This window comes from Nocardioides antri, from assembly GCF_008373765.1.
GTDB classification, from domain to species: Bacteria; Actinomycetota; Actinomycetes; order Propionibacteriales; family Nocardioidaceae; genus Nocardioides; species Nocardioides antri.
In genome coordinates this window covers 1-113711 of sequence record NZ_VUJW01000003.1, presented here as the reverse complement: position 1 = coordinate 113711, position 113711 = coordinate 1, and the positions used below count along the sequence as shown (strand labels likewise).

The window sequence follows — 113711 nt, the reverse complement described above, 5'->3', positions numbered from 1 at the left end:
TGGTCAGGTCGGCAGGGCGCCAGCCGGGTTCGAGCAGCATCCGTGCCGCGACCACGCTGGTCGGCCCGCACGAGACGCGGTCGGGCTGCTTCAGCGAAGCCGGCCGGACGTCAGCGGGCCAGTCCACGCTGGTCGTTCCGGGCCTGACGCGCCACGATCTCGTCGTACGCCGCGTCGCCCGTGGCCACCGTGCAACCGACCGCGACGGCACGCCGCACGACCTCCCGTTGTCCCCGGGCCAGGGCAAGTCCGCGCCGCACCAGGACCAGCGGCGGCTTGCGGTGCTCGCGCAGGTCGCGGGTGAGGCGGCGCCAGAAGGTGACCGCACGGTGCTGGGTGATGCAGTACGCCGCCTCGAGGACCCCGGCCTCCCGGCACGCCTCCACGACGGCGGGCGCGAAGATGCCCTCCGCGCAGAAGACCTCGGCGCCGTCGAGGTCGAGCCGCTGCGCTGCGGTGCGACGGCTCTCGGCGATCGAGTAGACGGGCACGTCGGCCGCACCGGCACGGCACAGCTCGACCAGCGCGGCGACGGCGTCGTCCTGGTGCCAGGTGCCGGAGTGGTCCCAGTCGACGAGCCCAGCGTTCGCGCCGTCCTCGATGCGCGGCAGCCCTTCCTCGTCGCCGTCGCGGTAGAAGTCGTCGAGCCTCAGCGTCGGCCAGCCGAACCGCTCCCGCAGCCGCTCCGCCAGTCGAGACTTCCCGGCGCCGGACGGGCCGGCGAGCACGATGACACGGGCGGGCATCCGCCCAGCCTAGTCGTTGGGGCCCATGTCACCTGGTTGGAGTCAGACGCCGATCGGGTGCCAGACCGTCTTGGTCTCGAGGAAGTCGGTCATCGTCGTCAGGGCCGGGACGGCGGTCCAGTCCGGCTCGGCAGCGGGTGCGCGGCGTACGCGCTTGAGGTTGTCGGCCGCCGCCACCTCGAGCGCGGTGGCGGTGTCGAGGTCACCGGCGACACCGGTGACGTCGATGGCGTTGACGTCCATGTGCGCCGCCAGCCACGGCCCCAGGGTCGCGGCGTCGCCGGTCAGCAGGTTGACCACGCCGCCGGGGACGTCGGAGGTGGCCAGCACCTCGGCGAAAGTGACAGCCGGCAGCGGCCGGGAGTACGACGACACGACGACCGTCGTGTTGCCGGTGACGACCACCGGTGCGACCACGCTGACCAGGCCGAGCAGGGACGACGACTGTGGCGCGAGCACACCGACGACGCCGGTCGGCTCGGGCGCGGAGTGGTTGAAGAAGGGGCCGGCGACGGGGTTGGCGTTGCCGGCGACCTGGGCGAGCTTGTCGGCCCAGCCGGCGTACCAGACCAGCCGGTCGATGGCCTCGTCGACCTGGCGGCCGGCCTGGGCGGCGCTGCCGCCCTCGGACTGCTGCACAGCCTGGACGAACTGCGGCCGCCGGTCCTCCATCACCTCGGCGATCCGGTAGAGGATCTGGCCGCGGTTGTAGGCCGTGCGCCCCGCCCAGCCCGGGAACGCCTTGCGCGCGGCGACGACCGCGTCCCGCACGTCCTTGCGCGACGCCTTGGCGGCGTTGGCCACGAACTTCCCCTTGCTGTCGTGAACCTCGTAGGAGTGACCCGACTCGGACCGCGGGAACGCCCCGCCGATGTAGAGCTTGTAGGTCTTCCGGACCTCGAGCCTCGACGCAGCCATCACGCACCAGCCTTCAGGTAGCCGGCCAAACCCTGGCGGCCGCCCTCGCGGCCGTAGCCCGACTCCTTGTAGCCGCCGAACGGGCTGGCCGGGTCGAACTTGTTGAACGTGTTGGCCCAGACGACGCCGGCCCTGAGCTTGTCGGCCATGAAGAGGATCCGCGAGCCCTTGTCGGTCCAGACGCCGGCGGACAGCCCGTACGGCGTGTTGTTGGCCTTCTCCACCGCCTCGGCCGGGGTCCGGAACGTCAGCACGGACAGCACCGGTCCGAAGATCTCCTCGCGGGCGATCCGGTGGGCCTGGGAGACGCCGGTGAAGACCGTCGGCGGGAACCAGTAGCCCGACGAGGGGAGCTCGCACGGCGGCGACCAGCGCTCGGCGCCCTCGTCCTCGCCGATCTCTGCGAGCGCGCGGATCCGGGCCAGCTGTGCGGCGGAGTTGATCGCGCCGATGTCGGTGTTCTTGTCGAGCGGGTCGCCGACCCGCAGCGTGCTCATCCGACGCTTGAGCTTGGCCATCGCCTCCTCGGCGATCGACTCCTGCAGCAGCAGCCGCGACCCCGCGCAGCAGACGTGACCCTGGTTGAAGAAGATCCCGCTGACGATGCCCTCGATCGCCTGGTCGATGGGTGCGTCGTCGAACACGATGTTGGCGGCCTTGCCGCCGAGCTCGAGGGTGGCCTTCTTGTCGGTGCCGGCGATGGACCGGGCGATCGCCTTGCCGACGGCCGTCGAGCCCGTGAACGCGACCTTGTCGACGTCGGGGTGGGAGACGAGCGTCTGGCCGGTGTCACCGGCCCCGGTGACGAAGTTGACGACGCCGGGCGGCAGGTCGGCCTGCTGGCAGATCTCCGCGAAGAGGAGAGCGGTCAGCGGGGTGGTCTCGGCGGGTTTGAGCACCACGGTGTTACCGCAGGCGAGCGCGGGAGCGATCTTCCACGCGAGCATCAGCAGCGGGAAGTTCCACGGGATCACCTGGGCAGCGACGCCGAGCGGCTGCGGGTTGGGCCCCAGCCCGGCGTACTCCAGCTTGTCGGCCCAGCCGGCGTGGTAGAAGAAGTGCGCCGCCATGATGGGTACGTCGACGTCGCGGCTCTCCTTGATCGGCTTGCCGTTGTCGATCGACTCGAGCACGGCGAGCTCGCGGCTGCGCTCCTGGATGATGCGGGCGATCCGGTAGAGGTACTTGGCGCGCTCCTTGCCGGGCATCCGCGACCAGCCGCGGAACGCCCGCCGGGCGGCCTTCACCGCGCGGTCGACGTCGGCCTCGTCGGCCTCCGCGACCTCGGCGAGGGTCTCCTCGGTGGCCGGGTTGATCGTCTTGAAGGAGTGGCCGTGGCCGTCGACGAACTCCCCGTCGATGAAGAGGCCGTAGGACGGCTTGATGTCGACGATCGCCCGCGACTCGGGTGCGGGGGCGTAGTCGAAGATGGGTGACCCGGTGGTGGTGCCTGTCGAAACCATGTCGGTCCCCTCAGTCGAGAGTGAAGTAGTCGGGGCCGCTGTAGCGGCCGGTGGCCATCTTGGTGCGCTGCATCAGCAGGTCGTTGAGCAGAGTGGAGGCGCCGAACCGGAACCAGTCCGGAGTGAGCCAGTCGGGGCCGGTGATCTCGTTGACCATCACGAGGTACTTGATGGCGTCCTTCGCCGTGCGGATGCCGCCGGCCGGCTTGACGCCGATCTGCACGCCGGTGGCCTCGCGGAAGTCGCGGACGGCCTCGAGCATCACCAGGGTGACGGGCAGGGTTGCGGCGGGCTGCACCTTGCCGGTCGACGTCTTGATGAAGTCGGAGCCGGCGAGCATCGCGAGCCACGACGCGCGACGCACGTTGTCGTAGGTCTGGAGCTCACCGGTCTCGAAGATCACCTTCAGGTGGGCGTGGCTGCCGTCCGGCCGCCGGCAGGCCTCCTTGACGGCGACGATCTCCTCGAAGACCTGGAGGTAGTGGCCGGCGAGGAACGCCCCGCGGTCGATGACCATGTCGATCTCGTCGGCGCCGGCCTCGACCGCGTCGCGGGTGTCGGCGAGCTTGACGTCGAGAGCGGCACGACCGCTGGGGAACGCGGTGGCGACGGCGGCCACGTTGACACGGTCGCCGACGATCTCCTTCACGTCGCCGACCAGGTCGCCGTAGACGCAGACGGCGGCGGCCGACGGGCACGAGGGATCGCTGGGGTCGGGCCGCAGCGCCTTGTTGGCGAGGGCCCGGACCTTGCCCGGGGTGTCCTGTCCCTCGAGGGTGGTGAGGTCCACCATCGAGATCGCGAGGTCCAGCGCGTAGGCCTTCGCGGTGGTCTTGATCGAGCGGGTCCCGAGCGCGGCTGCGCGCGCCTCGGCACCGACCTGGTCGACGCCGGGAAGGCCGTGCAGGAACCGGCGGAGGGAGGCCTCGCTGGCGGTGACGTCGGCGTAGGCCCCGAGGCCCTCGGACGACTGCGTGGAGGCGGTGGCTGACATCCTCCCAGCATAGGGTTGGGAAGTTGCGCAGACCCAACCCGTCGATAACCAGCGAGGGAGCGAAGTGGCTGACGACGGAACCGAGCGGTTCACGGCCTGGGGCAGCCGGGTCCTCGGCATCATCGGCCTGGCCATCGTGGCTGTCGTCGTGGTGGTCGGAGCGTCCGGCGTCGCCGACCCCTACCACCCTGCGGCGTACGCCGTCTGCGGCGTGGTCGGCCTCCTGCTCTGGGCGATGCTGGTCCGGCCGTCGGTGGGGGTGGAGGACGACCGGCTGGTGCTGTGCAACCCGTTCACCACCGTGCGCCTGCCGCTCGCGGCGATCGAGCAGGTCGCGGTCCGCCAGTGGCTCGTCGTGCAGGTCGGGGCGCGCCGCTACACCAGCTCCGGCATCGGCCGCAGCCGTCGCCAGGCGCTGCGCGACGACCGGCGCGGTGGCGACATCGACGACATCGCCGACCTGTCGTACGGCGGCTTCGTGGAGCACCGCATCCTCAAGCTGGCCGAGGATGCCCGGACCCGGCAGGGCATCGCGCACTACTCCGAGGAGCAGGAGGCGCTCGGTGCCGACGTACGACGCGAGCCGGCGTGGGTCGAGATCGGCCTGCTGGCCGCGTTCGTGGTCGCGCTCGTCGTCACGCTGCTCGTCTAGACGGGCTGGATCCCCGCAGCAGCCGCGAAGTCGGCCTTCATCGCAGCGAGCGTCCCGGCAGCGGCTGCGCGCGCCGCGGCCACGTCGCGGTCGGCGACGGGGACCACGACCTCGAGGTAGCACTTGAGCTTGGGCTCGGTGCCGCTCGGCCGCACGATCACCCGGGCGCCGTCGGCCAGGTAGTAGCGCAGGCCGTCGGTCGGCGGGAGGCCCCCGACGCCGACGGTCAGGTCCTCGGCACGCTCGACGGCGAGCCCGCCGAGCGCGGTCGGCGGGGTCGCGCGCAGCAGGGTCATCGCGGCGGCGATCTGGCCGAGGTCGGTGACCCGGACCGACACCTGGTCGGTGGCGTGGAGCCCGTGCTCGATCGCGATGTCGTCGAGGAGGTCCGGGAGCCCCCGCCCGACCGCCTTGGCCTCCGCGGCGAGCTCGCACAGGAGGAGCAGGGCCGAGACGCCGTCCTTGTCGGCCACGTGCTCGGGGTCGACGCAGTAGCCGAGCGCCTCCTCGTAGCCGAACGCGAGCCCGGGAAGGCGGCCGATCCACTTGAAGCCGGTGAGCGTCTCGACGTAGTCCTGCCCGGCGGCGGCAGCGAGCTTGCCGAGCAGGGAGGACGACACGATCGACGTCGCGTAGGTGCCCTGCCGGCCCCTGGCGAGCAGGTGGGACGCCAGCAGCGCGCCCACCTCGTCACCGCGCAGCATCCGCCAGCCGTCGGCGACCGGCACCGCGGCGGCGCAGCGGTCGGCGTCGGGGTCGTTGGCGACGACGATGTCGGCATCCGTCCGCTCCGCGAGCGCGATCGCGAGGTCCATCGCGCCGGGCTCCTCCGGGTTGGGGAACGCGACGGTCGGGAAGTCGGCGTCGGGGTGCTCCTGCGCCTCGACCACCTGCGGCGCAGTGAAGCCGGCCGTCTCCAGCACCTGGACGACCGACGTCCCGCCCACGCCGTGCAACGGCGTGTAGACGACGTCGAGGTCTCGGGGGCCGTCGCCGGCGAGGCCGGCGACGGTGTCGAGGTAGGAGTCGACGATGTCCTCGCCGAGCACGCGGCCGCCGGTCGTCCCGATCGGCTCGCGCGGCACCGAGGTCAGCGTCCCGATCGCGGCGATCCGGGCGGCGATCTCGGTGTCCGCCGGCGGCACGATCTGGCTGCCGTCGCCCAAGTAGACCTTGTAGCCGTTGTCCTGCGGCGGGTTGTGGCTCGCCGTCACCATGATCCCGGCGACGCACCCGAGCTCCCGGATCGCGTAGGCCAGCAGCGGAGTCGGCAGCGGCCGGGGGAGCAGCAGCGGGGTCAGGCCGGCACCGCTCATCACCTCGGCCGTGTCCTGCGCGAAGACGTCGGAGTTGTGCCGGGCGTCGTAGCCGATCACGACCGTGCTGCCGGCCGTCGCCCCGTTGTCGCGGAGGTACGACGCCAGCCCGGCCGCGGCCCGGATCACGACCACCCGGTTCATCCGGTTGGGACCGGCTCCGAGGGCGCCCCGCAGGCCCGCCGTACCGAACTCGAGCGTGCCGCGGAAGCGATCGGCGAGCTCGGCGACCGCCTCCGGCGCCGCGTCGTCGGCGACCCGCGCCACCAGGTCCTCCAGCTCGGCGCGCGTCTGCTTGTCGGGGTCCTCGGCCAGCCAGGTGCGGGCGCGGGTCAGCAGGACGTCGAGGTCGGGGGTCATGGACGGCACGGTATAGCCGAACTAGGCGGGTCGTCCGATCGGCCACACTTGCGACGAAACCCTGCGAGGCGTCCCGTGCCCACCTACTGTCTCCCGGGAGGTGAGCACATTGTCGAGACATGGGGTACGAACCGCAGCCCTCTGCTGGCTGCCGGTGGTGGCGGTCGTCGCCGCCCTCTTCTTCGTGCCGTCGAGCAGTGGCGCCCCCGCGCCGTCGCTGACGGTGACGCCGGGCGCCAACTCCTACGGCGGTCAGCAGACCACGTGGACGGGCAACATCGGCTCGACCGGCGAGCGGCGGATCTGGCTGCAGCGCCGCGGCAACCAGACGGCGGCGTGGGCCGACGTCCCCGACCCCCAGACCGGCAACAGGTTCACCAGGATGACCAACCGGGACGGCTCCTTCCGGTTCACGTTCCCGGCGCCGGCGATGAACTTCGTCTACTTCCGCGTCGCCAGCGGCGTCGGTGCGACCCCCGCTCACGTCTTCAAGAGCATCCACCAGGACGTCGACATCCAGCTCTTCGAGCACGATGCCGCCGACGTCCCGCTCCCGCAGACCCTCGCCGTCGGCACCGCCGTGGTCGGCGAGCCGTTCTCGCTCCGCGTCGACACGGCGGCGAACCAGACCAAGAAGGTCCTCCCGGGCCGCGCCGTCACGCTGCAGCGCCGCACCGGACCCGGGACCTGGGAGGTGTTCGCCAGGGGCACGGTCGGACAGAACGGCGTGCTCAGCTTCGGCCAGTACGACGGGACGAACCCGGCGCAGGAAGGCACCTTCCGGGTCCGGCTGGAGAACTGGGCCAACAACGGCGACAAGGTCGGCTGGTTCCTCTCCACGCCCTTCGACGTGCGGTTCCTGCCGCGGCCCGAGCCGGTGAGTAGCCTGCAGGCCACCCCCCGGGCCACCTCCTTCGTGCTGGCGTGGACGCTGCCGGTGGACGCCGCGCGGGCCAGGATCGTGATCGCGCGCAGGATCGGTCAGAACTCGCCGGTGCCGACCGCCCCCGAGCACGAGTACCAGACGTTGAACGACCGGACGGCGACGACGTTCACCGACACCGACGTGCAGCCCTCGACGACCTACAAGTACGCGGTCTACACCGTGAGCGCGCAGGGGATCTACACGAGGCTGCCGCAGCGCGTCACGAGAGTCACGCCGGCAGAGTCGGGGGGCGGGAACTGATGGGCGTGCTCACGAAGAGCTTCGCGCTCCGGCTCGCGGTGGTCGCGGCCGCGCTGGTCGTCGGACCCGCCACCCTCGCTCCGGGCACGGCCGAGGCCCCGAGGCCGACCCGGGCCGCGCTCGCCGGCGACGGCGCCACGGCGGCCCAGACCTTCGGCTGGGGCGTCATGCAGTGGGACTTCGCGTGGGAGTTCGGCGAGTCGCTCGACAGCCCGCCGTACCGCGGCGAGGACATCCGGGTGGGCCGCTGGACCGAGTACTCCGACGGCACCGGCCGGGTCGTGAAGTACGGCGGCGGCCTGGAGTTCCACAGCGGCGTCATCCGCAACCGGGACCTGGACGCGCTGCCCGACCACGGCACGACCATGCTCACGCTCCGGGACCAGGCGGCCCAACGTGGCCGCTGGGAGATCCGAGAGCGGGCCGAGCGGCTCCAGAGCCCCGAGGCCGACTACCGCTTCATCATCGAGCTGATCCCCGACGACCTCACCGCCGACGCTTGCAAGCGCAGCATCACCATCGCCGAGGTCTCGCCGGGCAACGGCTCCCTCAAGATCGGCGCCAGCGCCGGCGACGTCCGCTGGAGCAAGACCTACGACTCCGGCTTCCCGCAGAGCGGCGACAACTACGCGTTCGGGCTCCAGATCACCGGGCGGCGGATCACCTGGTTCGTCAACGGCAGGGCGATCGCCTCCCTCGGCGCAGCCGCAGCGAGGCCCTCCGTGCCGATGACGCTCCGGCTGCGGCTGGTCGGTGACGGCGCCAAGGAGATGGACAAGTCCCAGGTGAAGCTCGACTGGGTGCGCCACTACGACCTCACCCGGGGCAAGGTCCCGCCGACCGGCGCGACGCTGACCCAGGGCGCCAACCGCTGCTGAGGTCTGCCGGGCCGCGGTGCATCATGGGCGGGTGCCGGCGTCGTACACCTTCTCCGCGTCGTGGGTGACCGCGGCGCCGATGGCAGAGGTCGCCGCCACGGTCGTCGACCTGGAGCACTACCCGGAGTGGTGGCCGCAGGTGCGTGCGGTCGTCAAGCTGGGCCCGGACACCGCTCGGGTGCTGTGTCGCTCCACGCTGCCCTACACCCTCGACCTCGTCCTCGACGCCGTCTCGCGGGAGGCGCCGGTGCTGGAGGTCGCCGTCCGCGGTGACCTCGACGGCTGGGTGCGCTGGACGCTGTCGCCGGCCGCCGGCGGCACCCGGACCGACTTCGCGCAGGAGGTCGTCGTGACCGGGGCGCTGGCGGTCGCGTCGCGGCTCGCGCGCCCGCTGCTGAGCTGGAACCACCACCGGATGATGCGCGGGTGTGAGCGCGGTCTGCAGGCACGGTTCCAGTAGCTCCCGGGCCTTGTCCGGGAGCCGGACGGCGACGCCGCCCGGCCCGGCAGAGCCGGACCGGACGGCGATCGAGTGGTTCAGCGGGCGCCGCGCATCGCCTTGACGCCCACCCACAGGCCGAGCACGCCCACGACGAGCGACCCGGCGAGACCCGCGGCGATCGTGTCGGCCGGGTAGTCGCCGGCGAAGAGCACGCGCTCGGCGTCGACGATGTAGCGCAGCGGGTTGAGGTCGGCGGCGGTCTGCAGCCAGGCCGGTGCGCCGTCGACGGGGAGCAGGACACCCGCGAGCAGGAGCAGCGGGAAGATCGCCGTCTGCTGCACGGTCCAGAACACCCACGCCTGGTCCTTCGCGACCACCGCCAGCGCGAGGCTGAGGGCGCCGAGTCCGACGCTGAACGGCACCAGCACCGCGATGCCGGAGACGATGCCGACGACGTGCACGTCGAACGCGAACGGCGCCACGGCGAGCACGATCACCAGCGTCTGCAGGACGAGCGGCACCATCTCGCGCAGCGACTTGCCGACCAGCAGTGCCGAGCGGCGTACCGGCGACACGAGGAGCCGCTCGAAGGAGCCGCTGATGATCTCCTCGCTGAGGTTCGCGCCCGTGAACGACGCGCTCATCAGAGCCGTCATCGAGACGATCCCGGGCACGAACCACTGCAGCGCCGAGCCGGTGGTGGTCTCGGGGAGCAGCGGCGCGAAGAGGGCCAGGAACACCAGCGGCTGGACCATCGCGAAGAGGACGGACGCGGGGTTGCGGAGCACCGGCATCAGCTCGCGGACGAAGACGTTGCCGATGTCGGTCACGATGCCGACCGGCGCGGCGTGGACGGAGGTACGACGAACCGCTGCTGCGCCGGCGGCCGACCCGCGGCGCTCGGTGATCTCGATGGTCATGCTGCCTCTCCTTCGTGCTGGTCGGTCTGCTCGGCGGTGTGGTCGGACTCGCGCAGGCTGCGCCCGGTCAGGTTGAGGAAGACGTCGTCGAGCGTCGGCCCGACGACCTCCAGCCCGGTGACCGGCGTGCCGGCCGCGGCGAGGTCGGCGACGAGCGCCGGGGCTGCGCTCCGGCCGAAGGGCGCGCGGACCTCGACGGAGGTGCCGGCCACCGTCACCTGCGCGCCGGGGATCCGGTCGGCGCGGATCGCCGCAGCCTGGGCGTGCTCGGTCGTCGCGAGCTCCATCGAGACCAGGTCGCCGAGCGCCGACTTCAGGGCGCCCGCCGTGTCGTCGGCGATCATCCGCCCGTGGTCGATCACGATCACGCGCCCCGCGAGCGCGTCCGCCTCCTCGAGGTAGTGGGTCGTGATCACGATCGTGGTGCCGAGCTCGGCGTTGAGCCGGCGCACCTGCTCCTGGAGGTTCACCCGGTTCTGCGGGTCGAGCCCGGTCGACGGCTCGTCGAGGAACAGGATCGCCGGCTCCTGGACCAGGCCGATCGCGACGTCGAGCCGCCGCCGCTGACCGCCCGACAGGCGTGAGACCGGGCGGTCGGCGTGCTCGGTGAGGTCGAACGCCTCGAGCAGCTCCTCGGTCCGTGCCCGGGCGTCGCGCCGGGACAGGCCGTGGGCGCGGGCCTGGCTCATCAGCTCGTCACGGCCGCGGTACTGGTGGCCGGCGGCGTTGCCCTGCCCGACGTACCCGATCGAGCGGCGGACCGCCGCCCGGTCGCGGGTGACGTCGTACCCCGCCACCTCGGCGGTGCCCGCCGTCGGCGCGATCAGCGTCGTGAGCATCCGCAGGGTGGTGGACTTACCTGCTCCGTTGGGGCCGAGGAACGCGACCAGCTCGCCGGGCGCGATCTCCAGGTCCAGGCCGCGGACGGCCTCGATCGTCTGCTTGTTGCGGGTGAAGTGGCGGGTGAGCCCGACGGTGCGGATCACCGGCCTCCTCGGGTCCTGATTCGTGTGGTGGTGGGTCATGACGACCACGCTAGGATCCAATGCGGTCAGGTTCTGACCGCATTGGAAATCAGGGTGGCGACATGAGCACGAGCGCGCGGATGCTGCGGCTGTTGTCGCTGCTCCAGACCCACCGGTTCTGGTCCGGCGGCGAGCTGGCCGAGCGCCTCGAGGTGAGCCCGCGGACGCTGCGGCGTGACGTCGACCGCCTCCGCGACCTGGGGTACGACGTCGACGCGGTCCGGGGCGCGGCCGGCGGCTACCAGCTGCGGGCCGGGTCGAACCTGCCGCCACTGCTGCTCGAGGACGAGGAGGCGGTGGCGATCGCGGTGGGGCTGAGGTCCGCGGCCGGTGGTCACGTGGGCGGGATCGAGGAGACGTCGGTCCAGGCGCTGACCAAGGTGATCGCGTTGATGCCGCCGCGACTGCGTCGCCGGATGGACGCGCTCGCGTCGCAGACCGACGGCCTCCCCTGGTCGGGAGGACCCGTGATCGACGCTGCGACGCTGACGACCCTCGCCCAGACCTGTCGCGACGACGAGGTGGTGACCTTCGACTACACCGCCGCCGACGGCACCGCCAGCGGCCGCCGGGTCGAGCCGTACCGGCTGGTCAACCTCGGCCGGCGGTGGTACCTCGTCGCCTACGACCGCGACCGCCAGGACTGGCGGACGTTCCGGATCGACCGCGTCTCGGGCGCCCCGCAGGCGACCGGTCAGCGGTTCCGGCCGCGGGACCTGCCCGGCGGCGACGCGCTCGCGTTCGTCCGATCCGGGCTGCGGTCCCAGCCGCAGCGCTACCAGGTGCGCGTCCGGCTCGCTGCGCCCGCCGCCGAGGTCGGGAGGATGATGGGACGCTGGGGGTCGGTCGAGACTGTCTCCGACGGCGAGTGCCGGATGATCCTCAACACCGACACCCTCGACTGGCCGGTGATGATCCTGGCCGGCCTCGACTGCGCGTTCACCGTGGAGGCGCCCGACGAGCTGTCCGCGCTGCTCGGGCGACTCGGCGAGCGGTTCGTCAGATCCGCGGCACGACCCGGGTGAGCAGGTCGCCCATCCGGGTGGCGGCCGCGCGGCCGGCCTCGAGCACCTCGGCGTGGTCGAGCGGTGCGCCGCTCATCCCGGCGGCGAGGTTGGTGACCAGGCTGATGCCGAGGATCTCCATCCCGGCCTCGCGCGCCGCGATCGCCTCGAGGGTCGTGCTCATGCCGGCCAGGTGGCCACCGATCGCGCGGACCATGCCGATCTCGGCCGGGGTCTCGTAGTGCGGGCCGGGGAACTGGACGTAGACGCCCTCGTCCAGCGTCGGGTCGATCTCCCGGCACACCGCGCGCAGCCGGGCGGAGTAGAGGTCGGTGAGGTCGACGAAGTTCGCGCCGTACAGCGGTGATGCGCCCGTGAGGTTGATGTGGTCGCTGATCAGGACCGGCGTGCCGGGCGTCCACGTCTCCTTGAGGCCACCGCAGCCGTTCGTGAGCACGATGGCGCGGCAGCCGGCCGCGGCCGCCGTACGCACGCCGTGGACGACCGCCGCCACGCCCCTGCCCTCGTAGTAGTGCGTCCGGCTGAGGAAGACCAGCAGGCGCTGGTCGCCGGCCCGGACCGAGCGGACCTTCCCCGAGTGTCCGACGACGGCTGCGGCGCTGAAGCCTGGCAGGTCGGTCACGTCGACCTCGGCCGTCGTCTCGCCGAGCATCTCGGCCGCGGGCAGCCAGCCCGAGCCGAGGACGAGGGCGACGTCGTGGCGGTCGACGCCGGTCAGCTCGGCGAGGCGGGTGGCGGCCTGCTGGGCCAGGTCGTACGGCGAGGGCTCGGTCACGGACGGGACTTTAACCCGTCACCAGTCGGCGATCAGCGACTCCCGGACGTAGCCGTGCCGCACGCGCTGGGGGTGGTTGCCGACCTTCTTGTACGCGAGCTCCTCGCCGGTGCGCGTGTCGAGCACCGCCAGGGCGTCGTCCTCGCTGAGGGAGATCCAGCAGGTGTCGCGGAGACCCTCGGTGGTCCAGTACGGCTTGCCGTAGGGGTGGCCGGTCGTCTCCTCGTCGTAGTACCTCGCCCGCCCGGTGGCGACGTTGACCAGTGCGGCGTAGTCGTCCATGGTGCCGGCGACGCAGAGCTTGGTCCCGAGGCGGTTGATCGACAGCCCGTGGTGGGCGGAGTCGTTCACGTAGAGGTCGCGCGGCATCGTGGGCACGCGGTTCTGCAGGTTCACGATGCCGAGCACCCGGCCGACGGGCGGCTCGGGCACGCCCTCCAGCGTGTAGTCGGTGGTGCCGTTGAGGTCGGGCGCCCGGGTGTCGAACTTGACGTAGCCGTGGAAGAAGGACACCTGGAAGTAGAGGTAGCGACCGCCCGGCGCGATCGCCATCGGGCGCACCGCGCTGCTCATGTTGGGGAAGCCGGCCTCCTCGAGCTCGTGCCCGATGTCCCAGCGCCGGAGGATCTTGAAGTCCTCGCTGCGCACGACCTGGAACCACCGGTCGCCCTTGACCGGGTCGGTGAGCGGGTCGAAGAGCGCGTCCAGGGCAGCGGTGCCGTCACCGGGCGTGTAGACCCGGCCGATCGAGGCGTGGAAGATCCGCTTCCCGTCCCGGGTGTAGTTGCTCTCGTGCGGCGTCTCGCCGGACGGGAAGGTCCGGAGCCGGTCGCCCATCCTGACGGCGGTGCCGTCGGGCAGCTCCTGGTCGACCATCGCGTACTCGATGACCTGGCGCGCGGTCGAGTCCGACACGAGCAGCCGCCTGCCGTCGGGGGAGAGGCCCATGTGGTCAGTGCGGAAGCCGTCCATCTGCTGCTCGCGGACGATTGCGCCCCGCAGGCCGAGCGTCGCACGGCGGATGTTGATCCAGATGACGTCGGCGAAGCTGGGGCGGGAGACGGCGAGGTAGCGGCCGTTGAGCGTCGTGAACATGTCGTCGACGTACTGGTCGTGCCCCTCGCCGGGCCCCATCCGGATCGCGAGGAACAGCGCCAGCGCGACCGGGTCGCTCTGGATGTCCCTCACCTCCTGCGCCTTGTCCGGGATCAGGTTGACGCCCCGCTTCAGCACCCGGAACGTGCGGGCGTCGACGATGCTGGCGGTGCCGTCCCAGTTGTTGCCGACCCACATCACGTCGCGGAGGCCGGTCGTCGTCACGGCGGTGGCCGGGGTGGGGGCAAGCTCCGCCTTCGGTGTCGCGGCGACGGGCGTCGCGAGGGGCGCGCCAGGGGCGGGTACGGCGAACGCGGCGGTGGCCGCGGCGACGGCGATGGCCGCAGCGGTCAGGCGGGACAGCAGAGGCATGACCTTCCCAACGATCCGCGCGTCGCGGGGGTCACGGGGTCCAGGTCGGTTGACCTAGAGGCCGGTCGAGCGGCAGGGCCGGCGGCGCAGGGCGGTGACGTAGTCCACCGGCGCGTCGGCCGCCTCGGCGGCGTCGGCGAGCACGCCGAGGTACGACGCCGACGGCAGCCCGCCCTCGTAGGCGTCGAGGACGTAGGTCCACGCGACGATCGAGCCGGTCAGGGTGGCGACCCGGACCTTCGTCTTCCGGTAGAGGCCGGAGTCCGCCGACTCCCACTGGTCGAGCAGCGGCTCGTCCTGCGGGCTGAGGTCGTAGAGCGCCACGAAGACCTGCTCGAGCGGATCCTGGACGATCGTCGCGAGCGCGCCGTCCCAGCCGTGCTCCTCGCCGCCGAAGGTGAGCCGCCAGCCGGTGAGCCAGCCCGTCGTCTGGAGCGGGGAGTGGGGGCAGCGCTCGCCCATCCGGGCCGGGTCCAGGTTGGTCCCGTAGGCGGCGTAAGTCGGCACGGGGTCAGGTTAGTAGGCTCCCCCCGTGACCCACTTCGATGTCCTCGTTCTCGGCGCCGGCCCTGGTGGCTACGTCGCCGCCATCCGCGCAGCCCAGCTCGGCAAGTCCGTCGCCGTGGTGGAGGAGAAGTACTGGGGTGGCGTCTGCCTCAACGTCGGCTGCATCCCGTCGAAGGCGCTGCTGCGCAACGCGGAGATCGCCCACATCATCACCCACGAGAAGGCCACGTTCGGCATCTCGGGTGACGCGACGATGGACTTCGGTGCGACCCACCAGCGCAGCCGCAAGGTGGCCGACGCCAGCGCCAAGGGCGTCCACTACCTGATGAAGAAGAACAAGATCACCGAGATCGACGGGTGGGGCACGCTGACCGGCGCGAAGTCGATCGACGTCACCAGGAACGGCGAGACGTCGTCCCACACCTTCGACAACCTGATCGTGGCCACCGGCGCGACCGTCCGCCTGGTGCCGGGCGTGACGCTGTCGGAGAACGTCGTCACCTACGAGGAGCAGATCCTCACCGACCAGCTGCCCTCGTCGATCGTCATCGGCGGCTCCGGCGCGATCGGCGTCGAGTTCGCCTACGTGCTGAAGAACTTCGGCGTCGACGTGACCATCGTCGAGTTCCTCGACCGGATGGTGCCGACCGAGGACGCCGACGTCTCCAAGGAGCTCGCTCGGCAGTACAAGAAGCTCGGCGTCAACGTGCTGACCTCGACCGCGGTCAAGGGCGTCGAGGACACCGGCTCGGGCGTGAAGGTCACCGTCGCCCCCGCCGGCGGCGGCGAGGAGCACGTGCTCGAGGCCGACAAGTTCCTCGCGGCCTTCGGCTTCGCCCCCCGCGTCGAGGGCTACGGTCTCGATGCGGCCGGCATCGAGCTGACCGACCGCGGCGCGATCGCGGTCGACGCCCGCGGCCGGACCAACGTCGAGGGCGTCTACGCCATCGGCGACTGCACCGGCAAGCTGATGCTCGCCCACACCGCCGAGGCGATGGGCGTCGTCGCCGCCGAGACGATCGCCGGCGAGGAGACCGTCGAGATCAACTTCGACATGATCCCGCGCGCGACGTTCTGCCAGCCGCAGATCGCGTCGTTCGGCTACTCCGAGGCGCAGGCCAAGGAGAAGGGGTACGACGTCAAGACGGCCTCGTTCCCGTTCTCGGCCAACGGCAAGGCCCGCGGCATGGCCGAGGGCGTGGGCTTCGTGAAGATCGTGGCCGACGCGACCTACAACGAGATCATCGGCGCCCACATGATCGGCCCCGAGGTCACCGAGCTGCTGCCCGCGCTGACGCTCGCCCAGCAGTGGGACCTCACCGCCGACGAGGTGGCGCGCAACATCTTCGCGCACCCCACCCTGTCGGAGGCGATGAAGGAGGCCGTCGAGGGGATCGCCGGCCACATGATCAACCTCTGAGCTCGGAGCGGACCGGCTGCGGCACGCCGGCAGGCGTCCTCGACGCCCGCACCGCCAGGAGAGCGGCTGCCCCGAACAGCAGCACGTAGGACCCGGCCAGCGGTGTGAAGGCGATCAGCGCACCCACGATCAGGACGGTTGCCGGCTTGGTGGCGAGGGCGCTGTCGAACTCGGAGATCGCGGCGCACCTGGTGGTGGCGGAAGCGACGGTCAAGACACACGTGGCGCGGATCCTCGCGAAGCTCGGGCTCCGCGACCGCACCCAAGCGGTCGTGTTCGCCTACGAGAACGGGGTCGTCCGTCCAGGCTGACGGGACGACCTGAGTACCGGTGCTCAGGCGCCGGAGCCGCCCACGCGCGACGCTCGGGGCATGAAGGATCTCCGTCGTGTCGTCGTCACCCTCGTCATCGGCTCGTTCACGCTCGCCGCCCTGATGGGCATCGCCGTCCTCCTCGGCGCTGGTGGGTTCGGCGAGACCCAGTGGCGGGTGCTCGCCACCACCGTCGCCGTCGGGGTCACGTCGGTGGCGCTGCTCTGCCACCTCGGCCTCGCCGGGCGTTCTCACGCCTGGGTCGGTCTCCTCGGCGCGGCCGTTGCTCTGGTCGCCTTCGGCTCGTCCCTCGAGCTCATCTGGGGCACTGCCGACACCTTCACGCTCTGGAGCGCCAGCGGCACGATCGCGGCGACCCTCGCCCAGGTGTCCCTCCTCCTCACCGTCGCCGCGCGCCGGGACCTGGACTGGCTGCTGGTGCCCACCCTCGCCGCGGCCGTCCTGGTGGCGGCGATGATCGTGGGCCCGATCCTCAACGAGAGCGCGCCGGACGGCGACGGCTACTTCCGGCTCCTCGGGGTCCTCGCGATCCTCGACGTGCTCGGCACGCTGGTGCTGATCGCGCTGGCCGTCTTCGGCCGCCGGCCCGCGCGGGTGGCAGCGACCGCTAGCGGTGCCGGCCAGGTGACGCTGGACGTCGACGCCGCCGTACGCGACCGCGTGCTCGCCGTCGCAGCCGCCCGCGGGACGACGCCGAGCGAGGTCGTCGAGGAGGCGCTCGCGTCGTACCCCCGGCGCTGACGGCCCCCGCGCCACGGACGGGGCGGCTGCAACAATGGCCGCCATGGCACGCGTGGTGATCATCGGCGGCGGTCCGGGCGGGTACGAGTCGGCGCTGGTCGCAGCGCAGCTGGGTGCCGAGGTGACCGTCGTCGACGCCGACGGGCTGGGCGGCTCGGCCGTCCTCACCGACTGCGTGCCCAGCAAGACCCTGATCGCGACCGCCGAGCTGATGACCGAGATGGCCGGTGCCGCGGAGCTCGGCATCGAGTCGCGGGACCACCAGGGCGACCTGGCCACCGTCCTGGAGGTCGACCTGGCCAAGGTCAACGCCCGGGTCAAGCGGTTGGCGGCGGACCAGTCGGGCGACATCGCCCGGCGCCTCGAGCGCGAAGGTGTGCGCGTGCTCCGGGGCCGCGGCCGTCTCGACGGGCCGGGCAGGGTGGTGGTCGAGCTCGCCGACGGCGGGGACGAGACCTTCACCGCCGACTCCGTGCTGGTCGCGACCGGCGCAGCCCCCCGCACGCTGGCGAGCGCGATGCCGGACGGCGAGCGGATCCTCACCTGGGAGCAGGTCTACGACCTCACCGAGGTGCCGACCGAGATGATCGTGGTGGGGTCCGGCGTGACCGGCGCGGAGTTCGCCAGCGCCTACCTCGCGCTCGGCATCCCGGTCACCCTCGTCTCCTCCCGCGACCGGGTGCTCCCCGGCGAGGACGCCGACGCCGCGCAGGTGCTCGAGGACGTGCTGAAGCGGCGGGGCATGAACGTGCTCTCCCGGTCGCGGATGGAGTCGGTGACCCGGTCCGGCGACGTGGTCACCGTCACCCTGTCCGACGGGCGCGAGGTCCAGGGGTCGCACTGCATCCTGGCGCTGGGGTCGATCCCCAACACGACCGACATCGGCCTCGACAGTGCCGGGGTCATCACCGACGACGGCGGCTTCATCAAGGTCGACCGGGTCTCGCGCACGTCGGCCCGCGGTGTGTACGCCGCCGGCGACTGCACCGGCGTCCTCATGCTGGCGTCGGTCGCCGCGATGCAGGGTCGGATCGCGATGTGGCACTTCCTCGGCGACGCCGTCGCCCCCCTCGACCTCAAGCAGGTCTCGTCGAACGTCTTCACCGCGCCCGAGATCGCCACCGTCGGCTGGTCGCAGCGCGCGATCGACGAGGGCGAGATCCAGGCGGAGACCGTGATGCTGCCGCTGAGCGGCAACGCACGCGCCAAGATGCAGGGCGTGCAGGACGGCTTCGTCAAGCTCTTCTGCCGTCCGGGCACCGGCATCGTCGTCGGCGGTGTCGTGGTGGGCCCCCGTGCCAGCGAGCTGATCCACCCGGTGTCGCTGGCCGTGGCGGAGTCGATCACGGCAGACCAGCTCGCCCAGGCGTTCACCGTCTACCCGTCGATGAGCGGCTCCGTCGCCGAGGCCGCGCGTCGCCTGCATCACGTCTGAGCCGCCCTGTGCACGGCCCGGTGCGCGCCGGACCCGACCGGTGAGAGGATGGCCGCCATGCGCGTGCATCTCGGTTGCGACCACGCCGGTCTCGAGCTGAAGAGCCACCTGATCGGCTGGCTCACCGACCACGGCTACGAGCCGGTCGACCACGGCCCCTTCGTCTACGACGCGCTCGACGACTACCCGGTGTTCTGCCTCCGCGCGGCCGAGGGCGTCGTGGCCGACCGGGCCTCCGGGCTCGACAGCCTCGGCGTCGTCATCGGCGGCTCCGGCAACGGCGAGCAGATGGCGGCCAACAAGGTGAAGGGCATCCGCGCCGCGCTCGCCTGGTCCGAGGAGACCGCGTCCCTCGCGCGCGAGCACAACGACGCCTGGGTGGTGGCCGTCGGCGGCCGGATGCACACGGTCGACGAGATGACCCGGCTGGTGGAGGTCTTCCTCTCCACGCCGTTCCCCGGCGACGAGCGGCACGTACGCCGGATCGGCCAGATGTCGTCCTACGAGACCACCGGCGAGCTCCCCCCGCTCCCAGCATCCGCCCAGTCGGCCCCTGCCGGGCCGGCCGCCGATGCCTGAGGGGCACACGCTCCACCGGCTCGCCCGGGCGGTCACCGAGGTCTTCGGCGGCCAGGTGGTGCGCGTCGGGAGCCCGCAGGGGCGCTTCGCCGAGTCCGCCGCCCAGGTCGACGGCGCCCCCTTGCGCGGCGCCGAGGCCTGGGGCAAGCACCTCTACATCGACTTCGGCGACGAGCGGTTCGTCCACGTCCACCTCGGCCTCTACGGCACGTTCGACGTCCACGACCTCGTCGACGAGGTCCCGCCTCCGGTGGGCGAGGTGCGGATGCGGCTGGTGCGCGCCGACGGCAAGGCGTACGCCGACCTGAGGGGCGCGACGACCTGCGCCCTGGAGACCTCGGCCGAGCGCGACGCCGTCGTCGCCCGGTCCGGCCCGGACCCGCTCCGGCCCGACGCCGACCCCGGCCGCGCCTGGGCCCGGATCAGCCGCAGCTCCGCGCCGATCGGGACCCTCCTGATGGACCAGTCCGTCGTCGCCGGCGTTGGCAACGTCTACCGCGCCGAGCTGCTGTTCCGGCACAGGATCCACCCGCTGCGCCCCGGGCGCACGCTGCGCGTCGGCCAGTGGCAGGCCATGTGGGACGACCTGGTCGAGCTGATGGCCGACGGGGTGCGCACCGGGACGATCGACACCGTCCGCCCGGAGCACCTCCCCGAGGCGATGGGGCGGCCCCCGCGGGTCGACGACCACGGGGGAGAGGTCTACGTCTACCGCCGTACCGGCCAGCCGTGCCACGTCTGCGTCCGGCCGGTTCGCACGGCCGTCCTCGGGGGGCGCAACCTCTTCTGGTGCAGCCGGTGCCAGCCGGTCTTCCGCTCGCGGGCGGCGCGATGAGCCCGCGCGCCCGGTTCCGCTCGTTCAGCACCGAGATCTGGATCGCCCTCGCGCTCGCCCTGGTCTCCGTGGCCGTCGTCATCGGCGTCGGGATGTACCCGATGGAGGTCCCGTTCACCGCGCTGAGCGTGCCGCTCGTCCTGGGCGCGTTCCTGCTCGGGCCGCGGCTGCTCACCTGGCTGCTGGGCTTCCTCATCGTGCTGCTGTTCGTCGTGATGCTGCTGCAGCCGGTCGACACCCCGCGACTCGTCGCAGCCATGGTCATCCTGGTCCTGCTGTGCGTCATCTCCCTGGTCATCAACATCCGGCGGAGCTCGCTCGGGATCGGCGTGCGGCGGGGCGAGACGATGCTCGTCGACCTCCGCGACCGGATCCTCGCGCAGGGCACGATCCCGAAGCTGCCGGACACCTGGCTGGTGGAGTCCGCGCTCTCGTCGGCCGGCGGCTCGCCGTTCGCCGGCGACTTCGTGGTCGCGACCACCCGCGCCGAGGGGCGTCGGTTCGAGGTCGCCGTCGTGGACGTCTCCGGCAAGGGCGAGGCCGCGGGCACGCGGGCCCTCCAGCTCTCCGGGGCGATGGGGGGTCTGATCGGGACGCTGCCGCCCCACCTCTTCCTGCCGGCCGCCAACGAGTACCTCCTGCAGCGCGACTGGGAGGAGGGGTTCGCCACCGCCGTCCACCTGTCGCTCGACCTGGTGACCGGGGAGTACGAGCTGCGCACCGCCGGACACCCGCCGCCCGTCCACCGCAGCGCCGGCTCCGGGCGCTGGCACGTGGTCCGCACCGAGGGGCCGGTGCTGGGCCTGATCGAAGGCGTCGCCTACGAGCCGGCGCGTGGCCGGCTGAGCTCGGGCGACGCGCTGCTGCTCTACACCGACGGCATGGTGGAGGAGCCCCGCCGCGACATCGAGCTCGGCATCGACGAGATGCTGGGCGTCGCCGAGCAGCTGTTCCGGCGGTCCTTCGATGGGCTCGCGGAACGGCTCGCCGCCAAGGTCGGCTCCCGCGACGACGACCGCGCCCTGCTGCTGGTCCACCGCCGCTGACGCGTGCCGCCGGCCGCGGAGCTGCGCAGTGAGCGTCTCGCGACCCCGCTCGGTTGGGGCGGGAGGACCGCCGTGTGGCACCATGAACCCGCGTTTGCACGTGCGCGGATGTAGCTCAATGGTAGAGCCCCAGTCTTCCAAACTGGCTACGCGGGTTCGATTCCCGTCATCCGCTCCAAGGAGCCTCCGTCGGGCTCGTCGGGCCCGCTTCACCGCGGCGTCCGGCGCCTGTTCGGGTGCCTCTTGGCGGGGCGTAGCGTAGTGGCTAGCGCGCCTGCTTTGGGAGCAGGAGATCGCAGGTTCGAGTCCTGTCGCCCCGACGCACCACCCATATTCCATTGAAGGAGAACAAGCCTGTGAAGAGCGCCGTCGAGACCTTGAGCCCGACCCGGGCCAAGCTGACCGTCGAGGTGCCCTTCGAGGAGCTCAAGCCGAGCCTCGACGCGGCGTACCAGAAGATCGCACAGCAGATCAACATCCCCGGCTTCCGCAAGGGGAAGGTGCCGCCGCAGATCATCGAGCGCCAGTTCCCCGGCGCCGCCCGGGAAGAGGCCCTCAACGACATCCTCGGCACCAAGTACGTCGAGGCGCTGCAGGCCAACGACCTGACGCCGCTGGCGCAGCCCGAGGTCGAGGTCGTCAAGTACGACGACGACGGCCCCCTCGAGTTCACCGCCGAGGTCGACGTCAAGCCCGAGATCGCGCTGCCCGACACCGACGGCCTCGAGGCCTCGGTCGACGACGTCGAGGTCACCGACGAGGACGTCAAGGAGCAGGTCGACGCGCTGCGGGCCCGGTTCGGCACGCTCATCGACGTCGAGCGACCGGCGCAGGACGGCGACTTCGTCGTCCTCGACCTCAAGGCGACCAAGGACGGCGAGCCCGTCGAGGGCGCCGAGATCACCGGCTTCTCCTACCAGGTCGGCCGCGGCGGCATGATCGACGGCCTCGACGAGGCCCTGGTCGGCCTGTCCGCCGGCGAGGAGAAGGTCTTCACCTCGCAGCTCGTCAACGGGGACCTCGTCGGCGAGGACGTCGAGGTGGCCGTGTCGGTCAGCCAGGTCCAGGAGCAGGAGCTCCCCGACCTCGACGACGACTTCGCCCAGATGGCGTCGGAGTTCGACACGTTCGCCGAGCTCGAGGCCGACGTCCGCGAGCGGCTCATCCGCGGCAAGCGGCTCGAGCAGGCTGCCGCTGCCCGCGACGCCGTGCTCGAGGCCCTCCTCGAGAAGGTCGAGATCCCGCTGCCCGAGTCCATCGTGACCGAGGAGCTGAACGCCCGCCGCCAGGGCGTGGAGCAGCAGCTCGTCTACGCCGGCATGACCCTGGAGAAGTACCTCGAGGACGAGGGCCAGACCCAGGAGGAGTTCGAGGCCGACCTCGAGCGCCGGGTGCGCGACTCGGTCGCTGCCCAGTTCCTGCTCGACGAGATCGCCGACAAGGGCGAGATCGGCGTCGACCAGGGCGAGCTGACCCAGCACATGGTGCGCCGCGCGCAGCAGTCCGGCCAGGACCCGCAGGAGTTCGTCAACCACATGCTCGAGCACAACCACGTGCCCGACATGGTCCAGGAGATCCGGCGGGGCAAGGCGCTCGCGCAACTGGTCGAAGGGGCCGTCGTGAAGGACGGCTCCGGCAACGTCGTGGAGCTGAAGAACCTGCGCCCCGACGGCACGATCGGCGAGCCGGAGGCCGACGCCGAGGCCGCCGAGACGGCCGACGCCGAGCCGTCCGAGGACTGAGCGACTCGCCGGGAGCGCCTCAGTGCACGACTGTGCACTGGGGCGCTAGGGTGCGGCTCATGGACACCGCGCCCTCGCCGGCACCCGGCCCCACCGTCGTCGACGCGCTCTCGCTCCTCGCCGCCGTCACCGACGAGCTGGTGGTCGGCTCCGCGCGCGACACCCACGAGGCGATCTCCCGCCGGGTGCACGCCGTGCTCGGGCTCGGCCTCGGGTCGGCCGCGGCGCCGGTCGAGTCGCTCCACCGCGGCGTCGCATCAGCGGTCTACGGCGGGCTCGGGCTCGCGCTGCGCAAGAGCAGTGCCGGGCTGGACAGGCTGGCCGCGACCGGCGTGGGACCCCGGCTCGAGGGCGGTGCCCGCGGCCGCTTCGTGTCGTCGGCCGTCAACGGCCTGATCGGCGACGAGCTCCTCCGCGACCGCCCGCAGCTCGCGATCCCGATGGCGGTGCGGGTCGGCGGCCGCGACGTCCACGCCGCTCCTGCCGACCTCGCTGCGGCGTTCCCCGCCGCCACCGGGAAGGTGGTCGTGTTCCTCCACGGCCTCTGCGAGAACGAGTCCTACTGGCGCTTCCACCGCGACCGCACCGGCACGACGTACGGCGAGGCGCTGGCCACCCGCGGCTGGACTCCCGTCTACCTCCGCACCAACACCGGGCTGCCGATCCGCGAGAACGGCGTCGCGCTGGCGGCGCTGCTGCGCGACGTGGTCGCGTCGTGGCCGGTCGAGGTCGAGCGGATCGCCCTGGTGGGTCACTCCATGGGCGGGCTGATCATGCGGGCCGGCCTCAACGTGCTGGCGCTCGAGGGGCAGGCCGACGGGGGGTGGGCCGACCGCGTCACCGACGTGGTCACGCTCTGCTCCCCCCACCGCGGCGCGCCGATCGCCTGGGGGATCGGCCACGGCAGCCGGCTGCTGGCCCTGCTGCCGGAGACCTCGGCCTTCGGCCGGATCCTCGACAAGCGCTCCGAGGGGGTCCGCGACCTGGTCGACGGGTACGTCGACGAGCTGCCGCCGCTCAAGGAGGCGCGCTACCGGCTGGTCGCGGCCACGATCACGCAGTCAGCGCGCCACCCCGTGGGGTCGGTCGTGGGTGACTACCTGGTGCGGCCGCGCTCGGCCGTGGGCCGCGACCGGCGGGGGAGCGAGATGTTCCCCGACGCCGAGACCCTCCACGTCGGGCGCACGGACCACTTCGGCGTCCTCAACCACCCCGAGGTGCTCGCGGCCCTGCTGCGGTGGCTCGCCTAGGTCCATCCAGGATCGACCGAGCGGGACGCCGTGAGGTCTGCCACCATCGGGGCATGACTGAGGCAGGTGCGGACCGCGAGCTGCGCGCGGAGGCGAAGGTGGCGGCGACGCCGGAGCGGGTCTGGGAGCTCCTGACCGACTTCTCCCGGATGGCGCAGTGGAGCCCGGAGATGGTGCGGATGGTGCCCATGAAGCCCGGTGGGCTGCGGGCGGGCCAGTGGTACCTCGGCATCAACCGGCGCAAGGCCGTCGTCTGGCCGACGCGCTCGGTCGTCGCGGCCGTCGAGCACGGGCGCCGACTGGTGTGGGACACCAGGTCCAGCGGTGCCCAGTGGATCTGGGAGCTCGAGCCGGACGAGGGAGGCACCCGGGTGGTCCACCGGCGACCGGTGCCGAAGATGACGCTCCTCAGCCGGGCGTTCGCGCCCGTGTTCCTGGGCGGGAGCGTCGAGCACGCCGACGAGCTGGAGCAGGGGATGGCCCGCACGGTGGCCGGGCTGAAGGCGGCCGCGGAGGCCTGACGCGCCGGGTCGTCCTGCGCTTCCGCTGTCGGCGAACAGGGGTCGAGATCGCGTGGTTCGGCGTCGTGGGGCGGCTAGTGTCGCCACGTGACTCAGATTCCCAGCGGCCCTGCGATGAACGGTTCGCCCGGGCTCAACCTGCTCGACGACAACATCTACAGCCGGCTGCTCAAGGAGCGGATCGTGTTCCTCGGCTCCGAGGTCCGCGACCAGAACGCCAACGCGATCTGCGCCCAGCTGCTGCTGCTGTCGGCGGAGGACCCCGAGGCGGACATCTTCCTCCACATCAACAGCCCGGGTGGCTCGGTGGACGCGGGCATGGCGATCTACGACACGATGAACTACATCCCCAACGACGTCGCGACGGTCGGGATGGGCCTGGCGGCGTCGATGGGCCAGTTCCTCCTGTGCGCCGGCACCAAGGGCAAGCGCTACGCGCTCCCGCACGCGCGGATCATGATGCACCAGCCGTCGTCCGGCATGGGCGGGTCGGCGTCGGACATCAAGATCCAGGCGCAGCAGTCGCTGCACATCAAGAAGGTGCTGCTCGAGCTCATCTCGCAGCACACCGGCCAGAGCGTCGAGCAGGTGACCACGGACGCCGACCGCGACCGCTGGTTCACGGCCAGCGAGGCGAAGGACTACGGCCTCGTCGACAACGTGATCGCCAGCGCCCGTGAGGCCGCCGACCAGGGCCGCCCGGCCCGACAGAAGGACTGAGCAGATGAACTACTACATCCCGCAGTGGGAAGAGCGGACGTCCTACGGCTTCCGGCGGATCGACCCCTACGCGAAGCTGTTCGAGGACCGGATCATCTACCTCGGCACGCCGATCTCCGACGACGTCGCCAACGCGGTCATCGCCCAGCTGCTGTGCCTCCAGTCGATGAACCCCGACCAGGACGTCAGCATCTACATCAACAGCCCCGGCGGCTCCTTCACGGCGCTCACCGCCATCTACGACACGATCCAGTTCATCAAGCCGGACGTGCAGACGGTGTGCATCGGCCAGGCGGCGTCGGCGGCCGCGATCCTGCTCGCCGCCGGCACCCGCGGCAAGCGGCTCGCGCTGCCCAACAGCCGGATCCTCATCCACCAGCCCTACACCGAGGGCACCTTCGGCCAGACCTCCGACATCGAGATCCAGGCCAACGAGATCCTGCGCATGCGCGAGCTGCTCGAGAAGATGATCAGCGACCACAGCGAGAAGACCGTCGAGGAGGTGAGCCGCGACATCGAGCGCGACAAGATCCTCACCGCGCAGCAGGCGATCGAGTACGGTCTCATCGACTCGGTGCTCGAATCGCTCAAGGGCACGCCCGCGCTCACCTGACCCCCGTGACCAACCCCGTCCCGCCCCACGTGTCCCCTCGCAGCGAGGGGGCGCCACGGGGTACCGTCGGGGAGGTTCGTATGACTGTGAGGAGTACCGCCCGTGGCACGCATCGGTGACGGAGGCGACCTGCTCAAGTGCTCTTTCTGCGGGAAGAGCCAGAAGCAGGTCAAGAAGCTGATCGCGGGACCCGGCGTCTACATCTGCGACGAGTGCATCGACCTCTGCAACGAGATCATCGAGGAAGAGCTCAACGAAGGCACCGAGGTCGGCCTCGACGAGCTGCCGAAGCCGAAGGAGATCTTCGACTTCCTCAACTCCTACGTGATCGGGCAGGAGCAGGCGAAGAAGTCGCTCGCCGTCGCGGTCTACAACCACTACAAGCGGGTGCAGGCCGGCGTCCAGCCCGTCTCGGGCAAGCACAGCAAGGACGAGCTGGTCGAGGTCGCGAAGTCCAACATCCTGGTCATCGGGCCGACCGGCTGCGGCAAGACCTACCTCGCGCAGACGCTGGCCCGGATGCTCAACGTCCCGTTCGCGATCGCCGACGCCACGGCCCTCACCGAGGCGGGCTACGTCGGTGAGGACGTCGAGAACATCCTTCTCAAGCTGATCCAGGCCGCCGACTACGACGTCAAGAAGGCCGAGACCGGGATCATCTACATCGACGAGATCGACAAGGTCGCCCGCAAGGCGGAGAACCCCTCGATCACGCGTGACGTCTCAGGCGAGGGCGTCCAGCAGGCCCTGCTCAAGATCATCGAGGGCACGACCGCCTCGGTGCCGCCGCAGGGCGGCCGCAAGCACCCGCACCAGGAGTTCATCCAGATCGACACCACGAACATCCTGTTCGTCGTGGGCGGGGCGTTCGCCGGGCTCGAGCACATCATCGAGCAGCGGGTCGGCAAGAAGACCCTCGGGTTCACCGCCGACGTGCGCGGCAAGGTGGAGCGGGACGCCGACGACCTGTTGTCCCTCGTGCGGCCCGAGGACCTCACCAAGTTCGGCCTCATCCCCGAGTTCATCGGCCGGCTCCCGCTGATCGCCAGCGTGACCAAGCTCGACCGCGAGGCGCTGGTCCAGATCCTCACCGAGCCCCGCAACGCGCTGGTCAAGCAGTACCGCAAGCTCTTCGAGCTCGACGGCGTCGACCTGGAGTTCACCAGCGACGCGATCGACGGCATCGCCGAGAAGGCGATGGAGCGCGGCACCGGAGCCCGTGGGCTCCGCGCCATCATCGAGGAGGTCCTCCTCCACGTGATGTACGACGTCCCCTCCCGCGGCGACGTCGAGAAGGTCATCGTCACCCGCGAGACCGTCGACAACGACGTCCCGCCGACCCTCGTCCTCCGCGAGAAGACGAAGAAGAAGTCGGCCTGAGCCGCGAGGCCGTGGCACTCGCGGTCTGCCTCCTCTTCGACACCCGTACCGACCGGCTGGTTCGGCAGCTCTGGACCCGCCTCGAGGACATGGGCGTCGGGACGCTCGCGAGCCACACCCACGGGCGGCACCTGCCCCACCTGTCCTACGCCGTGCTGCGCGAGTGGGACCTGGAGCGCGTGCAGGACGCCCTGGCGGCGCTGGCCGACGGCGGCCCGGTGACCGCCTCCTGCCAGGGAGCCGTCCTGTTCCCCCGCGGCCGGGTGGCGCTGGCGCCGGCGGTCGACGCCGCCGTCCTGGCGCGCCAGGAGCGGGTGGTCGCAGCGCTCGAGAGGACCGGTGCGGACCTGCACCGGCACTACCGTCCGGGCCACTGGCTCCCGCACGTCTCGGTCGCGACCAGGGCGACTGCCGAGCAGCTCGCGCTCACCGCGACAGCGATCACCGACGTACTCCCCCTAGAGGTGTACGCCGACCGCGCCGCTCTTGTCGACAGCGCCACCGGCCGTCGGTGGCTGCTGCCGGGCGTCCCCTGAGCCGGCGCCGCGATCAGCTCGCGGGCTGCTCCGCGACCTCGGCCTCGACGGCGAGCTCCGTGAGGTCGTCGTCGATGGTGAAGACCAGCTCGCCGGTCACCTTGCCCGCGGCGCGGAGGTCGGCGGTGGCGGTCTCGGCGTGCTTGACGAGACGCTCCGGTCCGCTGATCTCGACCCGGGTGAGCTCGGTGCGCATGGAGACCTTGGCCTGCGACTTCGCGCCCCGGATGCCGGCGAGGGCCGCGGCGATCGCGTCGACCGCCGTGCCGTCGGCGGCGCCGGCGGAGCCGAGCTCGTTGACCGTCGGCCAGGCGGCCCGGTGGACCGAGCCGTCCTGCCACCAGGACCAGACCTCCTCGGTTACGTAGGGCAGGAACGGCGCGAGCAGCCGCAGCTGGACGTGGAGGGCGAATGCCAGGGTGGCCTTGGCCGACTCCGACGCGTGGCCGTCGTCGGCGTAGGCGCGCTCCTTGACCAGCTCGAGGTAGTCGTCGCAGAACTCCCAGAAGAACTTCTCGGTGACCTCGAGCGCGGTCGTGTAGTCGTAGGCGTCGAAGGCGTCGGTCGCCTTGGTGATGACGGTGGCGAGCCGACCGAGGAGGGCGGCGTCGACCTGCTCGCCGACGAGCGACGGGCTGAACCGGGTCGCGCCGACGCTGCCGAGCACGAACTTCGAGGCGTTGAGGACCTTCATGGCCAGCCGGCGGCCGACCTTCATCTGGGTCTCGTCGAACGGCGAGTCCAGGCCGGGACGGGCGATGGCGGCACGCCAGCGGACCGCGTCGGCGCCGTACTTGTCGAGGATCTCGTTGGGCACCACGACGTTGCCCTTGGACTTCGACATCTTCTTGCGGTCGGGGTCGACGATGAAGCCGGAGATCATCGCGTGCGACCACGGCGCGGTGTCGTTCTCGAAGTGGGCGCGGACGACCCGGCTGAAGAGCCAGGTGCGGATGATGTCGTGGGCGTGCGTGCAGAGGTCCATGGGGAAGACCCGCTGCCACAGGTCCTCGTCGTCCACCCAGCCGCCGGCGATGTGGGGCGTGAGCGAGGACGTCGCCCAGGTGTCCATGACGTCGGGGTCGCCGATGAAGCCGCCGGGCTTGCCGCGTTGGTCCTCGGTGTAGCCGCTCGGGACGTCGGTCGACGGGTCGACCGGCAGGTCGGCCTCGGTGGGCAGCAGCAGCCGGGCGTAGTCGGGCTCGCCCTCGCCGTCGAGGGGGTACCAGACCGGGAACGGGATGCCGAAGAACCGCTGCCGTGAGATCAGCCAGTCGCCGTTGAGGCCGCCCACCCAGTTGTCGTAGCGGTGCCGCATGTGCGGCGGCAGCCACTCGATCTCGGCGCCGCGGGCGAGCATCTGCTCACGGAGCTTGGTGTCGCGGCCCCCGTTTCGGATGTACCACTGGCGGGTGGAGACGATCTCGAGCGGCTTGTCGCCCTTCTCGTAGAAGTTCGCCATCCGCTGCGTCGGGGTCGGGTCACCGACGAGGTCGCCGGTCTCCCGCAGCTTGGCGACCATCGCCTCGCGGGCGGAGAAGACGGTCTTCCCGGCCAGGTCGTCGTACGCCGCCGACGCCTGCTCGTTCCCAGGGCCGGAGAGCCACTCCGGGGTCTCGCGGTGGAACCGCCCGTCGCGACCGATGACCGTGCGGACCGGCAGCTGCAGCTCGCGCCACCACTGGACGTCGGTGAGGTCGCCGAAGGTGCAGCACATCGCGATGCCGGCGCCCTTGTCCATCTCGGCGGCGGGGTGGGCGAGGACGGGGATCTCCACGCCGAAGACCGGTGAGGTGACCGTGGTGCCGATGAGGTCCTGGTAGCGCGCGTCGTCGGGGTGGGCGATCAGCGCGACCGCGCTGGCGATCAGCTCCGGGCGGGTCGTCTCGACATAGATGGCCCGTCGGGACTCAGTCGTCGAGTGGTAGGCGACCCGGTGGTAGTGACCGGCGTAGTCGCGGGCCTCGAGCTCGGCCTGCGCGACGGCGGTCTGGAAGGTGACGTCCCAGAGGGTCGGCGCCTCCTGGAGGTAGGCCTCGCCGCGGGCCAGGTTCCGGAGGAACGCCCGTTGGCTGACCGTCTGCGCGCGGGATCCGATCGTCGTGTAGGTCGTGTCCCAGTCGACGGAGAGGCCCAGGGTGCGCCACAGCGACTCGAAGACCTTCTCGTCCTCCTCGACGAGCCGCTCGCACAGCGCGACGAAGTTCGGCCGGCTGATCGGGATCTGCCGCTTCGGGTCCGGCTTCTCCGGCACGGTGAAGTCGGGGTCGTAGGGCAGCGACGGGTCGCACCGGACGCCGAAGTAGTTCTGCACGCGGCGCTCGGTGGGAAGGCCGTTGTCGTCCCAGCCCATCGGGTAGAAGACCGACTTCCCGGTCATCCGCTGGTAGCGGGCGATCAGGTCGGTGTGGGTGTAGGAGAAGACGTGCCCGACGTGGAGGCTGCCGCTGACGGTCGGCGGCGGCGTGTCGATCGAGTAGACCTCGGCGCGCTCCCGGCTGCGGTCGAAGGCGTACGTCGCGTCCGCCTTCCACCGCTCCGACCACCGCGCCTCGAGGCCCTCGAGGGCAGGCTTGTCCGGTACCGCGACGGCACCGGAGTCGGTGCGCGTCGGGTCGGTGTCCTGCTCTCGGATGTCGCTCATAACCCACAAGCCTAGGGTTCCCAAGGGTTATCGCTGAATTGGGTTGTCCGTTCTGAACAACCTCGTCACCGCCCGGCCGTTAAGGTCGACCGATGACCTCGACCCGGATCCGCGCCCTGGCCGCGCTGCTCTGCGTGGCCGCCGTCACACTCCCCGCCGCGCCGTCGCCCGCGGAGCCGGCGGCGGTCGCCGCCGGGCCCGCCTCGGTGACCCTCGAGGGCCGCGGCTACGGCCACGGTCGCGGGATGTCGCAGTACGGCGCCCAGGGGGCCGCCGCGGAGCACGACCGGACCTACCCCCAGATCCTGCGGTTCTACTACCCCGGCACGGAGCAGGGGTCTGCGGGAGGCAGGATCCGGGTGCTCCTGACGGCAGACACCACCGCGGACGTGGTCGTCGGAGCACGACGGGGCCTGACGGTCCGGAGCGTCGGCTCGGGCAAGGCCGTCCCGCTGGAGCGGGACGGGGCGAAACGGTGGCGGATCACCCCGATCGACGGCGGCGCCAACAGCCGCGTCTCGGTCCTCCTCAGGCGGTGGCAGGTCGTTCGCGATCTTCCGGGCGCTGCCGAGTTCGACGCCGGCGGCAGGCCCCTCCAGCTGTTCACGCCGGACGACAGCGTCCGCTACCGCGGGGTGCTGCGCTCGGCCATCTCCGGCGCGGACCGCGACACCGTCAACATCCTCCCGCTCGACGCCTACCTCCGCGGCGTCGTACCCCGGGAGGTGCCGGCCGAGTGGCACCCCGAGGCGGTCCGGGCCCAAGCCGTCGCCGCGCGCACGTACGCCGCGCACGAGCGACGCTTCACCGACCGTGGGTACTTCGACGTCTGGGACACCACCCAGTCGCAGGTCTACGGCGGGAGGTCCGCCGAGCACCCGGCCTCGAACGCCGCGGTCCGCGCGACCAGCGGTGTGGTGCTCACCTACGACGGCGCTCCGGCCTTCACCCAGTTCTCCTCCAGCAACGGCGGTTGGACCGTGGCCGGCCCGGTGCCCTACCAGGTCGCGAAGCAGGACCCGTGGGACCCGGTGAACCCGTGGCGGGAGACCGTCACCGACAACGAGATCGAGGCCGCCTTCCCGGCCGTCGGTGACTTCCAGCGCCTGGTGGTCCGGCAACGGGACGGCCACGGCGCCTGGAACGGGCGCGTGCTCAGGATCCGGGTCGTCGGCAGCCGCGACGTGCGCACCGTCGACGGCGACGACTTCCGCAGTCTCCTCGGCCTCCGGTCGACCTGGTTCCGGCAGGTCTGAGAGTCTCACCTGCTGGGCGTCCGGAATCGGGGCGGCACCCCCGACGCTGCTCGTCGTTGGACCTGCATGCGTCGTGTTGCTCTCCTTGCCCTTCTCGCCCCTGCCCTGGCCACGGCCCCGGTCGGAACCGCTGCGCCCGCGTGGGCGGGCTCGACCTGCCAGGGTCAGACCGCGACGATCGTCGGCACTGCCGGTGACGACGACCTCCGCGGCACGCTGCTCCGCGACGTGGTCGTCCTCGGCGCCGGGGACGACAGGTTCAGCGGTCGCGGCGGCGATGACGTCGTCTGTGGCGGCGACGGCAGGGACCGGGTGCTCGGTGGAGACGGCGCCGACTCGATCGAGGGCGGCGCGGGCAGGGACAACCTCCGCGGGCAGGCGGGCGACGACACCCTGCGGGGCGGCAACGGCAGCGACATCCTGCGTGGCGGCGCGGACGACGACCTGGTCCGCGGCGGCGGCGGTGCCGACCTCCTCCTCGAGGACACCGGCGACGACCGGCTGACGGGCGGCCCCAGCCGCCACGACGTGGTCAGCTATCGCGAGTCGGCCACCGGGGTCACGGTGCAGTGGAGCACCGGAGTCGTCGACGGCGCCGGGCACGACCTCATCGGGCGCGTCGAGAGGTTCGAGGGGAGCCGGCACGCCGACACCGTCAACGGCAGCGCGGACACCGACAACCTCACCGGCGGCGGTGGGGACGACCGGATCTTCGGCTTCGGCGGCAACGACCTGCTCCGGGTCTCCTCCGGCGTGGCCCGCGGCGGGGTCGGCAACGACACGTTCGTCGTGCGCAGCACCGGCCTGGCTCTCGGCGAGGGAGGCAACGACCGGTTCCTGATGCGCCGGGGAACCTCGCGCGGGGGACCGGGCAAGGACCTCTTCCAGGTGCTGGCCAAGGGCGGCGGCACCGCCGCCGGCGAGAGCGGTTCCGACGTGCTGTCGTTCGAGGGCGTACGCCGCAGCGTGACCGCCAGCCTCTCCAGCGGGAGGGCGTCCTGGGGCAGCCGGTCGGTGACCTTCTCGGGCGTCGAGGTGCTGGTCGGCTCCCGGCGCGGGGACAGGCTCACCGGCTCGGTCCGCGGCGACTACCTCGACGGCGCCGGCGGTGACGACCGGCTCACCGGTCTCGGCGGCAACGACCTCCTGATCGGGCGTCGCGGCTTCGACCGCGGCGAGGGCGGTGCCGGCGGAGACGTCTGCGTCACCGAGGTCCAGGTGGGCTGCGAGGCCTGAGGCCGGGCTCAGCCCAGCACGACGACCAGGTCGCCGCCCTCGACGGGCCGGGTGCCGCTGAAGCCGAGCCGCTGCACCTTGCCGGCGCGGGGCGCGGTGATCGAGGCCTCCATCTTCATCGCCTCGATCGTGGCGAGGGTTGCGCCGGCCTCGACCTCGTCGCCCTCGGCGACGACGATCGTGACCGCGCCCTGGTACGGCGCCGCGACGTGGTCGGGGTTCGCCGGGTCGGCCTTCTCCGCGCCCATCGCATCGGCGGTGATGCTGAGGTCGCGGACCGGGATCGGCCGCAACTGGCCGTTGATCCGGCACATGACCGTGCGGTAGCCGCGCTCGTCGGGCTCGCCGATGGCCTCCAGGCCGAGGAGGATGCGCTTGCCCTCGGCCAGGTCGACGGCGTGCTCCTCGCCGACCCGCAGGCCGTAGAGGTACTCGAGCGTCGGGAGGATGGAGACGTCGCCGTACGTCTTCTGCGAAGCCTCGAACTCCTTGGTCGGGCCGGGGAAGAGCAGCCGGTTGAGGGTGTGCCGGCGGGTGCCTGTCGACTCGTCGAGACCCTGGCGATCCTCCTCGGACAGCTCTGCTGCGGGTGGGGTCCACTCGCGGCCCTCGAGCGCCTTGGTGCGGAAGGGCTCGGGCCAGCCGCCGGGCGGGTCGCCGAGCTCGCCGTGGAGGAAACCGATGACCGAGGCGGGGATGTCGAAGCTGCCGGGGTCGGCGGCGAACTCGGCAGGATCGGCGCCGAGCCCGACGAGGGCGAGCGCGAGGTCGCCGATGACCTTGGAGGACGGTGTGACCTTGGGGATGTTGCCGAGGATGTCGTTGGCGGCGGCGTACATGTCCTCCACCTGCTCGAACCGCTCCCCGAGGCCGAGCGCGATCGCCTGCTGACGCAGGTTGGAGAGCTGGCCGCCGGGGATCTCGTGGCGGTAGACGCGGCCGGTGGGGGAGGCGAGGCCGGACTCGAACGGCGCGTAGACGCGGCGCACGGCCTCCCAGTACGGCTCCAGCGCACTGACGGCGGCGATGTCGAGGCCGGTCTCCCGATCGGAGTGGTCGGTGGCCGCAACCAGCGCGGTCAGCGAGGGCTGCGACGTCGTGCCGGACATCGAGGCCGCTGCCCCGTCGACGGCGTCCACGCCGGCGTCGACGGCGGCAAGGAGCGTGGCCAGCTGGCCGCCCGGCGTGTCGTGGGTGTGCAGGTGGACCGGGAGGTCGAACCGCTCGCGCAGCGCGGTGACGAGGCGGCGGGCGGCGGGAGCGCGCAGCAGCCCGGCCATGTCCTTGATCGCGAGCACGTGGGCGCCGGCCTCGACGATCTGCTCGGCCAGCCGCAGGTAGTAGTCGAGGGTGTAGAGCTTCTCGCCGGGGTCGGAGAGGTCGCCGGTGTAGCACAGCGCCACCTCGGCCACCGCGGTGTTGGTGCCCCGGACCGCCTCGATCGCGGGCCGCATCTGCTCCACGTCGTTGAGGGCGTCGAAGACCCGGAACACGTCGAGCCCGGTCGCGACGGCCTCGTCGACGAAGGCCGTGGTCACCTCGGTGGGGTACGGCGTGTAGCCGACCGTGTTGCGCCCGCGCAGCAGCATCTGCAGGCAGATGTTCGGCATCGCCTGGCGCAGCGCGGCCAGGCGCTCCCACGGGTCCTCGGACAGGAACCGCAGCGCGACGTCGTACGTCGCCCCACCCCAGCACTCGACCGACCACAGCTGCGGGGTCATCCGCGCGACGTGACCGGCCGCGCCGAGCAGGTCGTGGGTGCGCACCCGGGTGGCGAGCAGGCTCTGATGGGCGTCGCGGAAGGTGGTGTCGGTGACCGCGACCTGCTTCTGCTCCCGCAGCCGGCGCGCGAACTCCTCGGGACCGACCTTGAGCAGCAGCTGCCGGGTGCCGTCGGGTGCCGGGACCTCGAGCGACAGCGGTGGGAGCTTGGTGCGCGGCTCGAGCGTGACCGGCGGCTCCCCGTACGGCTTGTTGACGGTGGTGTCGGCGAGGTAGCGCAGCAGCTGGCCGCCGACGTCGGCGCTCTTGCGGGCGACCAGCAGCTGCGGGTGGGTGTCGATGAAGGACGTGGTCACGCCGCCAGCGGTGAAGTCGGGGTCGGTGAGCACGGCCTGGAGGAACCCGAGGTTGGTTCGCACGCCGCGGATCCGGAACTCGGCGACCGCCCGCTGGGCCTTCTGCACGGCCTTGTCGAAGGTGCGCCCGCGGCAGGTCAGCTTGGCCAGCATCGAGTCGAAGTGGGGGCTGACCTCGGCGCCGTTGTAGGTCGTGCCGCCGTCGAGGCGGACGCCGGGGCCGCCGGGGGAGCGGTACGTCGTGATCTTGCCGGTGTCGGGACGGAAGTCGTTGGCGGGGTCCTCGGTGGTGATCCGGCACTGCAGGGCGGCGCCCCGGAGCCGGACGGTGTCCTGGGAGAGACCCAGGTCGGCCAGCGTCTCGCCGGCTGCGATCCGCAGCTGCGACTGCACGAGGTCGACGTCGGTGACCTCCTCGGTCACGGTGTGCTCGACCTGGATCCGGGGGTTCATCTCGATGAACACATAGTTCCCGTGCGGGTCGAGGAGGAACTCCACGGTGCCGGCGTTGCGGTAGCCGATCGACCGCGCGAAACGGACGGCGTCCGCGCAGATCCGCTCGCGGAGCTCCGGGTCGAGGTGGGGCGCGGGGGCGATCTCGATGACCTTCTGGTGGCGGCGCTGGACCGAGCAGTCGCGCTCGAAGAGGTGGATCACCTCACCGGCGTCATCGGCGAGGATCTGCACCTCGATGTGGCGCGGATCGACGACCGCCTGCTCGACGAAGACCGTCGGGTCGCCGAACGCAGCCTCGCCCTCGCGCATGCAGGCCTCGATCGCGTCGCGCAGCTTGCTCGGGTCGTCGACCCGGCGCATCCCGCGGCCGCCACCACCGGCGACGGCCTTGACGAACACCGGGAACGGCAGGGCGGACGCCGCCTCGACCAAGGCGTCGACATCGGTGGACGGCGCCACGCCCTGCAGCGTCGGGACGCCGGCCTCCCTGGCCGCCGCGATCGCCCTGGACTTGTTGCCGGTCAGGGTGAGGACAGACGCCGGCGGCCCGACGAACGTGATGCCGGCGTTGACGCACGCCTCGGCGAGGTCGGGGTTCTCCGACAGGAACCCGTAGCCGGGGTAGATCGCGTCCGCGCCTGCCCGCACCGCGACCTCCACGATCGCGTCGGGGTCGAGGTAGCTGCGGACCGGGTGGCCGCGCTCGCCGATCTCGTAGGCCTCGTTGGCCTTGAGACGATGCTCCGACCAGCGGTCCTCATAGGGGAACACCGCGACCGTGCGGGCGCCCATCTCGTAGGCCGCCCGGAACGCCCGGATCGCGATCTCGCCGCGGTTCGCCACCAACACCTTCGAGAACATGGCCGTCAGCCTAGGGGCCGATCGCCGACGCTCCGGCGTGGGACAACTGGTACCAGGCGCGCCGGCCGTAGTCTCGACGGCTGAGGAGGCAGGATGCGCGGACGCGCGATGGTCGCCGCGGTGGTGGCGCTGGTAGGACTCGCCGTGCTCGCGGCGCTGTTCGGCATCGCCGCTGACGAGGATCCCGGCGCCGAGCTCGCGGCCGCCGGTCCGACCTGCGAGGGTCGGTCGGCGACGATCGTCGGCTCCGATCGCAACGACGACCTCGACGGCACTGCCGGTCCCGACGTGATCGTCGCGAAGGGCGGCAACGACGTGATCCGCGCCTACGGCGGCGACGACGTCGTGTGCGGCGGTCCCGGCTGGGACCGGATCGCGACCGGCGCCGGTGACGACGTCGCGGTGGGCGGCACCGGCGACGACGCGATCGTGAGCTCGGGCGGAGCGGAGCGCGTGGTCGGCGGCGACGGCGACGAGACCGTCGACGTCAAGACCGCTCCGGGCGCGCCGGTGACCCTCCTCGGCGACGAGGGCCTCGACCTGCTGACCCTGACCGTGGCCGGCACCGAGCCGGTCCTGCTCGACCAGGCCGAGCAGCTGCTCATCCTGGGGCCGGAGCCGGAGCACGAGCCGGGCGCCTTCGCTGGCTGGGAGCTGGTCTGGCTCAAGGGCGACCATGCGTGGACCTATGTCGGCACCGACGCGCCGGACAGCGTGATCGCGGTCGACGGCCGGCTGAGTGCTTCGACGTACGGCGCCAACGACGTGGTGTCGGCGGGCCACGGCGACGACATCATCAACGGGGGTGACGGCAGGCGGGACGCCGTCGCCGTCATCGGCGGCCGCAACAGCTGCGCGCAGGTCGAGCTCGGCGACTGCGACCCGTCGGTCCTGCCGCCCGGCCTGGCGCCCGTGCTCGCCCCTCAGGTGGGCAGCAGCGCGGCCCGGGCGGCGATGACCGCGGCGTAGGTCCCGGGTGCGAGGGCGGCGCCCTCGCGTCGTACGTCGGGCTCGCGCAGCACCACGAGCCGGTCGAGCCGGACCTCGCTCGGCCGCCGCTCGCGGTCCCAGTCGCCGGCCCCGACGTCCATCCGGTGCCGCCCGGCGGCCGCTTCCTGTTGGGGGGTACGCCGCACGGTAACCCGGAACCGATCGGAATCATCCGCCAGATGGAGGGTCAGCGAGAGGCGGAGGTCCTACCGTCGTCGTGGAGGCAGGATCCCGAGGAGGCGCCATGTCGACCACGCTCACCCCTCTGTTGGCGACCGGAGCGGTCGTCGGGTGCCTGGTGGTCCCGGCCGCACCGGCCGAGGCGGACACGGTGCCGACCTGCTTCGGCCGGTCCGCGACGATCGTCGGGACCGAGAGGCGCGACGAGATCAGCGGCACCCGGGGGCAGGACGTGATCGTGACGGGCGGTGGCAACGACCGTGTGCTGGGACGCGGGGGAGCGGACCTGATCTGTCTCGGCGACGGTGACGACTTCGCGGACGGTGGTCGCTGTGAGGACCGGATCCGGGCCGGCGCCGGCGGCGACGTCCTGCACAACTTCAGTGGTCGGGACTGGCTGACGGGCAACCGTGGTCGGGACCACCTGTCCGTCCGATCCGGCGGCGCCCGCGTCGCAGCCGGGAGGGGGGACGACTTCGTCGCTGTGACGGTGTACCGAGGGATCCGATCCGAGCTCGCCGGCGGTCCAGGGCTGGACGACATTCTTTTCGGAGTCGGTGGGACGGACCTCGCGGTCACCATCGACCAAGCCGCCGGGCGATACGGGGCCCCCGGCCACGCCGGAGCCTTCAGCGGGTTCGACTACGTGTCGCTCGAGGGAGGTCACCGGTGGACCTATCGCGGTACCGACGACGTCGACGCGGTGTTGCTCTGGGGTGGCTCGATCACGGCCGAGCTCCACGGGGGCGACGACAGGATCTTTCCGAGCGACGGCGACGACTACCTCGACGGCGGCGAGGGGCACGACTTCGCAGGTGCCAGCGGTGGCACGAACCACTGCCTGTCCATCGAGGACACCGACGGCGCTGTCTGCAGTGCGCCGCCGGCTGACCGGTCCCATGCCCGCCAGTCGCGGTGGCCGCGTGCCGCAGAGCCCGAAATCATCCGATCGGGTGGCGTCAGTGGAGGGGTAGGCGTCGTACGGTCGTCGGGTCCGTCGACCTCGAGGAGGCGTCATGCCGGTGACGATCACTCTCGCGCTGGCGACCGGGCTGGTCACCGGCCTCGCCCTCGCGCCGGGCGTGGCCGACCCGGCGCACGCGGCGCCGACGTGTCACGGGCGCGCGGCGACGATCGTGGGCACCGCCGGGGACGACCAGATCACCGGCACCGACCAGCCGGACGTGATCGTCACGCGGGGCGGCGACGACCACGTCACCGCCCGCGGCGGCCGGGACGTCATCTGCCTCGGCGGCGGGGCGGACGTCGCCGACGGCGGCGCGGGCAACGACTTCGTCCGCGCCGGAGCAGGTCCCGACTATGTCGCCGGCACCGTCGACCGCGATCGCGTCCTCGGGAACCGCGGGCGGGACGTCCTGTTCGTCACCTCGCCAGCGGGGACCGACGCCGACGGCGGCCGCGGCGACGACGCGGTCACGGTCAACCTGTCACCGACCCGCGCGCGGGTGTCGGTGGTCGGCGGCCCTGGGTGGAACCAGATCGGCTTCAGCGTGGGCGGTTCCGGCTTGGACGTCGAGGTCGACCAGGCCGCCGGCACCGTCCACATCGGCGGCCGGCCGGGCACGTTCAGCGGCTTCGACTACGTGTCGCTGAGCGGTGACCAACAGTGGACCTACGGCGGGACCGACGCGCCGGAGTCCGTGACTGCCCTCGAGGGTGCACTGACCGCCCAGCTCCTCGGCGGTGCCGACCAGGTGTGGACAGGCGACGGCGACGACTGGCTCGACGGCGGCGACGGTCACGACTCCTCGCTCGGGGTCGGTGGCGGCACCAACGTCTGCATCTCGATCGAGGTCGTCGACTCCGGAGTGTGCAGCCCGCCGGGTGACTGACCTCCTCGCCGCCGACCGGTGGGCCGAGTCGTCGTTCCGCCCCGTCGCGGCCGGTCGCGACGTACCCTCCCGGTGGGAGAGGGGTCAGATGGGGAAGCGAGCCGGAATGGTTGGCGCGCTCGTCGCGGGGCTAGCGGTGCTGCCGGCGACTGCCGTGCCTTCAGCGTCGACGGCGATGACGCGCACGTGCGGCGGGCTGCCGGCGACGATTGTCGGCACGGCCGGCGACGACGACATAGACGGGACCGAGGGCGACGACGTCATCGTCGGGCTGGCCGGGGACGACACGATCGGCGACGGCGGTGGCGACGACGTGGTCTGCGGAAACCTCGGGGACGACCTCCTGTGGAGCGAGGGAGGCGACGACCTGCTGATCGGGGGCGGCGGTGCCGACGGGGCTCTCGTCGGCTTCGGTCGCGACGAGGTGCACGGTGGTCGGGGAGGGACTGGGCGGACTTCTGGGGCGTGGCCCCAGCGGACCTCTGGCTCGGGCCGGGCGACGACCACCTCGAAATCAGGGTTCTTGGGGACGCGGTGATCAACGTCGGGCCGGGCGACGACTCCGTGTTCATGGACGTCGATCCGACGGCTCGGCTCTCGGTCGTCGGCGGCGTGGGATCCGACGAGATCCGCCTGTCGTTCTCCGGGCATCCCGACGGAAGGGTCCTGCTCAACCAGCGGTACGCGCGACTGCGGATCGGGACAGGTCCGGTCGGAGAGCTGTGGGGATGGGACGTTCTCCATCTCTGGGGTGACCACGACTGGGTCTACCGAGGTACGAACAGCCACGACGGCCTGATCGTGAATGCCGGCCGGTTCACCGGACGGACGTACGGCGGAGACGACGTCGTGACCTTGAGGGGCCCTGGTCCGCACTACGTAAACGGCGGCGCGGGAGCGAGGGACCACGTCGACGCCGACCGGGGCGCCGCGACCTGTGTGGCGGTCGAGCTCGGCTCCTGCGTGCCCTGGAGATGACTCAGCCCGTGAACTGACCGACGAGGTCGGGGTCACCTCGGTCGCGACGGCAGGAACACGAGCGGTCGGTACGTCGAGCGCCTCGACCTTGTGGCTGCCGCCCGCCGTGGTCGCGGCGAGCGTGATGAGGCCCGGGTAGCGACGAGCGCGTCGCTTTCTCGGGCAGTGCTTCAGTCAACCGGCGGGTCGCCGGCGATCGACGAAACGCATCGCGGTCGCAGCGAACGACGTAGGGTGCAAGTGGCGGACCAGGGAGGGCCGCCGGGGAGGCACCGGTGGACCGCAGGATGAGCGCGACGTTCGTCTGCCTGTCGGCCCTCGCGGTGATGCCGGGCGTCCCTCCGGCAGCGGCCACGGGTCCGACGTGTGCGGGTCTGCCGGCCACGATCGTCGGCACCCCGGGCAACGACAAGATCGAGGGGACCGGCGCCGATGACGTCATTCTCGGCCGCGCGGGCCACGACACCGTCGTCGACGGGGCCGGTGACGACGTTGTCTGCGGCGGCCCAGGCATCGACGTCTTCCACTCCGGCGAGGGCGACGACCTCCTCCGCGGCGGTGACGACGACGACAACCTCGTCGGCGGACCCGGCCGCGACGTGCTCCTCGGGGGAGAAGGACGCGACTGGGCGTTGTCGTGGTACTGGGGAGAGGACGAGAGCTACGGGGCGGACGAGTACTGGATGGGTGCTGGAGACGACGTGGTGCGCCTCGACGCTCGACGGGGAGACGGATTCGCGGTGTACGGCGGACCAGGCGACGACGACGTGGTGATCGACTCTGTGCCGGGCACCCCCCTCACGATGGTCGGGGGACCGGGCGAGGACTTCGGGTACTTGAACGTCTACCAGGAGGGCGGCACGACAGTCGCTGTCCATCAGGGCTCCCAGTTCCTGCAGATGGGTGACGGGCCACCCGGCCGGATCGCGCAGTGGGAGTTTCTGTGGCTGGGCGGCACCCACGCTTGGTCCTACCGTGGGACTGCCGGACCCGACCAGTTGATGGTCCCCAGCGGACGGTTCACCGGTTTCCTGTACGGGGGCAATGACCTGGTCAGCATCGGCGGGACAGGTCCCCACTTCATCGACGGCGGTGCCGGTGTCATGGACTCGGCCGACGCCCCTCGTGAGGTGAGCACCTGTCGCGGGATCGAGTACGGCAACTGCGCGCCGCTCTATCGCTAGGAGTGGACCGGCTCACCTGCGGTGAACTGAGCCACCAGGTCGGGGGTGACGGCGGCAGCGACGCCAACGGCCTCACGGACCGGTACGTCGAGCGCCTCGACCTTGCCGCTGCCGCCCGCCGTGGTCGCGGCGAGCGTGGTGAGGCCTGCGCGGCGCTGGAACCAGGTGTCGCGGAAGCTCCACCCGATCACGTGGCTGACGGCGAGCGCCTCGCGGTGCCGGAGCAGCGAGCCGGAGCGGGCGACGAAGTGGCCGGCGACCACCGCGTGGCCGAGCGCCCGCACCCGGTCGACCGCGAGGCCGGCTCCGGCCAGCAGGACCAGCACCGTGATGACGAGCAGCCACCCCGGGCCGCCGACCATTACGAGGAGGGCGGGGAGGGCTGCCACCAGCGCGGCCGGGCCCAGGGCGCGCACCCAACGGCGTCGTACGGCGGCGGCGCCGTGCGGGGTCAGCGGAGCGACGAGCGGCTCGTCGGAGCCGAGCACGGCGCCGCCGGCGACGCGGACGACAGCCGCGGGGGCGGGCGGGACCAGGACCCGGGAGCCGCTCTGGGCGCTGCCGAGACCGGTCACGATCGCGGTGAGTCGCGCACCGCGGGCGAGACGAAGGCCGGGAGGCTCCGCGACCGCGACGCCGGCCAGTCGCTCGACGTCGATCGAGGTCTCACGCGTGGTGAGGAGCCCTCGGCTGACCTGCCACGTGTCGCCGTCGCGGCGCAGGGTGAACCCCCAGTTGGCGACCAGGTAGCCGACGAGGGTGAGGACGAGCACGAGCAGGAGGAGCCCGACGGCGACCACCACCGCTGCGAGGCCCGCGAGGTCCTCGGCGGGGAGGTCCACCTGGAGGTCGAGCTCGCTCAGCAATTGGCCGCCGCCGCCGACGAGCCCGCCGAGGATCGCCAGGCCCGCGCTAGTGAACGGCGCGAACCGCAGCCAGCCGGGCTCGAACCGCGCCGCGGCCGGGGACTGGACCGCGGTCTCCTCCGTCACCGGCCGCTGGTCGGTCAACAGCGTCGCGCGCAGGGTGCGGCCCTGCTCGACGGTGAGACCGTCCAGGGTGAGGTCGCCGTCGTCGTTCCCGGCGCCGCCGGTGCCGATCCGGACCGTCGTCAGCCCGATCACGCGGTGGATGAGGGAGGCGGTGAGGTCGACGGTCCGCACCCGGTCGACCGGCGTCGAGAGCCGCTGCCGGTTGAGCAGTCCGCGGCGGAGCTCCACCCGTCCGTCCGCGATGCGATAGCTCGTCGTCAGGTAGCGCACCACGCCGATTGCGATGGGAACGACGATCGCGAGGATCGCGACGTACGGTCCGCCACCCTGGCTCGCGCCGAACAGGGCTGCGGCGGCGAGCGGCACGATGAACTTGCGGAGCTCGTCGAGGGGATGGACGAGCAGCATCCGCGGGTCGAGCCGCACCCACGGCGGCTCGCCGGTCACGTGGCGTCGCCCCCTGCGTCCTCCGCGTTGCGGGTGAGGCGCTGGGAGAGCTGGAGCGCCAGGCCGCGCTCGAGGCCCTCGACGCGGAGCGGCCCGGCGGCCGAGGCGGTGGTGACGGTCAGCGTGGTGAGCCCGAACAGCCGGTCCAGCGGTCCCTCGGCGAGGTCGACGGTCTGCACGCGCGACATCGGCGCGATCCGGCGCTCGCGCGCCCACCAGCCGCGCTGGGTGTAGACGGCGGTGTCCGTGATCTCCCAGCGGTGCACGGCGAACCGCCACTGGGGTACGACGACGGCGTACGCCGCTGCCAGCACGGCCGCGACCAGCACGACCCACCACCGGCCGTCGTACTCACGCCAGGTCGCGGCCGCGACCACCAGGCCGAGGACGACGACCGCGCCGCCGATGCCGGACTGGAGGCGCCACAGGGTCCGCGCGCGCGGACTGACGCGGTGAGCGGGGTCCCGCAGCTCGGTCACGACCCGACCCTATGCGGGCTGCGGTGAGAGGAGCGTGCTCAGTCCTTGAGCTCGCAGATGACCTCGCCGTTGCCGACGGTGGCGCCGACCTCGGCCTTGAGGCCGGTCACGGTGCCGGACTTGTGGGCCTTGAGCGGCTGCTCCATCTTCATCGCCTCGATGACGACCACGACGTCGCCCTCGGCAACCTGCTGGCCCTCCTCGACCGCGATCTTGACGACCGTGCCCTGCATCGGGCTGGTGACGGAGTCGCCGCTGGCAGCGGCGCCGGCCTTCTTGCCGCCGCCGCGCTTGGGCTTCTTCGCGCCAGCTCCACCGCCGGCGGCTGCGAGGCCACCGAGCCCGGCGGGGATGACGACCTCGAGGCGGCGACCGCCGACCTCGACGACGACCTTCTGCCGCTCCTCAGGTTCAGACGCCTCACCGGCAGCGCCGTCAGGGCCGCCGTAGGGCGTGATCTGGTTGTCGAAGTCGGTCTCGATCCAGGTCGTGTAGACGGTGAACTCGCCCTCGCCGGTGGGGTTCGAGGCGCCGACGTAGGCCGGGTCGGTGATCACGGCCTGGTGGAACGGAATCACGGTCGGCATGCCGTCGACCCGGAACTCCGCGAGTGCACGGCGCGAGCGCTCCAGCGCCTGGGTGCGGTCGCGGCCGGTGACGATCAGCTTGGCGATGAGGGAGTCGAACGAGCCCGGGATGGTCTCGCCCTTCTCATAGCCCCCGTCGACGCGGATGCCGGGGCCCTGCGGCGGGCTCCACTCCGTCAGCGTGCCGGGGGCGGGCATGAAGTTGAGGCCGCCGTCCTCGGCGTTGATCCGGTACTCGATGGAGTGGCCGCGGATCTCCGGGTCGTCGTAGCCGAGCTCCTCGCCCGCGGCGATGCGGAACATCTCGCGGACCAGGTCGATCCCGGTGACCTCCTCGGAGACGCAGTGCTCGACCTGGAGCCGGGTGTTGACCTCGAGGAAGGAGATGGTGCCGTCGGCGGCCACCAGGAACTCACACGTGCCGGCGCCGACGTAGCCCGCCTCGCGGAGGATGGCCTTGGAGGACTCGTAGAGCTTCTTGACCTGCTCGTCGCTCAGGAACGGCGCGGGCGCCTCCTCGACGAGCTTCTGGTGGCGGCGCTGCAGCGAGCAGTCGCGGGTGGAGACCACCACGACGTTGCCGTGCTGGTCGGCCAGGCACTGGGTCTCGACGTGGCGCGGCCGGTCGAGGAACTTCTCCACCAGGCACTCGCCACGACCGAACGCGCCGACGGCCTCACGGACCGCGGACTCGAACTGCTCGGGGATCTCCTCCAGGGTGCGGGCGACCTTGAGGCCACGACCGCCGCCACCGAAGACCGCCTTGATGGCGACCGGGAGGCCGTTCTCCTTGGCGAAGGCGACGATCTCGTCGGCGTCCTTGACCGGGTCCTTCAGACCCGGGGCCAGCGGCGCGTTGGCCTTCTGCGCGATCTGCTTGGCCTTGGCCTTGTCGCCGAGGGCCTCGATCGCGGCCGGCGGGGGGCCGATCCAGATCAGCCCGGCGTCGATGACCGCCTGGGCGAACTCGGCGTTCTCGGCGAGGAAGCCGTAGCCGGGGTGGACCGAGTCCGCGCCCGACTCCTTGGCCGCCGCGATGATCTTGTCGATCACCAGGTAGGAGTCACCGGGCGTCGCGCCGTTGAGGGAGTAGGCCTCGTCGGCCAGCCGGACGAACAGGGCGTCGCGGTCCGGCTCGGCGTAGACCGCCACCGATCCGATGCCCGCGTCCTTGCAAGCACGGATCACCCGGACCGCGATCTCACCGCGGTTGGCGATCAGGACCTTCTGCAACGGCCTGGAACTCTGCGTCGTCTCGGGCACCCGACATCTCCTGTCGTCTCGGAACGTCCGGCAGTCTAGGGCGCCCCGCTGGGTGGTCCGCACCGGGCGTTCAGATCTGGGCGTTGCCGTACCTCGAGGTCGCGGTTAACAATCATTAACCAAGCGGGTTACGATGCGACACATGACGTCGTTCGAGCTGTCCCGCGAGCACGAGGAGTTCCGCCGTACCGTCCGCGACTTCGCGGACACGGCCATCGCGCCCCACGTCGCGAAGTGGGACAAGGAACACCACTTCCCGACCGAGGTGGTGCAGCAGATGGGCGACCTCGGCCTCTTCGGCCTGGTCGCGCCGGAGGAGTACGGCGGCGCCGGGCTCGCGCCCGAGGACGGGCCGTTCACCTCCCTCTGCCTCGCCATCGAGGAGCTCGGGCGGGTGGACCAGTCGATGGGCATCACCCTCGAGGCCGGCGTCGGCCTCGGCATCAACCCGATCCTGACCTACGGCACGGACGAGCAGAGGCAGAACTGGCTGCCCGACCTGGTCGCCGGCCGCCGGCTCGCGGCTTTCGGCCTGACCGAGCCGGGAGCCGGCTCCGACGCCGGAGCGACCCGCACGAAGGCGGTGCTCGACGACGACGAGTGGGTCGTCAACGGCAGCAAGCAGTTCATCACCAACTCCGGCTCGTCGCTGACGTCCGTGGTGACCGTCACCGCCCGCACCGGCACGCGCGAGGACGGGAGCCCCGAGATCTCGGCGATCCTGGTGCCCGCCGGGACTCCCGGCTTCACCGCCGAGCCTGCCTACGACAAGCTCGGCTGGCACATCTCGGACACCCACCCGCTGACCTTCGAGGACTGCCGGGTGCCGGCCGACCACCTGCTCGGCGAGCGCGGCCGCGGCTATGCCCAGTTCCTCGCGATCCTCGACGACGGCCGGGTCGCGATCGCGGCGCTGGCCGTCGGGCTGATCCAGGCCTGCGTCGACCTGTGCGTCGAGTACGCCGGCGAGCGCCAGACCTTCGGCGGCCCGATCGGCCGCAAGCAGGGCGTGGCCTTCCAGATCGCCGACCTCGAGGTGATGCTGCACGCGTCCCGGCTGCTCACCTACAAGGCAGCGGCGATGAAGGACGCCATGGGCACCCCCGGCGGGCCGAGCATGAAGGACTTCAAGCACGCGGCGTCGATCGCCAAGCTCTACTCCTCCGAGTCGGCCGTCACCGCCACCCGGATCGCCACCCAGGTGTTCGGCGGCTACGGCTTCATGGAGGAGTACGCCGTCGCCCGGTTCTACCGCGACGCCAAGATCCTCGAGATCGGCGAGGGCACCTCCGAGGTGCAGCGGATGCTCATCGCCCGGGGACTGGGCCTACCGGTCGAGTGACCAGAGGTCGGTCCAGGAGTGGCCGAGCTCGAGGACCAGGTCACGGAGCAGCGGCAGGCTGACGCCGACCACGTTGTGGTGGTCGCCGTCGATGCCGGTGACGAACGCCCCGCCCAGCCCGTCCACGGTGAACGCACCGGCCACGTGGAGCGGCTCGCCCGTGGCGACGTACGCCTCGATCTCCTCGTCGGTCACCTCGGCGAAGAAGACGGCGGTCGACGCGGTCGCGGCGGCGACCTGCCCGGTGGCGGTGTCGCGCAGGCAGTGCCCGGTGTAGAGCACGCCGGAGCGGCCGCGCATCGCCTGCCAGCGACGTAGGGCGTCGGCCGCGTCGGCCGGCTTCCCGAACGCTTCGCCGTCGAGCTCGAGCACCGAGTCGCAGCCGAGCACGAGCGCGTCGTCCGGGATGCCGTCGCGGTCGACGACGGCCGCGCACTTGAGCTCGGCCAGCTGCAGCGCCATCTCGAACGGCGGCAGCCCGTCGGCCTGGGACTCGTCGACGCCGGACACGACGACCGTAGGGTCGAGCCCGGCGTTGCGGAGAGTGGTGAGCCGTGCGGGAGAGGCGGAGGCGAGCACGAAGGTCGGCACGTCGGCACCTTACGCGCGGTCGTCATTGCCAGAGTGACCCATAGCCCTCGCCGGCAATGACGACCCCGAGCCACTCGGCCAGGGCGCCGATCTCGGCGTCGACGGCGTCACCGATCGCCGGGTCCCACGGGAAGTCCTCGTGGACGGCGAACACCCGCAGCAGTCGGGCCTTCCGGTCGACCTTCGCGTCCAGCTTCCCCACCAGCCGGTCGCCGTGGAGGATCGGGAGCGCGAAGTAGCCCCATCGTCGCTTGGCGGCCGGCTTGTACATCTCCAGGACGTAGTCGAAGTCGAACAGCTCGAGCGCTCGTTCGCGGTCGTAGACGAGCCGGTCGAACGGCGACAGCAGAGCCGTCCGCGGCTCGAACGGCTGTTCGGCCGCCGCCAGCGCGTCCGGGTCGACCCGCCACTCGCCGTCGGTGCCCTCCACCACGCACGGCTCGCCGAGCCCTGCCGCGCCGATCTCCTCTCCCTGCGGCTTGGAGGTGGGCCGCGCGATCCCGAGCGACGTCAGTCGCCGGGCGTCGAGGACTGCCCGGGCGTCGTCGTACGACGGGATCTCGAGGTCGGCCGGGTAGACCCGGTCGGGGACGTCCCAGGTGCGGAACTTGCCGCGCCGCCCGCTGATCGCGACCTCGCCGGTGCGGCAGAGCAGCTCGAGCATCCGGTCGACGTTCTTGTCGTTGGTCCAGCCCGACGACTGCCACGGCACCTGCGACGTGTCGGGCACCTCGGCCGCGGTGAGCGGGCCCTCGGCGGCCAGGAGGCCGAGGACGTCGGCGCGGAACCCCGCGTTGGCGTCGATCCACTCCAGCGCGGACGGGTGGAGCCGGTCGCGAGCGGTCGCGAGGATCAGGCCGATGTCGTCCATGGGGCGGATGTAGGACGAGTGCTCGACGAGCGAGCGCTCCTCCTCGAGCGCGAACCGCAGGTCGGAGTGGTCGTAGCCGTCGCCGAGCCGCGACCACGACACCAGGTCGACGTTGGGCGCGATCGCCGCCGTCGGGTCGATCTGGAGCAGGGTGAGGTGGTCGACCATGGCCACCAGCGAGTCCGGCCGGCAGGCGTCGAGCAGCTGCGCACGGACCGCGATCCGCCGCGCCTGCTCGCGGTCGAGCGCGATCACAGCCGGGCCAGCGCCGCCTTCAGCGGGTCCAGCCCGATCGACCCGAGGTCGAGCGCGGCGGTGTGGAACTCCTTGAGGTCGAACCCGGTGCCCTTGCGGGCCTTGAGCTCGTCGCGCGCCTGCAGCCAGATCCGCTCCCCGACCTTGTAGGACGGCGCCTGCCCCGGCCAGCCGAGGTAGCGGTTGACCTCGAAGCCGAGCTGACCGTCCTCCATCCGCGAGTGGCGGCGCATGAACTCGAGCACCAGGTCGCCGTCCCACACCTCGCCGGGACGCCACCCGAACGGGTTGTCGGTGGGCACGGTGAGCCCGAGGTGGACGCCGATGTCGACAATCACCCGGGCCGCGCGGAAGCCCTGCATGTCGAGGAAGCCGAGCCGGTCACCGGCGTCCTCGAAGTAGCCCAGCTCGTCCATCAGCCGCTCGGAGTAGAGCGCCCAGCCCTCGCCGTGGCCGCTGATCCAGCACAGGAGCCGCTGCCAGCGATTGAGCAGGTCGGCGCGGTGGACCACCTGGGCGCACTGGAGGTGGTGGCCGGGCACGCCCTCGTGGAAGACAGTGGTCGTCTCCCGCCAGGTCGAGAAGAGCTCGTGGTCGTCGGTGAACGAGAACCACATGGTGCCGGGGCGGGAGAAGTCCTCGGAGGGCGGGGTGTACCACGCGCCGCCGTCGTTGATCGGCGCCACCTTGCACTGGATCGTGCGGATCGGCTCGGCGATGTCGAAGTGCACGCCGTCGAAGCTGGCCAGGATCGTGTCGGCCTTCTCCTGCATCCACGCCTCGAACGCCTCGCGACTGCCGCAGTCGCGGGCAGGGTCGGCGTCGAGCGCCTTGACCGCGTCGTCGACCGTGCCGCCGCCGACGATCCGCCGGGCGGTGGCGGCCATGTCGTCCTCGATCCGCTTGAGCTCCTCCCAGCCCCAGCGGTAGGTCTCCTCGAGGTCGACCTCGGCGCCCAGGAAGTAGCGCGACTCGAGCGCGTAGCGGTCGCGGCCGACCCCGTCGCGGTCGCGCCCGCGCGGCGCGAGGTCGGTGGTGATGAACTGCCCGAAGTCGGCGTACGACGCCGAGGCCGCCGCCGCGACCTCGGCCAGCCGGTCGCGCAGCGCTGCCGGAGCATCGGCGACGAGGTTGCCGAAGTAGTCGCCGCTGGCGCCCTCCTGACCGGTCCAGCCACGGATCTGGCTCGCCACCTCGGCGTACTGCCGGCGCGCGGACAAGCGCCCGGCGGCGGCCTCGGCGGACAGCGTCTCGCGGTAGCCCGCCAGGGCGTCGGGCACGGCCGCGAGCCGGTCGCCGATCGTCTGCCAGTCCTCCGTGGTCTCGGTCGGCATCAGGTCGAAGACCTCGCGCACGGCGTGGACGCCGCTGCTGATGACCGAGAACGCGGAGCGCTCGAACCCTGCCTCGGCCTTCTCGACGGTGAGGCCCACCCGCTCGAGGAAGGCATCCTTGGCGACCCGCTCGCGCTCGTCGGTGGGCTCGATCGCCCGGACCTCGGCCAGCGTCCGGCGGTCCAGCTCCTCCCGGGCGTCGAAGCCCGCGGGGGAGAGGTCCGGCAGCCGGTCGTCGTGGCCGGCGATCCCTGCGAAGGTCGCGGTGAGCGGGTCGAGGGCGACGACGTCCTCGACGTACTGGTCGGTCCGGGCATCGACAGGTCGGGTCATGGGCGCGACCCTATGCGGCGGCACCGACGCCCCGCACGCCGGTTACTGACCGAGCGGTCAGGAGCTCGCTGCGGAGCCGGCGACCGCCCCGGCGTACCGGGTGGCCAGCACCTGGAGATGGTCGACGAGCGCTGCCGGCGACTCCACGGTGAAGTCGATGCCGAGCATGCCGATCCATACCGCCACGACCTCGAGGCTGTCGCCGCCGGTGACGAGGACGCTGCGCCCGTCGGGAAGCGGCTCGACGGTTCCCACCGCCGGGTTGATCCGCGCGAGCACCTCGTCGGCCGGCGCGTCGACGACGATCCGCGCGTGCACGGCCCAGCCCGTTCGGGCGACCTCGCGAACGACGAACTCGGTCATGTCGCCCGGGAAGGGGACCGGGGTGAAGCTCCGGCCCCCGGGCGTGCGCAGCGTCAGCCAGTCCACCCGGTACGGCGCCCACGCGGCGGATGCCGGGTCGCGGCCGACGACGTACCACCGCCGCTGCCAGGCGACCAGGCGGTAGGGCTCGAGCTCGACCCGCTCACCGTCGCGGTAGAAGGCGCGCAGGCCGCGGCGGTCGCGGATCGCCGCAGCGATCTCGGTGAGCGCGGCGGGGTCGACCTCCGGGTCCTCGACGTTGGAGGCGGTGTTGACCGGGCCCGCGGTGGTCGCGTCGCGCAGGGCGACGAGCTGGCGGCGCAGCCGGTCGGGGAGGACGTGCTCGAGCTTGGCCAGCGCGCGGCCGCCACTCTCCTCGAACCCGGCGACGCCGGTGACCGTGCGCAGGCCGACCGCGACGGCGACCGCTTCCTCGTCGTCGAGCAGCAGCGGCGGCAGCTTGGCGCCGACGCCGAGCCGGTAGTGACCTTCGCGACCGCGGGTGGCGACCACCGGGTAGCCGAGCTCGCGGAGCCGGGCGATGTCGTTGCGGACCGTCCGGTCGGTGACGCCGAGCCGCTCGGCGAGCTCGGGGCCCGTCCAGTCGACCCGGGCCTGCATCAGGCCGAGCAGCTCGAGGACGCGTCCGGAAGTTTTCTTCACGGACCAGTTTTATCAGGAACCAACCGTTCCGCAATGCGCCGTAGCTTCGTCCTCATCAACCAGGGAACAACCGAAAGGCAAGACCCCATGACCCAGCAGACCGAGCAGATCACCCCGTTCGTCATCGACGTCCCGCAGGCCGACCTGGACGACCTGCAGGCGCGGCTCGAGCGCACCCGGTTCGCCCCGGCGGTGCCGGGCGACACGTGGGACTACGGCACCCCGGAGTCCTACCTGCGCGGGATGGTCGAGCAGTGGAAGACCTTCGACTGGCGCGCGGTCGAGGCGCGGGTCAACGAGTACCCGGGCTTCCTGACTGAGGTCGACGGCCAGCGGATCCACTTCCTCCACGTCCGGTCGCAGGTCGAGGACGCGACCCCGCTGCTGCTGGCCCACACCTACCCGGGCTCGCTGCTCGACTTCCTCGACATGATCGACCCGCTCGTGAACCCCGAGGCCCACGGCGGGAGCGCCGCGGACGCCTTCCACGTGGTCGTCCCCTCGATGCCTGGCTTCGGCTGGTCGACCCCGGTCGTCGACACCGGCTGGACGATGGCGCGGGTGGCGAGGGCGTACGACCAGCTCATGCGTCGGCTCGGCTACTCGTCGTACGGCATCCACGGCAGCGACGGCGGCGCGCTCGTCGGGCGCGAGCTGGCGATCCTCGACCCCGAGGGCTTCCTGGGCGCCCACGTGCTGCACCTGTTCTCGTTCCCGTCGGGTGACCCGAGCGAGTTCGAGGGCTTCGGGCCCAAGGAGTACGCCGCGCTCGAGCACATGCAGTGGTTCCACTCGGTCGGCGGCTACAACCAGATGAACGGCACCCGGCCGCAGACCGTGGCCGCCGGGCTGGCCGACTCGCCGGTCGGCGTCCTCGCCTACAGCGAGCTCTTCGAGAGCTTCGGCAACGGCACCAGCCTGGTCCGGCCGGAGCAGGTGCTGGCGCAGGCCACGCTCTACTGGCTGACCAACACCTACGGCTCGGCCGCCCGCTACCACTACGAGGAGCAGCACTCCGGCCAGTCTGACTCCGGGCCGGTCGTCAGCCAGGGCCGGCTCGGGGTGGCCGTCTTCAAGGACGACTTCCAGACCATCCGGTCGCTCGCCGAGCGCGACAACGCCAACATCGACCACTGGTCGGAGTTCCCGCGCGGTGGGCACTTCGCAGCGATGGAGGTCCCGGAGGACGTCGTGTCCGACCTGCGGGTGTTCTTCGGCTGAGCCTCCGCTGCAGCACCTATGACGTCATGCGTCCCGCGCCTCATCGGGTGCGGGACGCATGACGTTGTGCGGGGCCCGGTCAGCGGCTGAGCGCGCTGGCCCGCCACGCGCCGCGACCGTGGGCGATCGGCGTCCGCATCCGGCGGGCGGGGGACGCCCACTCCGAGCGGGGCTTCTCCGGAGCGGGAGCGCCGCCGCCGCCCATGGCGGCGAACACCGCGACAACGGCGGCGACCTGCTCCGGCGTCGCGTCGGGGGTGATCACCCTGAGCAGCGGCTGCTGCGGCTCGGGAGCGGTCTCCTCGACGGGCGTCTCCTCGGTCACAGCGGGATGTTCCCGTGCTTCTTGGGCGGCAGCGTCTCCCGCTTCGTCTTCAGCAGCCGCAGCGCCCGGACGACCTCGACCCGGGTCTCGTGGGGCTGGATGACCGCGTCGACGTAGCCGCGCTCGGCCGCGATGTAGGGGTTGGCGAGCGTGGTCTCGTACTCGTCGATGAGCTCGGCGCGCTTGGCCTCGACGTCACCGCCGGCCGCCTCGATCTCGGCCAGGGTGCGGCGGTGCACGATGTTGGCGGCGCCCTGGGCGCCCATGACCGCGATCTGGCCGGTCGGCCACGACAGGTTGATGTCGGCGCCGAGGTGCTTGGAGCCCATGACGTCGTAAGCGCCGCCGTAGGCCTTGCGGGTGATGATCGTGACCAGCGGCACGGTGGCCTCGGCGTAGGCGTAGATCAGCTTCGCGCCGCGGCGGATGATGCCGTTCCACTCCTGGTCGGTGCCGGGCAGGAAGCCCGGCACGTCGACGAAGGTCAGCACCGGGACGTTGAACGCGTCGCAGGTGCGCACGAACCGCGCGGCCTTCTCCGAGGCGTCGATGTCGAGGGTGCCGGCGAACTGCATCGGCTGGTTGGCGACGATGCCCACCGAGCGGCCCTCGACCCGTCCGAAGCCGACGATGATGTTGGGCGCGAACAGCGGCTGCACCTCGAGGAACTCGTCGTCGTCGAGCACGGTGGTGATCACGTCGTGCATGTCGTAGGGCTGGTTGGGGCTGTCCGGGATCAGCGTGTCGAGGGCGAGGTCCTCCTCGCTGAACGACAGGTCCGCCTCTTCGTCGTAGGCCGGCGCCTCGTCCATGTTGTTCTGCGGGAGGTAGCTCAGGAGCGCCTTGACGTACTCGATCGCGTCCTCCTCGTCGGCACCCATGTAGTGGGCGTTGCCCGACTTGGTGTTGTGGGTGCGGGCACCGCCGAGGTCCTCCATCGAGACGTCCTCGCCGGTGACGGTCTTGATCACGTCGGGACCGGTGATGAACATCGCCGAGGTCTGGTCGACCATGATCGTGAAGTCGGTGACCGCGGGGGAGTACACGTGGCCGCCCGCGCAGTTGCCCATGATCAGGCTGATCTGCGGGATCACGCCGGAGGCGTGCACGTTGCGGCGGAAGATCTCGCCGTACAGGCCGAGGGAGACCACGCCCTCCTGGATCCGCGCGCCGGCGCCCTCGTTGATGCCGATGATCGGGCAGCCGGTCTTGATGGCCAGGTCCATCACCTTGGTGATCTTCTCGCCGTAGACCTCGCCCAGCGAGCCGCCGAAGATCGTGAAGTCCTGGCTGAACACGCAGACCTGGCGGCCGTCGATGGTGCCGTAGCCGGTGATCACGCCGTCGCCGTAGGGACGGTTCTTCTCGAGGCCGAACGCCACCGACCGGTGGCGCGCCAGCTCGTCGAGCTCGACGAAGGATCCCTCGTCGAAGAGCATCTCGATCCGCTCGCGGGCGGTCTGGCGTCCCTTGGCGTGCTGCTTCTCGACCGCCTTCTCCGACGCGGCGTGGACCGCCTCGTCGAGACGCTTGTCGAGGTCGGCGAGCTTGCCCGCCGTCGTGTGGATGTCCGGCAGCTCGGGGGTGCTGGTCGCTTCGGCAGTCACGGTTCTTGGCCTCCTTGGACTTCGAGTGGAAGGGTAGTGGTCGTGACCGGAGCCTCGGACGTGCGCCCACCCCTCGACAGCAAGCTCCTCGCTGAGGAGCTGGCGTTGACCCCCGATCTCACCCTCGAGCTGCTCCCGGAGAGCGCCTCGACCAACCAGGTCGCGGCCGAGCGGGCCCGCGAGGGCGCGCCCGACGGGCTCCTCGTCGTCGCCGACCACCAGACCGCCGGGCGTGGCCGTCTCGACCGCACCTGGGAGACCCCGGCCGGAGCGGCGGTGACCTTCTCGCTGCTGCTGCGGCCGACGGTGCCCGCCACGTCGTGGCCGTGGCTGCCGCTGCTGACCGGCCACACGGTCGCCAAGGCGCTGACGTCCTTCGGCTACGAGGCGCGGGTGAAGTGGCCCAACGACGTGCTGATCGACGGGCTCAAGGTCGCCGGGATCCTGGTGGAGCGGATCGAGACCGACAGCGGCCCGGCCGCCGTCGTCGGCGTCGGCATCAACGTCTCGACGACCGCCGACGAGCTGCCGGTGCCGACCGCGACCTCGCTCGTCGTCGCCCACCCCGACCTGACGCCCACCCGCGAGGGCGTCCTGCTCGGGACGGTGGCGGCCGTCCGGGAGGGCTACGACGCCTGGCAGGTCGGAGGTGCCGAGGCAGCGGCGCGTCTCGCGTCGTCGTACGTCTCCCACTGCGCGACGGTCGGGCAGGACGTCCGGGTCGACCTCCCCGGCGGTACGTCGCTCAGCGGTCGCGCGGTCGACGTCGACAGCGACGGGCGGCTGGTGGTGGAGACCCCCAGCGGCGTGGAGAAGGTCGGGGCCGGCGACGTCGTGCACGTCGTTCCCGAATGAGCCGTCTCGGTGGGATGATCCTTCCGTGGCCATCTCAGAGAAGCTGCTCAACCCCGGCGAGAAGCTGATCATCTCGGCGCGGCAGCACCCGAAGGCGCTGTTCGGGCCGATCCTCGCGCTCGTGGCGTTCCTCGCCATCGGCGTCGCCATCCAGGTGCTGCTGGGCGACGAGGGCGACGCCGCGACGTGGACGACGCGCATCGTCTGGGTCCTGTGCGGTCTCGGCATCCTCTGGTTCACCGTCCGGCCCTTCCTCGACTGGCTGACGACCGTCCACGGCGTGACCGACCGGCGTCTGATCACGCGACGCGGCATCATCACCCGGCGTGGCCACGACATCCCGCTCGCACGGATCAGCGACATCCAGATGGAGATCAACCTGATCGACCGGCCGTTCGGCTGCGGCAGCCTGGTCATCACCGACGCCTCCACGTTCGGCGAGGTGCGGCTCAACGACATCCCGCGGGTCGAGGCGACCCAGCGGCAGATCAACGAGCTCCTCCACGGCCTCCACGGCGGCGCGGGCCAGCCCCGACGCGCGGACGAAGGTGTCTGACGAGGCGGTCCCCGGAGACGGCGATTTCGGGAGCGCCCTCCTCGGGCAGGACCTGACCCTCACCGCGGCGGACGTCGCCGAGCGGGCCGGATTGTCCGTGCGCCAGGCGCGGCGGCTGTGGCGCACCCTGGGCTTCCCCGAGCGCGGCGACGAGCGGGCCTACGGTGAGGAAGACGTCGCTGCGATGTCGGTGCTCGCGGACGTGATCGACGACGACCTCTTCGACTTCGACCTGGTTCTCAACGTCGTGCGCGGCGCGGGCCTGAGCATGGCGCGGCTCGCGGACTGGGAGGTCGGCGCCCTCCTCCAGCGCGTCGAGGACGCCTACTCCGCGCAGGCGGGCGACAGCGGCACGCCCGCGGAGGCCACCGCCTGGGTCTTCGAGAAGTACGGCGACCGCTTCGACCAGGTGCTCCTCTACGCCTGGCGCCGCCACGTGGCCGCCGCGGTCGCCCGGATCGAGTCGATGCGCGCCATCGACGCCGACCCGCACACGACGAACCTGACCGTCGGGTTCGCCGACATCGTCAGCTTCACCGCGCTCTCCAACGAGCTGAGCCGGGAGAAGATCGGCGACCTGGTCGAGGTCTTCGAGGCCCGGTGCGGCGACGTGATCCAGGCCAACGCCGGCCGGCTCATCAAGAGCCTGGGGGACGCCGTTCTCTTCGTGAACAACGACGCGCTCGGCGCGTTCGCGACCGCCGAGGGCATCATCAAGGTGGTCGGCCGCGACAAGCGGATGCCCGACGTACGCGTCGGCCTGGCGACCGGCTCGGTCGTCATGCGGCTCGGCGACGTCTTCGGCCCGCCCGTCAACCTCGCCGCCAGGCTCACCGCCGTCGCCCGCCGGAACCGCGTGATCGTCGACCACGACACCGCCGAGCGGCTGCCGAAGGACCAGATCGAGACCCGGCCGCTGCCGCCGCGACCCATGCGCGGGTTCGGCGTGATGGAGCCCCTCACGGCCCGCCGCGTCTGACCTGCAACGGCGACGCAGTGCCGGAGTCGGGCTGAAACGGCCATGCCAATTGCAAAATTTGTGGGGATCGACCACGGTGCCGCCCCCTGATTCCTACGTTGAGGCTGTGATCGAGGTGCAGGACGTGCGGCTCGACCCGGCTAGCCGTCGTGCATGGAGGGGTGGTCGGGAGATCCAGCTTTCCCGCAAGGAGTTCGACCTCGTCCACGCCCTCATCTCCCGGGCAGGGTCCGTGGTCACCCGCGACGAGCTGATGCGGGAAGTCTGGAACGCCACGTTCTGGACCTCCTCGAAGACGATCGACGTGCACCTCGGCTGGGTCCGCCGCAAGCTCGGTGACGACACCCGGCACCCGACACTGATCACGACGGTCCGCGGACAGGGCCTCCGGTTCGAGACCGAGCCCCGGTCCTCGGTCAAGGCCTGAACCCGTCGCTCGGTAGGGTGCGGGCGTGCCCGACCCCGCTCCTCGCATCGCCGTCATCGGGGGCGGCCAGCTGGCCCGGATGATGGCCCAGCCCGCCATCGCGCTCGGCGTCCCGCTCCGGCTGCTCGCCGAGGCCGACGGCGTGTCCGCCGCCCAGGTGATCCCCGACCAGCAGGTCGGCGACTACCGCGACCTCGCCACCCTCCAGCAGGTGACCGCCGACTGCGCGGTCGTCACGTTCGACCACGAGCACGTGCCCACCGAGCACCTCCACGCCCTCGAGGACGCCGGCGTCCCGTGCCGCCCCGGCCCCGAGGCGCTGGTGCACGCGCAGGACAAGATCGTCATGCGGGAGGCCATGGAGCGGCTCGGGGCGCCGCAGCCGCGCTGGGCCGTCGTGACGAGCGCCGGTGAGGTCGACGCCTTCGGCCTGCCGTGCGTGCTCAAGGTCAGCCGCGGCGGCTACGACGGCAAGGGCGTCTGGGTGGTCCGCACGGCCGAGGACGTCGCCGAGCCGCTCGCCGCCGCCGAGCGGGCGGGCGTGCGGCTGCTGGCCGAGGAGCTAGTCGACTTCCGGCGCGAGCTCGCCGCGCTCGTCGCGCGGGCCCCGAACGGCCAGGCGGCGGCGTACCCGGTCGTCGCCAGCACCCAGCTCGACGGCATCTGCCACGAGGTCGTCGCGCCCGCGCCCGACCTCGACCCCGCGCTCGCGGGGGAGGCGCAGCAGCTCGCGCTCCGCGTCGCCGGCGAGCTCGGCGTGACCGGCATCCTCGCCGTCGAGCTGTTCGAGGCGGTCGGCAAGGACGGCCGGCCGGTCATCTTGGTCAACGAGCTCGCGATGCGGCCCCACAACACCGGCCACTGGTCGCAGGACGGCGCCGTCACCTCGCAGTTCGAGAACCACCTCCGCGCCGTGCTCGATCTCCCGCTCGGATCTCCCGCCCCGCGCGCCCGCTGGACGGTGATGGTCAACATCCTCGGGTCGCCGCGCCCCGACGTCGGTCACCTGTACGACGGCTACCCCCACGCCCTCGCCCGCGACCCGCAGCTCCGGGTCCACCTCTACGGCAAGGAGCTGCGCCCGGGCCGCAAGGTCGGCCACGTCAACGCCTACGGCGACGACCTCGACGACGTGCTCGAGCGGGCCCGTCACGCCGCGGCGTGGTTCCGCGGGGACCTCGGCAACGACAGCGAGTAGCCCGGCCGATCAGCGCAGCAGGCCGTGCTCGTGCGCGAACACGACGATCTGCACCCGGTCCCTCAGCCCGAGCTTGCGCAGGACCGCTCCGACATGGGTCTTCACGGTCGACTCGCTGAGGTGGACGGCGGCCGCGACCTCGCCGTTCGAGAGGCCGCGCGCGACCGCGGTGAAGATCTCCCGCTCCTTGTGGGTCAGGGCGAGGTACGACGCCGGCGGGGCGGTCGGCGCGCCGAACGTGCGGTCGAGCAGGCGGGTCAGGTCCTGCGGGGCGAGCACGGCGTTCCCCGCCGCGACCGTGCGGATCGCCTCGGCGAGCTGTCGAGGGGTCGTGTCCTTGAGGAGGAACCCGCTCGCGCCGTACCTGATCGCGGCGGCCGCCCGGTCGTCGAGGTCGAAGGTGGTGAGCACGACGACCCGAAGGGCCCGCTCGCGCCGCGCGGCCCGCTCGGGCGCGAGCAGCTGCCGGGTCGCCTCCACGCCGTCCATCTCGGGCATCCGCAGGTCCATCAGCACCACGTCGGGCGTGGTCGCCTCGGCGGCGGCGATCGCCTGCAGCCCGTCGGCCGCCGTGCCGACGACGCGCATCCCCGGCTGGGCGTCGACGATCACCCGCACGCCCTCCCGGAAGAGGTCCTGGTCGTCGACGAGGAGCACCCGGACGTCCTCCGGCTGCGTGCTCACGGCGCTCATGCGGCGCCCGTCGGCAGCCACGCGGTGACGGTGAAGGTCGGGTGGCCCGAGCCCGCGCGGGGGCGTACGTCGAGGCGGCCGCCGACCGACTCGAGACGGCGGCGCATGCCCTCCAGGCCGTTCCCCGGCGCCGCGGCGTCGGACTGCGCCGCCATCGGCACCGTCTCCACGCCCGCCACGTCGATCACGTTGCGCACCTCGAGCCTCAGCTCCTCCTGCCAGTGCCGCTCCACGTGGACCGGCTCGTCGCGCCGGCCGTGCCGGATCGCGTTGGTCAGCATCTCCTGGAGCACGCGGTAGGCCACGGTCGAGAGCTCCGGCGGCAGCGGGCGCGGCTCGCCCACCTCGGTCGAGATCACCTCGTGCCCGCTCGCCCGGACGCCCTCGATGAGTGTGTCCAGCCCGCCGCTGGGCGGCCGGTCGCCGGTGGCGCCGAGCACGTGCCGCACGTCCTGCAGAGACGTCCGTGCGGACGTCGAGATCGTCGCCAACGTGTCCTTGAGCCGGGAGGGGTCCTCGTCGGAGAGGTACTGCGCCGACTCCGCCTGCGCCAGGATCACCGCCAGCGAGTGGCCGACCACGTCGTGCACGTCGCGGGCGAGGCGGGCCTGCCCCTCCCGCACCTCGGCCAGCTCGGCGGCCTGGTCGCGCTCACGCGCGGTCTCGATCTGCTCGGCCCGCGTCCGCGCCTCCCTGCGCAGCACCCGCAGCAGCATCCCCAGCAGCCACGGCACGATCAGCAGGGCGCCGCCGAGCAGGACCAGCCGGGCGACGATCTCGCGCAGCGAGCCGGTGTCGAGGAGGTCGTAGAAGGCCCGGTTCACCGTCTGCGAATGGAGGTCCGCCCCGATCGCCAGCACGGTGAGGAGCGCGACGGCCGGGACCGACGCCGCGCTGACGACCAGCGTCCCGATCGAGCCGTAGCGCGCACAGCCGTAGGCGACCAGCGCGACGGCGAGCTGGGTGAGGAGCAGCGGTACGCCGGTCCCGACCTGCACCGCCGCCAGCACCCAGAGGAGGACGAGCGACAGGCTCGGCAGGAGGCGGTACGACGCCACCGCGACCGCGAACCCGCAGACCCACAGGACCTGGCCTGGCACGGGGACGGCGGTCGGGATGTCGGCGTACACCACCTCCCAGATGCCGAAGGACGCCACAGCCACCCCGACCGCGACAGCGGGCGCCGCGCCGACGGGGGCGCGCCAGCGGTCGCCTGGGGTGTGCACCCCACGATCGTGCCACCCGAGGACGCCCTGACCGGCGATCACCCCAACGCGTCCCTGACCATCCGGTCCAGCAGGTCGGCGTACGGGACGCCGGCCGCCGCGAACATCCGGGGCGCCTGGGAGTGCTCGGTGAGGCCGGGCATGGTGTTGACCTCGAGCAGGACCGGTCCGTCGGCGGTCAGGAAGAAGTCGATCCTGGCCAGGCCGCGGCACCCGAGGGCGTCGTACATCCGGACGGCGGCGTCCGTCAGCTGCGCTCGCTCGCCCGACGTGACGTCGGCCGGCACCCGGAGGTCGGCCGCACCGCCGTACTTCGTCGCGTAGTCGAAGACGCCGGGCCCGACGATCTCCAGCGGCGGAGGCACCTCGCGCGAGCCGTCGGCGGTCCCCAGCACGGCCACGTCGATCTCCCGGCCGTGGACGACCTGCTCGACCAGCACCCGGTCGCCGTGCGCGAACGCCTCCTTGACCGCCCGCTCGAGCTCGTCGGGGTGCTCGACGAGCGACACGCCCTGGCTCGAGCCGGCCGTCACGGGCTTGACGACGACCGGGCCGGCCCAGACGTGGTCCGCGGCATCGGCGGTCGTGAGGACCGCCCCGGCGGCAACCGCGATCCCCACCGAGGCGGCCACGAGCTTCGTGAGCTGCTTGTCCATCGCCGTCGCCCCGGTCGCCGCGGGCGACCCGACGCAGGGCAGCCCGGCCAGCGCGCAGAGCGCTGCGATCGTGCCGTCCTCACCGCCGCAGCCGTGCACCACGGGGAAGACCACGTCGCAGGAGGACAGGACGGCGGCGGCGCCGAGGAGCCCCAGGGGCCGGTCGTTGCCGTCCCGCCAGCCGCCGGACCGCGGGATGGTCAGCGGGACGACGTCGTACGACGCCGCAGGCAGTGCCGCGCGGACCGCGGTCGCCGATGCGAGGGAGACATCGTGCTCGCTGTTGGCGCCGCCGCCGATCACCGCGACCCGGGGACGCCGGCCCGGCTTGGTGCTCATCGCAGCACCCGCGGGCCGATGCCGGTCACGATCTCGTGCTCGATCGTCCCCGACCACCGCGCCCAGTCGGTGATCGTCGGCTCTCCGTCGTCGCCGGGGCCGAACACGGTCGCGACGTCGCCGACGGCCACGGGGACCGGGCCGACGTCGACGACGACCTGGTCCATCGAGACCACGCCGACCACGGGACACCGCCGGCCGCGGAGCCAGACCTCGGCCCGGCCGGACGCGGATCGCGGCACCCCGTCGGCGTAGCCGAGGGGAAGCAGGGCCAGCCGGGTGGCGCGGGAGGCCGCCCAGGTGTGGCCGTAGCCCACCGGCGTGCCCGGTGCGACGTCCCGCACCGAGACCACCGGTGCGGTGAGGGTCATCGCCCGCTGCAGGCGGGTCCGGCCGGTCGGGTCGATACCGACCAGTCCCGCTCCCACCCGGCACAACGTGTGCCGGCTCAACGGGTCGGTCAGTGTCGCCGCGGTGGCGGCGAGGTGCCTCAGCGGCGGCCGGAGCCCCTGCCGCCGGGCGACGGCGACACCCCAGGCGAACCGGTTGCGGCCGGCCTTGTTGGCCGGGTGACCGGGCTCGTCGGCGCGGGCGAGGTGCCCCATCACCCCGACGACCCGGATCGCTCCGGCACGCTCCGCCCGCCGGGCGGACCGGCACAAGCGCGCCCAGTCCGCCGGAGCGGCGCCGTCCCGCGCCATCCCGACGTCGAGGTGGAGGTGGACCCGCGCCGTCCGGGACGCGCGCCGGGCGGCGGCGACGATCGCCGTCAGGTGCTCGTCGCCGGGTGCCGCGAGGTCGATGCCGTGGATGATCGCGACGCCGAAGTCACGGTCCGCAGGGTTCAGCCAGCTGAGGGTCGGTGCGTCGATGCCGTCCAGCCGCAGCGCGACCGCCTCCTCGACACTGGTGACACCGAGCCACGACGCGCCGTTGCGGAGCGCGGTCCGGGCGACCCGGGTGGCACCGTGGCCGAACCCGTCGGCCTTGACCACCGCCATCAGGGCTCCGCCGGACCGGTCGGCGAAGAGCCGGACGTTGGCGGCGACCGCGCTCAGGTCGACCTGGAGCGTCGCCCCGCGCGACCGCTGGTCGACCGCCGGCTCGAGGGACAGCGCCGTCACCTGACCGCTCCTGCCGGCTCCGGAGCCTCCAGGGGCCCGTACGTCGCCCACGCGGCGCCGGTCATCAGCGCCCAGTAGCGGTCGCCGTAGCTCCAGTGCCACCACTCCGTCGGATAGTTGACCAGCCCGGCCGCGGTGAGGGCGTCGGCGAGCAGGAGGCGCAGCGCTCGCGCCTCGAGGCCGATGTCGGTCGACGCGAAGTAGCAGCGGCCGGCGCTCTGCTCCGGTGTCGCGTCGATCGGCGTGCCGAGGTCGAGCGGGCGGCCGTCCTCGTCGGCCAGGGTCAGGTCGACCGCGGCACCTGCCACGTGCGCGGCCACCTCCAGCGGCGCGACGAACCGGCTCACCAGCCGCTCGACCTCGGCCTCGGGCGCACCTGGACGGGACGCCCTGACCTCCCGGGTGTAGCCGTCGATGATGCCCTGCTGGTCGGCGGCACTGCGGTGGCCCTCGACCACACGAAGCCGGATCCCGGCAGGAAGCGCGAGGTCGGCGCGGTAGAGCCGGTCGGCGAGCCCGGCGCGCACGCGCGCACCGCCCGGGGCGATGCCGGGGCAGAGGGCGACCAGCGGGTCGCCGGTCTCGACCACCGGGACGGCGGTGACGCGGGGGTCCGTGAGCAGGACGGGCAGCAGCATGACGGCAACGCTAGGAAGCGCGGACCCGCCCGCGCCTCGGCCTGAGGTGCCGACCTGCGGCACCTCAGGACGAGTGCCTCGCTCGCGTGACCTGCCGCCTCGATAGCCTGCGCCCATGAGTGCACGCGTGGGCATCGTGATGGGGTCCGACTCGGACTGGCCGACCATGAAGGCGGCGGCCGACGCCCTCGACGAGTTCGGGGTGACCTGGGAGGCCGACGTCCGGTCCGCGCACCGGATGCCCCAGGAGATGCTCGAGTACGGCGCCACCGCGGCCGATCGCGGCCTCTCGGTGATCATCGCCGGGGCCGGCGGGGCTGCGGCGCTCCCCGGGATGCTGGCGTCGGTCACGCCGCTGCCCGTCATCGGCGTCCCCGTGCCGCTCACCTACCTCGACGGCATGGACTCGCTGATGTCGATCGTGCAGATGCCCGCCGGCATCCCGGTCGCCACCGTCGCGATCGGCAACGCCCGGAACGCCGGCATCCTCGCCGCCCGGATCCTCGGCGTCGCCGACACCGACCTCCGCGCGAAGCTGGTCGCCTTCGAGAAGGCTCTCGCCGACCTCGCCCGGAGCAAGGGCCAGGTCGTGCGCGACGCGACAGGACTGCCTCCCGTCATCGAGTAGGGCGCAGCAGAGAGGCGCTGCGCTGGGTTGTTGTTGGCTGCGCCGATCGGGTGTGTCGGACGTTGCCTGCGGGCGGTGCCGGGAGGTCGCCGCGGGGCAATCGGGGTGCCGCCGGCGAACCGGCCCATCAACTCTGTCTCAGCGCACCAGATCCCGGTTCGCGACTGACAGGTCGCACCGGGCCCTCTCCGAGGGGGCCGGCGGCGGGGTCCCCGCTCTTGTCCCGCGGCGACCTCCCGGCACCGCCCCCGCCCACGCGCGACACACGAAACGGCACAGCCACACCCAGCCCAGCGCAGCGCTCTATGCGGCGAATGCCGCCGGGCACCGCCTGCGCATCCTCGGACGGGGAAGAGGCAGTGCGCCGGGAGCGTTCACCCTCTATGACCCAACCCTGGAAGGACCGCGCAGCCATCGACCGGATGCTCGACGAGGACGAGACCTGGGCCGTCGTGGGCCTCGGCGGTGACCCGTGGCGGACGGCGTACTCCATCGCCAAGGAGCTCCAGCAGCGCGGCAAGCGGATCGTTCCGATCCACCCGAGTGCCGACGGGGAGCGGAAGGTGCTCGGCGAGCTGGTCTACAAGACGCTCGCCGACGTGCCGTTCCCGATCGACGTGGTGGACGTGTTCCGCCGCTCGGAGGCGGCGGGGGAGTTCGCCGACCAGGCGGTGGCGGTCGGCGCCAAGGGCGTGTGGTTCCAGCAGGGCGTCGTGGACGAGGACGCGTTCCGTCGTACGACGGAAGCCGGCGTGCCGATGGTCATGGACGTCTGCCCGTCGCAGGAGTGGTTCTACCGCGAGCGCCTTCGCGCGTGAGGTCCCTCACAGCGAGCGTCTCAGGCTCCCTGTCGAGTCGCCCGGAAACAGTAGGACTTCCTACTATCTCGGGGTGAGCAACCCCGAGTTCCCGTACTACGGCCTCTCCGAGGAGCACCAGGCGATCCGCGAGGCGGTGCGCGACATCTGCGACGCCAAGGTGGCGCCGTTCGCGACCGTGGTCGACGAGGAGGCCCGCTACCCGCAGGAGGCGCACGACGCCCTGCTGGCGGCGGACTTCCACGCGCCCCACGTCCCGGAGCAGTACGGCGGCGCCGGGGCGGACGCGCTGGCGACGGTGATCGTGATCGAGGAGGTCGCCCGCGCCTGCGTGTCGTCCTCGCTGATCCCCGCCGTCAACAAGCTCGGCTCGCTGCCGGTGATGATCGGCGGCTCGGAGGAGCTCAAGGCGAAGTACCTCGGTGCGCTGGCCCGCGGTGAGGGCGGCTTCTCCTACTGCCTCTCGGAGCCGGACGCCGGCTCGGACGCCGCGAACCAGCGGACCCGCGCGGTGTTGGATCGGGGCAGCGACGGCGACCACTACATCCTCAACGGCGTCAAGCGGTGGATCACCAACGCCGGCACGTCGGAGTACTACACGGTGCTCGCGACGACCGACCCCGACGAGCGCTCCCGCGGCATCTCGGCGTTCGTGGTCGAGAAGTCCGACGAGGGCGTCTCCTTCGGGGCGCCGGAGAAGAAGCTCGGCATCAAGGGCAGCCCGACCCGCGAGGTCTACCTCGACAACGTCCGGATCCCCGCCGACCGGCTGATCGGTGAGGAGGGCAAGGGGTTCGAGTACGCCATGAAGACCCTCGACCACACCCGGATCACCATCGCCGCGCAGGCCGTGGGCGTCGCGCAGGGCGCGCTCGACTACGCGCTCGGCTACGCCAAGGAGCGCCAGCAGTTCGGGCGGCCCATCGCCGACAACCAGGGCCTGCAGTTCCTGCTCGCCGACATGGGCATGAAGGTCGAGGCCGCCCGCCAGCTGACCTACGCCGCCGCCGGCCGCTCCGAGCGCGGCGACTCCGACCTGACCTTCTTCGGTGCCGCGGCGAAGTGCTTCGCCTCCGACGTCGCCATGGACGTCACCACCGACGCCGTCCAGGTGCTCGGCGGCTACGGCTACACCCGCGACTACCCGGTCGAGCGGATGATGCGCGACGCGAAGATCACCCAGATCTACGAGGGCACCAACCAGGTGCAGCGGATCGTCATGGCCCGCCAGCTCCTCGCCGGGATCCAGTCGCAGATCTGACCCGTCCGTCGACGTCCGGTCGCCGGTGGGAGACTGCCGGTATGTCGACGCTCGCAGGTCTCCAGCGCCGGTTGGCCCGGTGGTCGCTCGACCCGATCCCCACCCCGGCCTCGCTGCTGCCCGGCCACGCGGTGCCGGTCGCCGGCAAGAGGGTCCTGGTCACCGGCGCCTCGTCCGGCGTCGGACGGGCGGCGGCGGTGCGCCTCGCGGCGGCGGGCGCGACGGTGCTCGCGGTCGCCCGGAGGGAGGACGAGCTCGAGGCGCTCGGCATCGAGGTCGCCGGGACGGGCGGGACGTCGTACGCCCTGCCGTGCGACCTCACCGACACCGACGCCATCGACGCGCTGACCGACGACGTGCTGGCCCGGTTCGGGGGCGTCGACGTCCTCGTCAACAACGCGGGCCACTCGATCCGACGGTCGGCGGCCGACACCGTCGAGCGCCCCTACGACCACGAGCGGCTGATGCGGCTCAACTACCACGCACCGGTCCGGCTCACCCTCAACCTGCTGGGCCCGATGCGCGACCAGGGCGGCGGGCAGATCATCAACTCCTCGACCTGGGGCGTGCCGGGTGGCCTGATGCCGATGTTCACCGCCTACCACGCCTCGAAGGCCGCGCTCGCGGCGTTCGCCCGCAGCCTCCAGGCCGAGGAGCGGCGACACGGAATCGTCGTGACGTCGCTGCACTTCCCGCTCATGCGCACCCCGATGATCGCGCCGACCGCCGGGTACGACGCCCGCGCGGCCCTCGACCCCGACGACGCCGCCCGCTGGGTGCTGCACGCGGTCCGGCACCGACCGAGCGCGATGACGCCCGCCTATGCGACGCTGCTCGACATGGTCGGGCTGGTGTCGCCCCGGGCCGTGGAGCGCCTCGTGACGGCCGCCCGGCCGTAGGGAGGGCGGACCCCGTGACCCACCACCGGCCTGCGGCGTTAACGGAGGTACCCACCAGGGAGGGCAGCGCCATCAGCAAGATCGATGAGGTCACCGTCGAGCCCGGTGTCGAGCGACACCGCGTGCGGCGGAGCCGACCCCAGAGCAAGCAGGTGCCGCGACGGTTCGTGTGGGTCGGCTACGGCCTCATCGTGGCCGGCCTCGCCGTGCTCGCCTGGGTCGCGTGGCAGTTCTGGGGGACGAACTGGGTCTCCGACCAGCGCCAGGGCGAGGTCGCCGAGGCGCTCGAGGACGGGTGGGCCGACGGCAGCGACACGGTGCAGACGGACTTCGGTCGGGCCAGCGCGATCCTGCACGTCCCGCGGTGGGGGGAGGACTACGCCGTCCCGGTCCTCGAAGGCTCCTCGGACGAGGTCCTCGCGGCGGGGATCGGGCACATGGACGACACCGCCGACGCCGGCAAGGTCGGCAACTACGTGCTGGCCGGCCACCGGGTCACGCACGGCGAGCCGTTCGCCGAGTTCCCCGAGCTGAGGGAGGGCGACCTGGTCCACGTCGAGACCCGGTCCGCGACCTACACCTACGAGCTGGACTTCGACGGTACGGCGCTCGAGGTGCCCTTCACCGACGACTGGGTGCTCCAGCCGTTCCCCCAGAACCCCGACGGGGGGATCCAGCCGCCCCGCGGTGTCGGCGAGAGGCTGATCACCCTGGTCAGCTGTGCGGAGATCTTCCACACCGAGCTGCGCTCGGTCGTGTTCGGGCACCTGGTCGAGACGGAGCGGGTGGACCGCTGACGCCCGGCGACCGGCCGCTGCGGCGCCCGCCAGGTCCCCGGCACGGACCTGCCGACGTACTCAGAAGTGCCGCACCACTATCATTTCTCGAAACTTCGCCCGGCCAGCGGGTGACCCCGGGCACACTTGGGCGTTGTTACGGGTGAACAAAGGGGTAGTTATGCGCGGATCGGGACTTCTCGCCGGTGTCATTCTCGGAGCAGTTGCGCTCGTTGGCGTGTCTGCGCCGGCCGACGCGGCGCCCGATCCCTACTCGCCGTCGGTCCAGACGAGCTGTCGGATCGACGTCCCTGCGGTGGTGCAGCCGGACAAGAAGTTCACGATCAAGGTGTCCGTGCGGGCCAACAGCGCGACGGAGCCCCGTGGCCTGATCCACCTCTGGATCACCTCCGCCGGCCAAGGCACGGTCTGGGAGAAGACCGTCCCCTACAACGGCGGCACGAAGAAGGTCCAGGGCCCCGCCCTCACCGCGGGTGACGACTACGAGATCCGGGCGCGCTTCCAGCCGCGGGACGCAGAGTTCGCCCAGTGCCGTGGCTCGGTCAGCTTCGACGTCAAGTCGCAGGGCGACCAGCGCGACCCTGACGGCAACGGCAACGGCGACGGTGACGGCGACGGTGACGGCGACGACCAGGGCGGGATCCTCCCCGACACCGGTGGTCCGGCGCTGCTGTGGCTGCTGCTCGGCCTCGGGCTCGTCGGCGGTGGCACCGCAGCCGTCGTCTACTCCCGTCGCAGGTCCGCCGCCGCCGCCGCGGCTGTTGTCTGAGACATGCCCTCGCTTCGCTGCCCGTGTGACGTCACGATCCGTGGCGAGGACGACGACGACCTCGTCGAGAAGGTGCAGGCACACCTCGCTGCCGAGCACCCGGGTCGGGAGTACTCCCGCGACGAGATCCTCTTCATGGCGATGTGAGGCTCGGCCGGCTCGGCCACCGCGGGAGGCTCAGGCCGGGTAGATCCGCGGCAGCTCCGTCGCCGTGCCGGTGAACGCCGGCGCCCGCTTCTCGAGGAACGCCGCGACGCCCTCCTTGCCGTCGGCGATCGAGGTGTAGAACATCGCGAGCGAGTCCGACAGGTGCGCCTCGAGCGGGTCTGCGGCGGCGCTGTTGCGGTAGAGCATCTGCTTGGCGAGCCCGAGCGCGGTGGGGGAGCGGTCGACCACGAACGACCGAGCCAGGTCCAGCGCGGCCGGCAACAGCTCGTCGGGCTCGTGGAGGCTGCGGACCAGCCCGCCCGCGTGCGCCTGCTCGGCGGTCAGGATGTCCGCGGAGTAGACCCACTCCAGGGCCTGCTGGATGCCGACGATCCGCGGGAGGAACCACGTCGAGCACGCCTCCGGCACGATGCCGAGCCGGCCGAAGACGAACCCGATCCGGGCCTTGGTCGACGCCAGCCGGATGTCCATCGCCAGCGTCATCGTGGCGCCGATGCCGACGGCGGCGCCGTTGATCGCGCCGATGACCGGCTTGGGCAGCGCGTGCATCGCCAGCGTGACCTTGCCGCCGGTGTCGCGGAGGCCGGTGTCATAGGGCGGCTCGTCGTACCGCTCGCGGAAGTCCTCCGGCGTCGGCGTCAGCGACTCGTCCAGGCCGAACACGTTTCCCTCGGCGGACAGGTCCATGCCGGCGCAGAACGCACGGCCGGCGCCGGTCACGACCACCGCGCGGACCGCGTCGTCGCGGGCGTCGGTGAGGAAGACCTGCTCCAGCTCACGCGCCATCGTCAGGTCGAAGGCGTTGAGGGCGTCCGGTCGGTTGAGCGTGAGTACGGCGACGCCGTCCGCGTCGACGTCCCAGTCGAGGGTCTCGTAGGTTGCCATCAGCTCCCGGGCACTCCTGTCTTGGTGCACTGCTTCTTGGTGATGTCGTCGGTGCGGTCCTCGGCGATCGCGTCGAAGAGCGGGCGACCGCGCTCCTCGTCGAGGGTGTTGGCGGAGCCGTCGGTCACCGGCATCGTGCAGGTAAGCCCGTCGCTCCCGACGCTGCTCATCGCCAGCGCCCACCGGCCGATGTCGATGGGGCCGGTGCCTTCGCCGAACTTGAAGAAGTCGGGGACCGCCCGGTTGAGGCGCCACCACCGGACCGGGTTGACCACCGACCACGGCGACAACACCTTCTTACCGATCGCGGCGACCACCTCGCGCTGCCGGCCGACCCGGTCGAGGTCGCCCAGGGTCGTCGCCCGGGTGCGGGCGTACGCCAGCGCGACCTCGCCGTCGGCCTCCTGGCAGCCCTTCTCGACGTTGAGCCCGGCTTTGGGGTCCTCGATCGACTCCTTGGGGCAGATCTCGATCCCGCCGACGGCGTCGACCACACCGGCCACGCCGTCGAGCCCGACCTCGACGTACTCGTCGATCCGGACCCCGGTCTGCTCCTCGAGCGCCGCGACCAGGGCAGTCGGGTCGTCCTTGTCCCACAGGCCGTTGATCTTGCGGCCGTCGATGATCCAGTCGCGGGGGAAGGAGAGCAGCACGTCGGGGCCGGAGCCGGTGTGCAGCATCAGGATCGTGTCGGCCAGGCTGCTGGAGGGGTTGCCGGTGTTGAACTTCTTCCGCTCCTCCTCGGACAGGTCCTTGCGCGAGTCGTTGCCGACCAGCAGGTAGGTCGTCCCCGGCTGGTCGTCGGGCCGGTCGCCGTCGGGCTCGAACGCGATCTTGTCGACGGTCGACCAGGTGAAGATCGGCACGGCGACGGTGTAGACGACCCACAGCAGGATCAGCACCAGGACGAGGGTGACCCAGGTGCGGGGCCGCGACCAGCGGCCGCGGCCGCCGGAGCGGGTCGGCGGCCCACCGGTGGTCGAGCCTGTCGAGATCGGCGGTTGGTACGGCGGAGCGGCCGCTGCCGGCGCCGGCCGGGGCGGCTGCGGACGGGCAGCATCCGGGCGGGGCTGGGTGGGCAGCATGCGGGTCGGCTCCGGCCGGTTCGGAGGGGGCGGGGGCTGCCGCTGCGTCGGCTGGGTCGGCGGGGGTGATCCCGCCGGCCGGTCGCCGTACATCCAGTCGAAGTCGCGGTTGTCACCGTCGGACCCGCCGGGCGGGCCTGGGGGGCGCTCTGCCATGGGGCACGACGGTACCTTCCTGCCGTGACCAGTTCTCACGAGGCTCGCACTCCCGGCTTCTCCCGCATCGAGCTGGCCCAGGTCACGGCCCGGTCGCAGGCGAACCTGCTGGGCAACATCCACGGTGGCGACATCGTCAAGCTCGCCGACTCCGCAGCCGGCGTGGTGGCCCAGCGCCACAGCGGCGGTCCGGCCGTGACGGCGGCACTGGACGAGATGGCGTTCCTCGAGCCGGTGCGGGTCGGCGACATCGTGCGCACCTTCGCGCAGATCAACTGGGCCGGGCGCTCGTCGATGGAGATCGGGGTCCGCGTCGAGACCCAGCCGTGGGACGACGCGACGACCGAGAGCCGGCACGTCGCGTCGGCGTACTTCGTCTTCGTCGCGATCGACGGCGCCGGGCAGGCGCGCCCGGTCCCGGCCCTGCGGCCCGAGACCGCGGAGGACGAGCGGCGGATGCGCGAGGCCGAGATCCGGCGGGCGCACCGCCTGGCCCGCCGCGCCGAGATCGACGCGGGTCGCTCAGGCTCCTGAGACCTCGGTCAGCACCGCGGCGACGGCGTCGACGGTCGCCGGGTGGGGTGGCGCGCCGTACGTCGTCACCTGGATGCGGCGCGAGGCGCCCGGGACGCGGCGGCGCACGACGTCGGGGTTGAGGTGGGCGCGGAGGGCCAGGCCGGGCAGCACCGTGACGCCGAGGCCGCTGGCGACCAGGGACTGCACGGCGACGTAGTCGTCGCTCGCGAACGCGATCTCCGGCGCGAAGCCGGCGTGCGCGCAGAGCGCGAGGAGCTCGCGGCGGCAGCGCTCGCACCCGGTCACCCAGCGGGTCCCCGCGAACCGGGACAGGTCGACCGGGCCGGCGCCGAGGTCGAGCCCGCGTGGCGCGACCAGGTAGAGCGGGTCCTCGTGGACGGCGACGGAGGTGATGCCGTCCGGCTCGGGCTGGTCGGGGTAGGAGAACGTCAGCGCGAGGTCGACGGTGCCCGCCCGCAGGAGCTCGGCCGCCTCGGGGGGCTCCGCTTCCACCAGGTCGAGGTCGAGGCCGGGGTGCCGCTCGCCGAGCAGGGTCACGGCGCGCGGGACGAGCGTCGCGGCGGCTGACGGGAAGGCGGCGAGGCGGACGACGCCGGACTGAAGGCTGGTCGAGGCGGTCAGCTCCGCCTCGGCGCGGGCGAGCAGGGCGAGGACCTCCTCGCCCCGGCGCGCCAGCCGCTCGCCGTCGGGCGTCAGCCGGACACCGCGGCCGACCCGGCGCAGCAGCACGCTCCCGGTCTCGGCCTCGAGCCGGCGCAGGTGGTGCGAGACCGTGGGCTGTCCGTAGTGGAGTGCCGCGGCCGCGGCCGAGACGGTGCCCGTGCGGTGGAGCGCGACGAGCGCCTCGAGCCGATGGAGGTCGATCACCCAGCCACCATATATCGACGGGACCGATGGTTGCCCACGAAAAGAACCATTGGACCGATGCATCGTTTTCGGAGACGCTGGAGCGGTGACCACCGCGACCCTTGCCCAGCAACCCGTGCTGACCTTCGCGGCCATCGAGGCGGCCGGCGAGATCGTCGCGCGCGAGGTCGCAGCGACGCCGCTGGTGGGCCACCCGCTCCTCGACCTCGTCGTCGGGACCGAGGTTCTCGTCAAGCACGAGCACGTCCTGCCGACCGGCTCGTTCAAGGTGCGCGGCGGCATCCACCTCGCCGCCCGGCTGTCCGACGAGGAGCGCTCGCGCGGGCTGGTGACCTGCTCGACCGGCAACCACGCCCAGTCGATCGCCTACGCCGCCAGGCTCGCCGGCTGTCACGCCACCGTCGTGATGCCGTCCTGCGCGCCCCAGGTGAAGCGGGACGCCGTCGCAGCGCTCGGCGCGACGGTGGTCGCCCATGGCGACGACCTCGCCGGCGCCGCGGCGCACGCGCGGTCGCTCGCGACCGGCCCCGGCGCGCCGTCGTACGTCGACACGACGGATCCCCGGATCGTGCTCGGCCACGCGACCGCCTACCTCGAGCTGTTCCGGCAGGCGCCCGACCTGGACGCCGTCTTCGTCCCGATCGGCAGCGGCACCGGCGCCGTCGGCGCCTGCCTGGCTCGCGACGCCCTGTCGCCCGGGTGCCGGGTCGTCGGCGTCCAGTCCGCCGCCGCGCCGGCCTGCTGGCGCTCGTGGCGCTCGGGCCGGGTCGAGTCGGCAAGGGCCACGACCCGGGCGTCCGGCCTGGCGACCGCCAACGGCTACCCGGCCACGCTCCCGCTGCTGCGGGCCGGCCTCCACGACTTCCTGCTGGTGTCCGACGACTCCATCGATGCGGCAGCGCGGCTGCTGGCCTCGCACGCGCACACCCTGGCCGAGGGCGCCGGCGCGGCCGCGCTCGCCGGGCTCCTCGCGACCGCCGTCCGGCCGGCGCGGGTCGCGGTCGTCTGCACCGGTGGCAACGCCTCGGCCGACGAGATCGCCCGCCTCGCCGTCGCGTAGCCCGACCGCGTGTCGCGGCCGTTGTGACGCATGTGACTGGTGATACTGGGCGGGTCGCTGCACCTTCCCCGGCAGGAGAGACACCTCGCATGGCCGACCCGACCGCGCCGTTCGCTCACCCGAGCGTCGCCGAGCGTGCTGCCCGGGTCCGGTTCCGGCGGGCGCTCGCCCTGATGGCGATGACGCTGGTCGTCCCGGGGTCGGCGCAGCTGGTGGCGGGCAACCGCCGGATCGGGCGGATCGCGCTCCGGGTCTGGCTGGGCGCCCTGCTGGTCGGCGCCACCGTCTCCGTCGTGATGCTCGTCGACCGCCGGATCGGCTTCCGGCTCGCGACCAACGCCGACCTGCTGCTGGTGCTCTGGCTCGCTCTCGTCGCCGGCGCGCTGGCCTGGGCGGCCCTGTTCGTCGACGCCTGGCGGATCGGCCGGCCGCTGAGCCTGCAGATCCAGCACCGCCGCGCGGTGGTCGGCGTCAACGGGCTGCTGTGCTTCTCGGTCGCCGGCACGCTCCTCTTCGGTGCCCACCTGGTCGGTGTCCACCGCGACTTCGTGATCGCCTTCTTCGGCGACGGCCAGGTCACCGACGCCCACGACGGCCGCTACAACGTGCTGCTCCTCGGCGGCGACTCCGGTGCGGGCCGCTGGGGCCTCCGTCCCGACTCGATCACCGTCGCGTCGGTGGACGCCGAGACCGGCCGCACCGTCCTGATCGGGCTGCCGCGCAACATGGCGGGCTTCCCCTTCGCGGAGGGCTCGGTCATGGCCGACGAGTTCCCGGACGGCTTCGACTGCGACGGGTGCTACCTCAACGGGGTCAGCACCTGGGCCGAGGACCACCCCGAGCTCTTCGGTGACTCCGAGGACCCGGGCATCGACGCCACCACGATGGCCGTCGAGGGCATCACCGGCCTCCAGATCAACTACTGGGCGATGGTCAACATGGCCGGCTTCAAGCAGCTCGTCGACGCCGTCGGCGGCGTCACCGTCGACGTCCGCCAGCCGATCCCGATCGGCGGCCTCGGGGACGACGTCACCGGCTACATCGACCCGGGCAAGCAGAAGCTCAACGGCTTCGAGGCGCTGTGGTTCGCGCGCGCTCGTGAAGGGTCCGACGACTACTCGCGGATGGCCCGCCAGAAGTGCGTCATGAACGCGATGCTCCAGCAGATCAGCCCGCAGACCGTGCTCACGAACTTCGAGGACCTCGCGAAGGCGTCCACCGAGATGTTCTCGACCAACCTCCCGCCCTCGGAGGCGAGCCGGTTCATCGACCTCGCACTCAAGGCCCGGGGCCAGAAGATGTCCACGCTGTCGCTGGTCCCGCCGCTCGTCAACACCGCCGACCCGGACATCGACCTGATCCACGACAAGGTCGCCGACGCCATCGACCGGGCCGAGGGCGACGGCGAGCCGCCGTCGAAGAAGCGCAAGAAGAACCCGGACGCGGTCACCGGCGGGTCGATCGGCTCCCTCAGCGAGGGCTACGCCGCCAACCAGGCCGACGACCTGGCCGCCGCCTGCTGACCCGCCTGCTGACGGTCACCACGCTGCGAGCGCGGCCACCACGGCGTCGTACGTCCCCCGGTCGGGTGCGCTGACCAGGCCACCGCCGAGGGACTGGGGACGGAACGGCCCGCCGTCGTTACTGCCGATCCAGCCGCCGGACTCCTGGACGAGCAGCGACCCCGCGAGGTGGTCCCAGGGCTTGCTGTGGTTGTAGACGAGCGCGCGGGCGTCGCCGGCGACCAGGTGGGGGTAGTCGACGCCGCAGCACGCCCAGGTGAGCTCGAGCGTGCCCAGGCCGGGCAGCTCGCGGCCGACCCACGCCCTCCGGGCGGTGCGGTACGGCGGCGCCGGGTCCTCGGGCGAGACCATCGTGAGCCGCTCGCCGTTGAGGAACGCTCCCGCGCCGCGCTCGGCGACGTACGCCGCGTCGTGCTGCGGCTGCCAGATCCAGCCGCGGACCACCTCGCCGGCCCGCACCTCGCCGATCATCACCGCGTGGTCGGGGGATCCGTTGACGAAGTTCTTCGTGCCGTCGACCGGGTCGACCGTGAACCCGTGATCGGCCGCGTTGAACCGGTCGAGCACGTCGGGGTCCAGGGCGTGCGCCTCCTCCCCGAGCACAACGGCCTCGGGGTAGGCGGCCGTCAGGGCCGCCGTGATCAGCACCTCGGACTCGTGGTCGGCGATGGTGACCAGGTCTCCCGGGTTCTTCTCGGAGACCTGGTGGTCCTGGAGGGCACGGAACCTCGGATTGATCACCTGCTCCGCGACGTCCTGCATCAGTCTGAGCACGGAGTCGGTGTCCACGCGGCCACGGTATCGGTGGTGGTGGCCGATCCCGCAGTCCGCGTCTCGTAGGGTTGCCGCCGTGCGGATCGCGGCGGTGGTGGTGACCTACAACCGCCTGCACCTCCTGCAACCGCTCGTCGCCCGCCTCCGGCAGGTCGCGCGCCTCGACACGGTCCTCGTCGTCGACAACGCCTCGACCGACGGCACGGGGGAGTGGCTGCAGGGCGCCGGCGTGGAGCACCGCACGCTCGACCGCAACCGCGGCGGCGCCGGCGGCTTCCACGTGGGCCTGCGCGCCGCGATCGAGGAGCACGACGCCGACCTGGTCTGGCTGATGGACGACGACGGGCTCCCCGACCCCGACTGCCTCGACCGCCTCCTGGCGGAGACCAGCCCTCCGACAGGCTCAGGACAGCGCCTCGACTTCTGGGGGCCGCTCGTCGTCGACGAGGGCGACCCCGACCGGCTGGTGTTCCCGATCCGGCTCCCCGGCGGCACCCGCGTCGTCCACGACGTCGCCTCCGCCCGGGCTGCTGCGACCGATGGCCGGCTCACCGGCATCGTCATCCCGTTCAACGGCGTGCTCGTCACCCGTGACCTCGTCGAGCGGATCGGCTACCCCCGGGCGGAGTTCTTCATCTGGGGCGACGACCACGAGTACCGCCTGCGCGCCGAGGCGGCCGGCGCCCGCATCGCGACCGTCGTCGACGCCGCGGTCCGGCACCCGTCCGTCGGCGACCTCGGCACGCCGATGATGTTCGGGCGCACGACGTACAACCACACGCCGAGCGACCTCAAGCACTACTGCATGGCCCGCAACAACACGCTCAACCTCCGGGTCTACCGCGGCTGGCCGCACGTGCTGCTCTTCTGGCTCAAGACCGTCTGGTTCTACCTGCTGACCAAGCCGCAGCCGGGGCGGATCGTGATGAGCGCACGGGCGGCGTACGCCGGTCTCCGTGGCGACTTCTCCGGCCACGAGAGGTACCTCCCATGACGGAGTCCGTGGCGATCGTCGTCGTGACCTACAACCGGGCCGAACTGCTGGAGGGGATGCTGGCGGGCCTGTCGCGCCTCGACCCGGCGCCCGACGCGGTCTTCGTCGTCGACAACGCCAGCACCGACCGGACGCCCGAGGTGATCGCGCAGGCGACCCTGCCGGGCCTGGTGCCGATCGTCTCCGACGAGAACCTCGGCGGCGCGGGCGGCTTCCGGCTGGGCGTGAAGACGGCCCACGACGCGGGCTACGACCGGATCTGGCTGATGGACGACGACGTCGTCCCGGCGCCGGACTGCCTCGGCGTGCTGCTGTCGTACGACGAGGACTGCCTGATGGCCGTGCGCGAGGACCCGCAGGGCAGGCTGGCGGAGTACGCCGCGACCAGGTTCGACCTCGACCACCCGTGGGTGATCAAGCCGAAGACCGGCAGCATCGTCACCAGCTACCCGGATCGCGCGGCGATGCCGGAGACCGTCGAGCTGGAGAACGTCGCCTTCGAGGGCTTCATGATCCGGCGCGGAGTGGTCGACGCCGTCGGCCTCCCGGACGCGAGCTTCTTCATCTTCTACGACGACTGCGACTACGCGATCCGCGCGCGTCGCGCCGGCTTCCGGATCCTCGCCGTGCGCGACGCCGTCCTCGTGCGGCAGCTCGACTTCGACCAGCAGCACGACCTGGCCGGCTGGAAGGGCTACTTCATGTACCGCAACCTGTTCGCGGTGCACTTCCGGTACGGCGGCAACGTCGCGGTCCGGCTCAAGCCGTGGCTGATCGCTCTCGTGGTGGTGCTGCTCAGTCCGCTGCGGGGTGGTCGGGCCGAGGCGCGGAACGTGACACGAGCTCTTCGGGATGCGCGGGGGATGACGAGTCCGCCGAGCCCGACCTGAGCCGGACCCGCCAGCCGTCCCGGTTGCCGGTCGCGATGCCGGCCACCCACACCGCGAACGCGCCCAGCGCCAGCCCGCCGACCACGTCGACCGCGTAGTGCCAGCCGAGGTAGACCGTCGCCACCACGGTCAGCCCCAGGAAGACCCACGCCGTCAGCTGGGCCCACCGGGGGATGCCGACGAGCCTCGCGATCAGGCAGATCGTCATCATGATGCCGACGTGGAGCGACGCGAACGCGGCGACCGTCTGCAGGGTGTCGGCGGCCCACGGATCGGCCATCACGGCGGTCCGGTCGGTCCACAGGCCCTCCTGCAGCGTGGTGTTGAACGTGTGCGGCAGGTCCGCGAACTGGCCCGGCTGGGCGTAGATCGGGCCGAGTGACGGCAGCAGCAGGTAGAGCAGCGCGCCGAGGCACCAGTCGACGGCGACCGCCGTGACGTACCAGGACCCGGCGCTGGTGTGGCGCGTCCACACCAGCGCGATCGCGATCGAGGTCGGGATGAGCACGATCCACACGACGTACACCGCTGACATCAGGTGCGCCATCAGGCCGGTCCCGAACCACGCATGCAGCACCGCAGCCGGGTCGTGCCCGACGAACAGGAACCGGTCGATGTCGGCCATCGTCGGGTCCCAGTCGGCGCCGTTGACGAACGGCGCCATGCTCTTGATGTTGCGGAACGTCGCGTACGTCAGGTACCACGCGATCACGCCGTTGATCGCGAACCACCAGTGCGACGCGGGCCACCGCTCCGCGACCACCTCGCGCCACAGCCCGCCGAGAGCCCGGGGCGACCACGCCGACCGCACGTGTGCGCGGTGGGCCATCCTCGGGAGGATGTCGACCAGGATCGTGCCGAACACGATCAGCGGCATCCGGATGTAGCTCGGCAGGATGTCGTCGTCCGGATCGCGGATGGGGAGGTCCTCGGCCAGGGCCAGAATGAGCATGACGGCGGCCATGGCCGCGCCGATCGCCCAGGCGAGCCAGAACTGGCGCGCTGCGTTGAGGGCGCCGGCGTACCGGTTGTTCACGGAGACAGGATAATTCGACAACGCCAGCGAATTCGGGACCCCCGGCGCCCGCGCTAGGATCGGCGATCGTGTCTACTCCTGATCTGCTCGTCGTCGGCTCCGGATTCTTCGGACTCACCATTGCTGAGCGCTGCGCCACAGAGCTCGACCTCAAGGTGCTGGTGCTGGAGCGGCGCTACCACCTCGGCGGCAACGCCTACAGCGAGTTCGAGCCCGAGACGGGCATCGAGGTGCACAAGTACGGCACCCACCTGTTCCACACCTCCAACGAGCGGGTGTGGGAGTACGTCAACCGGTTCACCAAGTTCACGAACTACCAGCACCGGGTGTTCGGCAAGTACCAGGGGCAGGTCTACTCCCTGCCGATGAACCTGGCGTTGATCAACACGTTCTTCGGCAAGAGCCACACCCCCGACGAGGCGCGTGCGCTCATCGCCGAGCAGGCCAGCGAGATCGACACCAAGGACGCCAAGAACCTCGAGGAGAAGGCGATCAGCCTGATCGGGCGCCCGCTCTACGAGGCGTTCATCAAGGGCTACACCGCCAAGCAGTGGCAGACCGACCCCAAGGAGCTGAGCGCGGACATCATCACGCGCCTCCCGGTCCGCTACAACTTCGACAACCGTTACTTCAACGACAAGTACGAGGGCCTCCCGGTCGACGGCTACACCGCGTGGCTGGAGCGGATGGCCGACCACCCGAACATCGAGGTCCGGCTCGAGACCGACTTCTTCGACGTCGCCGACGAGTTCAAGGGCAAGGTCCCGATCGTCTACACCGGCCCCGTCGACGAGTACTTCAACAACTCCGAGGGCCGCCTCTCCTGGCGCACCGTCGACCTCGAGGCCGAGGTCGTCGACGTCGACGACTACCAGGGCACCGGGGTCATCAACGCCAACGACGCGGACGTCCCCTACACCCGGGTCCTCGAGTTCAAGCACCTCCACCCCGAGCGCACCTACCTGCCCGGCAAGTCGGTCGTGGTCCACGAGTACAGCCGCTTCGCCGAGGAGGACGACGAGCCGTACTACCCGGTCAACACCGCCGAGGACCGCGAGAAGCTGCTGAAGTACCGCGACCTCGCCAAGAAGGAGCCGATGGTTCTCTTCGGCGGCCGCCTCGGCACCTACAAGTACCTCGACATGCACATGGCGATCGGCTCCGCCCTGTCGATGTACGACAACAAGATCAAGCCGCACTTCGCCGAGGGCGCCCCCTTCGCCAGCGGCGGCGTCGACCCCGACACCGACTGACGCACCAGCGCCGTACGGCGCTGCAGGTCCTAGTCGACGAAGGGGGCTTCGCCGGTGAGGGTGACGTCGCTGTAGATCATCGGGTGGTCGGAGATCCGGTTGACGAGCCCACCGTCCATGCGGACGTAGTTGGAGAACGTCACGCCGGGCGTCGAGCCGAAGATCCAGTCGATGCCGTGGTTGGAGGGCAGCCGGCACGGGGACCTGGTGCCGCCGTTGGCCGCCTGGGCGTTGGCGCCCGCGGTGACCCGGCAGAACGCCTCGGCCTTCTCGTTGAAGTCGCCCATCAGGAAGGTGGGGATCCCGAGCTCGTTGGGGCTCTCGGGCTCCTGGAGATCGTTCATCAGCGCGATCTCCTTGGCGGTCGCGACGTCGCGCCAGTGCTGGGCGGGGCCGCGGACGCTCGCCGGATTGTGGATGTTGATGAACCAGGCGAGGCGGCCGGTGTCCTGGTGCTTCAGGAGCACGTAGGGCATCGGCACAAGGTTGCCGTGGAAGTAGGGGATCGGGATCGTGTGCGCCTCGACGAGCGACCAGACGCCGTTGTTCCATGCGATCGAGTTGCGGACGCCCTTCTTGCCGATCTGCATGCCCGGGTAGACGCCCCAGCCGCCGCCGGTGATGTTGGTGAGCGTGTTGTGCTGCTCCTTCTCGTACTCCTGGAGCCCGATCACGCTGATGTCGTTGCCGCGGATCAGCTGCATCGCCCAGCCCATCCGCGAGATGCCGCCGGCCCAGCGGCAGCACTTGTTGCCACCGGGCTTGGTGTGCGAGAAGCCGAGGACGTTGAAGCTGGCGATCCGGAAGGAGGCGGGGTCAGCAGCCAGCCCGTCGGCGGCCAGCTGGACCTTGTTGCGCAGGTCGCGGGACCGCTTGTCGTCCTTCTTGTCGTCCTTCTTGCCCTTGTCCGGCTTCTTCTTCTTGTCGTCCTTCTTGTCCGGCGCCGGCGGCGTGCTGCTCGGGTCGGTCGCGGTGTCGGACGAGGACACGCTGGGGAGGTCGGGCCGGGTGACGTCGGTGGCGCCGGTCTGGTTGTCGGCCATGGCGAAGCGCGCCACCGCCAGCAGGGCGGCCACCAGCACGATGATGCCGAGGACGGGCAGCAGGCGTGCGCGACGCGGTTGTTCGTGCTTGCCCACTGCTTCCGGCTTCCCTCCCGTGACACCGCCGCTCGCGGTGTGGTGATCAACCTTACTCGACCCGGGAGGCTACGGTGGAGTTCCCTCGCAGTACGGCGCGCCCGGTCCCACGGACCCCATCAGTCCCAAAGTAAAGGGTTATCCTGCTCCGCGAACGGGGTTCCGCGAACCCGCACCTGCCGTCTAGCCCGGGGAGATCCGTGCGCCGCGTATCGCTGCTGCTCGCAACCGTTCTGTCGATCTCGGTCCTGCTCGTCCCCGCCTCGGCCATGGGACCCCGCGGCGGGGCCGTGTTCAACATGCCCAAGCCGTGGGGCGACAAGGCGGCCAACAACCGGATCGTGAAGAAGGTCGAGCACGCGATCCGCAACACCGTCCGCACGCGTCGGCACCCGCACCCGGTCATCCACGTCACGACGTACCTCCTCGACCGGAGCACGAGCGTGAACGCGTTGATCAAGGCCTGCCGGCGCGGCGTCCAGGTCCGGGTGATCCTCGACGAGGACATCGACAACTGGAACTCCCGGCGACTGATCACGGCGCTCAACGCCGACAACGTGCCCGACCGCAACCGTGACGGCCGGCCGGACCGGGACCCGCGCGCCGGCAAGTGCAACCGCCGGCTGCGGGCCGACAGCGGAGGTCTCCGAACGGTCCCTGGTGCAGACGCCGACGACACCGCGCTCGACGTGTTCACCACCCGCGAGGCGCTGCGCAGCGTGCAGGCGCCGCGGCGCGACTCGGTGACATGGGGGCGGGACGGGAGCTACGTCAAGGTCTGCAACGGCAGCTGCCGCGGCAAGGGCGGCAACATGCACAGCAAGTTCTACCTGTTCACCAACACCCGGAGCGCCCACCACATCGTGATGGTGAGCTCGTCGAACCTCAACCGCGGCGGCACCCAGCTCGGGTGGAACGACATGTACGTCGTCAAGGGCCGGAAGAAGCTCTACCGAGGTTTCAAGGCCGTGCACCGGCTGATGACCGACGACGTCCGGGCGCCGGCGAGCAAGGTCCAGGTGAGCGCGGGCCCGTTCGTCGCCCGGTTCTTCCCGATGCGCAACGCCAGCAGGCGCACCGACCCGACGATGCATGACCTGCGCAAGATCCGGTGCCGCAGCGCGTTCGGCAAGACCCGCATCAACATCTCGATGTTCTACTGGAAGGGCCGGCGCGGCGCCTACCTCCTCGACAAGGTCGAGCGCCTCGCTCGTCACGGCTGCAAGGTGCGGATCATCTACGGCGCCCCGTCGGTCGGGCTCGCGGAGCGCATGCGCAACCTCGCCCGCCGGGACGTGATCGACCTCTGGGACAGCCGTTGGGACTTCAACGACGACGGCTGGAACGAGGTCCGCACGCACGCCAAGTACATCCTGGTGAAGGGCACCGTCGGCTCGAGCCGGCGCGCCCACCGGGTGTGGACCGGGTCGCAGAACTGGGTCGCCGGCTCGCTCACCCGCAGTGACGAGACGACCCTCAACATCGGCCTGCGGTCGGCGTACGAGGCCTACCTCCGCAACTGGAAGACCATGAGGGACCACTCACGGCGTCTGCCCTACGACGTCTACGGCCGCTGAGTCCGAACCCGGAGCGGCGTGCGCCGGGTGCGGGCCCGGATACTAGAGTTCGCCCAGAAATGAGCATCTCCGGATCCCCTCAGCCCCAACGGGTCGTGCTGCACGTCGGCACTCCGAAGAGCGGTACGACGTTCCTCCAGCGCGCGCTCTGGCGGCATCGCGAGGAGCTCGACGCGCTGGGCGTCACGTGCGCCGGGAGGCGGCACGTCGAGATGTTCCACGCCGCGATCGAGCTGCGGGAGTCCCACGCGTTCTGGGGGAAGTCCCCGGAGGACATCGACGGAACCTGGCAGCGCCTGTGCGACGGCGCGCGCGCCTATCCGGGCACGACGATCATGAGCCACGAGCTGCTCGGCGCGGCCCGGCGCGAGCAGGTCGAGGTCGCGCTCGCCGCGCTCGAGGGGCTCGACGTGCACCTGGTCGTGACCGCGCGTGACCTCGCCCGCCAGGTGGCCTCCGACTGGCAGGAGCGGGTCAAGAACGGCAACGTGGTGACGTTCCGGGAGTTCTGCGCGAACGTCGGCCTGGAGCGGCACAACGGCTTCTGGCGCAACCAGCACCTGGTCGGGGTCCTGGACCGCTGGGGTCGCGACCTGCCGCCCGAGAACGTCCACGTCGTCGTCGGCCCGCCGCCGGGCGCAGCGCCCGACCTGCTGTGGCGTCGGTTCGGGGACGCGGCCGGCTTCGACGCCTCGGCGTTGGACCCGACGACCGTGGAGACCACCGCCAACCAGACGCTGGGGGCAGTGCAGGTCGCCGTCCTGCGCCGGCTCAACGAGACGCTCGACGGCCGCATCCCGCAGCCCGCCTACAGCAAGGTGGTCAAGCGGCTGTTCGCGCAGACCATCCTGGCCGGCCAGTCGTCCCCTCCCGCGCAGTGCCCGCCGGAGCTGATCGAGCAGCTCGCGGCCGTCGCCACCCGGCAGAACGGTCGGATCACCCGCCGCGGCTACCAGGTGCACGGGGATCTCGCCGAGCTGGTGCCGGTCGCCGGGGCCGGGCCGTGGACCGATCCCGACGCCGTCGACCCCGAGGCCGAGACCGCTTCCGCGGTCGCCGCGATCGCGGAGCTCCTCATCGAGCGGGTCGCGCCCGAGCCGGACCCCGACCCCGGCCTGGTGCCGACGGCGCGCCGGGTCGGTGGCCGGCTCCGTCGTCGGCTTTCCGGTCAGCGCGGCTGAGCGGGGGCGGTCTTCGTTATGGTGCGCGGCATGCGGTCCCGGGTCTTCCTCCACGTCGGCAGCCCGAAGACCGGGACCACCTTCCTCCAGGACGTCCTCTGGGCGCAGCGGTCGACTGCCGAGGAGGAGGGCCTCCTGCTGCCGGGGAAGTGGTTCAACGACCACTTCCTGGCCACCCTCGACGTCCGCGGCCTCGCCGAGGAGGCGCACTACCCGCCCCAGGCGCAGGGGATGTGGGAGCGGCTCGTCGCCGAGGCGAGCGCGTGGGACGGCAGCGCGCTGATCTCCCACGAGCTGTTCGCGGGCGCCGACGCCGAGCAGGCGCGGCGGGCCATGGAGGCGTTCGGTGAGGGCGTCGAGGTCCACGTCGTCGTCACGGCCCGCGATTTGGTCCGCCAGATCGCCGCCGAGTGGCAGGAGCACGTCAAGCACCGGTCGGCCGCCACCTTCGGCGACTTCGTGCGCGGGGTGCGGGACGACCACGCCCACACCAGCTGGTTCTGGCAGGTGCAGGACTACGCCTCGGTCCTCGAGCGGTGGGGGGCCACCCTGCCGCGCGAGCACGTGCACGTCGTCACCGTGCCGCCGTCGGGCTCGGACCCGACGATCCTCTGGGACCGCTTCGCGCAGCTCCTCGGCGTCGACCCGGCCGCCTTCGACACCGAGCTGGAGCGCTCGAACTCCTCGCTCGGCGCGGAGCAGGCCGAGCTGCTGCGCCGGGTCAACATCGAGCTGGGCGACCGGCTGCCGCTGCCGGGGCCCTACCCGCTCGTCGTCAAGAACGTCCTGGCGCACCGCGTCCTCGAGCCCCGTCCGGGCACCCGGCTGACGCTCGGTGCCGCCGACCAGGAGTTCGCCGCCGACGCCTCCCGGGCGGTCGCCGATCGGCTGGACGCCCTCGGTGTCGACGTCGTCGGGGACCTCGCCGACCTGGTGCCGACTGCCGGGGGAGCGGCGCACGAGCCGGGCGACGAGGGCTACGCCCTGCCGTCGGACGCGACGCTGCTCGCCGAGAGCGTGGCGACGATCGCGGACCTGCTGGTCGTCCTCAACGAGCGACGTGCCGCCCAGCAGCGGGCCGACGACGTCGTCACCACGGCCCGCGAGAAGCCGGTGCGGTTCGCCCTCGTGCAGGCCAGCGAGAACCGCCCGGCGCTCCGCCGCATGCGGGGCGCCTATCGCGCCCTCAAGGCCCGCCGGCAGGCCTGAGCCACCCCGGCTCCGGGCCGCTCGCCGCCCCCGCGGCAGCGCTCCGATCGACGGTCGCGCCCTGGCCCGATCGGGTCACCGGCGTACACCTAAGGGACCTCTGTGACGTCAGAGGGCTTGCGTGATCGAAGTAACTGGTGTGAAACTCACATGCTGACACGTACCGCGCCGCCGATCCGGTAGCGACACGCCGATCGATTGGAAATCTCCCGTGTGGAATCCCCGCCGCCTCCCGTTCGCACGACTCGGGGTGCTCGCGCTCGTCGCGACGCTGGCCCTGGCGCCGAGCACGACGGCCGACGCGCAGCCGTCGCAGAGCGCCACCGCAGCGGCCGAGCCCGCTTCGAGCGTGGTGCGCATCGCGACGTTCAACACGGCGGCGTTGTCGTCGACGCGCGAGGCCTTCCGTGACGTGAAGGACCTGCTGGCCCAGGGACCGGACATCGTGGCGCTCCAGGAGATGTCGAGCTGGGAGCGGCGGGAGCGGGTCCGCAAGCGGCTGCTCGACTGTGAGGGCTGCGCGTGGGACGGATGGATCCCGGTCCCGGCTGTTCCCGGCGGCCAGCCCATCCTGTGGCGCTCCGACAAGTTCACGTTCCTCGGCCGCGACTGGATCCAGGTCGCGCCGGAGACCTTCGTGGGTGACCGCGGGGCGGGCCCGTCGACCATCAACGCGAAGTACGTCGTCCGGCTCCGGCTCCTCGACAAGGCGACGGGCCGGACGATCTGGATCCTCAACAACCACTTCGTGCCGACCGTCCAGGAGTCCGACGGCAGCCGCAACGACAACCACCGCCGCACCCAGCTCTACGCGCGGCACATGGCGGGACTGCAGGAGATCATCGACCGCATCCGCACCGAGGAGGGCGGCGGCCTGGTGTTCGTCACCGGCGACTTCAACGTCAACTACCGCAAGGACAAGATCGCCCAGGACCCGATCTTCCCCTACGCCGCGCTCGGCACCCGGGGCATCCGGTCCAGCTTCTACAAGCTCGGTGAGCCGGGGACCGGGACCCACGTGCTCGACAACGGCTTCGACAAGCGGCTGATCGACTACGTGCACTACAAGCCGACCCGCCGCGTCATCGGGATGGGGCAGCGGATCGTCCGCGGGATGAACTCCGACCACCGCCCGCTGATCGTCGACTTCAAGGTGACCACCCCGGGCTGCTGGGTGCGCGGCGAGCTCATCTGCTGACACCGAGGGCGTTCCGCTCGGCGCTCGTCGCCCCTGCTAGGTTGGCCGACGTGTCGCAGGGGAGCGAGAACGACAAGAAGACCGTCCACCTGGTGTCGACGGCAGGCCATCCGAACTTCGGTGACGAGTTCATCGCCGCGGCCTGGCTGAGGTTCCTGGCCGACCGTCAGCCGGACACCGAGGTGGTCCTGGACTCTCCCGATCCGGGGCTGTCGGCGTACCTCTTCGAGGGGCTGCACCCGCGGGTGAAGTTCACCAACCTGCTGTGGCGGGTCAGCTGGGCGACGATGGACACCGACCCCGACGAGGGCGACAAGATCGTCGACGGGCTGGTCCGCGACCTCGGCACGCCGGCCTTCGACCTCGGGCTGCTCGAGGCGCGTCGGGCGACGACCGTGCACATGGTCGGAGGCGGCCACATCACCGCCAACTGGCTGCACCACGGCCGGCTGGTGCGCGCGGCGCGGCGGCTCGCCGAGGTCAGCGACGCCCGGTTCGTCGCCACCGGGCTCGGCCTGATGCCGCCGATCGACCCCGACCGGATCCGCGACGACCTCGCCGCCTGCGACCACGCCACGGTGCGCGACAGCGCCAGCGCCGAGATGTCGGGGGTCGAGCTCGGCGTCAACGACGCGTTCCTCGCCCTCCCGGCCCTTCGTGGCTTCGGCGCGCGCCCCGACCCGACCGGCAAGCCCGGCGACGTGTGGATCAGCATCCAGTGCGACCTCGCCGAGCCGGAGGTCTTCGAGGCCACCGTCGCGGCGGTGCGGGCGCTCATCGAGAGCGGGCGCTTCGAAGGTCGCACCCTCCGGTACGTCGAGGCGATCCCCGGTCGCGAGCGTGACCGCCGCGCCTTCGACCTGCTCGCGGACCTGATCCCCGAGGAGAACTTCATGTCCTTCGTGCGGCTCTGGCACGAAGGCTTCCCGGGCCAGCCGCTGCAGACCTGGATCACGACGCGGTACCACTTCCACCAGCTCGCGGCTGCCGTGGGCGCGGACGGCATCGCGATCGAGATCGACGACGACTACTACCGCACCAAGCACCAGTCGCTCGCCGAGCTCGGCACCGGCTTCGCGATCGCGCCGGTCGGGTTCGAGAAGCTGCCGGAGCCGGCCAGCAACCCGGACTACCGGCTCAAGGCCGGGCGCCTCCACAAGGCCAAGCTCGAGGAGGCCGAGGCGCTCTACCCGCGCGTGCGCCCGCCGCAGCCGGCACCGGTCAGCGAGCCGGTCGCCCCGGCCGCGCCGTCCCGGCCGAAGGGCCTCTTCGGCCGCCGCTGACGGCGAGCCGCGGGTCGACCCTCAGTCGGCCCAGGTGGCGACGATCCGGCAGACGTGCGGGTCCTCCGTGCGGAACGGCGCCAGACCGGTGCCGGCCTCCTCGTGGATCACCCGGCCGCCGTTCGCCTCGATCTCGGCCTTCACCAGCGCCGGGTCGAGGTACCGACGGAAGTGCTTGCCGAAGACGTGCTGGTTCCGGGCGTCGCGCTCGGTGCGGAACTCCACGAACAGCCGACCGCCGCTGCGCAGGCCCATCGAGGCCATCCGCCAGAAGTTCGCCCGGCCGCGGTCCTCGACGGCGTGCAGGAAGAACCGTGCGTAGAGGTCGATCGGCCGGTCCTGACGGCTCAGGCGCGCTCCCATCGCGAGTGCGGCCCGGGCGTCGTAGAAGTTGAGCGGCTCGAAGTGGGCGTTCGGCGCCCGCCGCGCCGCCCACCGGTTCGCCCGCAGGACGGAGCCGAGGCTGTAGTCGACGCCGAGGACGTCGCGCCCCTGCCGCGCGAAGAAGCGGGAGTCCCGGCCGCCGCCGCACCCCACGTCCACGAGCAGCGCGTCCGAGGGGAACTCGCTGCTGACCCAGCGTGCGAACGGCGTCGGCTTCTTCAGGAGCCGCTTGCCGTGGGACGCGTTGAACGCGTCCCAGCGCTTGCGGTGGGTGATCAGGCCGCCGAAGAACCCGCTGAACCGGCGCTTGAGCCAGGTCGGGCTGTCGTACTGGAACGCGGGGTCGGGCACCTCCCAGCTCGGGCCGTACGCCGCCTCGAGGATCGCCGCCGGGTTGGCCGGTGCGGCCATGGGATAGCCGCACAGCTCGACGTGGGAGACCGGCAGGACCTGGTCGCGGGCCAGCGTGCAGCCGATGTCGACCGCGGTGTGGAACGTGTCGCCGATCCAGAAGGCGGTGAAGATGTCGACGTGGCGGGTGGACCCGTCGGCCATCACGACCCGGACGTTCAGACGGGCGCCGGAGCCGCGCCGCACCAGCCAACCCTGCTCGGTCAGGATCCGCTGGATCCGGAAGCTCTCGCGCACGATGTCGACGGGGTGCTCGGAGGACGCGACGTAGGCGAGGTCGACGTCGTTGTCGTAGCCGATCAGCCGGCCGTTGCGCACGGCGCCGAGCAGCGTGCCGTAGGCGATGTAGGCCGGCACCCCGCACTTGTCCTGCAGAACGTCGAGCAGCTCGGAGACGCGCTGCATGAGCTCGTCGACCTGCTCCGACCCCTCGCTCTCGAGCGGGACGATCATCCGGCCCCACTTGTCGAGGATCAGCGGTCGGCCGTCCTTGTTGCGGACCGAGATCGGGTCGGTGCCGGTACCCAGGGTGACCGAGGTCGACCCGAGGGCGTCGCCGGTGACGTGGTCACGCAGCTCGATCTTGGCGGTGCCGTCGAGGTAGGACTTCAGCGCTTTCGGCCAGCTGCTGACGTACCCCGCCGGGCGCTCCCGCATGTCGCGCGAGGGCTGCAGCGACCACACGTGCAGGCCGTTGATGACGATGTCGTAGGTGCGGTCCGCGACGAGCTCGCCGCGGAACGTGATGCCGCGGTCGGTGGCCGACAGCTCGGCAGCAGGGGCGGTCTCTGACATGGGGTCAGGAGCCCCCGCCGGTCAGGGCGCGGCGCAGGCGGCGGCGTACGCGCGGCCCCACCCGCTTCGCCGCGCGCCGCCGCTTGCGCTCGCGCGGCAGGCTGAGCGAGCGCACGTCGGTCAGCATCCGCTCGATCGCGACCAGGGCGGCCTCCAGCACCTCGCCGTCGGTGACGTCCGACGGGTGCCGCAGGTCCGGGTTGTGCGGCGCGGGGAGCAGCTCGTCGAGGTCCCCGACGACGTCGTAGCCGGCCGTCCGGACGGCGTCGATCGCGGCGCGGCCGCGCTCGGCCAGCACCTCGGCCTGCTCCGGCCGGAGCGTGAACCGATCGCCGCCCTGCGCCAGCAGCACCTCGTGCGCGAAGTAGCCGCGCAGCCAGCGGTGCCGCTCGGGCGCCTCGTCGAGCGGGGTGGTCAGGTGCGCCTTCAGGCGCCGCAGCAGCTCGGCCTGGACGACGCCGAGCGACTGGTTGCTGAACGCGGCGGTGAGGTCGAGCGAATCGGGGTCGACCTGCACCACCGAGCAGAACCGGCGCAGCAGCAGGTCGCGCGGCGCGCCGGCCTGGGGGACCGTCACCACGTGGACCTGCTCGGGCGGAAGGGTGGAGCCCCAGCGCTCCAGCGTCCCGACGATGTCGTGGGCGTTCCAGCCCCACGGGCGCGGAAGCCGGTTGCGGTCGGCGCGACGCAGGAAGTCGTCGAGCGGGAGGTCGAGCCCCATCTTCAGCGACTCCTGCCAGTCCGCGGCGAACTGGCGCACGTAGTCGCGGGCGGTCAGGACGATGTGGACCTCGGCCGGCGCCAGCCGCTCGAGCGCGGCCTGCGCCTGCTCCTCGGTCGCCATCCCGAAGAACTCGTGGCTGATGATCCCGACGCCGGGCCACGCCGCCAGCTCGTCGGCCAGCCGGTCCCACGCCTCGAGCCGGTCCTGGCGGCGCGGGTGCTTCGTGGCCTCGCGGACGACCTGGGACGCGTGCAGGTGGTCGCGCGCGGAGGAGCCGGGGTAGAGGACTCCCTGCTCCTTGAGGAGCTGGCGGTTGTGGCGCATCACCCCCTGCAGGAAGGTGGTGCCGGTCTTGGGTGCGCCGACGTGGAAGTAGACGTGCGTTGCCATGGGGTCCCTGGTGTCACTCTCTCGCAAGTACGTCGGTGCGTGCCGCTCGTCGCCGCCGGGTCACAGGGCTCACAGGGACGCGGAGTAGCGCTTCAGGCGCTCCTCCAGCAGCTCCTGGTCCTGCTGGGCCATCGGGACGAGCAGCTCCTGGACGATGTCGGTCAGCTCCGCCAGCCGCATGTTCAGCCGCCGGCTCTCCTGCAGCTCGGTCTCGACCTCGGTGAGGCGCTGCTCGAGGGCCCCGCCACCGCGTCGGAGCGACCGGCCGCGACGGCCCGGCCGGGACGACGACCCGAGCGCGTCCTCGACGGCCGCCAGGCGGTCCTCGATGGCGCTCAGCCGGTCCTCGAGGTCACCCTGCCCAGGATCGTCGGATCGCTTGCTCACTGCTACCTCGCTCATCGTGTCTCGGCGGCTGCACCCGACACGCGGGAAACCAGCGCCAGACTATAACGGCCGCAGGTGTGGCCGGCGGAGCGTGGTCGTGGGTCGGTGTTTGGGTTACCGGTCGGCCGCGTGGAAGGATCCGATCTCGTGCCAAGAACCGTGCTCACCTTCGGAACCTTCGACGTCTTCCACGTCGGACACCTCAACGTGATCGACCGCGCCGCGGCGCTGGGCGACCGACTCGTGGTGGGGGTTTCGTCCGACGCGCTGAACGAGCGCAAGAAGGGCCGGGCCCCGGTCTTCCCCGAGCACGAGCGGATGGCGATCGTGCGTGCGCTCGCGGCCGTCGACGAGGTCTTCCTCGAGGAGTCGCTCGAGAGCAAGCGGGAGTACCTCACGGCCTTCGACGCCGACGTCCTCGTGATGGGCGACGACTGGGAGGGCAAGTTCGACGAGTTCCGCGACATCTGCGAGGTCGTCTACCTGCCCCGGACCCCCGCCATCTCCACCACCGCGGTCATCGAGCGGATCTCGACGCGCTAGTCCGGGCTGCCGCCAGCTCGGCGCCGAGCGGCATCGCCCGCCGCACCAGTCCGATGATCTCCGTCAGCGCGAGCCGGATCTCGGGCGTGCGGTCCTTCAGCTGACGCTCCAGCAGTGCGTTGCGGTCGAGGCCCGCGTCCTCGGGGTCGTCGTCGGACCCGTGGTCCTCGTCGGAGCCCTGGTCGTCGGTGTCGTCCGTGTCGTGGGACGTGTCGGGGGAATGGTCGCCGCGGCCTTCGGCCGACGCGGCGTCGTACCCCTGCTCCTCGCGCAGCTGCGCGACCTTCTCCTCGAGCGACGCGATGGCCTCCTCGAGGCCCTTGCGCGCCCACGCCGCCGCGAACAGCAGCTCCTCGTCGGTCGGGGCCTCGAGCTCAGCCGGGACGTCCTTGCCGGCCCGGCCGACCGGGAGGTCGTCGAGGTCGCCGACGAGGTCGACGCCGCTGGTCGTGATCGCCGTGCGCAACCGCCCGTTCCACCGTGCCGAGAGGTTCTGGCCGGGACGGTTGAGGGTGACCTTCCGCTCCTGCGACGCACGCTCGCCGAGGATGTCGCGGGCGAGCAGCGACTTCATCGTGCGGAGGTAGTCCGTGCGGTTCACCGGGCCGAGCTCGATGTTGAGCAGCCGCATCAGCTCGCTGGACGGCAGCCCCAGGGACGGGTTGCTCTCGACCGACCGCTCGCGACAGCGTCCGGCGTTGATGCCGATGACCCCGGCGAACCGCTTCCACAGCAGGTCCGGGTCGGGGCTGCTCAGCGGCACCGTGACCACGTGGAACCGCTCGGCGCCGACCAGCGGCACCCAGGTGTCGACCATCCGGGGCACCCCCATGGCCCGGTCGATCATCCGCTCCGGCCGGCTGGACGGCTGACCGTCCTTCTCCACGACCTGCCGGAGTCCCCAGATCAGGCGCCGGAGGGGCACCTCAGCGCCGTTGCGGCAGTTGGTCTGCCACTGCGACCGCAGCACCGCCGCGGTGTCGCGCACCGTCAGGATGACGTGCACCTCGGCGTCGCCGAGAGACGCGATGATGCGCTCGGCGGCCTCGGGCTTGGCCCAGCAGAGGAACTCCATCGACAGCACCGTCGCCTTGCCGCGGTGCGCGAGCATCTCCTCGGCCAGCCGGTCCCACCGGCCGCCGGCTGCGGCGGCCAGGTCGGTCTTCTTGGCCGTGTTCAGCGCGTCGTGGGTGGCGAGCACGACGTCCCGCCAGCTCTCGCCCGGCAGGAGGTACCCGTCGCGGCTGAGGACGTCCGCGTTGGCCGCCATCAGCCGCTGGAGGTACGTCGTACCGGTGCTGGGGCCGCCGATGTGGAGGTAGATGGGTGCGGGCCTGTCGCGGCGGTCGCGGTCCAGCCATCGCAGGGCCATGCGGCGGAGATTAGCAGGGGCTTGCGGAGCCTCCTCTGCCGCTCACCCCCGCCCGCGACCCCGCTCGCGGCGGGCGGCCGTGAGGTCGATCCCGGCGGCCTCGCGGATCATCGCGGCGAGCTCCTCGACGGCCGTGTCGACGTCGGCCGGTGGCTCGGCCCGCGGGGTCGCTCCGAGACCGGCCAGGCCGGCACGGGCGGTCGCCGCGGCGTCCAGCAGCTCCGCCGGCCGCGGGCGGTGGATGTCCTCCACCCCCTCCGGGGGCGCCGCGGGGAGGTCGTCGAGGTCGCCGTGGACCGCGACCCCGGCCGCGGTGATCGCGTCGCGGACCATCCGGTTCCAGGCCGTCGCCACGTCCCGTCCGTGTGCGTCCAGGCGGACAGCGGGCTCGATGCCCGCCCGTGCCTCGAGGTCCGGGGCGACGACCGCCCGGACGACCTGGGTGCAGCCGGGCGGGACCTTCCCCCCGAAGGCGACGTTGATGCGACGGAGCAGCTCGCAGGACGGGTGCCCGAGCGAGGGGTTGCTGCGCACGCCGGGGTCGACGGGGAGCGCCGGATCGATGCCGCTCACCTCGGCGAACCGCCGCCACAGCAGGAGCGGGTCGTCGGTCGAGCGCGGCACCGTCACGACGTGCACGTGCTGCGGCCCCACGAGGTCGGTCCAGACGTCGAGCATCTGCGGCACGCCCTGGGTACGACGGAACAGCCGCGCCGGCCGGGTGTCTCGGCCGTGGTCGAGCCACGCGCCGATCCCGCGGGCGAACCGCGGCCAGGGGAGCGTCGTGCCGTTGCGGCAGGTGGTCTGCCACTGGGCGGGCATCGTGCGGGCGGTGTCGCGCACCGTCAGCACCACGTCGGCGTGCACGCCGGGGAAGGCGTCGAGCACGCGCCGGGCGCGGGCGCGGTCGAGGAAGCTGAGGAACTCCCAGGACACGATCGTCGCGCGGCCGTCGTACTCCCGGACCTGGCGGAGCAGCTGGTGCGCGGCCCGGTCCCGGCGGGTGGGGGCGTCCGCCGCGGGCGCGCCGTTGAGCACGCCCCGCAGCGCCAGCGCCTGGTTGCGCGGCACGCCGAAGCCGTGGTCGCCGAGGACCCCGCGATGGTCGGCCAGGAGCTGCTGGAGGAAGGTCGTCCCGGTCTTCATCGCGCCGATGTGGAGCACGAGGCGCGGGCCTCCGGAGCCGGAATGTGACGCATTCGGCACCGGCGCAGGCTAGCAGGGGATTCACGGTGTACCACCGCCGCGCTGCTACCTTGATGTCCGTCCGCACCGGCCGAGTAAAAGGAACACGCCTTCGTGAGCGAAGCCGCCACCGCCACCTCCCTCGCCCCGGTCGACGAGGGGTTCCGGGTCGTGCAACGGCTGGTCCTCCCCGCCGACCAGGAGCTCGACGTCCAGTCGCTGTACGTCAGCGGGATCACCAGCTTCTCCTCCGGCGGCGACTCGATGTCGCGCCAGTCGGGCGGCGACTTCGACAGCGCCGGTGAGGACACCGAGGACGAGGACGACGAGAGCGAGTCCGCCGGAGGCGCCGGCATGTCCGGGTTCGGCCGGATCACCGAGGACGCCACCGGGGTCGCGGTCGATCCGCACCGCCGGGTCACCCTCGGCACCTACTTCAACGCGTTCCCGGCCAGCTACTGGCGCCGGTGGACCGAGTTCTCCTCCGTCCGGCTCACGGCGCGGGTGCGCGGCCACGGGTCGGTCATCGTCTACCGGTCGACCGCCAAGGGCCACGTCGTCCGGGCCGACTCGCAGCGCATCGACAACCAGGCGGGCGAGACCGTCACCTTCGAGCTGCCGCTGAAGCCGTTCATCGACGGTGGCTGGTACTGGTTCGACCTCGAGGGCGGTCACAGCGAGCTCGTGCTCGAGGACGCCCACTGGGGCTTCGAGACCGAGCGGGTCCGGACCGGCCGGATCACCATCGGCATCACGACCTTCAACCGGCCCGACTTCTGCGTCGCCCAGCTGGTCAACCTCGCGACCAACCCGGCCGTGCTCGACATCATCGACGAGATCGTCGTGGTCGACCAGGGCAGCAACAAGGTCGTCGACGACCCGGGCTACGAGCCGGCGGCCGCGGGGCTCGGCAACAAGCTGCGGATCATCGAGCAGCCCAACCTCGGCGGCTCCGGCGGGTTCTCGCGGGCCATGAACGAGGCGACCTCGATGGGCGCCTCCGACTACGTCTTGCTGCTCGACGACGACGTCGTGTGCGAGCTCGAGGGCATCCTGCGCGCGGTGGCGTTCGCCGACCTGGTGAAGACGCCGTCGCTCGTCGGCGGCCAGATGTTCAGCCTCTACGACCGGTCCGTGATGCACGCCTACGGCGAGGCGATCGCGAAGTACCGCTGGTTCTGGGGCCCGGTGGCGCCCAGCGTGCACGGCCACGACTTCTCGAAGAAGTCGCTGCGCCAGACCAGCTGGATGCACCGGCGGATCGACGTCGACTACAACGGCTGGTGGATGTGCCTCATCCCCACCCAGGTCATCCGCGAGATCGGCCTGTCGCTGCCGATGTTCATCAAGTGGGACGATGCCGAGTTCGGCCTGCGCGCCGGCGCGGCGGGCTACCCGACGGTGACCATGCCTGGTGTCGCGGTGTGGCACGTCCCGTGGACCGAGAAGGACGACACGCTCGACTGGCAGGCTTACTTCCACGAGCGCAACCGGCTCGTGTCCGGCCTCCTGCACTCGCCGTACCCCCACGGCGGCAAGCTGGTCCGCGAGTCCCTCGAGAACCACACGAAGCGCCTGATGTCGATGCAGTACGGCACGGGCGAGACCATCCTGCTGGCGCTCCAGGACGTCCTCGACGGCCCCGACCGCATGCACCACGACATCCTGCACCGGTTGCAGGAGGTCCGCGCGCTGCGCGACCAGTACGACGACGGCAAGTCCGAGGCCGAGCTCGACGCCTTCCCGTCCCCCCGGCGCAAGAAGCCACCGAAGCGGGGCAAGGGCGTCCCGGTCCCGTCGACGACCATCGGCAAGGCCAAGATGGCCGCGGCCGGTCTGGTGCGCCAGGCGCTCCCGACCCGGGAGCTGTCGGGGGAGCATCCCGAGGGGATCGTGCCCCACGTCGACCAGCGCTGGTACCGGCTGGCCCACTTCGACTCCGCGATCGTGTCGTCCGCCGACGGCGTCGCCGCGTCGTGGTACCGCCGTGACCCTGCCCAGTTCCGCGACCAGATGGCGCGCTCCCTGAAGATGCACGCCAAGCTCTACCGCGAATGGGACGAGCTGGCGGAGCGGTGGCGCTCGGCCCTGCCCGAGCTCACCTCGCCGGAGCGCTGGAAGCTGACCTTCGAAGGCAACGACGACGAATGAGGTTCGGCGCCCGGCGTCGCGCGGTGGGCAAGCACGCCGGTGAACGGAGCCGCCGCCGTCGGCCTCCTGAGGCCGCGCCGCAGGACTTCGCGTTCCCGCCTCCGGCGGAGCTCCCACCCCCGGTGGATCTCCCGCCTCCCGCGGATCTCCCGCCGACCCTGACGCCGGCGGCGCCGCAGCCGTCACCGGTCGAGGAGGAGCGGCCGTCGCGTCGTACCCGCCGTCGGCAGCGCCGTCAGCAGCGCCAGGACGAGAAGGCGAGCCGGGCCTACGAGAAGTCGCTCGGCCTCGGCGTTCCGGCCCCAGCTCCGGCCCCGGTCCCGGCCGTGGAGCCTCCGCCGACCGACGAGGCTGTCCCCGTGCTCACGCCCTCGGCGACCGCTGCGCCGGCGCCGTACGACGAAGAGCCCCCCTTCGACTCCGAGGCCAGTCCCGAGGAGCGTCGTCGTACTCGTCGTGAGCGGCGGGCCGCCCGACGCGCCGCCCAGCAGGCCGACCTGGATGCCGCCCGCGAGGCCCACGCCGCCGCGATCGAGTCGGTGCCGTTGGTCGCGCCGAGCGCCGGCAACGGGTTGCTCGCGGTGTTCCAGCGCCGCTATCTGCTCCGGCTGCTCGTCAAGCGCGAGATCAGTGCCCGCTACCAGGGGTCGTTCCTCGGCCTGCTCTGGTCCTACATCGGTCCGCTGTGCCAGTTCTTCGTCTACTGGTTCGTGATCGGGACGATCCTGGGACTCCACGACCAGGTCGAGAACTTCGGCATCCACGTCTTCTCCGGCCTGATCGTGGTGCACTTCTTCACCGAGACCTTCGGCGCCGGAACCCGCTCGATCGTGCGCAACAAGTCGATCGTGGTGAAGCTCCCGCTGCCACGGGAGATGTTCCCCGTCGCCTCCATGCTGGTGTCGCTCTTCCACGTCCTGCCGCAGCTGCTGATCCTGACCGTCGCCTGCCTGTTCTACGGCTGGGTGCCGGACGCGCTCGGCATGGCGGCGCTGGGCCTGGGGCTGTTCATCGCCATGACCCTCGGCACCGCCGGCGCCCTGATGTTCAGCGCGGCCAACGTCTACTTCCGCGACTTCAGCAAGGTGGTCGACCTGCTCCACCTGTTCGTCCGGTTCAGCGTGCCGATGATCTACCCCTACAGCCTGGTCGACAAGCGCTTCGGCAGCGCCGCGCAGTACTACCTCTTCAACCCGCTCGCCGACTGCGTCCTCCTGATCCAGCGGGCGTTCTGGGTCGGCACCACTCCCGACCCCGACCACACGATCCGGACCGACCTCCCTGCGAACCTCATGATCTGGGGCCTCTCCGTCGCCGGCGTCAGCCTGGTGCTCCTCGTCATCGGTCAGCTGGTCTTCAGCAAGCTCGAGTCCAAGATCCCGGAGCGGCTCTGACATGACCACCTCGATCGTCCTGGAGAACGTCACGAAGACGTTCAAGCTGCGCTACCACCGCACCATCAAGCAGATGTCGATGGCGAAGGTCCGCGGCCAGGAGACCAGCACCCTCTTCCGGGCCATCGACGACGTGTCGTTCACCGTCGAGCAGGGCGAGGCCATCGGCCTCATGGGTCTCAACGGGTCCGGCAAGAGCACGCTGCTCAAGATGATCAGCGGCGTGATGAAGCCCGACGACGGCTCGGTCCTCACCCGGGGCCGGATCGCCGGCCTGATCGCGACCGGCGCGGGCTTCCACCCCCAGCTCACCGGCCGCGAGAACCTCTACCTCAACGCCGCCATCCTCGGGATGAGCGAGCGCGAGACCGCCCGGAAGTTCGACGAGATCGTCGAGTTCGCCGACCTCGGCAACCGGCTCGACACCCAGGTCGGCCACTACTCCTCGGGCCAGAACGCCCGGCTCGGCTTCGCGATCGCGGTCCACGTCGACTCCGACATCTTCCTCGCCGACGAGGCCCTCGCCGTCGGCGACAAGCCCTTCAAGCGCAAGTGCCTGGCGAAGATGCGCGAGATCCGCGACAGCGGGCGCACGATCTTCTACGTCAGCCACGCCGCCGGCCAGGTCCGCAAGATGTGCAACCGCGTGATCGTGCTCGAGAACGGCCGCCTCGCCTTCGACGGTGGCGTCGACGAGGGGATCCACTTCCTCCACTACGACAGCGACGACGAGGAAGAGTTCGCCGACGAAGAGACCGGCGACGACATCTGAGTTCTCTGGGCCGAGCTGTCGCCTACGGCGGCAGGCCCGACTTGACAATTCTCGGAACAGTCGGCGTGTCGGCTGGTAATTACAGGTTTGTAGTTACTCAGAAACCCTTCCGAGGTTCTGTGACCCGTGTGAAAGTTGCTACCCGTGTGACTCCTTCCCCGCACACGACTGGAGCAGAATCACCATGCTTGCGAGCCCGGACCCGAGCGCTGTCGAGGCCCCTGACGCCGTCGACTCGACGCTCGCCGTGCGCACGGCGCGCCGCAACCGGTTCGTCTCCGGGTGCCAGCAGCTGCTGGCGCTCGGCCTCGTGCTGGCTGCGCTGACGCCGGCGGCGCGCACGATCACGATGGACGTCCGGCCGGCGTCGCCAGCTGGGGGCGGCGAGCACGGTGCGGCGTACCTCCAAGCGGCGAAGGTGCCGACGGCGCCCGTCGACCCGAAGGTCACGGAGTACAGCCTGACCGCCCCGGCAGGCGCGAGGCTGGCGCCCGGTGCGTTGCGCGCGTCCAGCCGTCGTACGACGACCGGCGGTCAGCAGCTGACCAGCGATGCCGTGCCCGTGGTCGGCTACGGCGCGGTCGGCGTGACCTGGCAGCACGGCGTGGAGGTGGCCGACGACGCGCTGGCCGTCGACGTGCGGACCTTCGACGACGGCGCCTGGTCGGGCTGGGCGGAAGTGCCCTACCACGACGACCACGGCCCGGACCCCGACAGCGTCGAGGCGCGCAACGCCCGGCCGGGCACCGAGCCGCTGTTCGTCGGCGAGGTCGACCAGGTGCAGGTCCGGGTCGCGACCGACGCCGCGGCCCCGGCCGACATGAAGCTCGCCGTCGTCGACCCGGGCGAGGCGACGTCGACGGCGCGGGAGCTGCCCGAGATCGACACCGCCGAGGGTGACGAGGCAGCGGATGCCACGGAGTCGAGCGAGGGCGACCTCTCGCTCCGGGCCGCAGTGGCCGCGCCGAAGCCGAAGATCTTCTCGCGTGCCCAGTGGGGCGCCGACGAGCGGATGCGCGACGCGCCGTCGCTCCACTACTACGAGGTCCACGCGGGCTTCGTGCACCACACGGTCAGCTCCAACGACTACTCGCGCGACCAGGTGCCGGGGATGATCCGCAGCATCTACGCCTACCACGTCAACGGGAACGGCTGGAGCGACATCGGCTACAACTTCCTGGTCGACCGGTTCGGCCGGATCTGGGAGGGCCGCTTCGGTGGCATCGACCGTGCGGTCGTCGGCGCGCACACGCTCGGCTACAACGACAACGCGTTCGCGATGTCGGCGATCGGCAACTTCGAGACGGCGCGGCCGTCCCGCGCGATGCTCCGGGCGTACGGCCGGCTCTTCGCGTGGAAGCTCGGGCTCCACGGGGTGAGCGCCGGGGACGGCCGTCAGTACGTCACGTCGCGCTACTTCAAGGCGATCAACGGGCACCGCGACGCGGGTTCGACGGCCTGTCCGGGCATCAACCTCTACCGCCGGATCGACCGGATCCGGACGCTGGCGAGCGAGACCCAGCAGGGCTGGGCCGGCCGCGAGCTCGAGTCCAGCCTCGTGGGCACCCAGCGGCCCGACGTGGTGCTGCGCCGCGCGGTCGACGGCAAGGTGTTCATCCGGCCGATCGTCCCGACCGACACGGGCTACCGGCTCGGGGCGAAGGTGTCGACCGGCCTCGCGCTGCCGGGCGCCGAGCTGATCCTGAAGGCGGGCGACTGGGACCTCGACGGGTACGGCGACCTGGTCACGAAGGACGCCGGTGTGCTGTGGCTCCTCCGGGGGATCGGCAAGGGTCGCTTCGCGGCGCCGACCCGGCTCGCCACCGGCTTCGGCCGGGTCACCAAGCTCGCGGCGGTCGGCGACTTCACCGGCGACGGACGCCCGGACCTGATGGGGCAGCCCGACGGCGGGTCGATGATGATCTACCCGGGCAACGGCCGGACGGGTCTGAAGAAGGCGTTCGCGGCGTACTCGTCGATCCAGGGCCGCAAGCAGATCCCGATCGGGCGCTGGGACGCCGACGGCGCGCCGGACAGCCTGATCCGCACCCGGTCCGAGCTCATCCTCTACTACGGCAACGGCCCGGGCGGGTTCACCAAGAAGAAGAGCCTGGCGCTCCCGGTCCGGGGCTACGACTGGATGCTCGGCACCGCCGACGTCGACCTCGGCGGCCACAGCGACCTGATCGCTCGCACCGCCGCCACCGGCGAGCTGTGGGTGATCCCCGGCAGCCGGGACGGGTTCAAGGCTCCGGTGGCGATCTCGGGCGACACCACGGGGTTCGACATGATCGGCTGACGACCTCGGTGAGGTGCCTGGCGCTCAGGCGGGGAAGCGGGCAGTCGTGTGCTCGGCGAGATGGATCGCCTCGAGCCGCTGCTGGTCGGCCCGGGTGACCAGGACGAGGGAGCCGCCCTTCACGAGCGGCTCCGTGTAGGCCGCGAGAACCGGTGGGGAAGCCGGGTCCGCGGCGACGAGGAGGCGGCCGCCGTCCGGGACGAGGGTCCCGGCGGTGGCCGTTTCCCACAGCTCCTGCTGGGTACGGCGCTGCCCGGCCAGGTCGACCGCGTCGTCGCCGTCCGACGGCGGGTCCCAGGGGATGAACGCGTCGGGCTGCGACCAGATCTCGACGCCGACGTCGTGCACGCCCGGCGGCACCGGCTCGGGGAACCGGACGCCGAGCGGCCGCAGCGAGCAGGCGAGCACGACGCGCGCGGCCGCCTCGCCCGCCCATCGGTCGACGCGGTCGGGGCCGCACACGACGGCGCTCGCGTCCTCGTCGTCGGTCACCACCAGGCCGGCGCTCCACGCCGCGCCGAGGAAGATCGGCGTCAGCCAGTGCGGGGGGAGGTCGACGAGCAGGGTGTCGCCGCGCTCCAGCCCGAGCTCGTCGACGAGCAGGGAGCTCGCCTTCGCCACCCAGTTGGCGTAGGTGGTGACCGAGAGCTCGACCCGCTCGCCCGTCGCGTCGTCGTAGAACGTCACCAGCGGCCGCCCGGGCTCGTTGCGGAGGCGGTCGGCGAGCACCGTGGCGAACGTGGTCACGGTGCCGAGGATAGGAGGACGTGACCGGGTCTCCGGGGCCGGGGAGGTGACGGACTACCCTGACCGGGGCCGAGCGGCAACAAGGGAATCGGGGTCGGACGTGGCGGACGGCGTGATCGAAGGGTTCTGGGCGGTCGTCCCGGCCGGAGGCGCCGGAACCCGGCTCTGGCCGCTGTCCCGGTCCTCGTCGCCGAAGTTCCTCCACGACCTGACCGGTCAGGGACGCACCCTGCTCGAGCAGACCCACGACCGGCTCGCGCCGCTGGTGGGGGACCGGTTCCTCGTGGTGACCGGCCGGCCGCACGAGGAGGCGGTCCGCGCCCAGCTGCCGGCGCTCGCGCCCGGGGGCGTCCTCGCCGAGCCCTCGCCGCGGGACTCGATGGCGGCGATCGGCCTGGCCGCCGCCCACCTCGAGCGGCGTGCGGCAGAGTGGGGCGAGGACCTGGTGATGGGCTCCTTCGCTGCCGACCACGTGATCACCGACCCCGCCTCGTTCCACCGCACGGTGGTCGAGGCGGTCGCGGCGGCCCGTGACGACTGGTTGGTCACGATCGGCATCGAGCCGACGTTCCCGAGCGCGGCGTTCGGCTACATCCGCCAGGGCGAGGCTCTTCCCGGGCACGAGCAGGCGATGGTCGTCGACGCGTTCGTCGAGAAGCCGTCGGTGAGCGTCGCCGAGGAGTACCTCGCGACCGGCCGCTACCGGTGGAACGCGGGGATGTTCGTCGTACGCCCCGGTGTCCTGCTCGACCTGCTCGCGGCGCAGAGCCCCGACTTCGCCGCCGGGCTCCGCGAGATCGCCGCCCACCCGGAGCGGCTCGACGAGCTCTGGCCCCGGCTCCCGAAGGTCGCGATCGACCACGCGGTCGCCGAGCCCGCGGCTGCGGCCGGCCGGGTCGCGACCGTCCCCGGCAGCTTCGGCTGGGACGACGTCGGCGACTTCGACTCCCTCGCCGCACTCCTGGGCGACGAGGGAAAGTGCACCGTCCTCGGCGACTCCGGCCTGGTGCTCGCACAGCAGTCGACGGGTCTGGTGGTGCCCGGGTCAGGCCGCGTCATCGCGGTGATCGGGCTCGACGACGTCGTGGTCGTCGACACCCCGGACGGACTGCTCGTCGCGTCCCGGGAGCGGGCGCAGGACGTCAAGGCCGTGGTGGCCGAGCTCAAGGACCAGGGCCGCACGGAGCTGACCTGATCCAGGTCGGGGCCTACTGGTCGCCGCCGTAGCCGCCGATCGGCTCGGGCGCGTCGGTGTAGGGGTAGTCCTTCATGAACTGCTCGAGCGCCTCGCCGCTCGGCTCCGAGCAGTACTGCCACACGCCGAACTGCTTGTCGTCCTCGGCGACCCGCCAGTGGGTGAAGGCGATGTGCTGCCCGTCGGGGAACTCCTCGCCGTCCTCCTCGGTCCACGGAGCGGCGATGAAGGACAGACGGTTGTTGGTGTCGCTGTCGTTGAGGCGGTCGGCGATCGCCTTGATCTCGCCGAGCATGGTCGCGTCGTCGGCAGCGGTCTCGTCGTACCAGAGGATCGTGAAGCCGTGCTCGAGGTTGTGGACCAGGGTCTCGAGCTCCGGGCGCTCGTCCGCGGTGTAGAACCGCTCGGTGATCGGCGCCGGGGAGTTCTCGTCGAGCCAGTGGTCGCCGAAGGCCGGCGGCGCATCGGTGTACTCGACCTGGGCCGGCTGGACGTGCTGGGCGGAGCCGGTCGCCGGCTTCTCCTCGACGTCCTGGCACACGGAGGCCGGACCGCCGATATCGGCAAGGGCCTCGTTGTCGTACTTCCGCTGCTCCCACCACGTGCGGACCGGGTTGAACGCGGCGAGGCCGACGATCACCAGGGCGGCGAAGATGCACACGCCGACGATGAGGAAGCCCTGGCGCTTCTCGGCGCTGCGCTGCTTGCGCCGGATGTCGTCGATGACCTTCTGACGATCCGACTTCTCGGACTTGGTGGTCTTGGCCACGTGCGGCTTACCTCGGTGGTTGTGGGGCGGGTCGCGGTGAGTCTACGGAGTGCGGGGGCGCAACCGGAGATCGGTGCCGGGTTCGCCGATCCCGACCTCCCAGCCGTGGGCCATCGCGAGGATGCGGACCGCTTCGGCCCGGTGGTCCCCGCAGGTCACCTCGCCGTCGTCGACGAGCACGGGGTCGATGCCGACCCGGCGAAGGGCCTCGGTCACCTCCGCCGCCGAGGCCGGCGCCCCGAACGGCAGCACGTCGGCGGGGACGCCGCCGACGGCGCGGACGACGGCCTCCCGGGCGCCGTACCCGAACAGGTCGGCGCCCTCCTCGCGGATCAGCGCTCGCGCGCCGGTCCCGTGGTCGCCGGGCGGCAGCACCAGGTCCGCGCGTCCGCGGACCACGGCGAGCGGGCGTCCTCCGAGCTTGCCCTGCGCCAGCTCGGCGACCGCGGCGACCTCGTCGGCGACGGCCGGCGCGGTGACCGCCAGCTCGTTGCCGTGCTCGTCGACCCGGCCGACGAACGACTCCAGGACCGTGACGCCCGCTGCCCCGACCGCGATGTCCGTCTGGCCCTCGCGCCACGCCCGCCCGGCGGTGTCGGTGACGATGACGCCGACGTTGCGGCCCGTGCGGTCCGCGATCGCCTCCCTCAGCCGTGCGGCCGAGGCGTCCGGGTCCTCCGGCAGGAGTACGACGGCTCCCCGCGCCACGTTCGAGGCGTCGACCCCGGCGGCGGCCATCGTCAGCCCGAGCCGGTTGCGCACGATCCGAGTGGGGCCGCGGCGCGCGACGAGGCGCACGGTCTCGGCCGTGATCCAGTCCTCGCGGTCACCGTCGACCACCCGGCCCTCGGCCTTGCTCACCACCTTGCTCGTCACGACGACGATGTCGCCGTCGGCGAGCTCGACGAGCGGGACCAGGAGCTCGGCGAGGTCGTCGCCCTCGCGCACCTCCGGCATCCCGTCGGGCGCGGTGACGGTCAGCGTCGGCATGCGCAGTCCTAGCTCGCGGCCAGCTCGATGGCGGCGGCCGCCATCGCCGCCGTGGCGGCATGGTCGGTCATCATCAGCGGGACGGCGGAGCAGCGGATCCCCGCCTCCTCGAGGCCGGTGACGTCGGCTGCGTCCCGCTCGTCGACCAGCCACCCGTCGAGCACCCCGCCGGCGCTCCGCGCCCCGTAGTGGCGACCGACGCCGACGGCGCTCACCTCGACGCCGATCGACGCCAGGAGCTGCTCGGCCATGCCGCGCACGTGGCTGCCCCCGACGATGGGGGAGAGGCCGACGACGGGCGCGGTCGTCGTCCGCAGCGCGTCGCGGATGCCCGGCACGCCGAGGATGGTGCCGACGGACACGACGGGGTTCGACGGCGGGAACAGCACGATGTCGGCGCCTGTGATCGCGTCGAGCACGCCCGGCGCCGGTGAGGAGTCGTCGATGCCGACGACGACCACGGTCTCGGCCGGCACCTCGGCCCGCATCCGCACCCAGTACTCCTGGAAGTGCACGACCCGGCGCCCGCTCGGCGAGTCCGCGTCGGCGACCGCGACGTGGGACTCGACGCGGTCGTCGGTCATGGGCAGCAGCCGCACCCGGTCGCCCCACGTCGGCGTCAGCCAGCGGCGGCACAGCGCCTCGGTCACCTTCGACAGCGGGTAGCCCGCGTCGATCAGCTGGGTCCGCACGAGGTGGGTCGCGATGTCGCGGTCCCCGAGCCCGAACCACGTGGGCTCGACGCCGTACGCCGCCAGCTCCTCCTTCGCGCTCCACGTCTCGTCGCGGCGGCCCCACCCGCGGTCGGGGTCGATGCCGTCGCCGAGGGTGTACATGACGGTGTCGAGGTCGGGGCAGACCTTGAGGCCGTGGACCCACCAGTCGTCTGCGGTGTTGGCCACGACCGTGACCTCGGCGTCGCCGTCCACGCCGGGCAGCGTCCCGGCCGTGATCCCGTGCAGCAGGCCCTGGAGGAACCGGGCGCCGCCCATGCCTCCGGAGAGCACCGTCAGCTTCTTCATGAGGGCAACTCTGCCCGCACCGGCAGCCACGCCCGGCCGCGGGGGCCGGAAGGGGTGGTGATAACGGACTGCGTATAGCAGATTCGGGCTTGACTCCGTGGGTATGACATGCATGTAATTCCACTAGTGTCGTTCACGGCACACGGGGGTCGAAAGGGGCGGAACGGTGAGAGAACTATTCCTGGTAGAGGATGTGGACACCGAGGACCTGGGGTGGCAGGAACGCGCGCTGTGCGCGCAGACCGATCCCGAGGCCTTCTTTCCGGAGAAGGGCGGTTCGACGCGCGAGGCCAAGAAGGTCTGCCAGACCTGCGAGGTCCGCGTGGAGTGTCTGGAGGCTGCGCTCATGCAGGACGAGCGGTTCGGCATCTGGGGCGGCCTCTCCGAGCGGGAGCGTCGCAAGCTGAAGAAGAAGGCGGTGTAGCCACAGCCGCACAGCGGCTCGCATTCGGAGCCCTGGCCTGGCGTCGCTAGGCTCGCTCCTCGTGTCCGACGTCTCCGTGGTGCTCGTCAGCCACGACGGCGCGTCGTGGCTGCCCGCGGTGCTGGACGGGATCCGCTCCCAGTCCGCGCCCGTCGCCGGCGTCATCGCCGTCGACACCGGCAGCAAGGACGGCAGCGCCGAGCTGATCCGGTCCGCGCTCGCGGCCGAGCCGGCCGTGCCGGTCACGCTCCTGCAGGAGAGCGGCCGCACGTCGTACCCGCAGGCGGTCGCGCTGGCCCTCGCCGCGGCGCGTGAGCAGGGAACCGCCACCGAGTGGGTCTGGCTCCTGCACGACGACAGCAACCCGGCGCCCGACGCGCTCGAGCAGTTGCTGCGGGCCGCCGAGCGGCACCCCCAGGCCGCCTTCCTCGGGCCGAAGCTGCGGGAGTGGCCGTCGCTGAAGCGGTTGGTCGAGGTGGGCGTCACCATGAGCGGCACCGGCCGGCGGGAGACCGGCCTCGAGCGCGGTGAGTACGACCAGGGCCAGCACGACGAGGTCCGCGAGGTGCTCGCGGTCAACTCCGCCGGGATGCTCGTCCGGCGCTCCGTGCTCGAGAGCCTCGGCGGGTTCGACGAGCACCTGCCGATGTTCGGCAACGACGTCGACCTCGGCTGGCGCGCCGCCGCGGCGGGTCACACGACGCTGGTGGTGCCGCAGGCCGTCGTGTTCCACGCCGAGGCCGCGCACCGGGGCGTGCGCCGTACGCCCCTCACCGGCCGCCACACGCACTACCAGGAGCGCCGCGCGGCGCTGTTCACCCTGCTCGCCAACTGCCGCACGGCGGTCCTGCCGCTCCAGGTCGTCCGGCTCGCGCTCGGCTCGCTGCTCCGGATGCTGGGCTTCCTCGTCGTCCGCTCGGTCGGCGAGGCGCTCGACGAGCTCGCGGCCCTGGTCTCGGTCTACGGCCGACCCGGTGCGCTGCTCGCGGCTCGGAAGGAGCGTCGGCAGCGCCAGGTCACCGAGCCCGATCACGCGCGGGTGGGCCGCCTGCTCGCGCCGTGGTGGCTGCCCTACCGGCACGGGCTCGACTTCCTCAGCGATCTCGCCGGGGCCGCTACCAACCAGGCCGCCGACGTGGCCGAGCGGCGCCGCGCCGCGGCGGCCGAGCGGGACCCGTCGCCCCCGGTCGCCCGTCACCGGACCGACGAGGACGAGGAGTTCGAGGACACCGGCATCGTCGCCCGCTTCCTCAGCGACCCGGTCGCGGTCGCGCTCGCGCTGACGGCCGTCGCGTTCGTGATCGGCGCGCGGGACGCCTTCGGCGCGGTGAGCGGGGGTGCGCTCTCCCCCGTCCCGGACGGCGCCGGCGACTGGTGGGCGCTGCACTACGAGAGCTGGCACCCGGTCGGTTTCGGCAGCGCGGTGCCCGCGCCGCCGTACGTCCTGCCGCTGGCGCTCCTCGCGACGGTCCTCGGCACGGTGACCACGATGACGGTGCTGCTCGTCGCCGCCGCCCCGATCGCGCTGTGGGGAGCCTGGCGGTTCCTGCGGGTGGTCGGGCGGCTGATCAGTCGGTACGGCGCCCCGCGGTGGCTCCTGCTCTGGGGCTCGGTCACCTATGCCCTGGTCCCGCTGGTCGCGGGGGCGTGGGGAAGCGGACGGTGGGGCGTGGTCGTCGCGGCGGCGCTGCTGCCGTGGCTCGCGCACGCCGCCCTCGGCTTCGCCGAGCCCGAGGCCTCGCGCCGCTGGCGTGCCGCCTGGCGGGTCGGCTTCCTGCTCTCGCTGCTGACCGCCGTCGCACCGGTGATGTGGTGGCTCTGCGCCGTCCTCGGAGCGGTCGTCGTCGCGTCCTCGGCCGTGGTCGTCCGCGGTGCGGTGCGGGACCGTTCGGTCTGGGGTCCGCCGGCGACCGCGCTCGCCGTGCCGGCGCTGCTGCTCGCGCCGTGGTGGCTCCCCGCCGTCTGGGAGGGCGCGGCCGGCGGCCTGTTCCTCGACGTCGGCCGGTGGCCGACTCCGGCGACCGACGGCCTGGACCTGCTCGCCGGCCGGTTCGGCGACCTCGGCGCGCCCCTGGCGCTCGGCCTCGTGCTGCCGGTGCTCGCCCTGCTGGCGCTGATCCCGCGTGCGACGCGGATCGGTGTCGTCCTGTGCTGGCTCGTCGCCGCGGTCTCGGCCGTCGTGGCCGTGCCGCTCGGCCTCTGGGACGTCGACCTGACCGGCGCGGCCAGCCAGCAGGCGGGCCTCGGTCCGGTGCTCCTGGTCCTCCACGGCAGCTGGGTCACCGCCGCCGTCCTCGGGGGCCTCGCCCTCACCGACCGCTCACCCTCGCCGCTCGTGCTGCCCCGCCTCGCGCAGGGCGCGACCGCCGTGGTCGGCCTCGTCGCCGCGATCGTCCCGGTCGCAGGGCTGGCGTGGTTCGCGGTGTCGGGCGGCGACGACCTGGAGTCCCACCCGGAGAGCGGCATCCCCGTCTACATGTCGCAGGAGGCGGAGAAGGCCTCCGAGCGCGGCATCCTGGTCGTCCGCGGCACGGTCGCGCGGGGCCTGACCTACGCGGTCGAGCGGGGCGACGGGCCGACGGTCGGGGACGACGAGATCGCTGCGCTGACCGCCGAGGACGAGGAGGTCACCGAACTGGTCGGCACCATCGCCACCGCGCCGTCGCCGGAGGCCGTCGACGCGCTCACCGAGCGCGGCATCCGCTACGTCGTGCAGCCCGCGCCGGCCGACGGCGCCGTGGCGACCCGCCTCGACGCGACGGCAGGCCTGGTCCGGGCGAGTGCCGAGGACCGGTCGACCCGCGCCTGGCTGGTGATCCGCGAGCCCGAGCCGGAGTCGGTCGAGGGCCCGCGGTCGTGGCCCCGGATCGTGCTCCTGGTGCTCCAGGCGCTCGCGATCCCGGTCGTGGCGGTGCTCGGCCTCCCGACGATCCGCAGGAGCAGGCGATGAGCGACGAGCAGCAGCAGGGCCGCCGGGCGGACCGGGCCGGGGCGACGGCTCCGGGCCGCCGCGGTCTCGCGAGCAGCCGCAAGGTCGACGTCCTCGTCGTGCTCGGCATGGTGCTGCCAACCGTCGTCGTGCTCGCGGTCGCGCTCATCCGCGGCGACGACACCGAGCCCTACCCGGACGCCCCGCCGTCCGCCGCGCGGCTCACCGACGCCTCGGTCGTCTGCGCGGCGGCGTCGAGCAGCACGGCCGGCGACGTGGTCGTGTCGCGGTTGCCCCGGATGAGCGGCGGAGAGGTCGCCGTCCACGCTGCCGCCGACGACGCGGCGACCCTGCGCGAGCTCAGTCCCGTCGACGTCGAGTCGGGCCGGCTGACCACGGTCGCCACCGACGGCGACGTCCTCGTCACGGGCACGGACGCGGCCGCGCCTGGCCTGGTGGCGGGCCGGACCGGCGAGGCGCGCGCCGCGGCGGAGTGCCGTGGCCCGTCGTACGACGAGTGGTACGTCGGCCTCGGCGCCGCTGCCAAGAACGCCTCGTCCATCGAGCTCGTCAACCCCGACACCGGCCCGGCCGTCGTCGAGATCGCGCTCTACGGCCGGCGCGGCCTGCTGGTCGAGGCGGAGGAGCTCCACGGCATCCGGGTGCCCGGTCAGCAGGTGATGCGCCTCGACCTGTCCGATCTGGTCCCGCGCCGTGGCACGCTCGCCGCCCACCTCACCGTGGTTCGGGGCCGCGTCGTCCCCACGGTGCGTCACACCTACGACCCGCTCGGACGAGGCACGCCGCGGATCGACTTCCTGCCCGCACAGGCGGAGCCGGCGACCGAGAACCTCCTCCTCGGCGTGCCCCCCGACAGCTCCGGGGAGGTCCACCTCTTCAACCCGGGAGCGGACGAGGCGCGGGCGACCGTACGGGTCGTGTCGGACAGCGCCGTCTTCACGCCGGCCGGCCTCGACGACGTCGTGGTCCCCGCCGGCACCGTCCGGCAGGTGCCGCTCTCGAACGTGCTCACGGAGGAGGCGGCCCAAGGCGCCCTCGGGCTCCAGGTGGTGTCGGAGCAACCGCTCGTGGCGTCCGTGCGGCTGCTCGACGACGACCTCGGGCTGGTCGCGCCGGTGACGGCCGTCGAGCAGAACCAGCTCACGACCGCGGTCGTGCCCGCCGGCCCCAAGCTGCTCGCGCTCGCCGGTGCCGAGCGGACCGGCACCGTCCGCGTGACCGCGACCGACGCCCGCGGCGAGGTGCTCCTCGACGAGAAGGTGGTCGAGGTCGACGCCGACCGCGGCTACAGCCTCGAGCTCCCCGACGACGCCGTGCTCGTGACGATCGACCCGAGGAACACCTCGATCGCCGGCACGGTCGTGCTGACCGGGGACCGGATCGGTGTGCTGCGGATGCGGGCCGCCGCCGTCGACGCCGAGATCCCTGTGGTCCGTCCGGAGTAGTGGTCCGGCGCGCTCAGTCCACGTCTGGGTAGCGCGGGTCGACCTGGGACGGGTCGATCCCGAGCAGGTCGGCGACCTGCTCGACCAGGACGGTGAGGACCATCGCCTCCAGGTCGGCGCGGTCCGCGGCGCGGTGCTCGATCGGGCGGCGGAACACGACCAGCCGGGTCGGCGTCGAGCCCGACCCGCGGACCAGCGACGACAAGGGCACCGACCCCGGCTCCCAGTCGTCGGGCAGCTGCGGGGTGTCCTCGACGGCGTACTCCACCAGGCCGAGCCGGTCCGCCCACCGCTCCTCGATGTCGGTGACGATGTCGAGCACCAGCCGGTCGAACGCGTCCCGCCGGGTGCCGGGCCTGGGGGGCCGGCCGGCCGCGACGTGACCCATCGCGGCGGGGCCTCGCATGCCCCGGCCGCGGCGGTCGCGCCGGGAGCGTCGTACGGGCTCCTCGGCCCACCCCTCCACCACGTCCTCCACGAGCCGCGAGCCTATCCGGCACACCACCTGCGACGGGGTACCGTCTGCCGCGTGAGTCTCGCCCGGCGCTGTTCGCGCACCGCCTGCGCCCGTTCCGCGGTCGCGACGCTCACCTACGTCTACGCCGACAAGACCGCCGTCCTCGGACCGCTGGCGACCTATGCCGAGCCGCATGCCTACGACCTCTGCTCGTTCCACAGCGAGCGGCTGTCCGCCCCGCGCGGCTGGGAGGTCCTGCGGCTGTCACTCGACCAGGCGCTGCCCGGCCCCACCGAGGACGACCTGCTCGCCCTCGCCGACGCCGTGCGCGAGGCCGCGCGGCCGGTCAGCGCACCGGCCACCGCACCGGCCCAGGAGACCGGTCGCGAGGTCGGGCGCCGCGGTCACCTGCGGGTGCTCACCAGCGACTGAGGCTGCTCTTATCGCCGCTGGCGACGTGCACTAGGTTTGCGGTCATGTCGACGACCTCGCCTGACAACGTCAACGCGGTCTTCAAGGCCTACGACGTCCGCGGGACCGTTCCGGACCAGCTCGACGAGGACTTCGCCCGCGCCACCGGCCGGGCCTACGTCCAGGTGCTGGGAGTGACGTCGATGGTGATCGGGTACGACATGCGTCCCAGCTCGCCGGACCTCGCCGGCGCGTTCGCCGACGGCGCGACCAGCGCCGGCGCCGACGTCACGATGATCGGACTGGCCTCGACCGACCAGCTCTACTTCGCGTCGGGACACCTGGGTCTGCCGGGCGCGATGTTCACCGCCAGCCACAACCCGGCGCAGTACAACGGCATCAAGATGTGCCGCGCGTACGCCCAGCCGGTCGGGCTCGAGAGCGGGCTCGCCGAGATCCGCGACCTCGTCGTCAAGGGCGCCCCGGCGGGGTCGAACCGCACCGGCTCGATCTCGAGCCACGACGTGCTCCAGGCGTACGCCGCGCACCTGCTCGCGCTCGCCCCCGTTGCCGGCCGCAAGCTGAAGGTCGTGGTCGACGCCGGCAACGGCATGGCCGGCCACACCGCGCCCGCCGTCTTCGAGCGGCTCGCCGACCAGGTGGACCTGGTCCCGATGTACTTCGAGCTCGACGGCACCTTCCCCAACCACGAGGCCAACCCGATCGACGAGGCCAACCTGGTCGACCTGCAGCAGCGGGTGCTCGCCGAGCAGGCCGACATCGGGCTGGCGTTCGACGGCGACGCCGACCGCTGCTTCCTGGTCGACGAGCGTGGCCGCGGCGTCTCGCCGTCGACGCTCACGGCGCTCATCGCCGCCCGCGAGCTCGCCAAGGAGCCGGGCTCGACGATCATCCACAACCTGATCACCAGCCGCGCCGTGCCCGAGATCGTCGCCGAGCTCGGCGGCAAGCCGTTGCGCACCCGGGTCGGCCACTCGTTCATCAAGGCGACGATGGCCGAGACCGACGCCATCTTCGGCGGCGAGCACAGCGGCCACTTCTACTTCCGGGACTTCTGGCGTGCCGACTCCGGGATGCTCGCCGCCCTGCACGCGCTCGCCGCGCTGGCCGAGACCGACAAGCCGCTGTCGGAGCTGCTCGCGGAGTACGAGCGCTACCCGATGAGCGGCGAGATCAACTCGGAGGTCGCCGATCAGTTGGCGGTGCTCGCCGAGCTGGAAGAGACTTTCGCCGCCCGCGCCGGTGCCGAAGGGGTCGAGATCGACCACCTCGACGGTCTCAGCGTCGTCGCCGCCGACTGGGCGTTCAACGTGCGCGCCTCCAACACCGAGCCGCTGCTGCGGCTCAACGCCGAGGGGAAGGACGACACCACCATGGCCGCGATCCGTGACGAGGTCCTTTCGATCATCAGGAGCGGGAAGTGAGCGCCGGCATCTCGCCCGAGCTGCTGGCGATCATCGTGTGCCCCGCGTGTCACGGCGAGCTCGCGCTCACCGAGGGGGAGCAGGTGGAGCTCGTCTGCCAGGGCTGCGGCCTCGCCTACCCGGTCCGCGACGGGATACCGGTGCTCCTCGTCGACGAGGCTCGGTCGACCCGCTGAGCGGCCTGCTGCCATGACCTGGTTCGACGAGTCCCGCCTCGACGACGAGATCGCGCTCGGCAGCGCCGACCTGCGCCTGCGGACCCTCGCCGAGTCCGGCGCCCGCGTTCGCCGCGAGGCCGGTGCCGCGACGGACGCGATCGCCGAGGCGGTCACCCGCGCCTCCGACGCCCGGCCGCGCGCCGTCATCGCCGCCGGTCCCGACTCCCGCCTGCTCCGCGCCGTCCTCGAGCCGTGGTGTCCGGTGCCGTTCGTCGCCTGGCCGTCGGGCGGCCTTCCCGGCTGGGCCGGCAGCCTGGACCTGGTGGTCGTGCTCGCGCCGGACGGCTCCGACACCGGCACGGCGTCGGCCGTCGCCGAGGCCGCCCGCCGCGGCTGCCAGGTCGTCGTGGCCTGTCCCGAGGAGTCGATCGTCGCCCAGCACGCGGCCGGTCGCTGGACCAGCGTGCTGCCCACCAGCACCGGCGACCAGCTCGCGACGGCCGTGGTGATGCTGTCCTTCCTGCACCAGGTCACCCTCGGACCCTCGTGCGACCCGGGCTCGGTCGCCGAGGCGCTCGACGACGTCGCCATCGCCTGCTCGCCGCAGCGCGACATCTCCATCAACCCCGCGAAGATGCTGGCCATCTCGCTCGCCGACGCCTCGCCCGTCGTCTGGGGCGGTTCGGTGCTGGCCGCGCGCGCCGCACGCCGGGTCGCCGAGTCGATCCGTCGTACGTCGGGACGCACGGCGGTCGCCGGCGACGCCGAGCACCTGCTGCCGGTCATCGAGGCCGCGCGGCCGCGCAACGTCTTCGCCGACCCCTACGCCGACGGCACCAAGCAGGGGAGTGAGCGGCGTCCTGTCCTCCTCATCCTCGACGACGGCTCGGACGACCCCGCCGCCCGCGAGCAGCGCGGCCGTCTCGAGGAGGCCGCGCGCGCCCGCGAGGTGCGCGTCGAGAAGGTCACCACCGAGGCCGAGGGTGAGGTCGCCCGCTACGCGTCGCTCCTGCTCAACGGGACCTACGCCGCGGAGTACCTCCGGTTGGGGCTGGTCGAGGACTGATCCGCGCGGAGCGCGGCTGGGTGTGCTGCGCCGTACGTGTGTGTCGCGCTGTGGGTGGGGCGGTGCCGGGAGGTCGCTCCGAGCCAAGAGCGGGGACCCCGCCGCCGGCTCGCCATTTTCGGGCCGGTCCCGGCGTGGTGGGACAGCGGACTGTTCGACGCTGCTACGGGTGGGTGGGTCTCGTTGCCGGCGGCACCCCGATTGGCCCGGAGCGACCTCCCGGCACCGACTGCAGGCAACGCGCGAGACCCACGCGGCTCCGGCTCCTCGGATGAGGGGGGTGGATGTGGTCAACGGCGGTCGCGCGGTGACGTGGCTGTGCGGATGAGCTCGACGACCTCGTCGGTGGGCCGGACGTCGCCGTAGGTCCGATACACGACGTGCAACGTGGCGTTGTGGTCCTGGGTCCGCATCGCGGCGCAGGCATCAGCCAGGATCACCCGGAGCCCCTCGGTGCTGGCGTCGCGAACGGTGGCCTCCACGCAGACGTTCGTGACCGTGCCGGTCACGAGAAGCGTGTCGATGTCGCGCTCCGCGAGTAGCGCGGGCAACGGGCTGCGCCCGGGGAAGTAGGCGCTCGACGCGGTCTTCTCGACGGCGATGTCACGCTCGGCCACCACGAGGTCGGGCCACAGCCGGTCGATCGGGGCGCGGTCGTCGCCGGAGCGGGCGTACATCTCGGCGACATCGGTGCCGTAGAACTCACGGTCCTTCGCCGTGGGATGGCTGTAGCCCGGGACCACCCACGCCACCACCGGCGTCGCGCAGCGCCGAGGCGATGCGGTTCACCCGCGGAACGATCTCTCGCACGTAGGCCGATTCGCGGGCGAAGAAAGGCACCACGTCGATAACCACGAGAGCGGTGCGCTGCGGGTCGAGTCGCTCGGCAGAGCCCGACGCTGTTGGGCATGCCGATGGCCCCGCCGGAGGCGGG

Annotated in this window: 109 protein-coding genes, 2 tRNA genes and 2 pseudogenes (1 of these 113 running past the window's edge); 67 read left to right on the top strand and 46 right to left on the bottom strand. The window is 72.0% G+C overall.

Annotated elements, in window-relative coordinates:
- The 5 genes in view from F0U47_RS06725 to deoC are tightly spaced (at most 42 nt apart) and all read right to left on the bottom strand, a layout consistent with a single transcriptional unit that may run on beyond the window.
- Nucleotides 1-127, bottom strand: the start of a protein-coding gene (locus F0U47_RS06725; RefSeq protein WP_149749561.1) for a hypothetical protein. The gene continues 401 nt to the left of window position 1, outside the view; only the first 127 of its 528 coding nucleotides appear in the window; it begins with the start codon at nucleotides 125-127; its stop codon lies beyond the left edge, outside the window.
- On the bottom strand, nucleotides 111-746 hold the full coding sequence (locus F0U47_RS06720) for an ATP-binding protein (protein WP_149749560.1): 636 nt from the start codon (nucleotides 744-746) through the stop codon (nucleotides 111-113). Before F0U47_RS06720 ends, F0U47_RS06725 begins: the two co-directional genes overlap by 17 nt.
- 42 nt (nucleotides 747-788) lie before the next feature.
- Nucleotides 789-1664 carry an aldehyde dehydrogenase family protein gene (locus F0U47_RS06715; RefSeq protein ID WP_149749559.1) on the bottom strand — a complete coding sequence of 292 codons (876 nt, stop codon included), beginning with the start codon at nucleotides 1662-1664 and terminating at the stop codon, nucleotides 789-791.
- Complete coding sequence (locus tag F0U47_RS06710) at nucleotides 1664-3127, bottom strand: aldehyde dehydrogenase family protein (protein ID WP_223162685.1); 1464 nt, start codon at nucleotides 3125-3127, stop codon at nucleotides 1664-1666. The genes F0U47_RS06715 and F0U47_RS06710 overlap by 1 nt, the downstream gene beginning before the upstream one ends.
- A gap of 10 nt (nucleotides 3128-3137) precedes the next feature.
- Nucleotides 3138-4121: a deoxyribose-phosphate aldolase gene (gene deoC / locus F0U47_RS06705; RefSeq protein ID WP_149749558.1), complete on the bottom strand. Its 984-nt coding sequence runs from the start codon at nucleotides 4119-4121 to the stop codon at nucleotides 3138-3140.
- Nucleotides 4122-4185: 64 nt separating this feature from the next.
- Here deoC and F0U47_RS06700 point away from each other — a divergent pair, with 64 nt between their 5' ends.
- Complete coding sequence (locus F0U47_RS06700) at nucleotides 4186-4773, top strand: hypothetical protein (protein WP_149749557.1); 588 nt, start codon at nucleotides 4186-4188, stop codon at nucleotides 4771-4773.
- Here the strand turns inward: F0U47_RS06700 and F0U47_RS06695 are convergent.
- Nucleotides 4770-6449, bottom strand: coding sequence for a phospho-sugar mutase (locus F0U47_RS06695; RefSeq protein ID WP_149749556.1), 1680 nt, complete (start codon nucleotides 6447-6449; stop codon nucleotides 4770-4772). The genes F0U47_RS06700 and F0U47_RS06695 overlap by 4 nt on opposite strands.
- A gap of 157 nt (nucleotides 6450-6606) precedes the next feature.
- Here F0U47_RS06695 and F0U47_RS06690 point away from each other — a divergent pair, with 157 nt between their 5' ends.
- Genes F0U47_RS06690 through F0U47_RS06680 form a run of 3 tightly spaced genes read left to right on the top strand, consistent with a single transcriptional unit; the run spans nucleotide 6607 to nucleotide 8973 of the window.
- Nucleotides 6607-7635, top strand: a complete 1029-nt coding sequence (locus F0U47_RS06690) for a phage tail protein (protein ID WP_149749555.1) — start codon at nucleotides 6607-6609, stop codon at nucleotides 7633-7635.
- A complete protein-coding gene (locus tag F0U47_RS06685; RefSeq protein WP_149749554.1) occupies nucleotides 7635-8513 on the top strand; it encodes a hypothetical protein in 879 nt (292 codons plus the stop codon). Before F0U47_RS06690 ends, F0U47_RS06685 begins: the two co-directional genes overlap by 1 nt.
- Before the next feature lie 31 nt (nucleotides 8514-8544).
- On the top strand, nucleotides 8545-8973 hold the full coding sequence (locus F0U47_RS06680; protein ID WP_246159496.1) for an SRPBCC family protein: 429 nt from the start codon (nucleotides 8545-8547) through the stop codon (nucleotides 8971-8973).
- A 77-nt stretch (nucleotides 8974-9050) separates the two neighbouring features.
- Here F0U47_RS06680 and F0U47_RS06675 read toward each other — a convergent pair whose 3' ends face one another.
- Both F0U47_RS06675 and F0U47_RS06670 read right to left on the bottom strand, forming a co-directional pair.
- The gene (locus F0U47_RS06675) at nucleotides 9051-9875 is read right to left on the bottom strand and encodes an ABC transporter permease (RefSeq protein ID WP_149749553.1); all 825 of its coding nucleotides are present in this window, start codon (nucleotides 9873-9875) and stop codon (nucleotides 9051-9053) included.
- Nucleotides 9872-10900: an ABC transporter ATP-binding protein gene (locus F0U47_RS06670; RefSeq protein WP_246159495.1), complete on the bottom strand. Its 1029-nt coding sequence runs from the start codon at nucleotides 10898-10900 to the stop codon at nucleotides 9872-9874. The genes F0U47_RS06675 and F0U47_RS06670 overlap by 4 nt, the downstream gene beginning before the upstream one ends.
- Before the next feature lie 62 nt (nucleotides 10901-10962).
- On the opposite strand from F0U47_RS06670, the gene F0U47_RS06665 reads away from it, so the two are divergent.
- Nucleotides 10963-11925, top strand: coding sequence for a helix-turn-helix transcriptional regulator (locus F0U47_RS06665; RefSeq protein WP_223162684.1), 963 nt, complete (start codon nucleotides 10963-10965; stop codon nucleotides 11923-11925).
- On the opposite strand, the gene F0U47_RS06660 is transcribed toward F0U47_RS06665, so the two are convergent.
- Genes F0U47_RS06660 through F0U47_RS06650 form a run of 3 tightly spaced genes read right to left on the bottom strand, consistent with a single transcriptional unit; the run spans nucleotide 11900 to nucleotide 14674 of the window.
- A complete protein-coding gene (locus F0U47_RS06660) occupies nucleotides 11900-12700 on the bottom strand; it encodes a purine-nucleoside phosphorylase (RefSeq protein ID WP_149749552.1) in 801 nt (266 codons plus the stop codon). The two genes, F0U47_RS06665 and F0U47_RS06660, sit on opposite strands and share 26 nt — an antisense overlap.
- An 18-nt stretch (nucleotides 12701-12718) precedes the next feature.
- The gene (locus tag F0U47_RS06655; RefSeq protein WP_149749551.1) at nucleotides 12719-14167 is read right to left on the bottom strand and encodes a YncE family protein; all 1449 of its coding nucleotides are present in this window, start codon (nucleotides 14165-14167) and stop codon (nucleotides 12719-12721) included.
- 54 nt (nucleotides 14168-14221) lie between these two features.
- Nucleotides 14222-14674 carry a gamma-glutamylcyclotransferase gene (locus F0U47_RS06650; protein ID WP_149749550.1) on the bottom strand — a complete coding sequence of 151 codons (453 nt, stop codon included), beginning with the start codon at nucleotides 14672-14674 and terminating at the stop codon, nucleotides 14222-14224.
- Between the two features lie 25 nt (nucleotides 14675-14699).
- Between F0U47_RS06650 and lpdA the strand changes: the two genes are divergently transcribed.
- Nucleotides 14700-16094 carry a dihydrolipoyl dehydrogenase gene (gene lpdA / locus F0U47_RS06645; RefSeq protein WP_149749549.1) on the top strand — a complete coding sequence of 465 codons (1395 nt, stop codon included), beginning with the start codon at nucleotides 14700-14702 and terminating at the stop codon, nucleotides 16092-16094.
- Here the strand turns inward: lpdA and F0U47_RS21035 are convergent.
- On the bottom strand, nucleotides 16084-16308 hold the full coding sequence (locus F0U47_RS21035) for a hypothetical protein (RefSeq protein WP_188111300.1): 225 nt from the start codon (nucleotides 16306-16308) through the stop codon (nucleotides 16084-16086). The genes lpdA and F0U47_RS21035 overlap by 11 nt on opposite strands.
- Here F0U47_RS21035 and F0U47_RS06640 point away from each other — a divergent pair.
- The 15 genes and pseudogenes from F0U47_RS06640 to F0U47_RS06570 form a co-directional block, all read left to right on the top strand.
- Nucleotides 16232-16405 (top strand): annotated as a pseudogene (locus tag F0U47_RS06640) (response regulator transcription factor); the annotation flags it as partial. The gene F0U47_RS21035 and the pseudogene F0U47_RS06640 overlap by 77 nt on opposite strands.
- 60 nt (nucleotides 16406-16465) lie before the next feature.
- Nucleotides 16466-17167 carry a hypothetical protein gene (locus F0U47_RS06635; RefSeq protein ID WP_149749548.1) on the top strand — a complete coding sequence of 234 codons (702 nt, stop codon included), beginning with the start codon at nucleotides 16466-16468 and terminating at the stop codon, nucleotides 17165-17167.
- Nucleotides 17168-17210: 43 nt separating this feature from the next.
- Entirely contained in the window at nucleotides 17211-18602 is a 1392-nt protein-coding gene (locus F0U47_RS06630) for an NAD(P)H-quinone dehydrogenase (RefSeq protein WP_149749547.1), read from the top strand.
- 57 nt (nucleotides 18603-18659) lie between these two features.
- Nucleotides 18660-19181, top strand: coding sequence for a ribose-5-phosphate isomerase (locus tag F0U47_RS06625; protein ID WP_149749546.1), 522 nt, complete (start codon nucleotides 18660-18662; stop codon nucleotides 19179-19181).
- Entirely contained in the window at nucleotides 19174-20016 is an 843-nt protein-coding gene (locus tag F0U47_RS06620; RefSeq protein WP_149749545.1) for an Fpg/Nei family DNA glycosylase, read from the top strand. Before F0U47_RS06625 ends, F0U47_RS06620 begins: the two co-directional genes overlap by 8 nt.
- Nucleotides 19971-21062, top strand: coding sequence for a PP2C family protein-serine/threonine phosphatase (locus F0U47_RS06615; protein ID WP_149749544.1), 1092 nt, complete (start codon nucleotides 19971-19973; stop codon nucleotides 21060-21062). Before F0U47_RS06620 ends, F0U47_RS06615 begins: the two co-directional genes overlap by 46 nt.
- Nucleotides 21063-21166: 104 nt before the next feature.
- Nucleotides 21167-21240 (top strand) — tRNA-Gly (locus F0U47_RS06610).
- Between the two features lie 69 nt (nucleotides 21241-21309).
- Nucleotides 21310-21382: transfer RNA gene (locus F0U47_RS06605), tRNA-Pro, on the top strand.
- Between the two features lie 36 nt (nucleotides 21383-21418).
- On the top strand, nucleotides 21419-22804 hold the full coding sequence (gene tig, locus F0U47_RS06600) for a trigger factor (protein WP_149749543.1): 1386 nt from the start codon (nucleotides 21419-21421) through the stop codon (nucleotides 22802-22804).
- A gap of 59 nt (nucleotides 22805-22863) precedes the next feature.
- Entirely contained in the window at nucleotides 22864-24054 is a 1191-nt protein-coding gene (locus tag F0U47_RS06595) for a lipase family alpha/beta hydrolase (protein WP_149749542.1), read from the top strand.
- 53 nt (nucleotides 24055-24107) lie between these two features.
- Entirely contained in the window at nucleotides 24108-24575 is a 468-nt protein-coding gene (locus tag F0U47_RS06590; RefSeq protein ID WP_149749541.1) for an SRPBCC family protein, read from the top strand.
- Between the two features lie 114 nt (nucleotides 24576-24689).
- Nucleotides 24690-25295 (top strand): ATP-dependent Clp protease proteolytic subunit, encoded by a 606-nt coding sequence (locus F0U47_RS06585; protein WP_149750499.1) that lies wholly within the window; start codon nucleotides 24690-24692, stop codon nucleotides 25293-25295.
- 4 nt (nucleotides 25296-25299) lie between these two features.
- Complete coding sequence (locus F0U47_RS06580) at nucleotides 25300-25908, top strand: ATP-dependent Clp protease proteolytic subunit (protein ID WP_149749540.1); 609 nt, start codon at nucleotides 25300-25302, stop codon at nucleotides 25906-25908.
- A gap of 102 nt (nucleotides 25909-26010) precedes the next feature.
- Nucleotides 26011-27288, top strand: coding sequence for an ATP-dependent Clp protease ATP-binding subunit ClpX (gene clpX / locus F0U47_RS06575; protein WP_149749539.1), 1278 nt, complete (start codon nucleotides 26011-26013; stop codon nucleotides 27286-27288).
- A gap of 11 nt (nucleotides 27289-27299) precedes the next feature.
- Complete coding sequence (locus F0U47_RS06570; RefSeq protein ID WP_149749538.1) at nucleotides 27300-27824, top strand: 2'-5' RNA ligase family protein; 525 nt, start codon at nucleotides 27300-27302, stop codon at nucleotides 27822-27824.
- Between the two features lie 13 nt (nucleotides 27825-27837).
- Here the strand turns inward: F0U47_RS06570 and valS are convergent, their stop codons facing one another.
- The gene (gene valS, locus F0U47_RS06565; RefSeq protein WP_149749537.1) at nucleotides 27838-30468 is read right to left on the bottom strand and encodes a valine--tRNA ligase; all 2631 of its coding nucleotides are present in this window, start codon (nucleotides 30466-30468) and stop codon (nucleotides 27838-27840) included.
- Nucleotides 30469-30560: 92 nt separating this feature from the next.
- Here valS and F0U47_RS06560 point away from each other — a divergent pair, with 92 nt between their 5' ends.
- Both F0U47_RS06560 and F0U47_RS06555 read left to right on the top strand, forming a co-directional pair.
- Nucleotides 30561-31724, top strand: coding sequence for a SpoIID/LytB domain-containing protein (locus F0U47_RS06560; protein WP_149749536.1), 1164 nt, complete (start codon nucleotides 30561-30563; stop codon nucleotides 31722-31724).
- A gap of 66 nt (nucleotides 31725-31790) precedes the next feature.
- The gene (locus F0U47_RS06555) at nucleotides 31791-32960 is read left to right on the top strand and encodes a calcium-binding protein (protein WP_149749535.1); all 1170 of its coding nucleotides are present in this window, start codon (nucleotides 31791-31793) and stop codon (nucleotides 32958-32960) included.
- An 8-nt stretch (nucleotides 32961-32968) separates the two neighbouring features.
- On the opposite strand, the gene F0U47_RS06550 is transcribed toward F0U47_RS06555, so the two are convergent.
- On the bottom strand, nucleotides 32969-36355 hold the full coding sequence (locus F0U47_RS06550) for a pyruvate carboxylase (protein WP_149749534.1): 3387 nt from the start codon (nucleotides 36353-36355) through the stop codon (nucleotides 32969-32971).
- 93 nt (nucleotides 36356-36448) lie between these two features.
- Between F0U47_RS06550 and F0U47_RS06545 the strand changes: the two genes are divergently transcribed.
- The gene (locus F0U47_RS06545) at nucleotides 36449-37324 is read left to right on the top strand and encodes a calcium-binding protein (protein ID WP_149749533.1); all 876 of its coding nucleotides are present in this window, start codon (nucleotides 36449-36451) and stop codon (nucleotides 37322-37324) included.
- On the opposite strand, the gene F0U47_RS06540 is transcribed toward F0U47_RS06545, so the two are convergent.
- A complete protein-coding gene (locus F0U47_RS06540; protein WP_223162683.1) occupies nucleotides 37279-37491 on the bottom strand; it encodes a hypothetical protein in 213 nt (70 codons plus the stop codon). The genes F0U47_RS06545 and F0U47_RS06540 overlap by 46 nt on opposite strands.
- Nucleotides 37492-37589: 98 nt before the next feature.
- Between F0U47_RS06540 and F0U47_RS22100 the strand changes: the two are divergent.
- From F0U47_RS22100 to F0U47_RS06520, 5 genes and pseudogenes are all read left to right on the top strand, one after another.
- Nucleotides 37590-37805: pseudogene (locus tag F0U47_RS22100) on the top strand (hypothetical protein); the annotation flags it as partial.
- Nucleotides 37806-38547: 742 nt separating this feature from the next.
- Nucleotides 38548-39378, top strand: a complete 831-nt coding sequence (locus F0U47_RS06535) for a hypothetical protein (RefSeq protein ID WP_149749532.1) — start codon at nucleotides 38548-38550, stop codon at nucleotides 39376-39378.
- A gap of 175 nt (nucleotides 39379-39553) precedes the next feature.
- Nucleotides 39554-39916, top strand: a complete 363-nt coding sequence (locus F0U47_RS06530; protein WP_188111286.1) for a hypothetical protein — start codon at nucleotides 39554-39556, stop codon at nucleotides 39914-39916.
- Entirely contained in the window at nucleotides 39844-40356 is a 513-nt protein-coding gene (locus F0U47_RS06525; protein WP_149749530.1) for a hypothetical protein, read from the top strand. The genes F0U47_RS06530 and F0U47_RS06525 overlap by 73 nt, the downstream gene beginning before the upstream one ends.
- Before the next feature lie 287 nt (nucleotides 40357-40643).
- Nucleotides 40644-41540 (top strand): calcium-binding protein, encoded by an 897-nt coding sequence (locus F0U47_RS06520; protein WP_149749529.1) that lies wholly within the window; start codon nucleotides 40644-40646, stop codon nucleotides 41538-41540.
- On the opposite strand, the gene F0U47_RS06515 is transcribed toward F0U47_RS06520, so the two are convergent.
- From F0U47_RS06515 to F0U47_RS06505, 3 genes are read right to left on the bottom strand one after another with little or no spacing between them, the layout of a single operon-like run.
- On the bottom strand, nucleotides 41537-42979 hold the full coding sequence (locus F0U47_RS06515; protein ID WP_149749528.1) for a PH domain-containing protein: 1443 nt from the start codon (nucleotides 42977-42979) through the stop codon (nucleotides 41537-41539). The genes F0U47_RS06520 and F0U47_RS06515 overlap by 4 nt on opposite strands.
- Nucleotides 42976-43458: a PH domain-containing protein gene (locus F0U47_RS06510; protein ID WP_149749527.1), complete on the bottom strand. Its 483-nt coding sequence runs from the start codon at nucleotides 43456-43458 to the stop codon at nucleotides 42976-42978. The genes F0U47_RS06515 and F0U47_RS06510 overlap by 4 nt, the downstream gene beginning before the upstream one ends.
- Before the next feature lie 38 nt (nucleotides 43459-43496).
- Nucleotides 43497-45308 carry an acetyl/propionyl/methylcrotonyl-CoA carboxylase subunit alpha gene (locus F0U47_RS06505; protein ID WP_223162682.1) on the bottom strand — a complete coding sequence of 604 codons (1812 nt, stop codon included), beginning with the start codon at nucleotides 45306-45308 and terminating at the stop codon, nucleotides 43497-43499.
- A gap of 142 nt (nucleotides 45309-45450) precedes the next feature.
- Between F0U47_RS06505 and F0U47_RS06500 the strand changes: the two genes are divergently transcribed.
- Complete coding sequence (locus tag F0U47_RS06500) at nucleotides 45451-46650, top strand: acyl-CoA dehydrogenase family protein (RefSeq protein ID WP_149749526.1); 1200 nt, start codon at nucleotides 45451-45453, stop codon at nucleotides 46648-46650.
- Here F0U47_RS06500 and F0U47_RS06495 read toward each other — a convergent pair.
- Genes F0U47_RS06495 through F0U47_RS06480 form a run of 4 tightly spaced genes read right to left on the bottom strand, consistent with a single transcriptional unit; the run spans nucleotide 46636 to nucleotide 51060 of the window.
- Nucleotides 46636-47241 (bottom strand): Maf family protein, encoded by a 606-nt coding sequence (locus F0U47_RS06495; RefSeq protein ID WP_149749525.1) that lies wholly within the window; start codon nucleotides 47239-47241, stop codon nucleotides 46636-46638. The genes F0U47_RS06500 and F0U47_RS06495 overlap by 15 nt on opposite strands.
- Nucleotides 47242-47263: 22 nt before the next feature.
- Entirely contained in the window at nucleotides 47264-48367 is a 1104-nt protein-coding gene (locus F0U47_RS06490) for a DNA glycosylase AlkZ-like family protein (protein WP_246159494.1), read from the bottom strand.
- Nucleotides 48364-50034: a DUF885 domain-containing protein gene (locus F0U47_RS06485; RefSeq protein ID WP_149749524.1), complete on the bottom strand. Its 1671-nt coding sequence runs from the start codon at nucleotides 50032-50034 to the stop codon at nucleotides 48364-48366. The genes F0U47_RS06490 and F0U47_RS06485 overlap by 4 nt, the downstream gene beginning before the upstream one ends.
- Nucleotides 50035-50091: 57 nt before the next feature.
- The gene (locus F0U47_RS06480) at nucleotides 50092-51060 is read right to left on the bottom strand and encodes a helix-turn-helix transcriptional regulator (RefSeq protein ID WP_149749523.1); all 969 of its coding nucleotides are present in this window, start codon (nucleotides 51058-51060) and stop codon (nucleotides 50092-50094) included.
- 87 nt (nucleotides 51061-51147) lie between these two features.
- Here F0U47_RS06480 and F0U47_RS06475 point away from each other — a divergent pair, with 87 nt between their 5' ends.
- Nucleotides 51148-52281, top strand: coding sequence for an epoxide hydrolase family protein (locus F0U47_RS06475; protein ID WP_149749522.1), 1134 nt, complete (start codon nucleotides 51148-51150; stop codon nucleotides 52279-52281).
- A gap of 79 nt (nucleotides 52282-52360) precedes the next feature.
- Here F0U47_RS06475 and F0U47_RS06470 read toward each other — a convergent pair whose 3' ends face one another.
- Both F0U47_RS06470 and F0U47_RS06465 read right to left on the bottom strand, forming a co-directional pair.
- A complete protein-coding gene (locus tag F0U47_RS06470) occupies nucleotides 52361-52606 on the bottom strand; it encodes an acyl-CoA carboxylase epsilon subunit (protein WP_149749521.1) in 246 nt (81 codons plus the stop codon).
- Entirely contained in the window at nucleotides 52603-54183 is a 1581-nt protein-coding gene (locus F0U47_RS06465; protein ID WP_438362059.1) for an acyl-CoA carboxylase subunit beta, read from the bottom strand. Before F0U47_RS06465 ends, F0U47_RS06470 begins: the two co-directional genes overlap by 4 nt.
- Before the next feature lie 72 nt (nucleotides 54184-54255).
- On the opposite strand from F0U47_RS06465, the gene F0U47_RS06460 reads away from it, so the two are divergent.
- From F0U47_RS06460 to F0U47_RS06440, 5 genes are all read left to right on the top strand, one after another.
- Nucleotides 54256-55068: a biotin--[acetyl-CoA-carboxylase] ligase gene (locus tag F0U47_RS06460; protein ID WP_246159493.1), complete on the top strand. Its 813-nt coding sequence runs from the start codon at nucleotides 54256-54258 to the stop codon at nucleotides 55066-55068.
- A gap of 25 nt (nucleotides 55069-55093) precedes the next feature.
- Nucleotides 55094-55624: a PH domain-containing protein gene (locus F0U47_RS06455; protein WP_149749519.1), complete on the top strand. Its 531-nt coding sequence runs from the start codon at nucleotides 55094-55096 to the stop codon at nucleotides 55622-55624.
- Complete coding sequence (locus F0U47_RS06450) at nucleotides 55617-56603, top strand: adenylate/guanylate cyclase domain-containing protein (RefSeq protein WP_149749518.1); 987 nt, start codon at nucleotides 55617-55619, stop codon at nucleotides 56601-56603. The genes F0U47_RS06455 and F0U47_RS06450 overlap by 8 nt, the downstream gene beginning before the upstream one ends.
- Nucleotides 56604-56709: 106 nt before the next feature.
- Nucleotides 56710-57030 (top strand): winged helix-turn-helix domain-containing protein, encoded by a 321-nt coding sequence (locus F0U47_RS06445; protein WP_149749517.1) that lies wholly within the window; start codon nucleotides 56710-56712, stop codon nucleotides 57028-57030.
- 25 nt (nucleotides 57031-57055) lie between these two features.
- Nucleotides 57056-58228 (top strand): 5-(carboxyamino)imidazole ribonucleotide synthase, encoded by a 1173-nt coding sequence (locus tag F0U47_RS06440; protein ID WP_149749516.1) that lies wholly within the window; start codon nucleotides 57056-57058, stop codon nucleotides 58226-58228.
- Between the two features lie 9 nt (nucleotides 58229-58237).
- Here F0U47_RS06440 and F0U47_RS06435 read toward each other — a convergent pair whose 3' ends face one another.
- Genes F0U47_RS06435 through F0U47_RS06415 form a run of 5 tightly spaced genes read right to left on the bottom strand, consistent with a single transcriptional unit; the run spans nucleotide 58238 to nucleotide 62904 of the window.
- Complete coding sequence (locus F0U47_RS06435; RefSeq protein WP_149749515.1) at nucleotides 58238-58921, bottom strand: response regulator; 684 nt, start codon at nucleotides 58919-58921, stop codon at nucleotides 58238-58240.
- Nucleotides 58918-60147 carry a sensor histidine kinase gene (locus F0U47_RS06430; RefSeq protein ID WP_149749514.1) on the bottom strand — a complete coding sequence of 410 codons (1230 nt, stop codon included), beginning with the start codon at nucleotides 60145-60147 and terminating at the stop codon, nucleotides 58918-58920. Before F0U47_RS06430 ends, F0U47_RS06435 begins: the two co-directional genes overlap by 4 nt.
- A gap of 38 nt (nucleotides 60148-60185) precedes the next feature.
- Nucleotides 60186-61142 carry a D-alanine--D-alanine ligase family protein gene (locus F0U47_RS06425; RefSeq protein ID WP_149749513.1) on the bottom strand — a complete coding sequence of 319 codons (957 nt, stop codon included), beginning with the start codon at nucleotides 61140-61142 and terminating at the stop codon, nucleotides 60186-60188.
- A complete protein-coding gene (gene alr, locus F0U47_RS06420; RefSeq protein WP_246159492.1) occupies nucleotides 61139-62266 on the bottom strand; it encodes an alanine racemase in 1128 nt (375 codons plus the stop codon). The genes F0U47_RS06425 and alr overlap by 4 nt, the downstream gene beginning before the upstream one ends.
- On the bottom strand, nucleotides 62263-62904 hold the full coding sequence (locus F0U47_RS06415; protein WP_188111203.1) for a M15 family metallopeptidase: 642 nt from the start codon (nucleotides 62902-62904) through the stop codon (nucleotides 62263-62265). Before F0U47_RS06415 ends, alr begins: the two co-directional genes overlap by 4 nt.
- 115 nt (nucleotides 62905-63019) lie before the next feature.
- On the opposite strand from F0U47_RS06415, the gene purE reads away from it, so the two are divergent.
- From purE to F0U47_RS06380, 7 genes are all read left to right on the top strand, one after another.
- On the top strand, nucleotides 63020-63532 hold the full coding sequence (gene purE, locus F0U47_RS06410) for a 5-(carboxyamino)imidazole ribonucleotide mutase (RefSeq protein WP_149749512.1): 513 nt from the start codon (nucleotides 63020-63022) through the stop codon (nucleotides 63530-63532).
- 383 nt (nucleotides 63533-63915) lie between these two features.
- Nucleotides 63916-64350, top strand: coding sequence for a CoA-binding protein (locus F0U47_RS06405; protein ID WP_149749511.1), 435 nt, complete (start codon nucleotides 63916-63918; stop codon nucleotides 64348-64350).
- Nucleotides 64351-64423: 73 nt separating this feature from the next.
- Entirely contained in the window at nucleotides 64424-65611 is a 1188-nt protein-coding gene (locus F0U47_RS06400) for an acyl-CoA dehydrogenase family protein (RefSeq protein WP_149749510.1), read from the top strand.
- A 41-nt stretch (nucleotides 65612-65652) separates the two neighbouring features.
- Nucleotides 65653-66510, top strand: coding sequence for an SDR family NAD(P)-dependent oxidoreductase (locus F0U47_RS06395; RefSeq protein WP_149749509.1), 858 nt, complete (start codon nucleotides 65653-65655; stop codon nucleotides 66508-66510).
- A gap of 14 nt (nucleotides 66511-66524) precedes the next feature.
- Nucleotides 66525-67307 carry a class E sortase gene (locus F0U47_RS06390; RefSeq protein ID WP_149749508.1) on the top strand — a complete coding sequence of 261 codons (783 nt, stop codon included), beginning with the start codon at nucleotides 66525-66527 and terminating at the stop codon, nucleotides 67305-67307.
- Nucleotides 67308-67524: 217 nt separating this feature from the next.
- Nucleotides 67525-68076, top strand: a complete 552-nt coding sequence (locus tag F0U47_RS06385; protein ID WP_149749507.1) for an LPXTG cell wall anchor domain-containing protein — start codon at nucleotides 67525-67527, stop codon at nucleotides 68074-68076.
- Between the two features lie 3 nt (nucleotides 68077-68079).
- A complete protein-coding gene (locus F0U47_RS06380) occupies nucleotides 68080-68223 on the top strand; it encodes a DUF1059 domain-containing protein (RefSeq protein ID WP_149749506.1) in 144 nt (47 codons plus the stop codon).
- Nucleotides 68224-68253: 30 nt separating this feature from the next.
- On the opposite strand, the gene F0U47_RS06375 is transcribed toward F0U47_RS06380, so the two are convergent.
- Both F0U47_RS06375 and F0U47_RS06370 read right to left on the bottom strand, forming a co-directional pair.
- Nucleotides 68254-69129, bottom strand: coding sequence for a crotonase/enoyl-CoA hydratase family protein (locus tag F0U47_RS06375; RefSeq protein WP_149749505.1), 876 nt, complete (start codon nucleotides 69127-69129; stop codon nucleotides 68254-68256).
- Nucleotides 69129-70370, bottom strand: coding sequence for an LCP family protein (locus F0U47_RS06370; protein ID WP_149749504.1), 1242 nt, complete (start codon nucleotides 70368-70370; stop codon nucleotides 69129-69131). Before F0U47_RS06370 ends, F0U47_RS06375 begins: the two co-directional genes overlap by 1 nt.
- A gap of 24 nt (nucleotides 70371-70394) precedes the next feature.
- Here F0U47_RS06370 and F0U47_RS06365 point away from each other — a divergent pair, with 24 nt between their 5' ends.
- Entirely contained in the window at nucleotides 70395-70904 is a 510-nt protein-coding gene (locus F0U47_RS06365; RefSeq protein ID WP_149749503.1) for an acyl-CoA thioesterase, read from the top strand.
- Here F0U47_RS06365 and F0U47_RS06360 read toward each other — a convergent pair.
- Entirely contained in the window at nucleotides 70893-71774 is an 882-nt protein-coding gene (locus F0U47_RS06360; protein WP_149749502.1) for a LysR family transcriptional regulator, read from the bottom strand. The genes F0U47_RS06365 and F0U47_RS06360 overlap by 12 nt on opposite strands.
- 85 nt (nucleotides 71775-71859) lie before the next feature.
- Between F0U47_RS06360 and F0U47_RS06355 the strand changes: the two genes are divergently transcribed.
- Complete coding sequence (locus tag F0U47_RS06355; RefSeq protein WP_188111202.1) at nucleotides 71860-72834, top strand: threonine ammonia-lyase; 975 nt, start codon at nucleotides 71860-71862, stop codon at nucleotides 72832-72834.
- Nucleotides 72835-72923: 89 nt separating this feature from the next.
- A complete protein-coding gene (locus F0U47_RS06350) occupies nucleotides 72924-74357 on the top strand; it encodes an LCP family protein (protein WP_149749501.1) in 1434 nt (477 codons plus the stop codon).
- Between the two features lie 15 nt (nucleotides 74358-74372).
- Here the strand turns inward: F0U47_RS06350 and F0U47_RS06345 are convergent, their stop codons facing one another.
- Nucleotides 74373-75146, bottom strand: coding sequence for an inositol monophosphatase family protein (locus F0U47_RS06345; protein WP_246159491.1), 774 nt, complete (start codon nucleotides 75144-75146; stop codon nucleotides 74373-74375).
- A 61-nt stretch (nucleotides 75147-75207) separates the two neighbouring features.
- Between F0U47_RS06345 and F0U47_RS06340 the strand changes: the two genes are divergently transcribed.
- Complete coding sequence (locus F0U47_RS06340; RefSeq protein WP_246159490.1) at nucleotides 75208-76125, top strand: glycosyltransferase family 2 protein; 918 nt, start codon at nucleotides 75208-75210, stop codon at nucleotides 76123-76125.
- Entirely contained in the window at nucleotides 76122-77015 is an 894-nt protein-coding gene (locus F0U47_RS06335) for a glycosyltransferase family 2 protein (protein ID WP_149749500.1), read from the top strand. The genes F0U47_RS06340 and F0U47_RS06335 overlap by 4 nt, the downstream gene beginning before the upstream one ends.
- Here the strand turns inward: F0U47_RS06335 and F0U47_RS06330 are convergent.
- Nucleotides 76921-78051, bottom strand: coding sequence for a phosphatase PAP2 family protein (locus F0U47_RS06330; RefSeq protein ID WP_149749499.1), 1131 nt, complete (start codon nucleotides 78049-78051; stop codon nucleotides 76921-76923). The two genes, F0U47_RS06335 and F0U47_RS06330, sit on opposite strands and share 95 nt — an antisense overlap.
- Before the next feature lie 68 nt (nucleotides 78052-78119).
- On the opposite strand from F0U47_RS06330, the gene glf reads away from it, so the two are divergent.
- Nucleotides 78120-79304 (top strand): UDP-galactopyranose mutase, encoded by a 1185-nt coding sequence (glf, locus tag F0U47_RS06325; protein WP_223162678.1) that lies wholly within the window; start codon nucleotides 78120-78122, stop codon nucleotides 79302-79304.
- A gap of 29 nt (nucleotides 79305-79333) precedes the next feature.
- Here the strand turns inward: glf and F0U47_RS06320 are convergent, their stop codons facing one another.
- Nucleotides 79334-80443 (bottom strand): endonuclease/exonuclease/phosphatase family protein, encoded by a 1110-nt coding sequence (locus F0U47_RS06320; RefSeq protein ID WP_149749497.1) that lies wholly within the window; start codon nucleotides 80441-80443, stop codon nucleotides 79334-79336.
- A 200-nt stretch (nucleotides 80444-80643) separates the two neighbouring features.
- Between F0U47_RS06320 and F0U47_RS06315 the strand changes: the two genes are divergently transcribed.
- The 5 genes from F0U47_RS06315 to F0U47_RS06295 all read left to right on the top strand — a co-directional run bounded on the left by F0U47_RS06315 (nucleotide 80644) and on the right by F0U47_RS06295 (nucleotide 86891).
- Nucleotides 80644-82020, top strand: a complete 1377-nt coding sequence (locus F0U47_RS06315; protein ID WP_149749496.1) for a phospholipase D-like domain-containing protein — start codon at nucleotides 80644-80646, stop codon at nucleotides 82018-82020.
- Nucleotides 82021-82079: 59 nt separating this feature from the next.
- Nucleotides 82080-83201, top strand: coding sequence for a hypothetical protein (locus tag F0U47_RS06310; RefSeq protein WP_149749495.1), 1122 nt, complete (start codon nucleotides 82080-82082; stop codon nucleotides 83199-83201).
- Between the two features lie 30 nt (nucleotides 83202-83231).
- A complete protein-coding gene (locus tag F0U47_RS06305; protein ID WP_149749494.1) occupies nucleotides 83232-84410 on the top strand; it encodes a hypothetical protein in 1179 nt (392 codons plus the stop codon).
- A 211-nt stretch (nucleotides 84411-84621) separates the two neighbouring features.
- Nucleotides 84622-85608 (top strand): endonuclease/exonuclease/phosphatase family protein, encoded by a 987-nt coding sequence (locus F0U47_RS06300; RefSeq protein ID WP_188111201.1) that lies wholly within the window; start codon nucleotides 84622-84624, stop codon nucleotides 85606-85608.
- Between the two features lie 50 nt (nucleotides 85609-85658).
- Entirely contained in the window at nucleotides 85659-86891 is a 1233-nt protein-coding gene (locus F0U47_RS06295) for a polysaccharide pyruvyl transferase family protein (RefSeq protein WP_188111200.1), read from the top strand.
- Nucleotides 86892-86912: 21 nt separating this feature from the next.
- On the opposite strand, the gene F0U47_RS06290 is transcribed toward F0U47_RS06295, so the two are convergent.
- From F0U47_RS06290 to F0U47_RS06280, 3 genes are all read right to left on the bottom strand, one after another.
- On the bottom strand, nucleotides 86913-88481 hold the full coding sequence (locus tag F0U47_RS06290; RefSeq protein ID WP_149749491.1) for a class I SAM-dependent methyltransferase: 1569 nt from the start codon (nucleotides 88479-88481) through the stop codon (nucleotides 86913-86915).
- Between the two features lie 4 nt (nucleotides 88482-88485).
- The gene (locus tag F0U47_RS06285) at nucleotides 88486-89595 is read right to left on the bottom strand and encodes a hypothetical protein (RefSeq protein WP_149749490.1); all 1110 of its coding nucleotides are present in this window, start codon (nucleotides 89593-89595) and stop codon (nucleotides 88486-88488) included.
- A 69-nt stretch (nucleotides 89596-89664) separates the two neighbouring features.
- Entirely contained in the window at nucleotides 89665-89982 is a 318-nt protein-coding gene (locus F0U47_RS06280; protein WP_149749489.1) for a DUF6752 domain-containing protein, read from the bottom strand.
- Nucleotides 89983-90129: 147 nt separating this feature from the next.
- On the opposite strand from F0U47_RS06280, the gene F0U47_RS06275 reads away from it, so the two are divergent.
- Nucleotides 90130-90525, top strand: coding sequence for an FAD synthase family protein (locus F0U47_RS06275; RefSeq protein WP_149749488.1), 396 nt, complete (start codon nucleotides 90130-90132; stop codon nucleotides 90523-90525).
- Here F0U47_RS06275 and F0U47_RS06270 read toward each other — a convergent pair.
- Together F0U47_RS06270 and F0U47_RS21990 are read right to left on the bottom strand one after the other, a co-directional pair.
- Complete coding sequence (locus tag F0U47_RS06270) at nucleotides 90500-91897, bottom strand: hypothetical protein (protein ID WP_149749487.1); 1398 nt, start codon at nucleotides 91895-91897, stop codon at nucleotides 90500-90502. The genes F0U47_RS06275 and F0U47_RS06270 overlap by 26 nt on opposite strands.
- Nucleotides 91898-91939: 42 nt before the next feature.
- Nucleotides 91940-93103 carry a hypothetical protein gene (locus F0U47_RS21990; RefSeq protein WP_149749486.1) on the bottom strand — a complete coding sequence of 388 codons (1164 nt, stop codon included), beginning with the start codon at nucleotides 93101-93103 and terminating at the stop codon, nucleotides 91940-91942.
- Nucleotides 93104-93196: 93 nt separating this feature from the next.
- Between F0U47_RS21990 and F0U47_RS06260 the strand changes: the two genes are divergently transcribed.
- The 4 genes from F0U47_RS06260 to F0U47_RS06245 all read left to right on the top strand — a co-directional run bounded on the left by F0U47_RS06260 (nucleotide 93197) and on the right by F0U47_RS06245 (nucleotide 99698).
- Nucleotides 93197-95233, top strand: a complete 2037-nt coding sequence (locus F0U47_RS06260; RefSeq protein ID WP_149749485.1) for a glycosyltransferase — start codon at nucleotides 93197-93199, stop codon at nucleotides 95231-95233.
- The gene (locus F0U47_RS21780) at nucleotides 95230-96627 is read left to right on the top strand and encodes an ABC transporter permease (protein WP_246159489.1); all 1398 of its coding nucleotides are present in this window, start codon (nucleotides 95230-95232) and stop codon (nucleotides 96625-96627) included. The genes F0U47_RS06260 and F0U47_RS21780 overlap by 4 nt, the downstream gene beginning before the upstream one ends.
- 1 nt (nucleotide 96628) lies before the next feature.
- Nucleotides 96629-97399, top strand: coding sequence for an ABC transporter ATP-binding protein (locus F0U47_RS06250; RefSeq protein ID WP_149749484.1), 771 nt, complete (start codon nucleotides 96629-96631; stop codon nucleotides 97397-97399).
- Nucleotides 97400-97583: 184 nt separating this feature from the next.
- Nucleotides 97584-99698, top strand: coding sequence for an FG-GAP-like repeat-containing protein (locus F0U47_RS06245; RefSeq protein WP_149749483.1), 2115 nt, complete (start codon nucleotides 97584-97586; stop codon nucleotides 99696-99698).
- A gap of 24 nt (nucleotides 99699-99722) precedes the next feature.
- Here F0U47_RS06245 and F0U47_RS06240 read toward each other — a convergent pair whose 3' ends face one another.
- Nucleotides 99723-100445, bottom strand: coding sequence for a TIGR03089 family protein (locus F0U47_RS06240; RefSeq protein ID WP_149749482.1), 723 nt, complete (start codon nucleotides 100443-100445; stop codon nucleotides 99723-99725).
- A 100-nt stretch (nucleotides 100446-100545) separates the two neighbouring features.
- Here F0U47_RS06240 and F0U47_RS06235 point away from each other — a divergent pair, with 100 nt between their 5' ends.
- Nucleotides 100546-101640 carry a mannose-1-phosphate guanylyltransferase gene (locus tag F0U47_RS06235; RefSeq protein ID WP_149749481.1) on the top strand — a complete coding sequence of 365 codons (1095 nt, stop codon included), beginning with the start codon at nucleotides 100546-100548 and terminating at the stop codon, nucleotides 101638-101640.
- Nucleotides 101641-101653: 13 nt separating this feature from the next.
- Here F0U47_RS06235 and F0U47_RS06230 read toward each other — a convergent pair whose 3' ends face one another.
- The 3 genes from F0U47_RS06230 to cofD are packed head-to-tail and all read right to left on the bottom strand — an operon-like array spanning nucleotide 101654 to nucleotide 104421.
- On the bottom strand, nucleotides 101654-102409 hold the full coding sequence (locus F0U47_RS06230; protein ID WP_149749480.1) for a DUF3105 domain-containing protein: 756 nt from the start codon (nucleotides 102407-102409) through the stop codon (nucleotides 101654-101656).
- Nucleotides 102410-102451: 42 nt separating this feature from the next.
- Nucleotides 102452-103399: a coenzyme F420-0:L-glutamate ligase gene (locus F0U47_RS06225; protein WP_149749479.1), complete on the bottom strand. Its 948-nt coding sequence runs from the start codon at nucleotides 103397-103399 to the stop codon at nucleotides 102452-102454.
- A gap of 8 nt (nucleotides 103400-103407) precedes the next feature.
- Nucleotides 103408-104421 carry a 2-phospho-L-lactate transferase gene (cofD, locus tag F0U47_RS06220; RefSeq protein WP_149749478.1) on the bottom strand — a complete coding sequence of 338 codons (1014 nt, stop codon included), beginning with the start codon at nucleotides 104419-104421 and terminating at the stop codon, nucleotides 103408-103410.
- Between the two features lie 166 nt (nucleotides 104422-104587).
- Between cofD and F0U47_RS06215 the strand changes: the two genes are divergently transcribed.
- From F0U47_RS06215 to F0U47_RS06205, 3 genes are all read left to right on the top strand, one after another.
- Nucleotides 104588-104845, top strand: coding sequence for a WhiB family transcriptional regulator (locus F0U47_RS06215; RefSeq protein WP_149749477.1), 258 nt, complete (start codon nucleotides 104588-104590; stop codon nucleotides 104843-104845).
- A gap of 61 nt (nucleotides 104846-104906) precedes the next feature.
- Entirely contained in the window at nucleotides 104907-107795 is a 2889-nt protein-coding gene (locus F0U47_RS06210) for a glycosyltransferase family 2 protein (RefSeq protein ID WP_149749476.1), read from the top strand.
- Nucleotides 107792-109240, top strand: coding sequence for a DUF5719 family protein (locus F0U47_RS06205; RefSeq protein WP_149749475.1), 1449 nt, complete (start codon nucleotides 107792-107794; stop codon nucleotides 109238-109240). The genes F0U47_RS06210 and F0U47_RS06205 overlap by 4 nt, the downstream gene beginning before the upstream one ends.
- 13 nt (nucleotides 109241-109253) lie before the next feature.
- Here the strand turns inward: F0U47_RS06205 and F0U47_RS06200 are convergent, their stop codons facing one another.
- On the bottom strand, nucleotides 109254-109718 hold the full coding sequence (locus F0U47_RS06200; protein ID WP_246159488.1) for a metallopeptidase family protein: 465 nt from the start codon (nucleotides 109716-109718) through the stop codon (nucleotides 109254-109256).
- 51 nt (nucleotides 109719-109769) lie between these two features.
- On the opposite strand from F0U47_RS06200, the gene F0U47_RS06195 reads away from it, so the two are divergent.
- Genes F0U47_RS06195 through F0U47_RS06180 form a run of 4 tightly spaced genes read left to right on the top strand, consistent with a single transcriptional unit; the run spans nucleotide 109770 to nucleotide 112777 of the window.
- Entirely contained in the window at nucleotides 109770-110129 is a 360-nt protein-coding gene (locus F0U47_RS06195; protein ID WP_149749474.1) for a DUF3499 domain-containing protein, read from the top strand.
- Between the two features lie 44 nt (nucleotides 110130-110173).
- Nucleotides 110174-111553 (top strand): phosphomannomutase/phosphoglucomutase, encoded by a 1380-nt coding sequence (locus F0U47_RS06190; RefSeq protein ID WP_149749473.1) that lies wholly within the window; start codon nucleotides 110174-110176, stop codon nucleotides 111551-111553.
- A complete protein-coding gene (locus tag F0U47_RS06185) occupies nucleotides 111550-111729 on the top strand; it encodes a Trm112 family protein (protein ID WP_246159487.1) in 180 nt (59 codons plus the stop codon). The genes F0U47_RS06190 and F0U47_RS06185 overlap by 4 nt, the downstream gene beginning before the upstream one ends.
- Nucleotides 111730-111742: 13 nt before the next feature.
- Complete coding sequence (locus tag F0U47_RS06180) at nucleotides 111743-112777, top strand: SIS domain-containing protein (protein WP_149749472.1); 1035 nt, start codon at nucleotides 111743-111745, stop codon at nucleotides 112775-112777.
- A 290-nt stretch (nucleotides 112778-113067) separates the two neighbouring features.
- Here F0U47_RS06180 and F0U47_RS06175 read toward each other — a convergent pair whose 3' ends face one another.
- Nucleotides 113068-113532, bottom strand: a complete 465-nt coding sequence (locus tag F0U47_RS06175; protein ID WP_149749471.1) for a cysteine hydrolase family protein — start codon at nucleotides 113530-113532, stop codon at nucleotides 113068-113070.
- Between the last annotated feature and the right edge of the window lie 179 nt (nucleotides 113533-113711).

Excerpts from the sequence above, each read along its gene's own strand:
- F0U47_RS06720 (WP_149749560.1), bottom strand. The coding sequence starts at position 746 with ATGCCCGCCCGTGTCATCGTGCTCGCCGGCCCGTCCGGCGCCGGGAAG.
- F0U47_RS06715 (WP_149749559.1), bottom strand. The coding sequence starts at position 1,664 with ATGGCTGCGTCGAGGCTCGAGGTCCGGAAGACCTACAAGCTCTACATC.
- F0U47_RS06710 (WP_223162685.1), bottom strand. The coding sequence starts at position 3,127 with ATGGTTTCGACAGGCACCACCACCGGGTCACCCATCTTCGACTACGCC.
- deoC (WP_149749558.1), bottom strand. The coding sequence starts at position 4,121 with ATGTCAGCCACCGCCTCCACGCAGTCGTCCGAGGGCCTCGGGGCCTAC.
- F0U47_RS06695 (WP_149749556.1), bottom strand. The coding sequence starts at position 6,449 with ATGACCCCCGACCTCGACGTCCTGCTGACCCGCGCCCGCACCTGGCTG.
- F0U47_RS06685 (WP_149749554.1), top strand. The coding sequence starts at position 7,635 with ATGGGCGTGCTCACGAAGAGCTTCGCGCTCCGGCTCGCGGTGGTCGCG.
- F0U47_RS06675 (WP_149749553.1), bottom strand. The coding sequence starts at position 9,875 with ATGACCATCGAGATCACCGAGCGCCGCGGGTCGGCCGCCGGCGCAGCA.
- F0U47_RS06670 (WP_246159495.1), bottom strand. The coding sequence starts at position 10,900 with ATGACCCACCACCACACGAATCAGGACCCGAGGAGGCCGGTGATCCGC.
- F0U47_RS06665 (WP_223162684.1), top strand. The coding sequence starts at position 10,963 with ATGAGCACGAGCGCGCGGATGCTGCGGCTGTTGTCGCTGCTCCAGACC.
- F0U47_RS06655 (WP_149749551.1), bottom strand. The coding sequence starts at position 14,167 with ATGCCTCTGCTGTCCCGCCTGACCGCTGCGGCCATCGCCGTCGCCGCG.
- F0U47_RS06635 (WP_149749548.1), top strand. The coding sequence starts at position 16,466 with ATGAAGGATCTCCGTCGTGTCGTCGTCACCCTCGTCATCGGCTCGTTC.
- F0U47_RS06630 (WP_149749547.1), top strand. The coding sequence starts at position 17,211 with ATGGCACGCGTGGTGATCATCGGCGGCGGTCCGGGCGGGTACGAGTCG.
- F0U47_RS06625 (WP_149749546.1), top strand. The coding sequence starts at position 18,660 with ATGCGCGTGCATCTCGGTTGCGACCACGCCGGTCTCGAGCTGAAGAGC.
- F0U47_RS06620 (WP_149749545.1), top strand. The coding sequence starts at position 19,174 with ATGCCTGAGGGGCACACGCTCCACCGGCTCGCCCGGGCGGTCACCGAG.
- F0U47_RS06595 (WP_149749542.1), top strand. The coding sequence starts at position 22,864 with ATGGACACCGCGCCCTCGCCGGCACCCGGCCCCACCGTCGTCGACGCG.
- F0U47_RS06590 (WP_149749541.1), top strand. The coding sequence starts at position 24,108 with ATGACTGAGGCAGGTGCGGACCGCGAGCTGCGCGCGGAGGCGAAGGTG.
- F0U47_RS06585 (WP_149750499.1), top strand. The coding sequence starts at position 24,690 with ATGAACGGTTCGCCCGGGCTCAACCTGCTCGACGACAACATCTACAGC.
- F0U47_RS06580 (WP_149749540.1), top strand. The coding sequence starts at position 25,300 with ATGAACTACTACATCCCGCAGTGGGAAGAGCGGACGTCCTACGGCTTC.
- valS (WP_149749537.1), bottom strand. The coding sequence starts at position 30,468 with ATGAGCGACATCCGAGAGCAGGACACCGACCCGACGCGCACCGACTCC.
- F0U47_RS06560 (WP_149749536.1), top strand. The coding sequence starts at position 30,561 with ATGACCTCGACCCGGATCCGCGCCCTGGCCGCGCTGCTCTGCGTGGCC.
- F0U47_RS06555 (WP_149749535.1), top strand. The coding sequence starts at position 31,791 with ATGCGTCGTGTTGCTCTCCTTGCCCTTCTCGCCCCTGCCCTGGCCACG.
- F0U47_RS06550 (WP_149749534.1), bottom strand. The coding sequence starts at position 36,355 with ATGTTCTCGAAGGTGTTGGTGGCGAACCGCGGCGAGATCGCGATCCGG.
- F0U47_RS06545 (WP_149749533.1), top strand. The coding sequence starts at position 36,449 with ATGCGCGGACGCGCGATGGTCGCCGCGGTGGTGGCGCTGGTAGGACTC.
- F0U47_RS06530 (WP_188111286.1), top strand. The coding sequence starts at position 39,554 with ATGACGCGCACGTGCGGCGGGCTGCCGGCGACGATTGTCGGCACGGCC.
- F0U47_RS06520 (WP_149749529.1), top strand. The coding sequence starts at position 40,644 with ATGAGCGCGACGTTCGTCTGCCTGTCGGCCCTCGCGGTGATGCCGGGC.
- F0U47_RS06500 (WP_149749526.1), top strand. The coding sequence starts at position 45,451 with ATGACGTCGTTCGAGCTGTCCCGCGAGCACGAGGAGTTCCGCCGTACC.
- F0U47_RS06485 (WP_149749524.1), bottom strand. The coding sequence starts at position 50,034 with ATGACCCGACCTGTCGATGCCCGGACCGACCAGTACGTCGAGGACGTC.
- F0U47_RS06475 (WP_149749522.1), top strand. The coding sequence starts at position 51,148 with ATGACCCAGCAGACCGAGCAGATCACCCCGTTCGTCATCGACGTCCCG.
- F0U47_RS06435 (WP_149749515.1), bottom strand. The coding sequence starts at position 58,921 with ATGAGCGCCGTGAGCACGCAGCCGGAGGACGTCCGGGTGCTCCTCGTC.
- F0U47_RS06425 (WP_149749513.1), bottom strand. The coding sequence starts at position 61,142 with ATGAGCACCAAGCCGGGCCGGCGTCCCCGGGTCGCGGTGATCGGCGGC.
- F0U47_RS06415 (WP_188111203.1), bottom strand. The coding sequence starts at position 62,904 with ATGCTGCTGCCCGTCCTGCTCACGGACCCCCGCGTCACCGCCGTCCCG.
- purE (WP_149749512.1), top strand. The coding sequence starts at position 63,020 with ATGAGTGCACGCGTGGGCATCGTGATGGGGTCCGACTCGGACTGGCCG.
- F0U47_RS06405 (WP_149749511.1), top strand. The coding sequence starts at position 63,916 with ATGACCCAACCCTGGAAGGACCGCGCAGCCATCGACCGGATGCTCGAC.
- F0U47_RS06395 (WP_149749509.1), top strand. The coding sequence starts at position 65,653 with ATGTCGACGCTCGCAGGTCTCCAGCGCCGGTTGGCCCGGTGGTCGCTC.
- F0U47_RS06380 (WP_149749506.1), top strand. The coding sequence starts at position 68,080 with ATGCCCTCGCTTCGCTGCCCGTGTGACGTCACGATCCGTGGCGAGGAC.
- F0U47_RS06375 (WP_149749505.1), bottom strand. The coding sequence starts at position 69,129 with ATGGCAACCTACGAGACCCTCGACTGGGACGTCGACGCGGACGGCGTC.
- F0U47_RS06370 (WP_149749504.1), bottom strand. The coding sequence starts at position 70,370 with ATGGCAGAGCGCCCCCCAGGCCCGCCCGGCGGGTCCGACGGTGACAAC.
- F0U47_RS06350 (WP_149749501.1), top strand. The coding sequence starts at position 72,924 with ATGGCCGACCCGACCGCGCCGTTCGCTCACCCGAGCGTCGCCGAGCGT.
- F0U47_RS06335 (WP_149749500.1), top strand. The coding sequence starts at position 76,122 with ATGACGGAGTCCGTGGCGATCGTCGTCGTGACCTACAACCGGGCCGAA.
- F0U47_RS06310 (WP_149749495.1), top strand. The coding sequence starts at position 82,080 with ATGAGCATCTCCGGATCCCCTCAGCCCCAACGGGTCGTGCTGCACGTC.
- F0U47_RS06305 (WP_149749494.1), top strand. The coding sequence starts at position 83,232 with ATGCGGTCCCGGGTCTTCCTCCACGTCGGCAGCCCGAAGACCGGGACC.
- F0U47_RS06290 (WP_149749491.1), bottom strand. The coding sequence starts at position 88,481 with ATGTCAGAGACCGCCCCTGCTGCCGAGCTGTCGGCCACCGACCGCGGC.
- F0U47_RS06285 (WP_149749490.1), bottom strand. The coding sequence starts at position 89,595 with ATGGCAACGCACGTCTACTTCCACGTCGGCGCACCCAAGACCGGCACC.
- F0U47_RS06270 (WP_149749487.1), bottom strand. The coding sequence starts at position 91,897 with ATGGCCCTGCGATGGCTGGACCGCGACCGCCGCGACAGGCCCGCACCC.
- F0U47_RS21780 (WP_246159489.1), top strand. The coding sequence starts at position 95,230 with ATGAGGTTCGGCGCCCGGCGTCGCGCGGTGGGCAAGCACGCCGGTGAA.
- F0U47_RS06250 (WP_149749484.1), top strand. The coding sequence starts at position 96,629 with ATGACCACCTCGATCGTCCTGGAGAACGTCACGAAGACGTTCAAGCTG.
- F0U47_RS06245 (WP_149749483.1), top strand. The coding sequence starts at position 97,584 with ATGCTTGCGAGCCCGGACCCGAGCGCTGTCGAGGCCCCTGACGCCGTC.
- F0U47_RS06225 (WP_149749479.1), bottom strand. The coding sequence starts at position 103,399 with ATGCCGACGCTGACCGTCACCGCGCCCGACGGGATGCCGGAGGTGCGC.
- cofD (WP_149749478.1), bottom strand. The coding sequence starts at position 104,421 with ATGAAGAAGCTGACGGTGCTCTCCGGAGGCATGGGCGGCGCCCGGTTC.
- F0U47_RS06205 (WP_149749475.1), top strand. The coding sequence starts at position 107,792 with ATGAGCGACGAGCAGCAGCAGGGCCGCCGGGCGGACCGGGCCGGGGCG.
- F0U47_RS06190 (WP_149749473.1), top strand. The coding sequence starts at position 110,174 with ATGTCGACGACCTCGCCTGACAACGTCAACGCGGTCTTCAAGGCCTAC.
- F0U47_RS06180 (WP_149749472.1), top strand. The coding sequence starts at position 111,743 with ATGACCTGGTTCGACGAGTCCCGCCTCGACGACGAGATCGCGCTCGGC.